The 115343-nt window shown below is 72.1% G+C and carries 98 protein-coding genes, 5 tRNA genes and 1 rRNA gene (1 of these 104 running past the window's edge); 67 read left to right on the top strand and 37 right to left on the bottom strand.

Features of this window, described 5'->3' with window-relative positions:
- The first annotated feature begins 173 nt into the window (after window positions 1-173).
- The 4 genes from rrf (at window position 174) to K318_RS0107335 (ending at window position 4341) form a co-directional block, all read left to right on the top strand.
- Window positions 174-291 (top strand): 5S ribosomal RNA (gene rrf / locus K318_RS0107320).
- Window positions 292-498: 207 nt separating this feature from the next.
- A complete protein-coding gene (locus K318_RS0107325) occupies window positions 499-1629 on the top strand; it encodes a pyridoxal-phosphate-dependent aminotransferase family protein (RefSeq protein WP_029089009.1) in 1131 nt (376 codons plus the stop codon).
- 68 nt (window positions 1630-1697) lie between these two features.
- Window positions 1698-2501: a ribonuclease HI gene (locus tag K318_RS23595; RefSeq protein ID WP_051297676.1), complete on the top strand. Its 804-nt coding sequence runs from the start codon at window positions 1698-1700 to the stop codon at window positions 2499-2501.
- Window positions 2502-2619: 118 nt separating this feature from the next.
- A complete protein-coding gene (locus tag K318_RS0107335) occupies window positions 2620-4341 on the top strand; it encodes a glycerol-3-phosphate dehydrogenase/oxidase (RefSeq protein ID WP_029089010.1) in 1722 nt (573 codons plus the stop codon).
- An 86-nt stretch (window positions 4342-4427) separates the two neighbouring features.
- Here K318_RS0107335 and K318_RS0107340 read toward each other — a convergent pair whose 3' ends face one another.
- The 6 genes from K318_RS0107340 to K318_RS0107365 form a co-directional block, all read right to left on the bottom strand.
- Window positions 4428-4766, bottom strand: a complete 339-nt coding sequence (locus K318_RS0107340) for a DMT family transporter (protein ID WP_245579803.1) — start codon at window positions 4764-4766, stop codon at window positions 4428-4430.
- Window positions 4748-5167 carry a DMT family transporter gene (locus tag K318_RS0107345; RefSeq protein ID WP_245579805.1) on the bottom strand — a complete coding sequence of 140 codons (420 nt, stop codon included), beginning with the start codon at window positions 5165-5167 and terminating at the stop codon, window positions 4748-4750. Before K318_RS0107345 ends, K318_RS0107340 begins: the two co-directional genes overlap by 19 nt.
- A 162-nt stretch (window positions 5168-5329) precedes the next feature.
- The gene (phnE, locus tag K318_RS20140; RefSeq protein WP_245579806.1) at window positions 5330-6214 is read right to left on the bottom strand and encodes a phosphonate ABC transporter, permease protein PhnE; all 885 of its coding nucleotides are present in this window, start codon (window positions 6212-6214) and stop codon (window positions 5330-5332) included.
- Window positions 6211-7017: a phosphonate ABC transporter ATP-binding protein gene (locus K318_RS0107355; RefSeq protein WP_051297677.1), complete on the bottom strand. Its 807-nt coding sequence runs from the start codon at window positions 7015-7017 to the stop codon at window positions 6211-6213. The genes phnE and K318_RS0107355 overlap by 4 nt, the downstream gene beginning before the upstream one ends.
- A complete protein-coding gene (locus K318_RS0107360; RefSeq protein ID WP_156913862.1) occupies window positions 7017-7937 on the bottom strand; it encodes a phosphate/phosphite/phosphonate ABC transporter substrate-binding protein in 921 nt (306 codons plus the stop codon). Before K318_RS0107360 ends, K318_RS0107355 begins: the two co-directional genes overlap by 1 nt.
- A gap of 107 nt (window positions 7938-8044) precedes the next feature.
- Complete coding sequence (locus K318_RS0107365) at window positions 8045-9238, bottom strand: TIGR03364 family FAD-dependent oxidoreductase (RefSeq protein ID WP_029089015.1); 1194 nt, start codon at window positions 9236-9238, stop codon at window positions 8045-8047.
- A 164-nt stretch (window positions 9239-9402) separates the two neighbouring features.
- On the opposite strand from K318_RS0107365, the gene K318_RS20145 reads away from it, so the two are divergent.
- Together K318_RS20145 and K318_RS0107375 are read left to right on the top strand one after the other, a co-directional pair.
- Window positions 9403-10212, top strand: a complete 810-nt coding sequence (locus K318_RS20145; RefSeq protein WP_051297678.1) for a GntR family transcriptional regulator — start codon at window positions 9403-9405, stop codon at window positions 10210-10212.
- A 99-nt stretch (window positions 10213-10311) separates the two neighbouring features.
- Window positions 10312-11025 (top strand): phosphonatase-like hydrolase, encoded by a 714-nt coding sequence (locus K318_RS0107375; RefSeq protein ID WP_029089016.1) that lies wholly within the window; start codon window positions 10312-10314, stop codon window positions 11023-11025.
- On the opposite strand, the gene K318_RS0107380 is transcribed toward K318_RS0107375, so the two are convergent.
- The 5 genes from K318_RS0107380 to K318_RS0107400 form a co-directional block, all read right to left on the bottom strand.
- Entirely contained in the window at window positions 10994-11758 is a 765-nt protein-coding gene (locus K318_RS0107380) for a methyltransferase domain-containing protein (RefSeq protein WP_029089017.1), read from the bottom strand. The genes K318_RS0107375 and K318_RS0107380 overlap by 32 nt on opposite strands.
- A gap of 17 nt (window positions 11759-11775) precedes the next feature.
- Window positions 11776-13137 carry an MFS transporter gene (locus K318_RS0107385; RefSeq protein WP_029089018.1) on the bottom strand — a complete coding sequence of 454 codons (1362 nt, stop codon included), beginning with the start codon at window positions 13135-13137 and terminating at the stop codon, window positions 11776-11778.
- Window positions 13134-13760 carry a winged helix-turn-helix domain-containing protein gene (locus tag K318_RS20150; protein ID WP_084499849.1) on the bottom strand — a complete coding sequence of 209 codons (627 nt, stop codon included), beginning with the start codon at window positions 13758-13760 and terminating at the stop codon, window positions 13134-13136. Before K318_RS20150 ends, K318_RS0107385 begins: the two co-directional genes overlap by 4 nt.
- Before the next feature lie 139 nt (window positions 13761-13899).
- On the bottom strand, window positions 13900-14610 hold the full coding sequence (locus K318_RS20155) for a GAP family protein (RefSeq protein ID WP_051297679.1): 711 nt from the start codon (window positions 14608-14610) through the stop codon (window positions 13900-13902).
- 61 nt (window positions 14611-14671) lie between these two features.
- A complete protein-coding gene (locus K318_RS0107400; RefSeq protein ID WP_029089019.1) occupies window positions 14672-18340 on the bottom strand; it encodes an efflux RND transporter permease subunit in 3669 nt (1222 codons plus the stop codon).
- Window positions 18341-18779: 439 nt separating this feature from the next.
- Here K318_RS0107400 and K318_RS20160 point away from each other — a divergent pair, with 439 nt between their 5' ends.
- The 5 genes from K318_RS20160 (at window position 18780) to K318_RS23600 (ending at window position 25218) form a co-directional block, all read left to right on the top strand.
- Entirely contained in the window at window positions 18780-20072 is a 1293-nt protein-coding gene (locus K318_RS20160) for an inorganic phosphate transporter (RefSeq protein WP_051297681.1), read from the top strand.
- A complete protein-coding gene (locus K318_RS0107410) occupies window positions 20069-20398 on the top strand; it encodes a hypothetical protein (RefSeq protein WP_029089020.1) in 330 nt (109 codons plus the stop codon). The genes K318_RS20160 and K318_RS0107410 overlap by 4 nt, the downstream gene beginning before the upstream one ends.
- Window positions 20399-20501: 103 nt before the next feature.
- Window positions 20502-22208: an AMP-binding protein gene (locus K318_RS0107415; protein WP_029089021.1), complete on the top strand. Its 1707-nt coding sequence runs from the start codon at window positions 20502-20504 to the stop codon at window positions 22206-22208.
- Between the two features lie 22 nt (window positions 22209-22230).
- A complete protein-coding gene (locus K318_RS0107420; protein WP_029089022.1) occupies window positions 22231-24480 on the top strand; it encodes a S9 family peptidase in 2250 nt (749 codons plus the stop codon).
- A 3-nt stretch (window positions 24481-24483) separates the two neighbouring features.
- On the top strand, window positions 24484-25218 hold the full coding sequence (locus K318_RS23600) for a DUF1345 domain-containing protein (protein ID WP_051297682.1): 735 nt from the start codon (window positions 24484-24486) through the stop codon (window positions 25216-25218).
- A gap of 21 nt (window positions 25219-25239) precedes the next feature.
- Here the strand turns inward: K318_RS23600 and K318_RS20170 are convergent, their stop codons facing one another.
- Window positions 25240-26829, bottom strand: coding sequence for a deoxyguanosinetriphosphate triphosphohydrolase family protein (locus K318_RS20170; RefSeq protein ID WP_084499851.1), 1590 nt, complete (start codon window positions 26827-26829; stop codon window positions 25240-25242).
- 39 nt (window positions 26830-26868) lie between these two features.
- Complete coding sequence (locus tag K318_RS0107435) at window positions 26869-27282, bottom strand: phage holin family protein (RefSeq protein ID WP_029089023.1); 414 nt, start codon at window positions 27280-27282, stop codon at window positions 26869-26871.
- A gap of 151 nt (window positions 27283-27433) precedes the next feature.
- Between K318_RS0107435 and chrA the strand changes: the two genes are divergently transcribed.
- The 4 genes from chrA (at window position 27434) to K318_RS0107455 (ending at window position 31581) form a co-directional block, all read left to right on the top strand.
- A complete protein-coding gene (gene chrA, locus K318_RS0107440) occupies window positions 27434-28663 on the top strand; it encodes a chromate efflux transporter (RefSeq protein WP_029089024.1) in 1230 nt (409 codons plus the stop codon).
- Between the two features lie 141 nt (window positions 28664-28804).
- Window positions 28805-29809: an ABC transporter substrate-binding protein gene (locus K318_RS0107445; RefSeq protein ID WP_035281113.1), complete on the top strand. Its 1005-nt coding sequence runs from the start codon at window positions 28805-28807 to the stop codon at window positions 29807-29809.
- Between the two features lie 4 nt (window positions 29810-29813).
- The gene (locus K318_RS0107450) at window positions 29814-30788 is read left to right on the top strand and encodes an ABC transporter permease (protein ID WP_029089026.1); all 975 of its coding nucleotides are present in this window, start codon (window positions 29814-29816) and stop codon (window positions 30786-30788) included.
- 1 nt (window position 30789) lies between these two features.
- A complete protein-coding gene (locus tag K318_RS0107455) occupies window positions 30790-31581 on the top strand; it encodes an ABC transporter ATP-binding protein (RefSeq protein ID WP_029089027.1) in 792 nt (263 codons plus the stop codon).
- Window positions 31582-31620: 39 nt separating this feature from the next.
- On the opposite strand, the gene K318_RS0107460 is transcribed toward K318_RS0107455, so the two are convergent.
- The 3 genes from K318_RS0107460 to K318_RS0107470 form a co-directional block, all read right to left on the bottom strand.
- On the bottom strand, window positions 31621-31932 hold the full coding sequence (locus K318_RS0107460; protein ID WP_029089028.1) for a hypothetical protein: 312 nt from the start codon (window positions 31930-31932) through the stop codon (window positions 31621-31623).
- Between the two features lie 102 nt (window positions 31933-32034).
- Entirely contained in the window at window positions 32035-32493 is a 459-nt protein-coding gene (locus K318_RS0107465) for an acyl-CoA thioesterase (protein WP_051297683.1), read from the bottom strand.
- Window positions 32493-34145, bottom strand: coding sequence for a thiamine pyrophosphate-dependent enzyme (locus K318_RS0107470; RefSeq protein WP_029089030.1), 1653 nt, complete (start codon window positions 34143-34145; stop codon window positions 32493-32495). The genes K318_RS0107465 and K318_RS0107470 overlap by 1 nt, the downstream gene beginning before the upstream one ends.
- A gap of 300 nt (window positions 34146-34445) precedes the next feature.
- Between K318_RS0107470 and K318_RS0107475 the strand changes: the two genes are divergently transcribed.
- From K318_RS0107475 to K318_RS0107500, 6 genes are all read left to right on the top strand, one after another.
- Window positions 34446-35414 carry a glutamate ABC transporter substrate-binding protein gene (locus K318_RS0107475; protein ID WP_245579807.1) on the top strand — a complete coding sequence of 323 codons (969 nt, stop codon included), beginning with the start codon at window positions 34446-34448 and terminating at the stop codon, window positions 35412-35414.
- A 133-nt stretch (window positions 35415-35547) separates the two neighbouring features.
- Window positions 35548-36312 carry an amino acid ABC transporter ATP-binding protein gene (locus K318_RS0107480; protein ID WP_051297745.1) on the top strand — a complete coding sequence of 255 codons (765 nt, stop codon included), beginning with the start codon at window positions 35548-35550 and terminating at the stop codon, window positions 36310-36312.
- Between the two features lie 68 nt (window positions 36313-36380).
- The gene (locus K318_RS0107485; protein ID WP_029089033.1) at window positions 36381-37289 is read left to right on the top strand and encodes a glutamate ABC transporter substrate-binding protein; all 909 of its coding nucleotides are present in this window, start codon (window positions 36381-36383) and stop codon (window positions 37287-37289) included.
- A gap of 95 nt (window positions 37290-37384) precedes the next feature.
- The gene (locus K318_RS0107490) at window positions 37385-38047 is read left to right on the top strand and encodes an amino acid ABC transporter permease (RefSeq protein ID WP_051297684.1); all 663 of its coding nucleotides are present in this window, start codon (window positions 37385-37387) and stop codon (window positions 38045-38047) included.
- Window positions 38044-38874, top strand: coding sequence for an amino acid ABC transporter permease (locus K318_RS0107495; protein ID WP_029089035.1), 831 nt, complete (start codon window positions 38044-38046; stop codon window positions 38872-38874). Before K318_RS0107490 ends, K318_RS0107495 begins: the two co-directional genes overlap by 4 nt.
- A 26-nt stretch (window positions 38875-38900) precedes the next feature.
- Window positions 38901-39215, top strand: coding sequence for a GNAT family N-acetyltransferase (locus tag K318_RS0107500; protein WP_035281116.1), 315 nt, complete (start codon window positions 38901-38903; stop codon window positions 39213-39215).
- A gap of 100 nt (window positions 39216-39315) precedes the next feature.
- Here K318_RS0107500 and K318_RS23605 read toward each other — a convergent pair whose 3' ends face one another.
- Entirely contained in the window at window positions 39316-41235 is a 1920-nt protein-coding gene (locus tag K318_RS23605) for an MOSC domain-containing protein (protein WP_051297685.1), read from the bottom strand.
- A gap of 39 nt (window positions 41236-41274) precedes the next feature.
- The gene (locus tag K318_RS20180; RefSeq protein WP_051297746.1) at window positions 41275-43089 is read right to left on the bottom strand and encodes a DEAD/DEAH box helicase; all 1815 of its coding nucleotides are present in this window, start codon (window positions 43087-43089) and stop codon (window positions 41275-41277) included.
- 354 nt (window positions 43090-43443) lie between these two features.
- Between K318_RS20180 and K318_RS0107515 the strand changes: the two genes are divergently transcribed.
- Window positions 43444-44820, top strand: a complete 1377-nt coding sequence (locus tag K318_RS0107515) for a glycine--tRNA ligase (protein WP_029089036.1) — start codon at window positions 43444-43446, stop codon at window positions 44818-44820.
- A gap of 36 nt (window positions 44821-44856) precedes the next feature.
- Here the strand turns inward: K318_RS0107515 and K318_RS24645 are convergent, their stop codons facing one another.
- The 4 genes from K318_RS24645 to K318_RS0107535 all read right to left on the bottom strand — a co-directional run bounded on the left by K318_RS24645 (window position 44857) and on the right by K318_RS0107535 (window position 49492).
- Window positions 44857-46365, bottom strand: coding sequence for an L-lactate permease (locus K318_RS24645; protein ID WP_035281118.1), 1509 nt, complete (start codon window positions 46363-46365; stop codon window positions 44857-44859).
- Window positions 46366-46387: 22 nt separating this feature from the next.
- A complete protein-coding gene (gene thiM, locus K318_RS20185; protein WP_051297686.1) occupies window positions 46388-47260 on the bottom strand; it encodes a hydroxyethylthiazole kinase in 873 nt (290 codons plus the stop codon).
- Complete coding sequence (locus tag K318_RS20190; RefSeq protein WP_245579809.1) at window positions 47260-48768, bottom strand: MFS transporter; 1509 nt, start codon at window positions 48766-48768, stop codon at window positions 47260-47262. The genes thiM and K318_RS20190 overlap by 1 nt, the downstream gene beginning before the upstream one ends.
- A 160-nt stretch (window positions 48769-48928) precedes the next feature.
- Window positions 48929-49492, bottom strand: a complete 564-nt coding sequence (locus K318_RS0107535; RefSeq protein WP_084499853.1) for a flavin reductase family protein — start codon at window positions 49490-49492, stop codon at window positions 48929-48931.
- A gap of 303 nt (window positions 49493-49795) precedes the next feature.
- Between K318_RS0107535 and K318_RS0107540 the strand changes: the two genes are divergently transcribed.
- Both K318_RS0107540 and K318_RS20195 read left to right on the top strand, forming a co-directional pair.
- Window positions 49796-51094 (top strand): acyl-CoA dehydrogenase family protein, encoded by a 1299-nt coding sequence (locus K318_RS0107540; protein ID WP_029089040.1) that lies wholly within the window; start codon window positions 49796-49798, stop codon window positions 51092-51094.
- Window positions 51095-51276: 182 nt separating this feature from the next.
- Window positions 51277-53103, top strand: coding sequence for an ATP-binding cassette domain-containing protein (locus tag K318_RS20195; RefSeq protein ID WP_051297687.1), 1827 nt, complete (start codon window positions 51277-51279; stop codon window positions 53101-53103).
- A 114-nt stretch (window positions 53104-53217) separates the two neighbouring features.
- Here the strand turns inward: K318_RS20195 and K318_RS0107550 are convergent, their stop codons facing one another.
- On the bottom strand, window positions 53218-54276 hold the full coding sequence (locus K318_RS0107550; RefSeq protein WP_029089041.1) for a glycosyltransferase: 1059 nt from the start codon (window positions 54274-54276) through the stop codon (window positions 53218-53220).
- A gap of 473 nt (window positions 54277-54749) precedes the next feature.
- On the opposite strand from K318_RS0107550, the gene K318_RS0107555 reads away from it, so the two are divergent.
- From K318_RS0107555 to K318_RS0107610, 11 genes are all read left to right on the top strand, one after another.
- The gene (locus tag K318_RS0107555) at window positions 54750-55964 is read left to right on the top strand and encodes a hypothetical protein (protein WP_169721452.1); all 1215 of its coding nucleotides are present in this window, start codon (window positions 54750-54752) and stop codon (window positions 55962-55964) included.
- A 220-nt stretch (window positions 55965-56184) separates the two neighbouring features.
- Window positions 56185-57090 carry a hypothetical protein gene (locus K318_RS0107565; protein ID WP_029089043.1) on the top strand — a complete coding sequence of 302 codons (906 nt, stop codon included), beginning with the start codon at window positions 56185-56187 and terminating at the stop codon, window positions 57088-57090.
- 88 nt (window positions 57091-57178) lie between these two features.
- Complete coding sequence (gene dusB / locus K318_RS0107570) at window positions 57179-58378, top strand: tRNA dihydrouridine synthase DusB (protein WP_245579826.1); 1200 nt, start codon at window positions 57179-57181, stop codon at window positions 58376-58378.
- A 10-nt stretch (window positions 58379-58388) separates the two neighbouring features.
- Window positions 58389-59678, top strand: coding sequence for a deoxyguanosinetriphosphate triphosphohydrolase (locus K318_RS0107575; protein WP_029089045.1), 1290 nt, complete (start codon window positions 58389-58391; stop codon window positions 59676-59678).
- Between the two features lie 55 nt (window positions 59679-59733).
- On the top strand, window positions 59734-61716 hold the full coding sequence (gene dnaG, locus K318_RS0107580) for a DNA primase (protein WP_029089046.1): 1983 nt from the start codon (window positions 59734-59736) through the stop codon (window positions 61714-61716).
- A complete protein-coding gene (locus tag K318_RS0107585; protein ID WP_029089047.1) occupies window positions 61713-62849 on the top strand; it encodes a helix-turn-helix domain-containing protein in 1137 nt (378 codons plus the stop codon). Before dnaG ends, K318_RS0107585 begins: the two co-directional genes overlap by 4 nt.
- 166 nt (window positions 62850-63015) lie before the next feature.
- Window positions 63016-64584 (top strand): AMP-binding protein, encoded by a 1569-nt coding sequence (locus K318_RS20200; protein ID WP_051297688.1) that lies wholly within the window; start codon window positions 63016-63018, stop codon window positions 64582-64584.
- Window positions 64581-65921: a short-chain fatty acid transporter gene (locus tag K318_RS0107595; protein WP_029089048.1), complete on the top strand. Its 1341-nt coding sequence runs from the start codon at window positions 64581-64583 to the stop codon at window positions 65919-65921. The genes K318_RS20200 and K318_RS0107595 overlap by 4 nt, the downstream gene beginning before the upstream one ends.
- A gap of 97 nt (window positions 65922-66018) precedes the next feature.
- The gene (locus tag K318_RS23610; protein ID WP_029089049.1) at window positions 66019-66786 is read left to right on the top strand and encodes a TetR/AcrR family transcriptional regulator; all 768 of its coding nucleotides are present in this window, start codon (window positions 66019-66021) and stop codon (window positions 66784-66786) included.
- A gap of 38 nt (window positions 66787-66824) precedes the next feature.
- The gene (locus K318_RS20210) at window positions 66825-68450 is read left to right on the top strand and encodes an MDR family MFS transporter (protein WP_084499857.1); all 1626 of its coding nucleotides are present in this window, start codon (window positions 66825-66827) and stop codon (window positions 68448-68450) included.
- A 25-nt stretch (window positions 68451-68475) separates the two neighbouring features.
- Window positions 68476-69444 (top strand): D-2-hydroxyacid dehydrogenase, encoded by a 969-nt coding sequence (locus K318_RS0107610; protein ID WP_029089050.1) that lies wholly within the window; start codon window positions 68476-68478, stop codon window positions 69442-69444.
- A 3-nt stretch (window positions 69445-69447) separates the two neighbouring features.
- Here the strand turns inward: K318_RS0107610 and glpK are convergent, their stop codons facing one another.
- Genes glpK through K318_RS20215 form a run of 3 tightly spaced genes read right to left on the bottom strand, consistent with a single transcriptional unit; the run spans window position 69448 to window position 73532 of the window.
- On the bottom strand, window positions 69448-70944 hold the full coding sequence (gene glpK, locus K318_RS0107615) for a glycerol kinase GlpK (protein WP_029089051.1): 1497 nt from the start codon (window positions 70942-70944) through the stop codon (window positions 69448-69450).
- 9 nt (window positions 70945-70953) lie between these two features.
- Entirely contained in the window at window positions 70954-72396 is a 1443-nt protein-coding gene (locus tag K318_RS0107620) for a glyceraldehyde-3-phosphate dehydrogenase (protein ID WP_051297689.1), read from the bottom strand.
- 59 nt (window positions 72397-72455) lie between these two features.
- Window positions 72456-73532, bottom strand: coding sequence for a YhjD/YihY/BrkB family envelope integrity protein (locus K318_RS20215; RefSeq protein WP_051297690.1), 1077 nt, complete (start codon window positions 73530-73532; stop codon window positions 72456-72458).
- Window positions 73533-73555: 23 nt separating this feature from the next.
- Between K318_RS20215 and K318_RS20220 the strand changes: the two genes are divergently transcribed.
- Window positions 73556-74200 carry a DedA family protein gene (locus K318_RS20220; protein WP_245579810.1) on the top strand — a complete coding sequence of 215 codons (645 nt, stop codon included), beginning with the start codon at window positions 73556-73558 and terminating at the stop codon, window positions 74198-74200.
- On the opposite strand, the gene K318_RS0107635 is transcribed toward K318_RS20220, so the two are convergent.
- Window positions 74197-75267, bottom strand: coding sequence for a glutathione S-transferase family protein (locus K318_RS0107635; protein ID WP_029089053.1), 1071 nt, complete (start codon window positions 75265-75267; stop codon window positions 74197-74199). The genes K318_RS20220 and K318_RS0107635 overlap by 4 nt on opposite strands.
- Window positions 75264-77090, bottom strand: a complete 1827-nt coding sequence (locus K318_RS0107640; RefSeq protein ID WP_035281120.1) for an AMP-dependent synthetase/ligase — start codon at window positions 77088-77090, stop codon at window positions 75264-75266. The genes K318_RS0107635 and K318_RS0107640 overlap by 4 nt, the downstream gene beginning before the upstream one ends.
- A gap of 192 nt (window positions 77091-77282) precedes the next feature.
- Here K318_RS0107640 and leuS point away from each other — a divergent pair, with 192 nt between their 5' ends.
- Together leuS and nadE are read left to right on the top strand one after the other, a co-directional pair.
- Window positions 77283-80162 (top strand): leucine--tRNA ligase, encoded by a 2880-nt coding sequence (leuS, locus tag K318_RS0107645; protein WP_029089055.1) that lies wholly within the window; start codon window positions 77283-77285, stop codon window positions 80160-80162.
- Window positions 80163-80234: 72 nt separating this feature from the next.
- Complete coding sequence (gene nadE / locus K318_RS0107650; RefSeq protein ID WP_051297692.1) at window positions 80235-81122, top strand: ammonia-dependent NAD(+) synthetase; 888 nt, start codon at window positions 80235-80237, stop codon at window positions 81120-81122.
- Window positions 81123-81158: 36 nt separating this feature from the next.
- Here the strand turns inward: nadE and K318_RS0107655 are convergent, their stop codons facing one another.
- Genes K318_RS0107655 through K318_RS0107665 form a run of 3 tightly spaced genes read right to left on the bottom strand, consistent with a single transcriptional unit; the run spans window position 81159 to window position 82689 of the window.
- Window positions 81159-81527, bottom strand: a complete 369-nt coding sequence (locus tag K318_RS0107655) for a fluoride efflux transporter FluC (protein ID WP_029089057.1) — start codon at window positions 81525-81527, stop codon at window positions 81159-81161.
- A complete protein-coding gene (locus K318_RS23615; RefSeq protein ID WP_051297693.1) occupies window positions 81524-81985 on the bottom strand; it encodes a CrcB family protein in 462 nt (153 codons plus the stop codon). The genes K318_RS0107655 and K318_RS23615 overlap by 4 nt, the downstream gene beginning before the upstream one ends.
- On the bottom strand, window positions 81982-82689 hold the full coding sequence (locus tag K318_RS0107665) for a hypothetical protein (protein ID WP_029089058.1): 708 nt from the start codon (window positions 82687-82689) through the stop codon (window positions 81982-81984). The genes K318_RS23615 and K318_RS0107665 overlap by 4 nt, the downstream gene beginning before the upstream one ends.
- Before the next feature lie 111 nt (window positions 82690-82800).
- Here K318_RS0107665 and K318_RS20230 point away from each other — a divergent pair, with 111 nt between their 5' ends.
- The 4 genes from K318_RS20230 to holA all read left to right on the top strand — a co-directional run bounded on the left by K318_RS20230 (window position 82801) and on the right by holA (window position 87959).
- Entirely contained in the window at window positions 82801-83745 is a 945-nt protein-coding gene (locus tag K318_RS20230; protein WP_051297694.1) for a DegV family protein, read from the top strand.
- Between the two features lie 132 nt (window positions 83746-83877).
- A complete protein-coding gene (locus K318_RS25530) occupies window positions 83878-84693 on the top strand; it encodes a ComEA family DNA-binding protein (RefSeq protein ID WP_051297695.1) in 816 nt (271 codons plus the stop codon).
- Window positions 84674-86956 carry a ComEC/Rec2 family competence protein gene (locus K318_RS20240; protein ID WP_051297696.1) on the top strand — a complete coding sequence of 761 codons (2283 nt, stop codon included), beginning with the start codon at window positions 84674-84676 and terminating at the stop codon, window positions 86954-86956. Before K318_RS25530 ends, K318_RS20240 begins: the two co-directional genes overlap by 20 nt.
- A gap of 10 nt (window positions 86957-86966) precedes the next feature.
- A complete protein-coding gene (gene holA / locus K318_RS0107685; RefSeq protein ID WP_029089059.1) occupies window positions 86967-87959 on the top strand; it encodes a DNA polymerase III subunit delta in 993 nt (330 codons plus the stop codon).
- Between the two features lie 106 nt (window positions 87960-88065).
- Here the strand turns inward: holA and rpsT are convergent, their stop codons facing one another.
- The 3 genes from rpsT to K318_RS20245 form a co-directional block, all read right to left on the bottom strand.
- Window positions 88066-88326: a 30S ribosomal protein S20 gene (gene rpsT / locus K318_RS0107690; RefSeq protein WP_029089060.1), complete on the bottom strand. Its 261-nt coding sequence runs from the start codon at window positions 88324-88326 to the stop codon at window positions 88066-88068.
- Between the two features lie 160 nt (window positions 88327-88486).
- Window positions 88487-89251: a type II toxin-antitoxin system PemK/MazF family toxin gene (locus K318_RS25815; RefSeq protein ID WP_029089061.1), complete on the bottom strand. Its 765-nt coding sequence runs from the start codon at window positions 89249-89251 to the stop codon at window positions 88487-88489.
- 10 nt (window positions 89252-89261) lie between these two features.
- Window positions 89262-90119: an endonuclease/exonuclease/phosphatase family protein gene (locus K318_RS20245; RefSeq protein WP_051297697.1), complete on the bottom strand. Its 858-nt coding sequence runs from the start codon at window positions 90117-90119 to the stop codon at window positions 89262-89264.
- Between the two features lie 65 nt (window positions 90120-90184).
- Here K318_RS20245 and lepA point away from each other — a divergent pair, with 65 nt between their 5' ends.
- Together lepA and hemW are read left to right on the top strand one after the other, a co-directional pair.
- Window positions 90185-92047, top strand: coding sequence for a translation elongation factor 4 (gene lepA, locus K318_RS0107705; RefSeq protein WP_051297698.1), 1863 nt, complete (start codon window positions 90185-90187; stop codon window positions 92045-92047).
- A 2-nt stretch (window positions 92048-92049) separates the two neighbouring features.
- Window positions 92050-93282, top strand: coding sequence for a radical SAM family heme chaperone HemW (gene hemW / locus K318_RS0107710; protein WP_029089063.1), 1233 nt, complete (start codon window positions 92050-92052; stop codon window positions 93280-93282).
- 24 nt (window positions 93283-93306) lie between these two features.
- On the opposite strand, the gene K318_RS20250 is transcribed toward hemW, so the two are convergent.
- A complete protein-coding gene (locus tag K318_RS20250) occupies window positions 93307-93762 on the bottom strand; it encodes a DUF4870 domain-containing protein (protein WP_051297699.1) in 456 nt (151 codons plus the stop codon).
- Window positions 93763-93844: 82 nt separating this feature from the next.
- Window positions 93845-94708: a DUF3097 domain-containing protein gene (locus K318_RS0107720; protein ID WP_029089064.1), complete on the bottom strand. Its 864-nt coding sequence runs from the start codon at window positions 94706-94708 to the stop codon at window positions 93845-93847.
- Between the two features lie 136 nt (window positions 94709-94844).
- Here K318_RS0107720 and hrcA point away from each other — a divergent pair, with 136 nt between their 5' ends.
- The 16 genes from hrcA to K318_RS0107800 all read left to right on the top strand — a co-directional run bounded on the left by hrcA (window position 94845) and on the right by K318_RS0107800 (window position 108027).
- On the top strand, window positions 94845-95855 hold the full coding sequence (hrcA, locus tag K318_RS0107725; RefSeq protein ID WP_029089065.1) for a heat-inducible transcriptional repressor HrcA: 1011 nt from the start codon (window positions 94845-94847) through the stop codon (window positions 95853-95855).
- A gap of 51 nt (window positions 95856-95906) precedes the next feature.
- Window positions 95907-97025, top strand: coding sequence for a molecular chaperone DnaJ (gene dnaJ / locus K318_RS0107730; protein WP_029089066.1), 1119 nt, complete (start codon window positions 95907-95909; stop codon window positions 97023-97025).
- Window positions 97022-97777, top strand: coding sequence for a 16S rRNA (uracil(1498)-N(3))-methyltransferase (locus K318_RS0107735; protein WP_029089067.1), 756 nt, complete (start codon window positions 97022-97024; stop codon window positions 97775-97777). Before dnaJ ends, K318_RS0107735 begins: the two co-directional genes overlap by 4 nt.
- Window positions 97778-97991: 214 nt before the next feature.
- Window positions 97992-98876, top strand: a complete 885-nt coding sequence (locus K318_RS20255; RefSeq protein WP_425393439.1) for a PhoH family protein — start codon at window positions 97992-97994, stop codon at window positions 98874-98876.
- Entirely contained in the window at window positions 98873-99361 is a 489-nt protein-coding gene (gene ybeY / locus K318_RS0107745; RefSeq protein ID WP_029089068.1) for an rRNA maturation RNase YbeY, read from the top strand. Before K318_RS20255 ends, ybeY begins: the two co-directional genes overlap by 4 nt.
- Window positions 99362-99363: 2 nt before the next feature.
- Window positions 99364-100731 carry a hemolysin family protein gene (locus tag K318_RS20260; protein ID WP_084499860.1) on the top strand — a complete coding sequence of 456 codons (1368 nt, stop codon included), beginning with the start codon at window positions 99364-99366 and terminating at the stop codon, window positions 100729-100731.
- Window positions 100728-101681, top strand: a complete 954-nt coding sequence (era, locus tag K318_RS0107755; RefSeq protein WP_051297700.1) for a GTPase Era — start codon at window positions 100728-100730, stop codon at window positions 101679-101681. The genes K318_RS20260 and era overlap by 4 nt, the downstream gene beginning before the upstream one ends.
- 57 nt (window positions 101682-101738) lie before the next feature.
- Complete coding sequence (gene zapE, locus K318_RS0107760; RefSeq protein WP_029089070.1) at window positions 101739-102785, top strand: cell division protein ZapE; 1047 nt, start codon at window positions 101739-101741, stop codon at window positions 102783-102785.
- Window positions 102786-102900: 115 nt separating this feature from the next.
- Window positions 102901-102973, top strand: a tRNA-Gly gene (locus tag K318_RS0107765).
- Window positions 102974-102997: 24 nt separating this feature from the next.
- Window positions 102998-103068: transfer RNA gene (locus K318_RS0107770), tRNA-Cys, on the top strand.
- A 25-nt stretch (window positions 103069-103093) separates the two neighbouring features.
- Window positions 103094-103165: transfer RNA gene (locus tag K318_RS0107775), tRNA-Val, on the top strand.
- 68 nt (window positions 103166-103233) lie between these two features.
- A tRNA-Val gene (locus tag K318_RS0107780) sits at window positions 103234-103305 on the top strand.
- A 48-nt stretch (window positions 103306-103353) separates the two neighbouring features.
- Window positions 103354-103425: transfer RNA gene (locus tag K318_RS0107785), tRNA-Val, on the top strand.
- Between the two features lie 189 nt (window positions 103426-103614).
- Entirely contained in the window at window positions 103615-105534 is a 1920-nt protein-coding gene (gene thrS, locus K318_RS0107790; RefSeq protein ID WP_051297751.1) for a threonine--tRNA ligase, read from the top strand.
- Complete coding sequence (locus tag K318_RS20265) at window positions 105531-106091, top strand: HIT family protein (protein ID WP_035281127.1); 561 nt, start codon at window positions 105531-105533, stop codon at window positions 106089-106091. The genes thrS and K318_RS20265 overlap by 4 nt, the downstream gene beginning before the upstream one ends.
- The gene (locus tag K318_RS0107800; protein ID WP_156913863.1) at window positions 106084-108027 is read left to right on the top strand and encodes a prolyl oligopeptidase family serine peptidase; all 1944 of its coding nucleotides are present in this window, start codon (window positions 106084-106086) and stop codon (window positions 108025-108027) included. The genes K318_RS20265 and K318_RS0107800 overlap by 8 nt, the downstream gene beginning before the upstream one ends.
- A 48-nt stretch (window positions 108028-108075) precedes the next feature.
- Here the strand turns inward: K318_RS0107800 and lgt are convergent, their stop codons facing one another.
- Window positions 108076-108963: a prolipoprotein diacylglyceryl transferase gene (gene lgt, locus K318_RS20270; RefSeq protein WP_035281129.1), complete on the bottom strand. Its 888-nt coding sequence runs from the start codon at window positions 108961-108963 to the stop codon at window positions 108076-108078.
- Between the two features lie 141 nt (window positions 108964-109104).
- Between lgt and K318_RS0107810 the strand changes: the two genes are divergently transcribed.
- From K318_RS0107810 to secF, 7 genes are all read left to right on the top strand, one after another.
- Window positions 109105-109860: a YebC/PmpR family DNA-binding transcriptional regulator gene (locus tag K318_RS0107810; RefSeq protein ID WP_029089073.1), complete on the top strand. Its 756-nt coding sequence runs from the start codon at window positions 109105-109107 to the stop codon at window positions 109858-109860.
- Window positions 109861-109865: 5 nt separating this feature from the next.
- Window positions 109866-110465 carry a crossover junction endodeoxyribonuclease RuvC gene (ruvC, locus tag K318_RS0107815; RefSeq protein ID WP_029089074.1) on the top strand — a complete coding sequence of 200 codons (600 nt, stop codon included), beginning with the start codon at window positions 109866-109868 and terminating at the stop codon, window positions 110463-110465.
- Between the two features lie 99 nt (window positions 110466-110564).
- Window positions 110565-111164 (top strand): Holliday junction branch migration protein RuvA, encoded by a 600-nt coding sequence (ruvA, locus tag K318_RS0107820; protein ID WP_029089075.1) that lies wholly within the window; start codon window positions 110565-110567, stop codon window positions 111162-111164.
- Entirely contained in the window at window positions 111161-112219 is a 1059-nt protein-coding gene (gene ruvB, locus K318_RS0107825; protein ID WP_029089076.1) for a Holliday junction branch migration DNA helicase RuvB, read from the top strand. Before ruvA ends, ruvB begins: the two co-directional genes overlap by 4 nt.
- Window positions 112220-112314: 95 nt before the next feature.
- Window positions 112315-112833, top strand: a complete 519-nt coding sequence (gene yajC / locus K318_RS23625) for a preprotein translocase subunit YajC (RefSeq protein WP_051297701.1) — start codon at window positions 112315-112317, stop codon at window positions 112831-112833.
- A gap of 35 nt (window positions 112834-112868) precedes the next feature.
- Complete coding sequence (secD, locus tag K318_RS0107835) at window positions 112869-114911, top strand: protein translocase subunit SecD (protein WP_029089077.1); 2043 nt, start codon at window positions 112869-112871, stop codon at window positions 114909-114911.
- Window positions 114908-115343, top strand: the beginning of a protein-coding gene (gene secF / locus K318_RS0107840) for a protein translocase subunit SecF (RefSeq protein WP_029089078.1). It continues 599 nt past the right edge of the window; only the first 436 of its 1035 coding nucleotides appear in the window; the start codon lies at window positions 114908-114910; its stop codon lies off the right edge, out of view. The genes secD and secF overlap by 4 nt, the downstream gene beginning before the upstream one ends.

The following is a 115343-nucleotide window of genomic DNA, read 5'->3' on the forward strand; positions in this document are numbered from 1 at the left end:
TTTGTGGTGGTGTGGGTCGGGTAACACGAGTAAACACGATGATGACTGGTGATTGCTGGTTTGTGTGTTCGCGTCCATTGTTGGTAGACTTGTTTTTGGTTTCCTGCCACACGGTATGATCTTCTCCTTTCCTTTATGGTTGTGGGTGTGGGGATTGTGTGTGGTTGTGGTTTTGCGGTGGTTATAGCGGTGGGGAAACGCCCGGATCCTTTCCGAACCCGGTTAGCTAAGCCTGCCAGCGCTGATGGTACTGCACCCTAGGGGGTGTGGGAGAGTAAGTCACTGCCGCAATGTTTTGTATGGTTCGAGGTCCTTGTGACTGGTGTGCGTGGTTGAGTGTGACTCCCGTGCATGCTGGTCGCGAGGGCCTCGAACTGCATTCACGGGCAGCCCCGCCCGTGAGGAGCGCGCATCGCACGCTCGCGTACAGTGGCAGGAGAGGCCGCCGGCGCCCGGCGGCGCTTCCACTCGTCCCCGTCGAGAGCAGGTGCGCAGCCCATGTCACTTCCGCATGATGATGTCGATCCGGGAGGGCTCCTCGAGTACTCGGTGGTCTTCACGGACCGTTCGCTCAATCACATGTCCCAGAGGTTCGTGCGCGTCATGCAGGACATCGGCGACGTGCTGCGGGAGACGTACGCCGCCGAGCACGCAGCGCTCGTGCCGGGCGGGGGCAGCTATGCGATGGAGTCCGTCGCCCGTTCGCTCGCAACCGGCTGCCGCTGCCTCGTGGTGCGCAACGGGCTCTTCTCCTACAGGTGGACGCAGATCCTCGACGCGGGAGGCATCGCCTCCGAAACTGCGATCCGCACCGCACGGCCCGTGGACGGCGCACCGCAGGCGGCCTGGGCGCCCGCGCCTGTCAGCGAGGTCGTCGCCGCGATCGCGGAGGAGCGCCCGGAGGTGGTCTTCGCCCCGCACGTCGAGACCGCCTCGGGAATCCTGCTGCCCGACGACTACCTCCGGGCTCTCGCGGAAGCGGCGCACGCCGTCGGCGGACTGTTCGTCCTCGACTGCGTCGCTTCGGGCGCGGTGTGGGCCGATATGCGCGATCTGGGCGTCGACGTGCTCATCAGCGCTCCGCAGAAGGGCTGGTCCGGTTCACCGGCCGCCGGGTACGTGATGCTCAACGACTCCGCCCGAAGCGCAGTCGAGTCCCGCACGTCCACGAGCTTCTCGCTCGACCTCGGCACGTGGCTGTCCATCATGGACGAGTATCGCGAGGGCCGCGCGCCCTACCACACCACCCTGCCCACGGATGCGCTCGCGCACAACGCCGCGCTCATGCTCGAGACCTACGAGTGCGGACTCGAGCAGCTGCGGACCGCACAGTTCGACCTCGGCGGCCGAGTGCGCACCCTGCTTGCGGACCGCGGGCTGCCGTCCGTCGCCGCTTCCGATTTCGCCGCGCCGAGCGTGGTCGTCGTCCACTGCGAGGACCCGCAGCTGCGCTCGGGAGCGCGATTCCGGGAAGCGGGGCTGCAGGTCGCGGCCGGCGTGCCCCTGCACTGCGGCGAACCCGCGGACTTCTCCACCTTCCGGCTGGGCCTGTTCGGGCTCGACAAGCTCGGCGATGTCGACGGGACCGTGGACCGGCTCCGCACCGCACTCGACACCCTCGGGATCTGAGGCCGCGCGGGCGAGACCGCGATGGCATACTGTCGGCTGGCCCGCCCGCGTCCACGAACGGAGATGAGATGACCAGCAGCGCTCTGCGCATCGGCACTGACGGAGCCGCCCGGAAGAATCCCGGCCCGGCAGGCTGGGCCTGGGTGGACGAGCACGGCCGCTACGCCGCGGGATCCTGGACGCGGCAGACCAACAACGTCGCGGAGCTCACCGGGATCAGGCACGCGCTGGCCGATCACCCGGACACCCCGCTCGTCATCGAATCCGACAGCCAGTACGCCATCAACTGCCTGACGAGATGGGCCAGGGGCTGGCGGAAGAACCCCGCGAAGGCAGAGGGGAAGAAGAACCTCGACCTCATCTACGGGATCCTCGACCTCATCGACGCGCGCAGCCACCCCGTGACCTTCGAATGGGTGCGCGGCCACGACGAGACCAATGCGCACCCGCTCAACACCGCAGCCGATCTCCTCTCCGCCCGGTTCGCGGATTCGCGCTCGGACCAGCCCTATGTCACCGGCATGCACGAGATCGACTGGGAGCGGAAGGAGGGGAACGCCGCTGCCGAGGCGCACTCCGGTTCCGGTTCCCGCAGCCGCGGGGGAGCCTCGGGGGCGGGCGGCGCGAAGGCTGCGCGCAAGCGGAAGGGCCCGTGGGCCACGCAGACCGAGATCGGCAGGGAGCTGGGGCTGTCCTCCATCGCGATGGGGAAGAAGCTCGAGGCGCTCGGCCTGCGGGCGGACAGGCAGGCGACCCAGGCGGCCCTCGACGCGGGGCTGGCGAAGGAGCGCAGGATGAAGACCGGCACCACCTTCTACGTCTGGCATTCTGCGAAGGTGCTCGAACGGGTCGGAGAGGGCAGCCGGGGCTGAGCCCGCACAGAGCCCGCACAGAGCCCGCACAGAGCTCGCACAGAGCTCGCGGGCGGCCGCGGTGCGCGCCGCTGCCTCGCCCTTCCGCCTCGGGCCCGGAGCTGATTGACTGGGAGACATGCGAACAGCCGCGCTGTCCCCGGAGGCGCGCAGCGCCGCGCTGCGCGCGATGACCGCGGACACCCTCGACGTCCTCGTGATCGGCGGTGGGATCGTGGGAGCGGGTGCCGCGCTCGATGCCGCCACCCGCGGCCTGCGCACCGGCCTCGTGGAGGCGCGGGACTTCGCCTCGGGCACCTCGAGCCGCTCGAGCAGGCTCATCCACGGCGGTCTGCGCTACCTCGAGATGCTCGACTTCCGCCTCGTGGCGGAGGCGCTGGCAGAGAGGAGCCTCCTCCTCGACCGCCTCGCCCCGCACCTCGTGCGCCCAGTGCCGTTCCTGTACCCGCTCACGCGCCGCGTGTGGGAGCGCGGCTACGTCTCCGCGGGCCTCACTCTGTACGACTCCCTCGGTGTGCTCTCCGGCCGGACGCGCGGGGTGCCGCGCCATCGCCAGCTCACCCGCGCGGGCGCGCTGCGGATGATGCCGGGCCTTCGCGGGGACGCGCTCGTGGGCGCCGTCCGCTACTTCGACGCCCAGGTGGACGATGCCCGGTACACCATGACGGTCGCCCGCACCGCCGCGACCTTCGGAGCACACGTCGCCACGCGCACACGGGTCACCGGCCTGCTGCGGGAGGGCGGGCGCGTGTGCGGCGCCGAGGTGTGCGATCTGGAGACGGGGGAGCGGGCAGCTCTCCGCGCGCGGCAGGTCATCAGTGCGACGGGAGTGTGGACGGACGAGATGCAGGCGATGTCCGGCCGCCCCGGACGGTTCCGGGTGCGCGCGTCCAAGGGCATCCACCTGGTGGTGCCGCGCAGCCGGATCCCGGGAGAGGCGGGCCTCATCCTCCGCACCGAGGCCTCGGTGCTCTTCGTGATCCCCTGGGAGGAGCACTGGATCATCGGCACCACCGACACCCCGTGGGAGCTCAGCCCGGACCATCCGGCGGCGAGCTCCGCCGACATCGACTACCTCCTCGGGCACGTGAACCGCGTGCTCGCCGTGCCGCTCACCCGCGATGACGTGGAGGGCGTCTATGCCGGCCTCCGCCCGCTCCTGGCAGGCGAGTCGGATGCGACGAGCAGGCTCTCCCGCGAGCACGCGGTCTCGACCGCACCGGGCCTCGTGCTCGTGGCCGGCGGCAAATACACCACCTACCGGCGCATGGCCGCAGATGCCGTCGATGCTGCCGCCGCAGGGCTCTCCCGTCCCGTTCCCGCCAGCTGCACCGCCGAGGTGCCGCTCGCAGGCGCGGACGGGTTCCGTGCGCTGTGGAACCAGCGTGCGGCGCTCGCCGCTCGCCACGGTGTGGGAGGGGGGCGGATGGAGCGTCTCCTGCGGCGCTACGGCTCGCTCGCTCCCGATGTCCTCGCACTCGCGGCCGGGAGCCCGGACCTGGGCGAGCCGCTCACAGGCGCCCCGCACCACCTGCGTGCGGAGATCGTCTACGGTGCGGCACAGGAGGGGGCCCGTCACCTCGACGACGTCCTGGCCCGGCGCACGCGCATCTCGGTGGAGACCCCCGACCGGGGGACCGAGGCCGCCGAAGAGGCGGCCCGGCTCATGGGCGAGGTGCTGGGCTGGAGCGCCGCGCAGCGGGAGACCGAGGTCGAGCACTACCTTCTCCGGGTGGCCGCCGAGCGCGAGAGCCAGATGATGCCCGATGACGAGACCGCCGACGCCGCGCGCATGGGCGCACCCGATGTCGTGCCGCTGCGCGAGGGGCCGGCAGGCTGACGGCGCGGACAGGGCGATCTGGTGCGCTGCGACGGGCTAGGTGCGCTGCGACTCGCGGAGCCTCAGACCCACAGACCCTCAGAGCTTCAGTGCCCGCTGCCGAGCTCCACGAGCAGCACCCCGGTGGCGATGAGGCCGATGCCGACGACCATGAGCCAGGTGAGCGGCTCGGAGAACAGGATGCGGCTGAGCGCGGCGGTGAGCGCTACCCCGAGCGCGGCCCAGATCCCGTAGGCCATGCCCAGCGGCATGCCGTGGGCGAGCGTGAGGGAGAGGAGCGAGAACGCGATGAGGTAGCTCACGGCCACAGCCGCGAACCACCTGCGGGCGCCGGCCGCGACCATCCGCAGCGAGAGCGTGCCCGTCACCTCGAAGACGACGGCCCCGAGGAGGCACAGCCAGACGATCATCCGGCGGCCTCCCATGACGACGGCTCCTCGCCCGCGGAGGGCGCCCGCGGCGCGTGCTGCGAACCCAGCTCCACGCACACCACCCCCGCGATGATGAGGACGATGCCGGCGCCCATGAGGAGGCCGAACGGCTCCCCGAAGACCACCATCGAGAGCACGGCGGTGAGAGCGACGCCGGAGGCGCCCCAGATCCCGTAGGCGGCCCCCAGCGGCATGCCCGCCCGCAGGACGAGGCCGAGGCAGGCGAATGCCCCGATGTACCCGATCGCCACCACACCGTAGAGGAGGGGCCGCTCCAGCGCCCCCTTGAGCGAGAGGGAGGCCGCGACCTCGAGCGCGATGGCCGCGAGGAGCAGGAGCCAAGCGCGCGGCTTCGCTCCGTCCGCCGTCATCTGCGCTTCCGTCTGCGCTGCCATCCGCACCTCCTCTCATCGGATCGCTGCCGGACCCCACCGGACTGCGTCCTCGGGAGGGCAACCTACCAGACACAACCGTCCGGACGGTACAGGAGACGGCGCCGAGGGCGACGGAGGAGGACGTGCCCGACGGCAGCGCCTCCCGGTCTCAGAGCGCTGGCCTCAGAGCGCCAGCCGCTTCCTCACGACGGCGGAGAACAGGTCGACTGCGATGACGAGGACGAGCACGACGATGATCTGCGTGAGCATCGCATCGAACTGGAAGGACTTGATCGACTGGTTGATGAGGAGGCCGATGCCTCCTGCGCCCACGAGGCCGAGCACCAGGGAGGAGCGGACATTCACATCGAAGCGGTACAGCAGCAGGCCCAGCAGCGAGGCGCTCACCTGCGGGAAGGTTGCGTTCGCGACGATCTGGACGCGATTGCCGCCGGCGGTCCGCAGTGCCTCGGACGGGCCCGGGTCGATCTCCTCGATCGCCTCCGACCACAGCTTGCCCATGACGCCGGTGTTGTGGCAGATGAGCGCGAGCACGCCCGCGAAGGGGCCCAGGCCCACCGCCGTGACGAAGATGAGGGCGAACACGATGTCCGGCACCGCGCGGAAGAACGACATGATCGCGCGGCTGGCCTGGTAGACGAGGGCGTTGGGCGCCGTCGTGCGCGAGCCCCAGACCGCGAGCAGGGCGCTCGTGGGGATCGAGAACGTGGTGCCGAGGAGACCGATCCACAGGGTGATGCCCGTCGCCTCGAGGGCGGGCCGCACGGTGTCGGCCCAGCTGAGGTCCGGCGGGAACGCCTCCGAGAGGAACCTCGCCATGCCCTCCTGCCCCTCGACGAGGGCGAGGAGGGAGAACTCCGTCTCGCGGACCGCGATGACGTGGGCGGCGACGAGGGCCAGGACCACCGCCGTGACAGCTCCCGTGCGCCTCCGGTCGCGCTTCATCGCCGAGGCCGCTCCCTGTGAGGCGGTCCTCCCGCCTCCCTGGGCCGCAGCCGCGCCGGATGACGGCGCGGCGACCGGGTCGGGTGCTTCCGTGCGGTTCATGCCGCTGCCTCCTGCGGGGTCGGGGTGCCGTAGAGGCCGGCGATCCGGCCCTCGGCGACGGTCTCGGGCGTGCCGCTCATGACGATGCGCCCATCGCGCAGCCCGATGATCCGGTGCGCGTACTCGCGGGCCAGGGACGGGGAGTGCAGCACCGCGGCGACGGCGAGTCCGTCGACCTCCGCGAGGTCCCGCAGGAGCTCCATGACGGTGGCCGCCGCACTGGGATCGAGCGCCGACGTGGGCTCGTCCGCGAGCAGGACCCTCGCGCCCTGGCACAGGGCGCGGGCGATCGCCACCCGCTGCTGCTGTCCGCCGGAGAGCCTCCCGGCCGGCTCGTGCGCCCGGTCGGTGAGACCCACACGGGCGAGCGCCTCCATCGCCTCCTCCTTCACCGCGGTGGGGAAGGTGAGCGGCAGCAGGGACTGCCAGGTGGTCATCCGGTGCAGGGCGCCCGTGCACACATTGGCGAGCACGCTGCGGCGCGGGACGAGGTGGAACCGCTGGAACACCATCGCGGTGCGCGCGTCCTGCCGGGGCGGGCGGCTGCGCTGCGGGCGCCAGCCCGTCGGCCGGCCCTCGACCTCGATGGTGCCGGAGTCGTGGCCCAGCAGCCCCGCCACCGCGCGCAGCGTGGTCGACTTGCCGGAGCCGTTCGCGCCGAGGAAGGCCACGAGCTCGCCCGCATGCACATCGAAGCTCACGGAGTCGAGCACGGTGCGCCCGGAGAAGGAGATGCGGAGATCGGCCACGCTCAGGGCGGGGGCGGTCGCGGTCTGCAGGCTCAGAGTGGGCGCGGCCCCCATCAGACGTCCTCCTCCGTGAGGTTCATCGTCTCCGCGAGCTCGAAGAGCGGCGCGTAGGTCTGCTCGTCGACCTCGATCATCTGCCCGGCCGGCGAGAAGTCGAGGAAGCCGCCGATCTCCTCGAGCACGGCCGGGTCGAGGCTGAGCAGCGCCTCCCGGACGGCGGTCTTGAACTCGGGGTCGGCGTCGCCGCGGACCGTGATGGGGTCGTTGGGGATGTCCTCGGACTCCCAGACCATGCGGTAGCCGCTCGGGTCGAAGGTGCCCTCGGCCTCGGCGGTCGTGAGCGTCTGCGTGTTGATCTGCGCGGCGTCGACGGCGCCGTTGGCGAGCGCGAGCAGCGCCTCGGGGTGGCCGCCGGCGTAGTTGATGTCGAGCTCGTCCTCGGCGACCCCGGCATCGGCGAGGGCGGACCGGGGGAGGACGTCGCCGGAGGTCGAGCCGACGCCGCCGAGCGCGAGGTCCCGGCCGCGCAGATCGGCCACCGTCCGGATGGGCGAATCGGCCGGCACCCAGATGCCCGCGCGGTAGGTGCTCAGCTCGCCGTCGGCGGTGCCGAACGAGGCCAGCGGCTCGGCATCGGCCCGCTGCGAGGCGAAGACGTAGCCGAGCGGACCGAACTGACCGAGGTCGAGCTTGCCGTTCTGCATCGCGAGCACCTCGGCGGAGTAGTCCTCGAGGACGGAGACCTCGACCTCGCAGTCGAGCTCCTCGCCGAGGGCCTCCGCGAGCTTCTGGTAGGCGGGCTCGAGCTTGGCCGGGTCCTCGAAGGGCTCGATGCCGAAATCGATCTTCCCGTCGGGACAGGTGGGGGAGGCCTCCGCGGAGGCGGTGGAGCAGGCGGCGAGGCCCGGGGCGAGCACGGCGGCGGCCGCGAGTGCGCCCAGGGCCGAGCGCAGGCGGACGGGGGAGAAGGTCATGGGGACTCCTCGGGGATGTGAGCGCATGGGTGCGCGGAGCGGACTGGGAGGTGCGGGAGGCGGTTCGAGGACGGGGTTCCGGGGGGAGGGGAGGGGCGGGGGAGGTCTCACGGTGCGAGGGCGGCGACGCCGGTCTCCGCCTCGAGCCCCGTGAGGGTGTGCTCGGCGAGGCCGAAGGCGAGCGTCATCCCGATCCCGGTGGCGACGGTGACGGCGGTGGCGTGCGAGCCGAGGGGCTCGATCACGAGCGGTCGGGTCTCGGAGGAGGCGTACACCCCCTGCCAGCGCTGCCGCACCCGCAGGGAGGGGGTGCCGAGGATGCGCGCGGCTGCGGTGAGCAGGACCTCGGTGGCGTCCTCGTCGAGGAACGGGCCGACGGTGGGCGCATACGCGTGGCTGTCGCCCACGAGCAGGCTTCCGTCCGGCCGCCGGGCGAACATCACATTGGCCCCGATCCCGAGCAGTGCGGGTTCCGTCTCCGCGAGGTGCGCGCGGAGGGGTCCCGCTGCAGCGGTGGTCGAGAACGCGTCATAGCGCAGGAGCGAGGTTCCGGTGAGCACCGCGGCGTCCGTGGTGAGGTGCGCGGGTGCGTCGACGAGCGCCATGTTCAGCGCGCACTCGCGGACGCCGGCCCTCTCCGCCAGCTCCGGCAGCAGGCCCTGCAGGTGGTGGCCGGTGCACGCGAACGTGTGGTCGGCGGAGACGAAGCCGCGCGTGGTGAGCACGCCGCCCGGGGCGATCTCGAGGGCACGGGTGCCGGTGAGCACGGCGACCCCGGGCTGTGCGCGCAGCCATGCCGCCAGGGCGGGAGCGGCGGTGCGCGGGTCGACCCGCAGGTCGCGGGGCAGATGCGCCCCGCCCACCGCGGTGGTCGCCCCGGTCCCGGCGGCCGAGGTGCCGGTCTCCGCGGTGCCCAGTGCGGCGGCGATCTCGGCGGCGTCGAGCAGCCGGATGCGCTCGGCGCCCTGGGCCCGCTGCGCCTCCTTCAGCACGCGCATCTCGGCTCCGGAGGAGGCCGCGACATAGGCGCCGGACTCCCGTGCCCAGAAGCCCGCCGCCGAGGCCGCGGACAGCCAGTGCTCGCGGCCGGCCTCGGCGAGCTCCGCCGCGATCCCGGTCTGGCCGGTGATGCAGCAGTGGCCGAAGTTCCGGACGGAGGCGCCCACGGGCTCGTGGTCGGCCTCGATGACGGTGACGGTGAGGCCGCGGCGGAGCGCGGCCCGGGCATGGGCGAGGCCGACGATGCCGGAGCCGACCACGGCGATGTCGCTGTGAGCGGTGCTGTGCGGAGAGTTCTGCATGGCTTCAGCCTGCCTCGGCGGAACTTGTCTGTACAAGCGGATCCGGGCCGCTTCGATGCACGTTGGAGAACTGTTCACGCAGGGGATCTGCCCGTCACAAGCTGTTCATCCGGAGTTGGCCCAGGCGGTTCTGCGGCGCCCCTTTCGGCGCTAGTGTGGAACTTGTGCAGACAAGAGAACAGACACCGGGGCGGTCCCTCGCCCTCCACGAGCAGATCAGCGCGGACATCCGCACCCTGATCGCAGCGGGAGAGCTGCCCGTCGGCTCCGCACTGCCCAGTGAGGCCGAACTGTGCCGCCGCTGGTCCGTCTCCCGTGGGACCGTCCGGCACGCGATCGCCGCGCTCCGGGCCGAGGGGCTCATCGCCGTGACCCGCGGGCGCCCGCCCAGGGTGATCGGCGAGGTGCCGAGTCAGCCGCTGGAGAGCTTCCAGTCATTCAGCTCCTGGGCGCTCTCCACCGGGCGGACGCCGGGACAGCGCACGGCCGAGGTCGCCAGGCGCCCGGCCGGCCCCGCGCTCGCCTCGGCCCTGGGGCTGGAGACCGGTGAGCCGGTGGTCGAGCTCCTCCGCACGCGCCTCCTCGACGGGGATCCCGTCATGGTGGAGCGGACGGCCTTCGTGCTCGACGTGGGCAGGCACCTGTTCGACTTCGACACCGATTCCGGTTCGATCTTCGCCCGGCTCACGGCCTGCGGCGTCGATCTGCACTCGGCCCGGCACACCTTCGACGCGGTCGCGGCCGCACCGGAGGACGCGAGGCTCCTCGCCACCGAGGAGGGGGCGCCGCTGCTGCGCGAGCAGCGCATCTCCTTCTCCTCGGCCGGCCGCGCGCTCGAGTTCTCGGACGAGCGGTACCGGCCGGGCACGGTGACGTTCACGGTCGAGAACACGATGGAGACGCGGCCCGCCATGCTCCGCGCGCTGCCGGAGCCGGCGGGAGGGGCCGGCGCCCCACCGTCGCCCCGATCCTGACCCGCACATCTTCCGCACTCCCTGCTCCGCGCTTTCCGCGCAGAACCGAATCCCGGGACCGCCGCGCACGGCGGCCGCACACACACTGGAGGACACACCATGACCGATATCCGCCTCGTCGCCTTCGACATGGCAGGCACGACCATCGACGAGCACGGCGACGTCTACCGCGCCCTGGAGAACTGCGTGACGGAGACCGGGACCCCGGTCGCCGCGAGCGATCTGCAGACCTGGATGGGCGCGGACAAGGTCGAGGCGATCACGAACCTCCTGCGTCTGGGCGGACATGCCGCGGACGGGGCGACGGTCGCGGCCTGCTTCGACCGCTTCCGCGCGCTGCTCGGCGAATACTACGCCGCACATCCGCCGGTCGGACTGCCCGGCGTCGAGGACGCTCTGCGCACCCTGGGCTCACAGGGTGTGAAGGTCGCGCTCACGACCGGATTCTCCGCCGATGTCGCCGCCCCCCTGCTCGCCTCGCTCGGCTGGGCGACGGGAGAGGGCGAGCTCCTCGACGCCGTCGTCACCTCCGATGAGGTCGCCGCGGGCCGGCCCTTCCCGTACATGATCCACCGGGCGATGGAGCGCACCGGCGTGCAGTCCGTGGCACAGGTGCTTGTCGCCGGCGACACCGTCGTCGACGCCCGCGCAGGGGCGGCCTCGGGCGCGGCGCAGGTGATCGGCGTCCTCACCGGCGAGCTGCGGACGGAGGACTTCGCCGGCACGGGGGCGACCGCGGTGCTGGACTCGGTCGCGGACGTGCCCGCGCACCTCGGGCTGGTCAGCGGCGCAGGCAGCGCCGGGCGCGGATGAGGTGACGGGAGGAGTGCGCCGTGAAGCTCCCGCGGGCGCGGATGAGCGCATCCATCTCCCGCAGGCGGTCCCGGTGCCGTTCGACGCTGAAGTCCGGCACCCACCACACGCACTTGCGCAGGATCCACACGACGGCGCCGACGTCGAAGAACTCCATGCGCAGGCGGGCCGTGCGCAGCTCTTCGACGTCGAGGCCGGCGGCGCGGGCGGCCTCTGCCTCGTCCTCGGCCAGGCGCGCGCGGCGCTGGGCCGGAGTCGTCTCCCCGATGAAGAACTCGATGAGCTCGAAGGCCGAGGCCGCCCCCACGTGCTGGGCGAGGTACTCCCCGCCGGGGGAGAGCACCCGTGTGATCTCCGCCCAGTCCGGGGCGACGGGGTGGCGAGCGGTGACGAGGTCGACGGTGCCGTCCGCGAAGGGCAGGGCGGCGCCGGGCTCGGTCTCGTGCACCGTGACCCCGCGCGGGCCCAGGCGTCTGCGTGCGGCCTCCGCATTCGCGGGCCAGCTCTCCGTCGCATGCTGCTCCTGCGCGAGCACGGGCGCCTCGTCCAGCACCTCGCCGCCGCCGGTGTCGAGGTCGAGGGCGGTCCGCACGCCGGCCACCGCCTCGGCCAGCAGGAGGGAGTAGCGCCAGGGCGGCCGCGCCTCGCTCGCCCTGCCGTCGAGCCAGGAGAAGTCCCAGCCGGTCACATCGGCGCGGGCGGCCTCGTCGAGCAGCTCCTCGAGATCGCGCATGTCCGTCATTGTGCCAGTCAGGCGGCCGCGGCGCGTGCGGCATCGATCCGCGCGCTGCCGATCTGCCTCCAGCTCCACAGGAGGAGGGGGACGGTGAGCACGGCGGCGCTCAGGTACGTGGAGCGCAGCGCCCACTCGCGGCCCAGTCCCGGTTCGAGGAGGGAGACGAGCGCACCGGCGGCGAATGCGCCCAGTGACATCGTCCCCCAGCCGAAGAACCGGTAGACGGAGTTCACCCTGCCCAGCAGGCGGTCGGGGATGATCCGCTGGCGGAGGGAGACCGTCACGATGTTCCACACCACCACGGCGAAGCCCATCGCGACGCTCACCGCCCAGACCGCCCCGGGATGGCTGAGCAGGCCGATGAGGCCATAGCACGCTCCGAGGGCGAGGAGCGACCCGCGCAGCGCCGTGCCCTCGCGGAGCGCCTCGGCGACCCGGTCGCCGGTGAGGGCGCCGATGAGAGCGCCAGCTGCCATGCCGGTCGTGAGCATCCCGAACGCCGGCCCGCCGGTCACCCCCAGCACGTCCTGGGCGAAGAAGACGAACAGCGCCGAGGTCAGCATGCCCAGGAAGTTGAGCGCGCCCAGCAGCAGAGCCAGCGTGCGCAGCAGGCGGTGGCGCCACAGCCAGGCGAAGCCCTCGGCGATCTCGCGGCGGAAGGAACGAGGGTGCGGGGCGTCCTCCCGCTCACTGCTCCGCTCCTGTCCGCCCCGCCCTCGCGGCGTGAGCATGAGCGCACCTGCGAGCGCGAGCAGCGCGGCGTAGGCGCCGAAGGGCACGACCGCGGCGATCCCCGCGAGCGCTCCGGCGAGCGCCGGCCCTGCGAAGCTGCCGAGCGCGGTCTCGGCACCCCAGAGCCGCCCGTTCGCCCGTTCCAGCAGCCGGTGGTCGACGATGGAGGGCATGAGGGCCTGTGCGGTGGTGTCGCGCAGGACCTCCGCGCAGCCCACCAGGAAGGCGAGGAGGCAGAGGGCTGTGAGCAGGAGCAGCGTCCCGGGAGCGGCGTCCGCATGCGCGTCGGGGCCGGGTGCCGGTGCCGGGCCGCGGAGCGCGAGCAGGAACAGGGTGAAGGCGAGGACGAGGAGGCTGCGCGCCCCGTCCATGAGGGCGACGAGGCGGCATCGGTCGACGCGGTCCGCGAGGACGCCCGCGGGCAGGGAGAGCAGCAGCCAGGGCAGCCGGGTGGCCAGCGCGATGAGGGTGAGCCACAGGGGTTCGCGGGTGAGGGAGGACGCGAGCCACACGACGGCCACGCTCATGAGCCCATCGCCGAGGTTGGCTGCCGCCGAGGCCCCGAGCAGCCTCCAGTAGCGCCCGCCCAGACGCGGTGCGGGCTCTGCGGCGCGTCCGGTGCCGGGAGGCTCCGCCCCCGTCATGTCTCAGCGCCCTCGCCAGCGGCGGAGCCGAGCGGCGGACGGGGAGACGGGTAGAGGGCGAAGGCGAGCGCATAGGTGGTGGTGCCCCCGCGCGGGGAATCGGCGAACTCCTGCAGCAGCGCATTGAGGCGGTCGCTGAACTCCTCGGCCCGCGCGGCGGGCACGCGCACATGGCGGATGTTCGCGTTGAGCACCCCGTCGTGGTCGTGCGGGACCTGCGCGAGCTCCGCGGCGGCGAGATCGATGACCTGTTCCGGGACCCGGGCGCCGGCCCCCTCGCGCCCGTACAGGAAGACCCGGGCGGTGCGGCCGTAGTACTTGGCCTCGAGCGCCCGCACCCGCTTCCGTCGCACGACCCGCACGAGCCCCGCGGCCTCGAGCACCTTGAGATGGTGGCCGATGGTGCCCTTGGGGCGGTCGAGGAGGTGGGAGAGCTCGCTGGTGGTGGCGGCCCGTTCGCTCAGCGCGCTCACGATCTGCATGCGGGTGTCCTCGAAGAGCGCGCGGTGCTCCTCGGGGCTGCTGAGGCTCCGGACCTCGTCGAGCGCGTAGTCCGGCGGGGCGGCATCGTCCGCACGGTCGGCATCATTCGTATGGTCCGCCTTACCCGTATCGTCGGTCATATTCATATGGTCGGTGAATGCCGACCATATGGTCAAGGGTGCAGTGGGTTCGCGCACGAGTTCCCACCCCTTGTGCCGCTGAACGCCCGGATGCGTCGGGGCGTTCAGCGGCACAAGGGGTGGGAAAGGGGATGGCCGCTCAGGTGAACAGCCCGACGCCGCCGTACGCGGCGAGGAGCGCGCCCACCGCGATGAAGGAGACCGCGCTGAGCTGGGTTCCCCGCCGCTCCAGCCAGGCGTCGAGCCGGTGCAGGGCGGGGTCGATGCGCTCGTGCGCGAGCACCCGTACGAGCGTGAGGAGCACGGCCGGCAGGATCATCACGAGGCAGTAGAGCCCGATCCAGCCGGTGATGCCGGCCCAGCCCAGATCCGTGCCCGTGAGCAGGGCGATGGCTCCGAGATAGGGGAGCATCCCCGTGAATTCGACCGCGAAGGCGATGAGCGCCACGCCCATGATCCCGCGTGCCGAATCCGCCTCCAGCGTCCGCCTGCGCCAGTCCTGCAGCTGCGAGGGGATGAGCCGCGCGGCCTGTGCGAACGTCCGGGTGAGCATGAGCGCGCCCATGCCCGCCGTGAGCAGGCCGAGGCCGGCGAGCACGAGGGGGGCGGTCACCGGCGACCAGCCCTCCAGCACGCCGGTGAGGAAGCCGAGGACGGGGCGGGCGATGAGCGCGACCAGGACGCCGCCGGCGAAGTAGGCGCCGGCGAGGGTGACGAGATACGCCGCGATCCGCCCTGAGCGCACCCTCCCCGGTGCCAGCAGGAGCCACAGGGGGACGAGTGAGGTCCCCGCGCTCGTGCTGTCGAAGAGCGCGAGCCCGAGGATGCTCAGGGCGAGGGCGGAGGTCACGGTGACTCAGCCTAGCGAAGGCGCAGACACCGTGACCTCCGGCGGCGGAGACCCGGACGGGTCAGTCCTCCGCGTCTCCTGCGGCGAGCGCCTCCCTACTGGCCCGCATCGCCGCCTTGGACTCCTTCCGCCGGACGCTGCGCTCGCGGCGGCGCTCCTTCGCCCGTTCCGTGAGATAGTACAGGACCGGGACCAGCACAAGGGTCAGCAGCGTCGAGGACGTGAGCCCGCCGATCACGACGATCGCGAGCGGCTGCGAGATGAACACCCCGCCCCCGGTGAGCCCCAGCGACATCGGCACGAGCGCGAAGATCGTCGCCGCCGCCGTCATGAGGATGGGCCGCAGCCGCAGGCGCGTCCCGTGCAGCACCGCGTCCATGAGCTCCATGCCGCCCTCGCGGAACTTGTTGATGAGGTCGATGAGCACGATCGCGTTCGTCACCACGATGCCGATGAGCATGAGCAGGCCGATCATCGACGGGATGCCGAGCGGGATCTGCGTGATGACGAGCAGGAGGACCGCGCCCGTCGCCGCGAACGGGATCGAGACCAGCAGCACGAGCGGCTGCACGATGGACCGGAACGTCCCGATCATCACCATGAGCACGAGCACGATGGCGGCGAGCATCGCGAGTCCCAGCTGCGAGAAGGACTCCATGAGGTCCTCCGCCGCACCGGCCACCGCGAAACTCACGCCGGCGGGCAGGTCCGCCTCGGCCTCGAGCTGCGCGACCGCGGCCGACACCGCGCTCAGCTGCCCCGCCTCGGGCGTCACGGACACGGTGGCCTGGCGCTCGCCCTCGGCCCGGCTGATGCTGGGGGCGGTCTGCACCTCCTCGACGTCCGCGAGTGCGTCCACCGTGATCGCGCTGCCCGTGATGTCCGGGACGGCCTCCTGCTCGTCGGCGAGGGCCTCCTGCTCCTCCTGCTCCTGTCGCTGCTGCTCCTGTGTCTCGCGCAGGTCGGCGATGCCGTCCTCGGCCTCCTGCAGGCCGTCGCGGGCATCGGCGAGCGCGTCCTCGAGCTCCGCTGCGGGATCGGGCTGCTCCGGCGGCGGCCCGGAACCGGGATTGCGCAGCTGATCGAGCTGGTCCTCGAGCTCCTGCACCTGGTCCGCGGCCTGATCGCGCATGTCGATCGCCTGGTCCATCGCCTCCCGGTTGGCCTCCTCGGCCTCGCGCTCGGCCTCTGCCGCGCGGGCGTCCATGCGCTCGTCGATGGAGTCCTGGGCCTCCTCCTGCGCCTGCTGCGTCTGGCGCTGGCTCACCGGCAGCTCCAGGTTCGCGATCTCCTCCGGCGAGGCGTCGGGATGCGTGGGCGCGATCCTGATGTCCCGCTCCGTGCCCTCGAGCGTGAGGGTGCCCGCGGGCACGCCCTGCAGGGCCGCGGCGATGGCCTGGCCCACCTCGGCCTGCGTGAAGCCGTAGTCGGCGGCGACCTCGCGGTCGACGTCCACGCTCAGCACGGGCTGCTCGCCCGCGAGGTCGTGACTCGCCTCGGCGACGCCTGGCAGCGCGGCGGCCTGCTCGGTGAGCTCCTGCGCGGCCTCCTCGATGGCCTGGGGATCCTGCCCCGTGAGGTTGATCGTGACATCCTCCGAGAGCTCCTGGGAGGCGCCGCCCACCGAGACCTCGCCGGCGTCCTCGAGCGCGGAGAGCGCATCGGACAGGCGCGCGGTGGCCTCCTGCGGCTCCGCGTCCTCGGCGAGGGTCACGGTGAAGGAGTTCGAGCCGCCGCCTCCGCCCATCATCCCGCCGCCACCGCCGATGGTGGAGAGGTAGTCCTCGATGTCCGGGTCCTCGGCGAGGACCTCCTCGACGCGCTGGGCGGCCTCGTCGCTCACCTCGAGCGAGGTGCCGTCCTCGAGCTCCTGCGTGACGTAGAGGGAGGTCTGGCCCTGTTCGCCCAGCAGATCCGTCTTGAGGAACGTCGCGAGCACGAGGGTGAGGACGAGCACGACGGCGGATATTCCCAGCGTGCGTCCGGGATGCCGCAGTGCGGCCTGGATGGTGGGCAGGAAGCCCTGCTGCAGGCGGTCGATGGGGCCGGAGGCCTCTCCCGTGGGATAGGGCTCGACGACGGAGGCGGCGGCGACGAGCGGCCGCGGGGCCCGGCCCTTGGCCTCGCGCTTGGCATTGGCCTTCTCGATCCTCGCGTTCTTCCGCTCCTGCCGCCGCAGCGCCTTGGCCTCCTGTTTCTCCCGCCAGGCCGCATAGCGCGCATCGGACCGCTCCTGCCGGGCAGGGCTGAGCGGCCGCGGACGGTGCCGGAGGAACCAGTACGCGAGCGTCGGCACGATCGTGAGCGAGACGAGGAGGGAGGCGACCATCGCGAGGCTCACGGTGATCGCGAAGGGCCGGAAGAGCTGGCCGGCGATGCCGGAGACGAAGACGATGGGCAGGAACACCGCGACCGCCGTGAGCGTCGAGGCGGTCACAGCGCCGGCGACCTGGCGGACGGAGGCGACGATATCCTCGACCGTGAGCTCGCTCATGCCCTGGCGTCTGCGGATGTTCTCGATGACGACGATGGAGTCGTCCACGACGCGGCCCACCGCGATGGTGAGCGCTCCCAGCGTGAGGAGGTTGAGCGTGTACTCGCCCACCCACAGGCCGATCATCGCGATGAGCAGTGACATCGGGATCGAGATCGCGGCGATGATCGTGGACCGGAACGTCCCCAGGAACGCGAGGATCACGAGCACTGCGAAGAGGAGCCCGAGGCCGCCCTCCACCGAGAGGTCGTGGATGGACTGCTCGATGTCCGGGGCCTGGTCGAAGATCGTCGTGAACTCGACGTCCTCGCCCAGCTGGGGCGAGGCCGCGTCGATGGCATCGGCGACGGCGTGCGAGACCTCCACGACATTGGCCTGCGGGGTCTTGGTCACGGACAGGGAGAGGGCGTCGGCGCCGTTGGCGCGGGAGAGCGAGGTCTGCTCGACCTGAGCCAGCTCGACGTCCGCGACGTCCGCGAGGACGATGGGGCCGTCCTCGGTCTGCAGCGGGGTCTCGGCCACGGTCTCGACCGCATCGAGCTCGGAGCCGACCTCGACGGAGAGGGACCGCCCGTTCTCCGTCGTGCTGCCGCCCGGGGTGACGGTGCCGGCGGCCTCGATCGCTTCCATGATCTGCGGTGCGGCGATGCCGTGCTCCTCGGCCTGTGCCGAATCGAGGGTGATCGAGACCTCCTGCTCCCGCTGGCCGCTGAGGTCCACGGTCGCGACGCCGGGCAGCGATTCGAGCTCCGGGACGAGACCGGACTCGACGCGCGAGCTCAGGTCCTCCTCGCCCGTGGCCGAGGACACCGCGAGGCTCACGACGGGGACCGCGTCCATCGAGGCGGAGATCACCTCTGTCTCGGCGGAATCGGGAAGGGAGGCGGCTGCTCCGTCGACAGCCCGGCGGACCTCGCCCTCGAGCTGGTCCTCATCGGCGTCGAACGGCCACCACACCTCTGCGTACATGGAGCCGGGCGTGGTCTCCGTCGTGACGGAGTCCACGTCCGGGATCGCCATGAGCGCGGTCTCCAGCGGAGCCGTGACGGTGTCCTCCACCACCTCGGGCGAGGCCCCCGGCAGACTCGCGCCCACCACGATGACCGGTGTGGAGATCGACGGCATCGTCTCCTGGTTGAGCTTGGTGGTCGCCACGATGCCGGAGACCATCACCGCGGCGGTGACCATCCCCACTATCAGGCGATTGAGCAGGCTCATCCTCGTCAAGGCCGTCACGTGTCCCTCTTCCCGTTCTCGCGTGCTGCTGCCGGTGCCCGCCCGCGCCCGGCATGCGCCGGCTCCGCGCGGAGGCTCTTCTCCCGGACCCTGGATGATCCTCTCAGGATCGGAGGGCCGCCGCGTCCCCCTGAAGGCTGACATCGGCTCTCATACCTGAGGATGAGACGCGCTGTCCGCATCGGCCCCCGGCCCACCCTAGGAGCGCGGACCCGTACGAGACCCGGGGGTTTTCCCCACCTGTGAGGGTGGTCAGCCTCCGCAGGCGCCGGCGCACTCGAGCGCGGGAGGCGGCCTGTGCGGTTGGCCACACGCGGCGCCGAGGAGGGCGCGCGGGGCACAGGGACGTTCATCCGGCGTTAAACTCGGGTTCGAGTGCGCGCCATCCGATCCTGCGGAGTGGGCGGGCCGTCACCGTCCGTCGACACCGAGGCAGCCTGTGGAAATCGTCACCCTCACCGTCTTGCTGGTCATCGCGCTGGCGCTCTTCTTCGACTTCACCAACGGCTTTCACGACACGGCCAACGCCATGGCCACGCCCATCGCGACAGGGGCGCTCAAGCCCAAGACGGCGGTGGCGCTCGCGGCGGTCCTCAACCTCATCGGCGCGCTCCTGTCCACGGAGGTGGCGAAGACCGTCTCCGGCGGCATCCTCCACGAGGACCGGATCGGCGGGGACATCTTCCCCATGCTCATCTTCGCCGGCCTCGTGGGCGCGATCTTCTGGAACATGCTCACATGGCTGCTGGGGCTGCCCTCGAGCTCCTCGCACGCGCTGTTCGGCGGGCTCCTGGGCGCCACCATCGTGGGCATCGGGTTCACCGCGGTGAATGTGGCCGGAGTGATGTCGAAGATCGTGCTCCCGGCGCTGCTCTCGCCCCTCATCGCCGCGATCATCGCCTTCCTGTGCACCAAGCTCGCGTACCGGGCCACCCGCCGGTACTCCAAGGGCCCCAACGGCCGCGACGGCTTCCGGATCGGGCAGATCCTCACCTCCTCGCTCGTGGCGCTGGCCCACGGCACCAACGACGCGCAGAAGACGATGGGCATCATCACCCTCGTCCTCATCACGACGGGCTGGCAGTCGGCCGCGCACCACGAGCCGCAGACCTGGGTGGTCCTCAGCTGCGCCATCACGATCGCGCTCGGCACCTACATGGGAGGCTGGCGCATCATCCGCACGCTGGGCAGGGGGCTCACGGAGGTGAAGCCCGCGCAGGGCTTCTCCGCGGAGTCCTCGACGGCGGCGACCATCCTCGCCTCCTCGGCCCTCGGCTTCGCGCTGTCCACCACGCAGGTCGCCTCCGGCTCCGTCATCGGCTCGGGACTGGGCCGCCGCGGCTCCAAGGTCCGCTGGTCCACCGCCGGCAAGATCGTGATCGGCTGGCTCCTCACGCTGCCGGCCGCGGGCCTGGTGGGCGGACTCGCCGCCGTCATCGTCGTGTGGCTGGGGCCCTGGGGCCTGCTGCTCGACTTCGTGCTCGCCGCCGGGGCGGTCGGCGGGCTCTACCTGCGTTCGCTGAAGAACCAGGTGGGAGCCGCGAACGCGATGAGCGATGTCGCCGAGTCCGGCAAGGCGGTCCGGCTGAAGAAGGGCGCGCGCCTGCGCTCGAAGGTGCGGCTGGAGAACGGCGAGGCCGGTGCCGGGGCGAAGGCCTCCGCCGAGCGCGTGAGCGATGAGACCCCCGCCGCAGCGCACGCGGCAGCACCCCGAGAGGACGAGAACGCATGAGCATCGACTGGCTGGCCTTCGTCCAGGTCTTCGTCGCAGCACTGGCCGGGGCCGGGCTCCTCGTGGGCCTCTACGCACTCGGACTGCGCCTCCTCGTGGTGGGCGGGAAGCCGCCCGTCGTCCCGCCCAAGGAGTTCCCCGACGCGATCACGGTGGTGACCGAGAAGGAGCGGCGCAAGGCCGAGCGGCGCGCGGAGAAGGCCGCCAGCCGGGTGCCGCTCACGGACGGGCAGAAGGGTCTCGTGCTGAGCCTGTCCTACACCTGCTTCGCCCTGTGCGGCTGCGTCATCGTGGGCGCGGTGCTCATCATCCTGCTCTTCCACTGAGCCGGCCGCGGCCGCCCGGCCGTGACCGCCCCGCGAGCCCGTGAGCTGTGGCACAGTGGTGTCCGGCGGCGCGTCCCACGGCCGCCGGAAGGAGCACAGAGACGTGACCACCAGCCAGCTGTCCTACGCCTCGGGCGCCTCGGCCGTGCCCCTGCTGGGCGAGACCCTCGCCCAGTCGCTCGACGGAGCCGTCGCCGCGCACGGCGAGCGGACCGCCCTCGTCGACCGGGCCTCAGGGCGCAGATGGACCTACGCGGAGCTGGCCGCGGAGGCGGACGAGGCCGCCGCGGCCCTCGCCGAGCGCGGCATCGCCGCGGGTGACCGGGTGGGCCTGTGGGCGCAGAACGTGCCGGAGTGGACCGTCGTCCAGTACGCCTGCGCGCGACTGGGCGCGATCCTCGTGAACATCAACCCCGCCTACCGCACGCATGAGCTCGCCTATGTGCTCGGCCAGTCCGGGGCCCGGATGCTCATCAGCCAGATCGCGGCGCCGCCGCACTCGGACTTCGTCGCGCTGGCGCGGGAGGCCGCGGCTCAGACCCCGCAGCGACCCGAGCTCGTCTTCCTCGACACGGTGCCCGGCCCGCTGGGCGCGGACGCCGGTGCGCGGCTGGGGCCGGGGGAGTCCTTCGCGCAGCTCCGGGAGCGGGGCCGCGAGCTGCTCGCGGACCCGCACGCCCGGTGGGACGTGCGCCTGCGGCAGATCTCCGACGGCCTCAGCTGCGACGATCCGATCAACCTGCAGTACACCTCGGGCACCACGGGCTTCCCCAAGGGCGTCACGCTCACCCACCACAACCTGCTCAACAACGGGTACTTCATCGGGGGGATGCTCGGCTACACCGCCGAGGATGCGGTGGTGCTCCCCGTGCCCTACTTCCACTGCTTCGGGATGGTCATCGGCACGCTCGCGATCGTCTCCCACGGCGCCCGCGCCGTCATCCCCTCGGCGAGCTTCGACCCGGCTGCTGCGCTCGCCGCCGTCGAGGCCGAGCGCGCGACCTCGCTGTACGGGGTGCCGACCATGTTCATCGCCGAGCTCTCCCTGCCGGACTTCGCCGACTACGACCTCTCCTCGCTGCGCACCGGCGTCATGGCCGGATCGCCCTGTCCCGTCGAGGTGATGCGGAGGGTCATCGACGAGATGCACATGTCCGAGGTCGCGATCTGCTACGGCATGACCGAGACCTCGCCGGTCTCGACCATGACGCGCACCGACGACACGCTCGCACGCCGCACGGAGACCGTGGGCAGGGTCATGCCGCATGTCGAGGTCAAGGTCGCGGACCCGGTCACGGGCCAGGCGGTGCCGCGCGGGGTCAAGGGCGAGGTGTGCACGCGCGGATACTCGGTGATGCGCGGGTACTGGGAGGAGCCGGAGAAGACGGCCGAGGCGATCGACGAGGCCGGCTGGATGCACACCGGCGATCTCGGGATCATGGACGACAGCGGCTACCTCGATGTCTCCGGCCGCATCAAGGACATGGTGATCCGGGGCGGGGAGAACCTCTATCCGCGCGAGATCGAGGAGTTCCTCTACACCCACCCCGCGATCCGGGACGTGCAGGTGGTGGGCGTACCGGATGACAGGTACGGCGAGGAGCTGCTGGCCTGGGTCATCCTGCGCGAGGGATACGAGACCCTCACCGCCGACGAGGTGCGGACGTTCGCCGCGGGCAGGCTCGCCCACCACAAGATCCCGCGCTACGTCGAGGTGCGCCAGGCCTTCCCCATGACGGTCTCAGGCAAGATCCGCAAGGTCGAGCTGCGCGAGGAGGGGGCGGCCGTGGTGAGCGGACGGCAGGGCTGAGCCGCCGGGCTAGGCTGAGGGGATGAGCTCTGCCGCCTCCGCACCCGTCCCTCCCGTCGCCGCCCGCAGGCCGGTCACCCGCACCCACCACGGGCACACCTTCATCGACGACTACGAGTGGATGCGGGACACGGACTCCCCGGAGGTCCGTGCGCACCTCGAGGCGGAGAACGCCTTCACGGAGGCGCGCACCCGCCGTCTGGAACCGCTGCGGGAGGCGATCTTCTCCGAGATCGTCGCGCGCACCCGGCTCACGGACATGACCGTTCCCGCCCGCCTCGGCGACTGGTGGCTGTTCTCGCGCAGCGCGGAGGGCCTCGACTACCGCATCCATGTCCGGGTGTCGGCCTCCCCCGGCGACTGGACGCCCCCGGAGATCGACCCGGAGGCGGCAGGCGAGGACGAGCAGGTTCTGCTCGACTGCAACGCCGAGGCCGCCGGCGCCGGTTTCTTCTCCCTCGGCGCGCTCTCCTTCTCCGCCGACGGGCGGTACCTCGCATGGGCGGCGGACACGACGGGCGATGAGCTGTTCACCCTCCGCATCCGCGATCTCGCAACGGGTGAGGACCTGCCGGAGGAGATCGAACGGACGTTCGCCGGCGCGGAGATCGATCCGCGCGGGGAGTGGGTCTACTACACGACCGCCGATGAGGCATGGCGCCCGCACCGCCTGTGGCGGCACCGCATCGGCACGGCTCCGGCCGAGGACGAGCTGCTGCTCGAGGAGGACGACGAGAGCTTCTGGCTGGGCTTCGACCTGTCCCGCTCGGGAGACCTGCTGCTCATCTCCTCGCAGTCGAAGAACACGAGCGAGTGGTGGACCCTCGACCTGCGCGAGGAGCCCGCCGGTTCCGCGGGGACCGCACCGCGTCAGGTGTGGCCGCGGGTGAGCGGCGTCGAGTACGCCGTCGAGCACTGGCGGGACGGGCGCTCTGCAGCGCCCGGCGGGGACCGCCTCCTCATCACCCACAACCGCGATCGCAGGGACTTCTCGATCACCGAGGTGCCGCTGTCCGACCCCACCGCGCCCGGGACCTCCGTCGCCGAGGAGCTGTGGCGGGACCCGGCCTCGGGCGGGGCGCGGATCGAGGGCGTCGACGCCTTCGCGGGCTTCCTCGCGGTGAGCTGCCGGCTCGGCGGGTTCGCACGCGTGGCGGTGCTGGCGCGTGACTCCGGGGCGCGTGCCTCCGAGGCGAGCGGCGGCTGGGGCACGGTGCGCGAGGCCGGCGCCGAGGGCCTGCGGGAGCTCACGGGGCAGGGGGCAGATGAGACTGCGGCACTGGGCACGACGGCACTGGGCAGGAACCTCGCATGGGAGCAGCCCCATGTCCGCATCAGCCACGAGAGCTTCGTGGAGCCGCACAGCATCGTGGACGTCGAGGTGCCCGGCGGCGAGGCCCGGCTGCGCAGGCGGCAGGAGGTGCGCGGCGGCGTGGACCTGTCCGCGTACGCCCAGCGGCTGGACTGGGCGTCCGCGGCCGACGGCGCGCGCATTCCCGTGAGCCTCGTGTGGAAGCCCGGTGCGCGGGCGGGGGAGGGGCCTGCGCCCACCGTGCTCTACGGCTACGGCGCCTATGAGGCGAGCATGGACCCGCACTTCTCGGTGGCGCGGCTCAGCCTGCTCGACCGGGGAGCGGTCTGGGCGGTCGCGCACGTGCGCGGCGGCGGCGAGATGGGCCGCGGCTGGTACGAGGCCGGCAGGCTCGAGCACAAGCAGAACACGTTCTCGGACTTCGCAGCCGTCGCCCGGCACCTCATCGGCACGGGCCTCACGGAGCCCTCGCGGCTGGCCGCCCTGGGCGGCTCCGCGGGAGGCCTGCTCATGGGTGCGGTCGCGAACCAGGCACCGGAGCTGTTCGCCGGCATCGTCGCGGACGTGCCCTTCGTGGATCCCCTCACGAGCATCCTCATGCCCGAGCTGCCGCTGACGGTGGTCGAATGGGACGAATGGGGCGACCCGCTCCACGACCCCGAGGCGTATGCGCGCATCCGCGCGTACTCTCCCTATGAGAACGTCGCGCGGCAGGACTATCCCCGCATCCTCGCGGTCACCTCGCTGCACGACACCCGCGTCCTGTGCGTGGAGCCGGCCAAGTGGACGGCGCGCCTGCGGGAGGTCGGCGCGGACGTGCTGCTGAAGACCGAGATGTCGGCCGGGCACGGCGGCGTGTCCGGGCGCTACGGCGCGTGGCGGGACACGGCCTTCGAGTTCGCCTGGCTGCTGGACGCGATCGGCGTCGAGCCGGACGGCACCGAGCCGAACGACGCCTGAGCGATGCTGGCAGGAGACCACCTCCGTCAGGCCGCGGCCCTCGGTGCCGCGCTCGTCCTCACCGCAGTGCTGCTGCTCCTCGGCTTCACGGACGCCGCCGAGGCGATCCGCGCTGCGCTGGCGGATGCGGGCGAGCGCCCGGGACGGGAGACGGCGCGGCTGCTGCTGCGGACGGCCGCGCCGACGGCCTTCCTCGTGTTCTGGGTGCTGTTCGCGGGCCTCTACTGCTTCCTCACGCACCGCGTGCACTCGCGTCTCAGGCCCGAGGCGCTCCGGCGCCTCGGTGCCGAGCAGCACGCCGCGCCCGTGCACTGGTGGCACTCGCTGCTCGGCTCGAACAGCGCGGAGAACGTCACGCTCGCGGCCTCGGTCGTGTCCGCGGCACTCGTCCTCGCGATCGCGCAGTCGGGCCGGCTGGGCGAGGAGCCGGGCCTCGTGCTGCTGGGCTTCGGCGCGGCGGCCGGTTCGTGGGCGGTCATGGTGTACTCGTTCGCGCTGCGCTATCTGCGGCTGCACGCGGCGGGGGCGCGCATGGACTTCCCCGTGCCCGGCGAGCCCCGCTTCGGGGACTACCTGACGCTGTCCGTCTTCGTCTCGACGCTGATCGGCGGCCACGCCTCGCCGCGGACGCGCACGGTCTGGACCGTCATGCGCACGCATGTGCTCCTCGCCTTCGCCTTCAACACCGTCATCGTCGCGATGACCGTCTCGCTCCTGCTCGCGGGCCTGGCGCGCTGAGGCCGGGGAGCGCGGCAGCGCTCAGCGCGCGGTGAGCGGCACCTGGCCGGTGAGGGAGGCATGCGTCGTGAGCGCCTGCTGGTCCGTGAGCGAGGAGACGTAGTCGAGGATCGCCCGCGCCCTGCCCTGCCTGCGCAGGCCGGGCTCGTCGGTGTCTCCCGTGAGCAGCCGGGGCGCCCTGGCCGCGAGAGCGAAGGTCTCCTCGGTGCTCTCCTCGACCCATTCCAGCAGCCGCCGGGGCGCGCGGCTGCGGTCGTGGGGATCGCCCAGCCAGGACTCGAACGCCGTCACGAGCTCCTCGATCACCCTCGCCTGGCCCCTCTGGCTCTGCGCGAGCTCCGGCAGGTCGAGCACGAACCGCGCGTGGACGAACTTCAGCACCGCCACCTCGTGCCAGGCCCGCTGGTCGAGGCGGATGTGGCCGCTGCGCACATGCGGGTCCGGATCGACGACGATCGCCGAGCGCAGGCGGTCGATCCAGCCGTTGGTGAATGCGGAGACGGCGCGCTCGCTGTCAACCCCGCCGTCGTAGGGACGGGTGAGCAGCTCATCGGCGAGCTCCGCGCTCACCCGGACCACGGCCTCGGCGAAGACCTCCCGATCGGCGACCCACGGGTCCTTGTGCGCGAGCCTGCGCCACAGCAGCTCGAGGGAGGCGCCGGGGGAGCGCCAGCGGGCCTCGAGCGCGCCGGGCTCCTCCCGGGAGAGCGCACCGGGCTCGCCCAGCCACGCATGGAGCTCACCGGCGACGGCGGCGTGCTGGAGGACGCCCGCGCGCACGAAGTCGTCGAGATCGTGGACAGCATAGGCGATGTCGTCGGCGAGGTCCATGATCGCGCAGTCGAGGGTCTGGCGGCCGGTGCCGATCGCTGTATGCGCGGCGCGGACCTCGGCCATCTCCTCGGCCTCGAGGGCATAGGCGGAGAACTTCTCCGCGCCGGCGGCCGGCTGGGCGCCCACACCGCGGGGCCGCTCGGCGAGCGGCTGCGCGTCGAGGCCGATCCCCTTCCACTCGGCGCGAGTCCACGGGTACTTGAGCACGCTCGCGCGGACGGCGGCGGTGAGGTTGAGCCCGGGGGTCGCGCGTCCGAGGGTGTCGAGCCGCGTGAGGATGCGGAAGGTCTGGGCATTGCCCTCGAAGCCCTCGGCCAGTCCCAGCCGGTGCCGGGCCACGCGGTCGAGGATCCGTTCGCCGAGGTGCCCGAAGGGCGGGTGCCCGAGGTCGTGCGCATGCGCCGCTGCCTGTGCGACGACGGTGTCGCAGCCGCCGAGGCGGACGAGGGCGGCGCCCACGGGGTCATCGGCGGCAGCTCGCCCGGCGGCGAAGTCGAGGTGCGCGGCCTGACGGGCGGCGAGGTGCGCCGCGATCGTGCGGGCGACGGCGCTGACCTTGAGCGAATGGGTGAGGCGGTTGTGCATGACCGGGCCCACGCCCGACTGCGGGACCACCTGGGTCACGGCGGAGAGCCGGCCGAAGTACGGGGAGAAGCGGAGCCGTTCGAGATCCGTGCGGTAGTCCCCGATCTCGCCCGGCCGTGCCGGGAAGGTGAGGTCGGCCGGGGGCTCGGGATGCCGGCGGGCCCGGACGGTCTGCTCTGCGGCGCTGTCCATGCCGCCATTCAAGCACGTGCGGCGGGCCGGGCCCTCCTGTCAGTCCCGCTCCCGCTCCCCGTCCGGCAGGACGAGGCCGAGGACCGCGGAGACGATCGCGATGACGATCGCCGCGAGCACAGCGGTCCAGAAGAAGCTCTCGACCTCGAGGACGAACGGTGTGAAGCCGGACAGCCAGGCGGTGAGCGTGATCATGAGCGCGTTCACGACGATGGAGAACAGCCCCAGGGTGAGGCACGTGATGGGGGCGGAGACGAGCGCGACGAGGGGCCTCACGAGGGCATTCACGAGGCCGAAGACGAGCGCGACGACGAGGTAGGCGACCACGGCCGCCGGTCCCGTCCCGAGCGACTCCGCCAGCGCCTGGCTGCCGGTGATGTCCATGCCGGGCAGCAGCCAGACGGCGGCGGCCAGCGCGAGAGCGTTGATCACAGTGCGGATGAGGAAGCCCATGCCGCCCATGCTAAGGCCGTTCGATCCGCACACTCTGGGAGGACGGATCGTGAATGGGGGATGAATGCTGCGAGCGGACTCCGGGCGGCGTCGATGCTGCGGGCCGTCCGTGTCACCATGAGCGCATGTGTGCACAGGAACTGGTGAATCGGTGACCGCCCGCGGCGCCGCGGAGCGCCCGGCACGCCGCGGTCGCGCGTCCGAGGTGTTCGGTGCGTTCCTGCGCCTGGGGCTCACCTCCTTCGGCGGCCCCGTCGCGCACCTGGGCTACTTCCGCGAGGAACTGGTCGTCCGGAGGCGGTGGGTGAGCGAGGCGCAGTACGCGGAGCTCGTCGCGCTCTGCCAGTTCCTGCCCGGTCCCGCCTCGAGCCAGGTGGGCTTCGCGCTCGGCCTCATCCGGGGCGGGGGCCTCGGGGCGCTCGCGGCCTGGACGGCGTTCACGCTGCCCTCGGCGCTCCTGCTCGTGCTCTTCGCCCTCGGCGCGGTCTCGCTCGGGGGACCGCTGGGAGAGGGCCTGGTCATGGGGCTCAAGGCGGTGGCGGTCGCCGTCGTCGCACATGCGGTCTGGGGAATGGCCCGCACGCTGACCACGGGGCCTGCGACGCTCGCGATCGGGCTCGCCGCCGCCGTGCTCGTGCTGCTGGCACCGAGCGGCCTCGGGCAGCTCGCGGCGGTGGCCGGCGGTCTCGTCGCGGGCCTCCTGCTGTGCCGGGACGCGCGCACGGCGGACGCGGAGCCGCTCGCCGCGCGGCTGACACCCCGGACGGGGCTCGCTGCGCTGGGAGCGTTCGGCGCGCTGCTGCTCGCGCTGCCGCTCCTCGCCCGGATCACGCAGGACGCCTGGGCGGAGACCGCCGATGCGTTCTTCCGGGCCGGCGCCCTCGTCTTCGGCGGCGGCCACGTCGTCCTGCCGCTGCTGCGCGCGGAGCCGGCGATCACCGAGGCGGTCACCGGCGAGCAGTTCCTCGCCGGCTACGGTGCGGCCCAGGCGGTGCCGGGGCCGCTCTTCACCTTCGCCGCCTACCTCGGCTTCGACATGGGCGAGGGCGCGGCGGCATGGCTCATGGCCCTCCTCGCACTCGTCGCCGTCTTCCTGCCCGGACTCCTCCTGCTCCTGGCCGCGCTCCCGTTCTGGGACCGGCTGCGCACCAGCACCGGGGTGCGCGCGGCGCTCACGGGAGCGAATGCCGCCGTCGTCGGCCTGCTGGCCGCTGCGCTGTGGGATCCGGTCCTCGTCTCCGGCGTCACGGGGCCGGTCTCCGGCCTCCTCGCCCTCGTCTGCCTCCTCCTGCTGTTCGCGTGGAGGCGGCCGGCCTGGCTCGTCGTCCTCGTCGGGGCCGCAGGCGGTGTGCTCGCGGGGCTCTTCGGCGCGGCGGGCTAGACCGCACCGGAGGGGAGGGCCGAGGACGTTCCGGATCTCAGGACGGTTCGCCTGTGTGAGGCAGGACGCATATACTCTGTCGCTGGCAGCGCGGCCCGGTGAGGCCGCTGCCCCACAGACGACAGCGAGGAGCCCACGCGCATGCGCACCCCCATTCCCGTCCGGCTGACGGCACTCTCCGCGGCCGCGGCCGCCACCGCACTCGTCCTCTCCGCCTGCGGTTCCGACGGCGGCGACGGCGCGGGAGACGGCGGCGAGTCCTACTCCATCGGCATCAGCCAGCTGGTCCAGCATCCCGCCCTCGACGCCTCGGCCGAGGGCTTCCAGGAGGCGTTCGCGGAGGCCGGGTACACGGAGGGCGAGACGATCGAGTTCGATCTGCAGAACGCCAACGGCGAGCAGTCCACGGCGGTCTCCATCGCGCAGTCCTTCGCCACGGCGGACCACGACCTCGTCCTCGCGATCGCGACCCCGGCCGCCCAGGCCGCGGCGCAGGCGATCATGGACACCCCCGTCCTCTTCACCTCCGTGACGGATCCGGTCGCCGCGGAGCTCGTGGACTCCCTCGAGGCGCCCGGCGGCAACCTCACGGGCACGAGCGACCTCGCCTCGATCCCGGACCAGTTCGAGCTGCTCGGCACCCTCGTGCCGGAGGCCGAGCGCGTGGGCATCGTCTACAGCTCCGGCGAGGTGAACTCGGAGGTGCAGGTCGCCGCCGCGAAGGAGGCCGCCGGGGAGCAGGGCATCGAGATCGTCGAGCAGACGATCACCACCGCCAACGACATCGGCCAGGCCGTCTCCGCGCTGGGGGACGTCGACGCGATCTACGTCCCCACGGACAACATGGTGGTCTCCGGGATCGGTGCGCTCGTCCAGGCGGCCGAGGCCTCGGGCACCCCGGTCATCGGCGCCGAGGCCGGCACGGTCGAGGGCGGGGCCGCGGCCACGCTCGGCATCGACTACCACGAGCTGGGCCGGCAGACCGGCGAGATGGCGCTGCGGATCCTCGAGGAGGGCGCCGATCCCGCCGAGACCCCCGTGGAGAACGCCACCGAGTTCACCTACGTGGTGAACGAGACCGCCGCCGAGGCGCAGGGCGTCGAGATCCCCGCGGAGATCCTCGAACAGGCCGAGAAGGTCGGCTGAAAACGTGGTCGGAGCAGTCGAGCTGGGCGTCATCTACGGCGTCATGGCCCTGGGCGTGTACCTCACGTTCCGGGTGCTGAACTTCGCCGACCTCACGGTGGACGGCAGCTTCACCACCGGAGCCGGGGTGGGCGCGTCCATGGTGCTCGCCGGCCAGGACCCCGCTCTCGCGACGCTCGCAGGCGCGGGCGCGGGGATGCTCGCCGGAGTGATCACCGGGCTGCTCCACACGAAGGGCGGGATCGACGGGCTGCTCTCCGGCATCCTCACGATGATCGCCCTGTGGTCGGTGAACCTGCGGATCATGGGCAAGGCGAACCTCCCCCTGCTGCGTCAGGACACCCTGTTCACGCCCCTGCGCGAGGCGGGCATCCTGGGCACCTGGACGAGCGTGGCCGTCCTCGCCGCCTGCGTGCTGCTGCTGGGCGCGGCCGTCGTGTGGTTCCTCTCGACCGACCTCGGGCTCTCCGTGCAGGCCACGGGGGACAACGGCCCTATGGTCCGCAGCCTGGGCGTGAGCACGGACTTCACCACCATCCTCACCCTGGCCCTGTCCAACGGCTTCGTCGCCGCCTGCGGCGCGCTCGTCGCGCAGTACCAGGGCTTCGCGGACATCAGCATGGGCATCGGGCTCATCCTCGTGGGCCTGGCCTCGGTGATCCTCGGGCAGGCTCTGCTGGGCCGTCGCCGCGTCTGGCAGGCGGTGCTCGCGGCCGTCGTGGGCGCGGTCGTCTACCGCCTCATCATCGCCGCCGCGCTCGCCGCCGGCCTCGACTCCACGGACGTGCGGGCCATGACCGCGATCCTCGTGGTGCTCGCCCTGCTCCTGCCCCGCTGGGGACTGCTGCGCCGTCTGCCGCGCCTGGGCCGGGGCGGTCGCGTCGTGCAGCCGCCCGCCGTGGCCCCGTCCGCGGCCTCCCCGGCCGGTGCCGCGGCCGCGGCCTCCGCAGCGCCCGCCTCCGATGCGAAGGGAGCGTGACATGCTCACAGCCGCTCATCTGACGCTCACGTTCTTCCCCGGCACCGTCAACGAGCGCCGGGCGCTGCGCGATCTCAGCCTGCACCTGGAGGCCGGCGACTTCGTCACCGTCATCGGCTCGAACGGCGCAGGCAAGTCCACGCTGCTGAACTCCCTGGCCGGCCGGTACCGCGCGGACTCCGGTGAGATCCGGGTGGACGGCCGGGATGTGGCGCGGATGTCCGAGCACCGGCGGGCCCGCTACATCGGCAGGGTGTTCCAGGACCCCATGGCCGGCACCGCACCCACCCTCACGATCGAGCAGAACCTCGCGCTCGCACTGCGCCGCGGACGGCACCGCGGCCTCGGACGCGGGCTCACGGCGGCGAGGCGGGAGCGCTTCCGGGAGGAGCTCGCGACGCTCGAACTGGGTCTGGAGGACCGTCTCACCGTGCAGGTGGGCCTGCTCTCGGGCGGTCAGCGCCAGGCGCTGTCCCTGCTCATGGCCGGTTTCACGCAGCCGCGCATCCTCCTGCTCGACGAGCACACCGCCGCCCTCGATCCGCAGCGCGCCGAGCTCGTGACTGCGCTCACCGAGCGGATCGTGGACCGGGGCCGCCTCACGACCCTCATGGTCACGCACAACATGCAGCAGGCCCTGCGCCTGGGCAACCGCCTCGTGATGATGCACGAGGGCCGCATCGTCTACGAGGCGGGACCGGAGGAGAAGCCCGGGCTCACGCAGGAGGACCTCATGGCGGAGTTCGCGAAGATCAAGGGCGCGGAGTTCGGGGACTCGGCCCTGCTGGGCTGAGCCGCCCTGCTGGGCCGAGCTCCGGCCCGGCGCCCGAGCTCACAGCGCCGCGTGCAGGGCGGTGAGGACCTTCCTGCCCAGCGATCGGTTCTTCTTGCCGTCGAGGAGCGCCTGGGGCGCGCCCGGCACGCCGGAGACGGTGAGGCACAGCGAGGACTGCCGCCCCCGGATCCGGACGTGCGCGGTGACGACGTGCCCCCAGCTGAAGAGCGAGCGCGCGGTGCGGAACTCCAGGGTGCGGGCCTCCGGATCCCGTGCGGTCACGGTGTGCTCGCCGGCCACGGCCTCGAGCGCGGCGAAGACGCAGTCGGCGCTCTGCGGGAGGTCCTCGGCGAAGGTCTTGGTCAGCATGCGCTCCACGCTAGCGGCGGGGCGCGCGCGGGGGCCGCGAACGGCGTTCCCGAGCTGGAACACTCCGTTCCCGCCCGGCCGCGCGTCCGCGGCCCCCGCCCCTCACCGGCCCATGAGGGTCTCCAGCGTGGCGCGGGCGCCGGGGTCCAGCGGAGTGGACCGGCGGGTGCCGGTGTCGGTGAGGACCATGACCGATTCCGCCCGCGCGTGGACGAGGCCCTCGCACACGAGGAGCTGCTCCACCCCGATGGAGCTCGTGCCGATGCGCGCCACCCGCGTGCCCACCTGCACCTCGCCGGGCCACAGCAGCTCGCGGCGGTACTCGATCGTGATCTGTGCGAGCACGAACTCGCGCGCGGGATCCGCGGAGACCTGCCGGAGACGGTCCGCGAGCTCCACGCGGCCGGTCTCGAAGAACGTCGCGTAGACCGCGTTGTTCACGTGCCCCTGCCGGTCGGTGTCCGCATAGCGGAGCTTGTCGAAGGCCCGCAGCGGGAAGCCGCTCAGCGGCTGCTCTCCCGGCGTCCGCGCCGACTGTGCGTCCTGTGCTTCGCCCACCATCAGTACGCCTTGACCCGCTGCTCGACGACGAGGTGGATGAGGGCGAACTTCCCTCGGTCCACCGCGGCGAAGGCGGTGTCGAGGGCGGCGGGCACGTCCGCGTCCCGGTCGACGCGGACGCCCACGCCGCCGAACGCCTCGGCGAAGAGCGCGAAGTCCGGATTCGCCATCTGGGTGCCGGAGACGCGGCCGGGGTAGTGCCGCTCCTGGTGCGTGCGGATGGTGCCGTACTCCTGGTTGTCCATGACGATGACGAGCGGATGCGCGCCGTACTGGGTCGCCGTGGCGAGTTCCTGGCCGTTCATGAGGAACTCGCCGTCGCCGGCGATCGAGATGACCTGGCGGTCCGGGTAGCGCAGGGAGGCGGCGACGGCGGACGGGATCGAATACCCCATCGAGCCGTTGCGCGCCGAGAGCATGGAGGCGTAGCCGTTGGTGGGGAAGTAGCGGTGGGCCCAGTTCGTGTGCTCACCGGCGCCGAAGGTCACCATCGCATCGTCGTCGAGGCGGGCGACGAGCCCGCCCATGAGCGTGGACATGCGGGCCGGTCCCTCGCCGGGCTCGGCCGAGGGCGCCTGCGAGAACTCGGCCTGCTCCCTCCGCAGCCGGTTCGTCCACTGCCGCCAGGAGTCCTGCACCGGCAGGTCCATGCGGGTGAGGTCGCGGACGAAGGGCTCGGGCTTCGCGACGATCTGATGGGTGACGGGACCGGAGCGGCCGCGCAGGGCCGGGTCGATCGCGACGATGAAGTTCGACTTGTCCCAGTTCTGCCTCACCGTGAAGCCGTCGGTGATGACATCGCCGGGCACCGTGCCGACGAAGACGAGGAGATCGGACTCGTCGAGCAGCGTCTGCGTGAAGGCGGGCCGGCCGTAGCCCAGCGGGCCCACATACGAGGGCGAGCCGAAGGGCACGGTGCCCTCGCAGCGCCATTCGGCGGCCGCGGGCAGGTTGTGCGCTTCGAGCCAGCGGGTGAAGTCATCGGCCGTCTCATGGGTCCAGTCGTTCCCGCCGAACACGAAGAGCGGGCGCTCGGAGGTCTGCAGCGCGGCGTGCAGGGCCTTCCAGTCCTCGACCGTCATGCCGCCCGTCGCGACGGGGATCTGCGGGTGCACGAGGTCCTCGTGGGCCTCGCGGATGACGTCCTCGGGCAGGCCCACGACGACGGGGCCGGGACGGCCGGAGTTCGCCGCGAACATCGCTTCGGCGACGACCTCGGAGGCCCGCTCGGGGTGGTCGAGGACCATGACGCGCTTGGCGCCGGTGTCGAACCAGGCCTTGGGGTCGAACTCCTGGAAGGCCTCCTTCTCGCGGTGCTCGAAGGGGATGAGGCCCACGAACAGGACCATCGCGGTGGAGTCCTGCCAGGCGGTGTGGAGGCCCACGTGCGCATTGGCCGCGCCGGGGCCGCGCGTCACCATCGCCACGCCGGGCACGGGCCCCATCTTGCCGTCGGCCTCGGCCATGTAGGCCGCGCCGCCCTCGTGGCGGCAGACGATCGTCTGGATGCTGGAGTCGTGGAGGCCGTCGAGGACCTCGAGGTACGACTCTCCCGGAACGACGTACGCGCGTTCGACTCCGTGCGCCTCCAGGGTCTTCACGATCATGTGCCCTGCGGAGGGACCGCCTTTCGACGGAGAGGGGGACGCCATTGTTTCTCCTTCTGTGCGTGCAGCATCGGGTGGTCCGGGCCGGCCCGCGAGGGCGGCTCCGGAGAGCGCGGGCAGGCGCCCGCGCCGCTGTGTTCCGGGGTCTGCCCATTATGCGCGGACGCGCGCGGTTATCCGGGATCATGGCCGGGATGTGGGAAAACGCCCCCGTCCTCTCGCATCCTGAGACCTCCGGGGGTGCCGCGGCGCTCCCGCCTCTCCTAGGCTCGGAGCAGAGCGGATCCGAGTCGATCCCGCGGCAACGGCGCCGCGGGGCGGAGCCGCACGGCGAGAGGAGATCGCATGCGCGGGCCGGAGACGGGCAGTGCGGAGATCGGCAGTGCGGGCATGCGCGGGGCGGGCGCGCGCGGAGCCGCCCGCCGGCGGCTGTGTGCGGCGGCAGCGGTGCTGGGGCTCCTGGCGCTCACCGGCTGCGGTCAGGAGGGCACGCCCGAGGGTGCCGGCGACGGTGCCGGCGACGGCGGCGAGGCGCCCGAGTACGAGGTGGCGGACGGCGTCGAGCTCTCCGGCAGCCCCACGTGGGAGGCCGCGGACGAGGCCGGGCGCCTGCGCATCGGCGTGAAGTTCGAGGAGCCGGGGCTGGGCAGCATGAGCACGGGCGCGGAGGCGCCGGAGGGCTTCGACATCGAGATCGCGAAGATCGCCGCGGGCAGGCTGGGCTTCGCACCGGACGAGATCGAGTGGATCGAGACCGTCACGCCCAACCGGGAGACGTTCCTGCAGAGCGGCAACGTGGACCTCGTGGTGGGCACCTACACGATCACGGACGAGCGCAGGGAGGTCGTGGACTTCGCGGGGCCCTACTATGTGGCCGGCCAGGACCTCCTCGTCGCCGCGGACTCCGACATCCGGGGCCCCGAGGACCTGACAGGCCGGACGGTGTGCGCCACGGACGGCTCCACGCCGGGTCAGCGGATCGCCGCGGAGCACCCCGAGGCCGAACTCGTCGCCTACGACAGCGCCGCCCTGTGCTACGAGCAGCTGCAGGCGGGGGCGGTCGAGGCCGTGACCACGGACGACGCGATGCTGCGCGGCTTCGCCGCGATGGACCCGGAGAGCTTCGCCGTGGTCGGCCGCCCGTTCTCGGAGGAGCCGTACGGGATCGGACTGCCGAAGGGCGACGACGTCCTGCGCGAGGCGCTCAACGACGCGATCGAGTCCGCGGTGGACGAGGGCGACTGGGAGGCCGCGTTCGCGCATACCCTGGGCGATTCCTCGGGCGTGCGCACACCCGTCGTGGACCGGTACTGAGCCGCTGCGCGCTGAGGGCCGCCGAGCGGTCCCAGCAGGCCGAATGTGACGATCCGGTTGCGATTCCGGCGCGGGTGCGGAGTTCCGCGACCCTGAGATGGCGATCACAGGTCCGTGTGTCTACGCTGGGGGCATGACTGCGAATGTGACAGCCGACACTGCGGCTCCGCTCGTCCGCATGCGCGGGGTGCAGAAGCACTTCGGGGACTTCCAGGCGCTCAAGGACATCGACCTCGACGTCCACCGCGGCGAGGTCGTCGTCGTGATCGGCCCCTCGGGCTCGGGCAAGTCGACGCTGTGCCGGACCATCAACCGGCTCGAGACGATCGGCGAGGGCTCGATCACCGTCGACGGACGGGATCTCCCGGAGGAGGGGACGGCGCTCGCGCGCCTGCGCTCGGACGTGGGCATGGTGTTCCAGGCGTTCAACCTGTTCGCGCACCTCACGATCCTCGACAACGTCACGCTCGGGCCCATCCGCGTCCGCGGGATGAAGAAGGGGGAGGCGGAGAAGCTCGCGCTGTCGCTGCTCGACCGGGTGGGCGTCGCGCACCAGGCGGGCAAGTACCCCGCTCAGCTGTCCGGCGGTCAGCAGCAGCGGGTGGCGATCGCCCGTTCGCTCGCGATGAAGCCCAAGATCATGCTCTTCGACGAGCCCACCTCCGCGCTCGACCCGGAGATGATCAACGAGGTGCTCGACACCATGGTCGAGCTCGCCGAGGAGGGGATGACGATGGTCGTCGTCACCCATGAGATGGGGTTCGCCCGCAAGGCCGCGCACCGGGTGGTGTTCATGGCCGACGGAGAGATCGTCGAGGTCGCGGGACCGGAGGAGTTCTTCACGAACCCGCAGTCGGACCGCGCCAGGGACTTCCTCTCGAAGATCCTCACGCAGTGACGGCGGCCGCCCCGTCCACGGCCGCTGCTGCGCCGCACCCTCAGCCGCACCCACAGAAGGAGAACCCCATGAAGAAGATCAGCACCCTCGCCGCCGCCGTCGCAGCCGGCGTCCTCGTCCTCAGCGCCTGCGGTCAGTCAGGCACCCCCGATGCTCCCGCCGAGGGCGGGGAGGGACAGGCCGCCGGCGGTGAGGCCCCCGAGTACGAGGTGGTCGAGGACGCCGATCTCGCCGACAGCGAGACGTGGCAGGCCGCCAGCGATGCCGGATCCCTCAAGGTGGGCGTGAAGTACGATCAGCCGGGCCTCGGCAATGTGACTGCGGGCGCGGAGGCGCCGGAGGGCTTCGACATCGAGATCGCGAAGATCGTCGCCGGCCAGCTGGGCTTCGCCCCGGACGAGATCGAATGGGTCGAGACGGTCTCGGCCAACCGCGAGACGTTCATCCAGCAGGGCAACGTCGACCTCGTGGTCGCGACCTACACGATCAACGACGAGCGCAAGGAGGTCGTGGACTTCGCCGGACCCTACTACGTGGCCGGCCAGGACCTCCTCGTCGCGGCGGACTCGGACATCGCGGGTCCCGACGACCTCGCCGGCACGACGGTGTGCTCCGTCGACGGTTCGACGCCCGCGCAGCGGATCGCCGAGGAGCACACCGATGCGGAGCTCGTCACCTACGATGCGTACTCGACCTGCGTCGAGCAGCTGCAGAGCGGGTCCGTCGACGCCGTCACGACCGATGATGCGATCCTGCGCGGCTATGCCGCACAGTACGAGGGCGAGTTCAAGGTCGTGGGCGCGCCCTTCTCCGAGGAGCCCTACGGCGTGGGTCTGCCCAAGGGCGACGATGCGCTGCGCGCCGCGGTGAACGATGCGATCGAGAACGCGGAGGAGAACGGCGACTGGACCGCGGCCTTCGAGTACACCCTCGGCGATGCCTCCGGCGTCGAGATGCCGACGGTGGATCGGTACTGAGCCGCCGCCCCCAGGGGCATCTGCACGGTCTGCCCGGAGCGCTGTGAGGCGGCACTCCGGGCAGCACCGATGCACCGTGCAATCGAGAGGCAACCGTGGACTTCACATCTCTGCTCGAGATCTTCGCCAGCGGCACGCTCGGCACCCTCAGGCTCTTCGCCGTCACGCTCGTGGGCTGCCTGGTGGGCGGCACCGTGCTCGCGGCCATGCGGGTCTCGCCCACCCCCGTGCTGCGGGGCACGGCGGCCGCGTACGTGAACATCGTGCGGAACACCCCGCTGACCCTCGTCATGTTCTTCTGCGTGCTGGGTCTGCCCTACCTCGACATCCGCTTCAGCGAGACGGCGTCGATCAACTCCTTCGCGCTCGCCTGCCTGGCGCTCATCGCCTACACCTCGTGCTTCGTCGCGGAAGTGCTGCGCTCGGGCATCGCGACGATCCCGGTGGGCCAGGCCGAGGCCGCACGCTCGATCGGGCTGACCTTCTCCCAGTCCCTGCGCCTCGTGATCCTGCCGCAGGCCTTCCGCACCGTGATCCCGCCGATGGGCAGCGTCATCATCGCGATGCTCAAGAACACCTCGATCGCCTCGGCCTTCAACAACCGCGAGCTCATCTCCGCGATGCGCAACGCCATCGAGATCCGCGGTGACATCGTGATCCCGCTGCTGTTCGCGACCGCTCTCGTCTACCTCCTGCTGGCGCTGATCCTCGGCAGGGTGTTCGACTACCTCGAGAAGAAGTGGGTGATCCTGCGATGAGCGCACCGACCCAGGTCCTCTTCGACGAGCCCGGCCCCCGGGCACGCCGGAACAACGTCCTCCTGTCGATCGCCTCGGGACTGGTGATCCTGGCGGCCATCGCCTACATCGTCTGGAAGTTCGAGGCCGCGGGACAGCTCACCGCAGCCAAATGGGAGCCGTTCGCCTACACCGTCATCCAGACCACGCTGCTCCAGGGCATGTGGGCGACGCTCAAGGTCGCGCTCGTCGCCTCCGTGCTGGCGCTCGCGGTGGGGATCGCCTTCGCCCTGCTGAGGCTGGCTCCCACACGCGCGATCTCGCTCCCCTCCACGCTCGTGCTCGAGATATTCCGCGGGGTGCCGGTCCTCCTGCTGATCTTCGCGACCTTCCTCCTGTTCGGCAACCAGATCGGCTCGTTCTGGTCCGTCGTCATCGGGCTGACCCTCTACAACGGGATGGTGATCGCGGAGATCATGCGCGCGGGCATCCTCGCGGTGCCGCGGGGGCAGCGCGAGGCCGCGATGTCGATCGGGCTGCGCGGCTCGCAGACGATGCGGCTGGTCCTCCTGCCACAGGCCGTGCGCGCGATGATGCCGACCCTCATCGCCCAGGTGGTCGTGCTGCTCAAGGACTCGGCCCTCGGGTTCATGGTGACCTACCAGGACCTCCTGTACCAGGTGCGCCTCATCGGACGCGACTACAACAATCTGCTGCCCACCTTCATCGTGGGTGCGGCGCTCTTCATCGTCATCAACATGCTCGTGGCCGCGCTGGCGCGCTGGCTCGAGACCCGGATGCAGCGCAAGACGGCTGCGAGGACGGGGCCTGCGAAGGCAGAGGACTGAGCAGGCAGAGGACTGAAAGGAATTCCATGGCAGAGCCGACACTCGTTCCCGGCCCCTACGACGTCGTCGAGGAGCCTGAGCGCAGCCGCATCGTCATCCGCGATCTCTCGGGGGGTGCGCCGGTGCTCGTGGGCTTCCTCGAGTACCGGCAGGAGGACGAGGTCCGGGTGGTGCTCCACACGATCATCGACGAGGCCTATTCCCGCCAGGGCTGGGCTCGGACCCTCGTGACGGAGGCCATGGCGCGCTTCTCCCGCGACGGTGTCCGGATCCGGTCGATGTGCAGCTACGTTGACCGGTACATGGAGCGCTTCCCGCAGTACCGCGATCTGCTCGCCTGAGACGCTCCTCTCATCGCGTCTGGGAGGTCTCTACCGTGCAGGCAGGTGGCAGGGTGCCCGCGCGGTAGAAGCCTCCCGGAGCATCGCGGACCGTGCGGGATCAGACGTCGACGTGCAGCTCGCCCACGGGGACGCTGCAGCAGCTGAGCACACGGCCCGGCCCCGGCTGCGCGGTGTGGTCGAGCACGTGCTCGGCCGCCCCGGTGCTGCGCACCCCGACCGCGCACGTCCCGCAGGAGCCGGAGCGGCAGGTGAAGGGGATGCGCGCGCCGTCGGCCTCGAGCGCCTCGAGCAGGGTGCCGTCCTCGGCGGTCCAGTCGAGCACCCGGCCGTCCGCGCGGACGATCCGGGCAGGCGGCCTGCCGGCGATCCGCGCCGACGCCTCCGGCACGGGTGAGGCGAAGGCCTCGCTGATGAGCGCTGAGGCGGGCAGTCCTGCCGCCTGCGCCGCGGAGCGGGCAAGGGTGAGGAACTCCTCGCCGCCGCACAGCACCGCCGCCTGCGCCCCGGTCAGGAAGGCGGAGAGCGCGGCCATGTCCGGCCGGCCCCGTTCTGCGGTGTCCCACAGCGCGACGGAGCAGCCCGCGGCGGTCCCGTCACCGTCCGAGACGGCCGCATCCGCGAGCCGTTGAAGCGCCTCCGCCGAGGCGCGTCCAGCTCCCCGGTCCACGTGCAGGCAGCGGACCTCGGCCTCCGCGGCGAGTCCCGGCACCAGCGAGAGTGCAGTGGTGATTCCCACCCCCGCAGTGAGCACGGCGACCTGTGGCGCCCGGGAGGGAGGTGCGGGAGAGGCAGGCACATCGGAGGGTGCAGCAGAGCCCGCCGCGGCCAGCACCGTCTCGGGGGTGGAGGACCCGAAGGGTCCGGAGACCATGACCTGCTCGCCGGGGCGCAGGGCGGCGAGTGCGCCGGAGGCCTCTCCGCGCTCCTGCACGAGGAGGGAGAACTCGCTGCCGCGGACGAGGAAGGCCGTGTAGCTGCGCCAGAGCGGACCGCCGGGGCCGGGGAGGTGGACCCGCACGTGCATGCCGGGTCGCCAGTGGGCGGCGAACCAGCCGTAGGGATCGCGCAGGCGGAGGTGATGGCGGCGAACCGCAGGGGTCCCGGCGCTGCTCGCGTGGCAGGCGCCGTCGGAGCCTCCGCCCTCCAGCGCTGCGGAGTCGACGACGCGGAGCATGCGCGGCCCCGTCCCGCCGGGCAGCGCGGGCGGGCTCGCCGTGTGTGCGCGTGCCTGCTCCGGAGCGAGCACCTCGACGGCGTCCCCGGGCGCGATCCGGCCGGGGGAGAGGACCGTGCCGTAGACCCCCATGTGGATGTGCCCCAGCGCGGTGGCGAGCAGCCGGGGGACGTTGAGGTCAGGCTGTGCCGTGCCCGGATGCACCTTGGTGGCCGCACAGCGCTCGATGGTGGAGCGGATGAGGAGGACGGCTCCGCCCACGCGCACCGTGCGGCCGACGAGCCCGAACTCCGCGAACGGGACGAGGCCGTCGACGAGGAGGTTTCCGCGGAAGCGGAGGGGATCGATCGCCTCGCCGGCGGCCTCTTCGAGCGCGCGCACGGATGCGAGGCCGATGAGGCTGAGGTGCCCGTGCTCGTCATCGAACATGCCCTGGGCCCCGCCCGGCGAGGACGCGGCGGTGACGGAGAGGGCGGCGGGGTCCGTGCCCGGGAGATGCGAGGCGAGGCCGGCGGCGCTGCCCGGTGCGCGCCGGTGCGCTGCGGGATCGAGGACGATCTCCTCGCGCGCGCCCTCGCCTCCCGCCGGGGGAGGAGTGAGCCCGATGCGGCCGTCGGGCAGGGTGCGCACGCCCCAGGCCGCGAGATCCGAGCGCTTCTTCAGTGCGAGGAACGCCGACCAGGAGTGCCATGAGCCGGGGGAGACCGGTGCGGTGCCGTCGGCGAGGGCGAGCACGCGGTCCCCGGCGAGGCCGGCGTGCGGGGCGGCCTCGCCGGAGCCGAGGGGTTCGGCGGGGAACCCCTTGACGGGGAAGCGGTGCAGGGCGCGGACGATTGCGGTCATCCACCCGATCGTAGCGCCGCCTCCCCGCAGGGCGCAGGCTCAGTCGAAGCGGCGGAAGCTCTTCTTCGACTCGGCGCGGTAGGAGTCGCGCCGGGGTCCGCGGTCGCCCTTGAAGCCGCGGCCCTCGCCGTGGGCGCGGTCGCCGCGCTTCTTGAAGGGGCGTCCCGGCCGGCCGCCGTCGGGCCGCAGGTCGATCCGCTTGCCCTGGATCTTCGTGTGCTGGAGGCGGCCGAGGGTGCTCTCGGGCAGCGATTCCGGCAGGTCCACGAGGGAATGGCTCGCACGGATGTCGATCGCGCCGATCTGGGAGGAGTTCAGTCCGCCCTCGTTCGCGATCGCGCCGACGATGCCGCCGGGCTGCACGCGGTCGTTGCGGCCCACCGCGATGCGGTACGTGCGCATGCCGGGGCGGCTGCCCCGGCGGTCGCTGCCGCGCTCATTGCGGTTCGCACGCGGCTTGGGCTCCGGCAGCGGCTCGGCGGTCAGCGTCTCGCCGTCGAGCAGGAGGACGGCGAGCGCGGCCGCGACCTCCTCGGCGGGCGTCTCGCTCGCACGGACGAAGTCCGCGATGACGGGGCGCACCTCGTCGAGGTCCTTCTCCGCCAGCGCCTTCGAGATGCGGCCGGTGAAGCGCTCCACGCGGCTGCTGGTGAGCTGCTCCACGCTGGGCAGGGTAAGCTGCTCGACCTTCTGGCGTGTGGCCTTCTCGATCTGGCGCAGCATGTGCGATTCGCGCGGGGTGACGAAGAGGATCGCCTCGCCGGAGCGCCCGGCGCGGCCCGTGCGGCCGATCCGGTGCACATAGGACTCGGTGTCGTGCGGGATGTCGTAGTTGACCACGAGCTCGATCCGCTCGACGTCGAGGCCGCGGGCGGCGACGTCGGTGGCGACGAGGATGTCGATCTGCCCGGCGCGCAGCTGCTCGACGGTGCGCTCGCGCGCCTGCTGCGGGATGTCGCCGTTGATGGCCGAGGCGCGCATGCCGCGGGCCCGCAGCTTGTCCGCGAGCTCCTCCGTGGCCTGCTTGGTGCGGACGAACATGATGATGCCGTCGTACTCCTCGACCTCGAGGATGCGGGTGAGCGCGTCGAGCTTGTGCGAGTGCATGACCGTGAGGAAGCGCTGGCGGATGTTCGCCCCGGTGGTGGTCTTCGAGGCGACGCGCACCTCCTCCGGCGAGGTGAGGTACTTGCCGGTGATGCGGTGGATCGAGGCCGGCATCGTCGCGGAGAACAGCGCCACCTGGCGCGAGTCGCCGGCGCGGGCGAAGATCTCCTCGATGTCCTCGGCGAAGCCCATCTTCAGCATCTCGTCGGCCTCGTCGAGCACGAGGTGGCGGAGTGCGCCCAGGTCGAGCGAGCCGCGCTTGAGGTGGTCGATGACCCGGCCGGGGGTGCCCACGACGACCTGCGCGCCGCGGCGGAGGCCGGCGAGCTGCGGACCGTAGGACTGGCCGCCGTAGACCGGCAGCACCGTGAAGTCGGGCAGGTGCGCGGCATAGGAGGAGAAGGCCTCCGCGACCTGGATCGCGAGCTCGCGGGTGGGGGTGAGCACGAGGGCGTGCGGGCCGGACTCGGCGCGGCCGAGATCGGCGATCTGGGACAGGACCGGCAGCGCGAAGGCTGCGGTCTTGCCCGTGCCGGTCTGCGCGAGGCCGATGACGTCGCGGCCTTCGAGCAGGACCGGGATGGTGCGCTCCTGGATGGCCGAGGGGCGCTCGTAGCCCAGGCCGGACACGGCTTCGGCGACGGCGGGGTGAAGGGCCATGTCCGCGAAGGTCGGGCCCGCGGGCTCCTCGGCGGAGGCTGCGGTGGGAGTGGTCTCAGGGGCGGGGGTGAGTGAGGACTCGGTCATGGTGAACTCGTTCTCGTTCCATGTCGTGACCGCGCGCATGATCGCAGGGGACTTGAATGGCGATCGGCCAGCTCGGCCGGGAGTGCTCACTTCGAGTGCACTTGAGAGGGCCGGAGACGTCCGGGCGCAGAACAGGGGCGGTATCGCCCGCACTGTGCGCAGCTGACGTCGAACGTGGCAGCGGGGTGCGACTGACCATCCTACACGGGATCGCCTCCGGATCCGGTGCGCGAGCGCGTATGGAAGGTCACATCCGGCGCGGGCCGCCGAGCGAATGGGTAGGCTTGTGCCGGTGTGCGGCGATCCGTCCCGCCGCGCGCAGCGCACGACCGATCCGAGCTGAGGAGCACATCCGTGGCATCCACCCTTGATTCCGTCATCAACCTCGCCAAGCGGCGCGGATTCGTCTTCCAGGCGGGTGAGATCTACGGGGGATCCCGCTCTGCGTGGGACTACGGTCCCCTGGGCGTCGAGCTCAAGGAGAACATCAAGAAGCTGTGGTGGCAGACCTTCGTCCGCGGCCGCGAGGACATGGTGGGCCTCGACTCCTCGATCATCCAGCCGCGTGCGGTGTGGGAGGCCTCCGGCCACGTCGAGACCTTCGTCGACCCGCTCGTCGAATCCCTCCACACCCACAAGCGCTACCGCGCCGACCACCTCATCGAGGCCTATGTCGCCAAGCACGGCCGCGCGCCGGAGAACGGGCTGGCCGACATCCGCGATCCCGAGACCGGACAGGAGGGCGCCTGGACGGAGCCCCAGCAGTTCTCCGGCCTCGTGAAGACCTATCTGGGGCCCGTCGACAACGAGGAGGGCCTGCACTACCTCCGCCCGGAGACCGCGCAGGGCATCTTCATCAACTTCAACAACGTCGTCACGGCCGCCCGCCGGAAGCCGCCGTTCGGCATCGGCCAGATCGGCAAGGCGTTCCGCAACGAGATCACGCCGGGCAACTTCATCTTCCGCACGCGCGAGTTCGAGCAGATGGAGATCGAGTACTTCGTGCACCCGGAGGACGCGGGCCGGTTCTTCGACGAATGGGTCGAGGCGTGCTGGGACTGGTTCGTCGACCTCGGCGTGAGCCCGGACAACCTGCGCCGCTTCGACGTCCCCGCCGATGACCGCGCGCACTACTCGGACGCGACGATCGACCTCGAGTACCGCTTCGGCTTCCAGGGCTCGGAATGGGGCGAGCTCATGGGCATCGCCAATCGCACGGACTACGACCTCGGCCGGCACACCGAGCACTCCGGCGCCAAGCTGCAGTACTTCGACCAGGCCTCCGGCGACCGCTACACGCCCTATGTCATCGAGCCCAGCTTCGGCCTCACACGGTCGATGATGGCCTTCCTCGTGGACGCCTACACCGAGGACGAGGCGCCCAACACGAAGGGCGGCGTCGACAAGCGCACGGTGCTCAAGCTCGATCCGCGGCTGGCCCCGGTCAAGGCCGCCGTCCTGCCGCTGTCCCGCAACGAGAAGCTCAGCCCGCAGGCCCGTGAGCTGGCTGCGACGCTGCGCCGCGAGTGGAACGTGGACTTCGACGACGCCGGCGCGATCGGCCGCCGCTACCGCCGCCAGGACGAGATCGGCACGCCGTTCTGCATCACCTACGACTTCGATTCGCTCGAGGACGGGGCCGTGACGATCCGCCGGCGCGATGACATGAGCCAGGAGCGCGTCGCGATCGCCGAAGTGCCCGCCTATGTCCGCGAGGGCATCCTGGGCTGAGCCCGGGGCCGGCCCCTGGGGCCCGCGGGCCCGGTCTCAGGCCGTCAGCACGGCGGCGAGCACGAGGCCTGCCACCGCACACGCGATCACGGCGAGAGCACGCAGCAGCACCGCGCGCTCTCGCCGTGCCGCGTCCGCAGGCTCGGCGAGGTCCGCGTGCCCGGCCTCGGCCGCCGAGGCCGCGGCGAGGGCTGCGGCCATCGCCACGCGGGGCGGGGAGGCCAGCGTGCTGATGGACGCGGCCGCGTTGCCCGCCGCCACGAGCGGGAGCACCGAGGCGTCCGCGGCCCGGGCGATCTCCGCGGTGGTCGAGGAGAACATCGCGTTCGAGCCCGTGTTGGAGCCCGTGAGGACGCCGCCGAGCGCCGCGAGCGGGGGAGCGAGTCCCACGCCCAGGCCGCCGAGTGCGGCACCGATGACCCCGCTCATCCCGCTCACCGTCATGATCCACCCCATGAGCATGAAGAGTGCCGTCGTGGCGCCCACGGGAGCCCAGGCCCGGACGCCCGCGCGGACCGCGGCCGGCGGGGTCTCCGAGGTCCGCTGGGCCTCCGAGAGCCGCGGGCCCTCCGCGGTGCCGGCGCCCCGCGCGAGGGCATAGGCGACGGCGGCCCCGACGGCCAGCCACAGCGGCGGCGAGGTCAGCACCCCGATGACGGCCTGCGGCAGGAGGGAGGACAGCGGCGGGGCGAGCGCCTGGGCGAGGAGGAGCCCGGCTGTGAGGGTCCCGTACGGCAGCAGCGCACGGCCGAGCTCCGCATCGGTGCGGCCGCGCACGCCGCCCAGGCGGAATCCCAGCAGCAGGACGGCGATGACCGCGGCGGTGCCGAGGACGCCCGCGAGCGGCGTGCCCAGGAGCATGTTCGCGCACAGTACGCCCGCCCAGGCGGCTCCCGCCGCGAGGAGCGTCCAGCCTGCCGTCGCGGCACTCCGTCCCCTCCCGGCGGTGAGGACCACGACGACCGCGACGACGGTGAGCGGCACGGCGTTGACCCAGGCGGTCGCGATGCCGAGGTCCGTGAGATCGAGCCCCGCGAGGCTGGCAGCGACCGCGGTGCCGGGAGCCAGCGCGCCCCACGGCACCAGCACGAGGCCGCACAGTCCGAGGAGCGCGGAGCGGACGATGCCGAAGCCCATCTGGGCGAGGATCGGCACGCCCACCGTCACGCCGATGCCGAAGCCTGTGACGGACTCGGCGAACGGCACGATGCCGAGGACGACGAGGGCGGCACCGGCTCCCGGCGAGGGCGCGGACTCGAGGATCCACGTCCCGATCCTGCGCATCGCCCCCGAAGCCTGCAGCAGCCGGGCGAGCACCATGCCGAAGAGCAGGATGAGCACGACCTCGACGAGTGTGGGGGCATAGTCCGCGAAGGAGGCGAGCGCGGCGTCCCCGGCGACGGGGAAGCGCCACAGCGCGATGAGGGCGGCGGCGGGCGCGGCGAGTGCCGAGGCGAGCAGGGAGCCGCGGCCGCACAGGAGCACGGCGGCGGCGAGCAGGACCGGGACGGCGGTGAGGAGCACCGTGGGGAGTGTCGGGGACATCACACCGGTCACTCTGTCACAGTCAGGCCAGGCGGATGACGGAGGCGCCTGCCCCTCCCGGGTCCACGCGGTCGAGGGCGTCGAACCACTCCGCGCGCAGGCTGCCCGGCCCCGCGGCGCGTGCGCTCGCCTCGGCCCCGGCGGCCGAGTTCCACACCGCCGCGGCGAGCACCGCGAGGGTGCGGGCGTGCTCGGCCTCTGAACCAGTGCCCGCCTCGGGCCGGAGCGGGCCCTCCTGAGCCAGACACGCGGCGGCGAGCGCGCCGAGCGCACACCCCGTGCCGGTGATCCGGGTGAGCGCGGGCGCGTCGATGCGGACCTCCCACAGCGCTCCTCCGGGTGCCGCGACGAGATCGTGGGCGCCGGACACGAGGACGTGCGCGCCGGTGGTCCGTGCCAGGTGCGCGGCGGCCTCGGCGGCCTCGGAGGCGGCTGCACGCGAGTCCGGCCCGCTCCCTCCGCTGTCGCCTTCCGCGAGCACGAGGATCTCCGAGGCGTTGCCCTTGATGAGGGCGGGAGCCTCCTCGGCGACGAGCGTGCGGGCGAGCGGTGTGCGGACCGGTGTGCGGGCGCCGACGGCGGCCGGATCGAGCACCCAGGGCAGTCCCGCCTCCCGCGCGGCACGCACGGTGGGGACGATGGCCGCCGCGGTGTCCGCATCGAGCGTGCCGAGATTGACGAGCAGCGCGGCCGCGCCCGTGACGATGTGCGGCGACTCCTCCCGGCTCGCGGTCATGACGGGGCGTGCCCCGGCGGCGCCCAGCGCATCCGCGACGGTGGGCATCGAGACGGCGTGCGAGCAGCAGTGCACGAGCGGGGCCTTCGCCCGGACCGCCTCGGCGATGCGGGTGAGTGCGGCCGGCTCCGGTGCGGGAGAGGAGGGCAGCCCGGCCATCAGCGGTCGTCCTCCGCACTGTCCGCGCCTGCCTCCGCGGGGCCTCCGCTCCGGTCCCGGATCGCCTGCGCGCTCAGCTCGTCGAGGCTCTGATCCAGCTGGGCCGGACGCAGCGCCGGGCCGCACGCGCCCGCGAGCGCGAGGAGCAAGCCGCCTGTCCCCGCGACGACCAGCACCGCGGTCGTGTCCGAGCCGAGCAGACCGCCGAGCGGCGGAAGCCAGAACGGGAAGAGCGCCGGGACGATGATCGAGAGGCTGTAGGCGGAGCCGTAGCCGGTGGAGCGCAGGTGCGCGGGGAACCGCTCGTTGATGTACGCGCCCACGGGGCCGTACGCGGAGACGGTGAGCGCCTGGACCGCACAGGCGAGGACGACGACGGCCGCGATGTGCTGGGCTCCGGCGATCCCCGCGAGGCAGAGGGGGCCGGCGACGGCGGCGAGGAGGCCCGCGAGGACGAAGTACCTCCGCCGGCCCAGCCGGGTGGACAGGTGCCCGGTGCAGGACATCGCGAGCGCCTGCGCGCAGCCGGCGGCCACCATGAGGAGGGGAACGGATGCGGGGCTCGTCACCGCGGGTGAGAAGCCGCTGCCCAGGGCCGAGGTCAGGTGCACCACCACCATGTTCGTCATGAGCCACAGCCCGGTCATGAGCGTGAAGACCTGCCAGAACGCACCCGCCCAGGAGCCGGCGAGGATGCTCCGCAGGCTGCCTGCGGCCGCGGCGTGCTGAGCACCCGCCCGGGACTGCGCCGCGGCCTCGGCGGGAGCGGTGTGGGCATCGGCGACGCGCAGGTGGTAGTAGACGAGCATGGCGAGGGAGGCGAGCCCGCCGGCGGCGAAGGCGATGCGCCACCCGAAGACGGCATAGGCCTCGGGCCCCAGCACTGCGAGGGAGACGGCGGTCGCGAGCGCGATCGTCGCCTGTGCCCAGGGCGCCATCGCCATGATGAGCCCGGAGAAGAGCCCGCGGCTGCGCGGGCGGGCCCATTCCATCGCGAGCGGGATCGCCGAGGTGTACTCGCCGGCCAGGCACATCCCGCCGAGGAAGCGGAAGGCGAAGAGGAGAACGAGCGTGCCCGCGCCCAGGGCCGCGTGCGTGGGCAGCGCGGCGATGAGGAGGGTGAAGAGGGCGGTGCCGGCGATGGCCCACCGGGTGATCGACGTGCGGCCGTGCCGGTCGGCGAGGCGGCCGAACAGCATCGCGCCCACGGGCCGGCCCAGGAGGGTGGCGATGAGGGCGAGCGAGGTCGAGGTCGCGGCGTGCTCGGGACCGACGATGTGCACCATCGCGGGGGCGAGGGCCGTGAGCGGGAGGAAGATCGCGATCTGGTCGACGTAGTTGCCCCAGATGCCGCCGCGGATCGCGGAGGTGGGGGCGGATCCGGCGGCTGCCGAGCCGGAGTCCGCCGAGCCGGGTCCTGCGGGTGGGGGACCGGCGGTCCCGGGGGAGTCGGACGGACGGTGTACGGGGGAGTCGGACGGACGGTGTACGGGGGCGCGCTGAGGCACGGGCTCCTCCTCTTCCTACGGCGGCATGATCCGCTCAGGTTCGACGGTCGGAGCGGCGGCTCCCTCTCAGCCCGCGCCTCGGGCTCCCGTGGGTACCGGGCCAGTGTAGCGACCTCGCGGGCACACCCCGCCCGGGGGTGCGCTCGATCCTGGGCCGCGCTCAGCCCAGCGGAGCTGTGACCTCCTTGAAGGCGCTGCGGTGGAATACGAGGGGCGAGGCCCCGGCCCGGGCCTCGATGCCGAGCACCTCCAGCAGCACGATGTCGTGGTCGCCGGCTCGGACCTCGTCGTAGAGGCGGGTGCGCAGGGCCACCGGGCTGTCCGCGATGGTGAGGGCGCCAGCGGGGTGCACCGCGGTGCCGATGCCCTCGAAGCGCCGCGCGCGGTCCTTCGCCGCCAGCTGACGGACGATCGCAGACTGGTCGCTGCCGAGCAGGGAGACCCCCAGCTGTCCGGCGGTGCGCAGGAGCGGCCAGGTGGAGGAGGAGTGCTGCACCGCGACGCTCACGAGGGGCGGCTCGAGGGAGACGCCCACCGTGAAGGTGGAGGCGACGAGGCCCTGCGGGGCGCCGCCGGTGTGTGCGCCGATGAGCACGACGCCCTGCGGGAAGTGCGAGAAGGCCTCGCGCAGGACGTCGGGGGTGAGGGCCTCCGGCACGGGCGGAGACTGCGGTGCGGTGCGGGTGTGCGGCTCGGCCGGGGCGGCCTCGGCGGTCACTGTCATTGCGCTCTCCTCGTGCGTGGGTGGCCTGCAGGTGCTGTGGGCCACGATGCCAAGGCCGTGGCCGCAGCGGGTGCGGCGGAGGACGCACTTCGTCATGGAGCGTCTTCTTCCGCCGTCCGTGCGGGTCCGTGCGGCGGAATGTGACGGGAGCTGACGGCATGTGACGAGGTGCGCCCGTCTGCGAGGGGGAGCCTCACGTAGATTCCACACGAATGTGAGATTCCGTCCGCACGCCCCGTCCGCGGCAGCAGCCGCGCTGATCCCGCTCGCGCCGCCCCGTCCGGCGCAGTAAGGAAGCACCGCATGACCGTCACCGCCTCGCCCGCAGAAGCCGCAGCATCCTCCCGCACCGGGGCCCTGCCGGGGGACTTCGACTCCCTCGCGGCGCTCTTCCGCCCGCTCTTCGCGGACATCGCCGAGGGCGCGCTCGAGCGCGAGCTGCACCGTCGGCTGCCGTTCGCCGAGGTCCGCCGTCTGGACGAGGCCGGCTTCGGCACCCTGCGCGTGCCCGCGGAGCACGGCGGGCCCGGCGCGAGCGTCGAGACCCTCACTCGCCTGCTCGTGGAGCTCGCGGAGGCGGACTCCAACATCGCCCACCTCTACCGCTCGCACCTGGGCTTCGTCGAGTCGCTGCGCTTCCAGCCGGCGGAGATCCAGCGGGCGTGGTATCCGCGGGTGCTCGCGGGCGCGACGGTGGGCAACGCCTCGACGGAGAAGGGCGGGAACGCGCTCGGCCGGCTGAACACGGTGCTCACCCGCACCGGGTCGGGCTGGGTGCTCGAGGGGCAGAAGTTCTACTCGACCGGCACCATCTTCTCGGGGTACACCCGGGTCTCGGCCGCGCTCGACGGGGAGGACGGCCGCTGCTTCGCTGTCGTCGCGACGGATGCCCCCGGCGTCACCGTCGCCGACGACTGGGACGGCTTCGGGCAGAAGCTCACGGGAACCGGCACCACGACCTTCGCGCAGGTGCCGGTGGAGGAGACCGCCGTGCTCGACCGCGTCGTGGGCACGCCCGAGGCGATCCACGAGGCCGCCTTCTTCCAGCACATCCTGCTCACGGTGCTCGCCGGCATCGCACGGGCGGCCCGCCGGGACGCGGCCGCGACGATCGCGGGCCGGGCCCGGACCTTCAGCACCGGCTCCGGCCTGCCCTTCCGCGAGGACCCGCTCATCCAGGAGGCCACGGGCCGGATCGCCGCGAAGGCCTATGCCGCCGAGGCGCTCGTGCTGCAGACCGCCTGCGCGCTCGATGCGGGCATCGCAGCGGCGCGTGCCGCGGGCGCGGATGCCGCGGGCTTCGCCGGTGAGGTGCCCGAAGCCCTGCACTTCTCGGAGATCGCCGTCGAGCACGCACAGGTGACCGTGCCGGAGCTGGCGCTCGGTGCCGCGCAGGACCTCTTCCTCACGGTGGGCGCCTCGGCGACTTCGCGGGGCAGGGGCCTGGACCGTCACTGGCGGAACGCGCAGACGGTCGCCACCCACAACCCCATCGCCTTCCGGGCGCGGGCGCTCGGCGACTACTGGATCAACGGAACCCTGCCCGAGGGCCTCAACGCGATCGGCGACGCCGTGCGCTCCGGGGCGAATGCTCCGAGGTGAACACGGGACGCCAGCTCACCCGTGCGCACGGGCGGTTCCCCGGTCCGCCCGTGCCTGGTACCCTGCTCTTGTCCTGTTCCCTCATGGAAGGCTTCGCCGTGAAGTCACGTCTCGTCCTCGCCTGACCGGCGTTCGAGACCCCGTCTCGGACGCGTCGCATCTCCACGCGGAACGAGACCTCCATGGAACACATTCACGCGCCTTCGCGCATTCACGCGGGCAGCCCCGCGATCACCGCCGCGCACCTCTCCTTCGCCTGGCCCGACGGCTCAGCCGCATCGCGGGCCCACGGCACAGGCGGCGTCATCGACGATCAGACGCTCACCATCCCTGCGGGGCTCATCGGCATGATCGGAGCCAACGGTGCGGGGAAGACCACATTCGCCCGCCTGCTGGCGGGCGAGCTCCAGCCCATCTCCGGCCGGATCGACGCCGGCGGGCCGGTCTGGGTCCTGCCGCAGGACCTGCCGCAGCAGGACCGGACCGTCGCCGAGGTACTCGGCATCTCAGACACCCTCGCAGCGCTGCGCCGCGTGCTCTCGGGAGAGGCGGGCGAGGCGCAGATCGCTGCCGATATGGAGGCCATCGGCGAGGACTGGGACATCGAGGAGCGCGCGCTCGCGGCACTCGCCTCGGTGGGGCTGGCCTCGGCAGGGCTGGCCTCGACGGCGCCGGATCCTGCCTCCGCGGAACAGGCTCCCTCCCTCCTCGACCGCCGCATGTCCTCGCTCTCCGGCGGGCAGGCGATGCGGGCCGGGCTCGCCGGCGCGGTGCTGGCAGGGGCGGCGTGGACGATCCTGGACGAGCCCACGAACAATCTCGACTCCGCGGGGCGGTCCGCCCTCTTCTCCGCGCTGGAGGCGCTGCGCGGGGGAGTGCTCGCGATCTCGCACGACCGCGAGCTGCTGGAGCGCGTCGACGCCGTCGTGGAGCTGCGGCACGGGCGTCTGCGGGTCTTCGGCGGGACTTTCGGCGAGTACGAGGCCGCGCTCGAGGTCGAACAGGCCGCGGCGCGGGCGGACGTGGCACAGGCGAAGTCCGCGCAGCAGCTCGAGCGGCGCCAGCGGATCGAGGCGGAGCAGAAGCTCGCCCGCCGGGAGCGCTACGGAAAGAAGATGGAGGCGAACAAGCGCGAGCCCAAGATCATCATGGGGCTGCGGAAGCGCGAGGCGCAGGTCTCGGCGGCGAAGCTGCGCGGCATGGTCGCGGACCGGGAGGCCGCCGCCGAGGCCGAGCTCGAGACCGCGCGGGAGCGCGTGCGGGAGCAGGTCGACATCCGGCTCTCGCTGCCGGACACGGAGGTGCCCGCCCGCCGCCGCGTGCTCGAGGTCGAGGCCGCCTGCGGCGAGTGTGCGCTCGTGGGACCCGCCCGCGTGCGGCTGGAGGGAGCCAACGGTTCCGGGAAGTCGACGCTGCTGCGGGCGATCGTCGCCGCGAGCGAAGCCGCTGCCGGGGAGCGGGCCCGGGAGGCCGCTTCGGGCGGATCCTGTGCTGATGATCCGATCCGGCTGCTCGAGCGGGCTCCCCGCGCGGACGGCAGGACGTGGACGCTGCGTCCGCGGGTGCCCACGGCGTATCTCAGTCAGAGCGCGGAGCTGCCGGAGGAGGAGACGGCCGAGGCCGCCGTGCGCATCGCCGCTCCCGAGGCCGGCCCGCACGAGGTGAGGGCGATGCTCGCGGCGCTCGAGCTGAGGGGGAGCGCGGCGCAGCGGCGCTGCGGCGACCTCTCCGGCGGCGAGCGTCTGCGGGTGGCGCTGGCCGGGATGCTGCTGCGGCGGCCGGCACCTCAGCTGCTCCTGCTCGACGAGCCCACCAACAGCCTCGACCTCGATTCGGTGCGAGTGCTCGTCTCCGCGCTCGAGGACTTCCGGGGCGCGCTCCTCGTCGTCACCCACGATCCGGCCTTCGCCCGTGATCTCGGGCTCGAGGAGGAATGGGTCATGGAGACGATGCGGGAGGGCGCCGGCGAGACGCGCGCAGGTGCGGACGCCGTGGAGACTGCTGAGTAAGGGGGTGACTGGCAGGCATCCTCATGAGCTGTGCGGTGTCCGGCACCCCGATGCCTCGGCCTGTGGACCTCCCCGGCGGGCTCTGCCCACAGCGCCGAAGGACCGATGTCGCTCTCAGCCGGCCGCGCGTACGAGGGCGTCCGCTCCCGCCCGGGCACCGCCGTACTCGCGGATGCGCTCTCCCAGCGCGTGCGACCGTTCGCGCAGCCCCTCGTCGTGGAGCAGACGGTCGAAGGCGCCATGCAGCCGGCGGGCGGATGCACGGCGGGAGAGGGTGAGGCCGACCCCGGCCTCCTCGACGAGCCGGCCGATCCCGGGCTGGTCGGAGGCGGCGTCCAGCGGGAGCACGAGGACCGGGAGGCCGTGCGCGAGGGCGGCCACCGTCGTCCCGTGCCCGCCGTGGGTGACTGCCGCGGAGACCGCGGGCATGAGCGCCGCGTGGTCCGCCCAGGCGCGGAGTTCGACATTCTGCGGAGCTTTCAGTGCGGTGGGTGCGAGCGACGGTCCGGTCGTCGCAACGGCTCTGATGGGAAGGCCTGCGGCGGCATCGAGGAGATGCTGCCAGGTGCGGGTGAGGCGCGGAAACGGAAAGGTGCTGAGACTCATGAGCAGTGCCGGTTCGGAGGGGTGAGCGGCGACCGCCTGGACCATCGGCCCGATGTGCTCGGCGTCCGAGTCCGCCTGCGGGTCGATCTCTGCGGCAGAGGCGACCACGACGAGCCGGGCGCCCTCGAGCACCGCGCGGACGGGGAGCCCGAGGAGCCGGAGAGCGCCGTCCAGTCTGCGCAGTCTGCCGTGCATGAGGGAGTCCGCCGTCGATTCGAGCAGGGCGTACCGCTGTTTCCGGCGGAGGAGGACTGTCAGCGTCGAAAGCAGGAGGGCGTCGCCGACGACGAGGTCGGCCGGTCGGGCATCGAGTTCGTCGGCGACGTCCCTGGCTGCGTCGCGGTCCCGCATGAGCGCGAGGAGGTTGAGCGGTGAGGCGGTCACCTCGAAGCCGCCGGCGTGCGGGTAGGGGGAGAAGGGAACGCCCCGGGCGGCGAACTGTGATGCCTGAACGGCATGGCCGAGCACCCGGACGCGGTGGCCGCGGCGGCAGAGCTCGTCTGCGAGGACGAGCACGGGCAGGGCCGCACCCCCGCCGTTCCAGGTGAGGAAGAGGAAACTCGCCATGGGGTGACCTTACCGACTGCTCCGCATCGCACAGAGGGATGGCGCAGCGGGCGGCCCCCTGGCGGATCAGAGGCGACCGAAGGGGCGTTGTCGTCATCGTTGTTCTATGATAGACTAGAAACTCGTTCATGTTGGCAAGGGTTCGATGGCGGTGAGGGGCGTCTGGTGGCGTCCCTGGCGCTCGCCGTTCCTCTGAGCTTCCCTGGTGATCTTCACTGGTCCTCGATGGTGAGAGCGGGGTGGGGGCGATGACTGAGGTGGTGCCGATACCGCCTGTCGCCGCTGGTGACATGCGGGAATGTGAGCCGGGAGTTCGCAGTCACGTCACTGATGTGGCCGGGCTGCGAAAGCTGCTCGCCGAGCCCCTTCCTGCGGGTTCCCTCTCCGTCCCCGCCGGGCGGACGCCCGATGAGTGCGTCTCTGTCGACTCCTTCCCTGCGATCGGCGCTGTTGTCGGAGACTCCGGAGGCGCTGTGGCCGGTGCGGCGGAGGCGCTCGAGGAGATCGTGGGAGGGCATCGGGTCGCCGACCGGCTGCGTGCGCTGCAGACGGAGCGCCTGGGCCGGTTCGGTCTGCGGACGATCCTGGCGGAGCATGAGGAAGAGCTCGCGCTCCTCTGGGACTCCGGGAGCGAGGGGAACCCCGCTGACGGCGAGACCATCACGAACGAGCGAGGCCGCGCAGACCGGCGAAGCAGCGCAGGCCGGGAGCGCAACACAGACCAGCAGAACAGCGCAGGCAGCACGGCTTCCAGCGCCGTGCGTGCGATTCCCTTCCTCGACGGTCAGCGGGAGCCAACGCTGAGGGGCATCTTCGCCGCACTTCTGCCGTTCGAGGATCTGACGACCCTCGCGGGCGCCCTGGACTCCTCTGTCCCGTCCGCGCGTTTCGAGACAGCGCGCGCTCTCGTCCTGCTGGTGGGGATGCCGCGCCTGCTGAGCACGGTCGGGTCGGGGATTCTGCCCCATGACCGGATCGACAGGATCCTCCCCAAGACGCATCTGCTGTCCATGCCCCAGCTGCACCTCGTGGACGACTTCATCGCGAGCCTCGATCCTCGGCTCTCACTCGGGCGGTACACCGCCAAGGTCTCGGAATTCATCGCCTCGCTGGACGTCGCTGGCCCCACTCCGGCGCAGGTGAGGAGGAGCCGCGGTGTGCGCCTGTACCGCGGTGACGGTGTGGAGGGCTGCCTCTCGCTGCACGGCCCCCTGCCGGAGCTCGAGGCGTTCTACCAGCGAGGCCGGGCCGTGGGCAGGGCCCTGCTGCGGAATCAGCTGGAGGCGCTGGACGTCCGTGGTCTCCCCGGAGGAGGAGAGCCGGCCTCGGCCGGGGCGGCGCAGTTCGAGCACGTCGATGACCGCAGCCTCCAGCAGATCGTCTTCGACCTGCTGACGGGAGCTGTGCCCCGGACGGAGACCTCGGTGGAGGTCCGTGGCGCCGAAGGTGCGCGCCACACGGTTCGAGTCTCCTGTCCCACCCGCGGCTCGTGGCTGCGGAAGCAGGCGAGCGTGAACGTGACGGTGCCGGTGACCACCCTCATGCGAATGGACGAGAGACCGGGCGTGCTCGGCGGGCACGCCCCGATTCCCGCGGAGACGGCGCGGGAGATCGCCGCGCACGGAACCATCTGGAACCGGAAGCTCACGGACCCCAGCATCGGAGTGGTGCTGGACGAGGCCGGATGAGATCGTCTGGACGCTGCCGCTCGGGGTGCGCTGCTCCACCGTGGCCTCACCCGTCGACAGCGGTGGGGCGCTCACGGAGCTGGTGCGCGCATACGACGCGCGCATCGGTCCCGGTGACGGAGAGCGGGATGGCGGACGGTCCGGTGCCCGAGCGCCGCGTGACCGGGGAGCTGATGACCTGGGACCTTGTGACCGGGAAGCTGATGACCGAGTGCCTGTCGTGGTGACGGCGGAGGAGTCCGCCCGGATCGCGGAGGAGGTCATGGACGCCCTCGTCGCGGACTGTGCGGAGGAGGAGGCGCGGTGGGAGACGATGCGAGCCCAGCGCGCCCGGCTGGAACAGCAGCGGCACCGTGAGGCAGAGGCGCGGGAGCAGGCGGTGCGCGAGCGTGAGGAGTCCTTCGCGCAGAGACTTCGCGAGCTCGCGGAGATGCGGCGGCGCGTGAGCCGGGAGGAGGAGCGGCTGCACGTGCGGATCGGCGAGCTGAAGCGGGAACTGGCGATCCGGAGGCACTTCGCGGAGGAGATCGGCCCTCGGGAGGCCCGGGTGCGCCGGATCGAGGACGCCTGGTGGGGGCTCATCGACCGGACGGCCGACAGGCCGCGAGGGCAGGCGGTCCAGGCGGACCGGCTCCCGGAACGGGCGGAGCAGCTCTCGGAACGGGCAATGGCGGGAGAGATTCCTCATGCAGCAGAGGTTCCTGTGGCACCAGGGCCGCCGGAGGAGCACTGCGCGCGCATGCAGGCCCTCATCGACGCGCACGCCGAGGACGAGGAGTTCGCCCGCTTCCTCGTGCGGAAGGGCGCGCTCACTGCGGAGGAGCTCGAGGAGCGCGCCCTCGAGGAGGCGGTGCACGACGAGACCGTCAGGCAGATGGACCTCGTTCGAGAGGAGCAGATGCGCATGGAGTGCGAGGCGCGGCGCTTCAAGCGGGACGCTCATCGGGAGATGCTCCGGCTGTGGAAGGAGGCCTATGCGCAGGAGACGCGGCGCGAGGCCCGGAAGCGCGCCCGCGCCGATGCGGGGGCAACCGCTGCAGAGGCAACCGCTGCGGAGGCCGCGGTCTGCCGCTGCAGGACTGCCGAGAACACCCGCCCCGCTGCGCATTTGACCGCTCCGCGATAATGGTTCGGTGACTGCTGTGACTTCCGCCCCCGCCCTCGCCGCGCAGACCTCCGCGGCTCCGGATGCCGTGCCCCCCGGCCCCCCGGCGGTGTCTGCTCCCGCCGCTCCGCACGCCGGGAGGGCTCCGCACGCCGGGAGGGCCCTGCGCATCGGGAACCTCGAGCTGAGCTCTCCCGTGGTGCTCGCGCCGATGGCGGGCATCACGAACACGGCCTTCCGTCGGCTGTGCCGCGAGTACGGCGGCGGCCTCTACGTCACGGAGATGGTGACGACGCGGGCCCTCGTGGAGCGCAACGAGAAGACGATGCGCATCATCCACCACGAACCGTACGAGACTCCGCGCTCCGTGCAGCTCTACGGCGTCGATCCCGTCACCGTGGGGCAGTCGGTGCGGCTCCTGGTCGAGGAGGACCGCGCCGACCACATCGACCTCAACTTCGGCTGTCCGGTGCCCAAGGTGACCCGCAAGGGGGGCGGCTCCGCACTGCCGTGGAAGACGGACCTCTTCGCAGCCATCGTCGAGACCGCGGTGCGCGAGGCCGACCGCGGCGGCATCCCCCTCACCGTCAAGATGCGCAAGGGCATCGACGATGACCACCTCACCTTCGAGGGGGCGGCGCGCACCGCCGTCTCCGCAGGCGTCTCCGCGATCACGCTCCACGGCCGCACCTGCGCGCAGCTCTACTCCGGCACCGCGGACTGGACCGCGATCGCGCGGATGAAGGAGATCGTCCACGGCATGGTCGGCGACGAGATCCCGGTCCTGGGCAACGGCGACATCTTCGCCGCCGAGGATGCGCTCGCGATGATGGAGCGCACCGGCTGCGACGGCGTCGTCATCGGACGCGGCTGCCAGGGCCGCCCGTGGCTCTTCGGCGACCTCGAGAACGCACTGGCGGGCAACCTGCTCCGCAACCAGCCGGACCTCGGCGGGGTCGCAGACGCGGTGAGGAGGCACGGCGAGTACCTCGCCGAGCACTACGAGGACGAGTTCATGGGCGTGCGCGATCTGCGCAAGCACATCGCCTGGTACTTCAAGGGCTACCCCGTGGGCGGGGACCTGCGCAGCCGCCTGGCCAAGGTCTCCTCCCTGTCCGAGCTCGACGCGCTGCTGTCCGAGCTCGACCGCAGCCAGCCCTATCCGGGCGAGGCGGCGGAGGGCACGCGCGGCCGCACCACCCGTCCCAAGCGCCCCCACCTGCCCGAGGGCTGGCTCGATTCGCGCGTCATGGACGCCGCCTGGCACGAGGAGCTCGCCGAGGCCGAGCTCGACGTCTCGGGCGGCTGAGGTGGCTACGATGTCAGCCGGGTATCTCCCCACCCCGGTCTACGAGTACTCCGAGCACGACAGGGGCCGCTGGGTCGCCGAGGCCCCCAAGAACCCCAGGCGGACGGCCTTCCAGCGCGATCGCGCCCGGGTCCTCCACTCCTCGGGCCTGCGCCGGCTGGGGGCGAAGACCCAGGTGGTCTCGCCCGGCAGCGACGACTTCGTGCGCACCCGGCTGACCCACTCGCTCGAGGTGGCGCAGGTGGGGCGCGAGCTCGCCCGCTACCTCGGCTGCGATCCCGAGATCGTCGACACCGCCTGCCTCAGCCACGACCTCGGGCATCCTCCCTTCGGGCACCACGGGGAGATCGTGCTCGACGAGATCGCGAGCGGGATCGGCGGGTTCGAGGGCAATGCGCAGACCCTGCGCCTGCTCACGCGCCTCGAGCCCAAGGTGTTCACGGAGGAGGGCGGGCCCGCCGGCCTCAACCTCACGCGTGCGAGCCTCGACGCCTGCACCAAGTACCCCTGGCCCCGCGCGGACGCACCGGCCGGCCGGGAGGGCGCCCCGGTGCGGAAGTTCGGCGTCTACGACGACGATGCGCGGGTCTTCGAGTTCTACCGCGAGGGCCGCGAGCTCGGCCGCCGGTGCCTCGAGGCGCAGCTGATGGACCTCGCCGACGACATCTCGTATTCCGTCCACGACGTCGAGGACGCGATCGTCGCAGGGCACCTCCAGCTCGCGGACTTCCGCGCGGAGGAGGCGGTCGCGGGGCTCATCGACATCACCCGAGCCTGGTACCTGCCTGAGGCCTCCGACGAGGTGATCGTGTCCGCGCTGGAACGGCTGCGCAAGGCCTCCTACTGGCCCCGGGACCGCTTCACCGGCACCCGGCGGGACCAGGCCGCGCTCAAGCACATGACGAGCCAGCTCATCGGGCGCTTCACCGCCGCGGCCGAGGCCGCCACGCGCGAGGAGTACGGCTGGGGGCCGCTGGGGAGGTACGCGGGCAGCCTCGTGGTGCCGGAGGCCTCGGCGCACGAGATCGCAGTGCTCAAGGGGATGGCGACGGTGACCGTCATGGTCGCCGAGGACCGCCTGCGGCTGCAGGAGATCCAGGCGGACGTGCTGCGCACCGTCGCGGAGTTCTTCGGGGAGCACCCGCACGCGATGGACCCCATGTTCGCGGCCGACCACGCGGAGGCGGACGACGACGCCGGGCGGCTGCGGGCCGTCATCGACCAGCTCGCCTCGCTGACCGATCACTCCGCGTGGACCCACTACCACCGCATCAGGGCAGCCGGGACGGACCTGTTCTGAGGCCCGCCGGCGCGGGCGCGCCAGCACGCGGAGCACGAGGAGGACGAAGCCGAGAATGGCCGGACTGATCAGGCGGGAGGACATCGACGAGGTCCGCTCGCGCACACGGCTCGACGAGGTCGTGGGCGAGTACGTCACGCTCCGCGGCGCCGGCGTGGGCTCGATGAAGGGCCTGTGCCCCTTCCACGACGAGAAGTCGCCGTCCTTCCACGTGCGGCCCCAGGTGGGCATGTACCACTGCTTCGGCTGCGGCGAGAGCGGGGACGTCTTCACCTTCCTGCAGAAGCTCGACGGCCTCACCTTCGTCGAGACCGTCGAGCGGCTCGCGGAGCGCGCCGGGGTCCAGCTCACCTACGAGGAGGGCGGGACCGGCCCGGACCGCGAGGAGGTGGGCCGGCGCCAGCGGCTCATCGAGGCGCATCAGGTCGCCGAGGAGTTCTTCCGCACCCAGCTCGGCTCGCCGGAGGCCGCACAGGCCCGGGAGTACCTGCACGGGCGCGGCTTCGACGAGCCCGCGCTCGCGCACTTCGGCGTCGGCTATGCCCCGCGGGGCTGGGACAACCTGCTGAAGACCCTGCGCGGGCGGGGGTTCACGACGGAGGAGCTCATCGCCTCCGGAATGGTCTCGGAGGGCCAGCGCGGGGTCTACGACCGGTTCCGCGGCCGGATCGTCTGGCCCATCCGCGATGTGACGGGACGGACCATCGGCTTCGGGGCGCGCAAGCTGTACGAGGACGACCAGGGCCCCAAGTACCTCAACACCCCGGAGACCGCGCTCTACCACAAGGCGCAGGTGCTCTACGGCCTCGACCTGGCCAAGCGGGCGATCTCGAAGACCAGGCGCGTGGTCATCGTCGAGGGGTACACGGATGTCATGGCCGCGCACCTCGCGGGGGTGGAGCAGGCGGTCGCGACGTGCGGCACGGCCTTCGGCGAGGAGCACGTGAAGATCGTGCGCCGTCTGCTGGGCGATGATGCCGCCGGCACGGGCGAGGTCGTCTTCACCTTCGACGGCGACGAGGCGGGGCAGAAGGCCGCGCTGCGCGCCTTCGAGCTCAACGAGCAGTTCCTCTCGCAGACATTCGTCGCGGTCGAGCGCGAGGGGCGCGATCCCTCGGACCTGCGGATGGCCGCGGGCGACGCCGCGGTGCGCGAGCTCATCGACTCCCGCCGGCCGCTCTTCGAGTTCGCGCTCACGTCTGCGATCGACCGGTTCGACCTGTCCACGGTGGAGGGGCGCGTGGGCGCAGTGCGGGCGGCCGCGCCGGTCCTGGCCGAGATCCGCGATGCGGCGATCCGGCCGCAGTACGAGCGCTTCGTGGCCGGACGCGCGGGCATGGACATCTACGAGGTGTCCGAGGCGGTGCGCCGGTCACGCAGCCGGCGACCGCGGGGCGGTCAGCGACAGGGCCGCGGCCAGCAGCAGGGTCAGAGCCGGGGACCGGACCAGCGCCGGCAGCACGGCCAGCAGCGGCCCAATCCCTATCAGGAGCAGACGGCGGGCCGGATCGAGGCCTATGCGGAGGAGCTGGGGGGAGAGGCCGCCGCGGTGCCGGAGTACGATCCGGCCGCGGTGCGGATCGAGCGCGGCGCCCTCCAGGTCGCCCTGCAGCAGCCCCAGTTCGTGAACGCCACGCTCTTCGACGGCCTCAACGGGGAGGTGTTCACGCACCCGGACCTGCGCCGGGTGCATGCGCACATGCGCGCGGCCGGCGGCGTGCGGACGGGCCTGGCGGATCCCGGCGCCTGGCCGGAGAAGGTCATGGCCGCGGCCGCGAGCGCGGGCGAGGACCGGGTCCGCTCGCTCATCGGCGGGCTGGCGGTGGAGCCGCTGCCGGCCGCCGACGCCGGCGAGGTGGAGCGCTATTCGCGGGCGATCATCGCACGTCTCTTCGACGCCGACATGGCGCGGATCGCCTCCGAGCTGCACTCGCGCCTCCAGCGTTCCGATCCTGCTGATTTGGAGACGAGCTCTGCGCTGCTCAACCAGCTGCAGATCCTCGAACAGCAGCGCGCGCGGCTGCGGCAGCTGATGTGAGCGCGTCCCGGGGCGGGGCGGCCGACCGTCTGCGTGCCGCCGTCCTCGCGCGCGAGGCGGAGATCCTGGAGCGCTGCCAGGCGTTCCTCTCCGCCCACCTGCCCAGCTACGCGGGGACCGCGGAGGCGGACATCGCGGTCTCGCTGCGGCAGAACATCGAGATGTGCCTCGCGGCCGCCGACAGCGCCTCCACGCCGGCGGTCCCGGTGCTGCGGCGGTACTCGCGCATCGCGGAGGGGCGCATGGCCCGGGGCATCCCCGTCGAGGACGTGATGCGCAGCTACCGGTTCGCGATGTCCGAGATCGCCGATGTCCTGGTGGAGGCGCTGCCGGGCGCTGCGGCACACGGCACGGTGCCGTCGCCGCTGGAGCTGTACCGCCGCATCTGGGCGGTGAGCGACACCTACACCGGACTCCTCGTGCACCGCTACAGGCAGAGCCGGGCGCAGCAGGAGCGGGTCCACCGGGAAGCCTGCCACGCCGCGCTGCTCGCCCTCCGCCAGGGCGAGACCGGGAGCGCGGCTGCGCTGCTTCCGCGGGACTCCGCGGCGCTGTGCGGCTTCTGCGTCCGCAGAGCGCACGGCACACCGGCCGGTGACGTCCACGAGGTTCTCCTCGCCGTCGAGGACAGACTCGGGGCACGGGGGATCGCGGCGGTCTCCGGAGACCGCGTGCTCGGGGTGAGCACGGCGCCGATGGGACGCATCCCGGGAGAGATCGTGACGACGGGGCCGTGGGGCCAGCTCGAGGACATGCCGATGTCGCTCGTGGCGGCCGAGAGCCTCGCCGTCACGAGCCTCGCGCGCCCGGGCGAGGTGCTCACCCCCGAGCGCGCTTCGTGGCGCGGCGGGCTCGCCGGTGAGCCCTGGCTGCGCAGGCAGCTCGAGGACGAGTTCGTGATGCCGCTCGCGCATGCGCGCGGGGGAGCGGCCGCACTCCTCGACACCGTCAGGGCCGTCCAGGGGGCCGGCGGCGACGTGACCGCCGCGGCGCACGAGCTCAGCTGCCACCGGAACACGGTGCGCTACCGCCTGCGCCGCTTCGAGGAGCTCACGGACGCGGTGCTCACCGAGGTCGAGACGCAGGTGCGCCTGGCCGTGCTCTTCGAGCTCCGCGACCGCGGTGAGGGCTGAGCGGGCAGCCTCTCGACTCAGGACGCGCGCGGACCTTGTGCGGGTGCACAGACTCGCACGTCGAACTCTGCCGCTGCAGACATGGAACTGTCGTCCTGCACTGGGCATACTCGTTTCCACGCGTCACGGGAGGTGATGCTGCAACGGAGCAGACAGGAGCGAGTGCATGCGCATCTTCGACCGCTTTCTCAGGGCCGCGGCAGCGGATCCGGACCGCCCGGCGGTCATGGCCACGGACACAGATGCCGAGGGCCTGAGCTTCGCGGAGCTCGCTGAGATCGGCCGGAGCGCTGCCGCGGGTCTGGCCGCCCGCGGGCTCGGGCCCGGGCAGACCGTGAGCGTGTGTGCGCCCAACCGGGGGAGGGCGGTCGAGGCCGTGCTCGCGGTCTGGGGCGCGGGCGGCGTGTGGAACCCCCTGAGCACCCGCAGCCCCCTCGACGTGAGCCTCGACCTCATGCGAAGGGCCGAGACCGCGCTGGTGCTCGTCTCCCGCGAGCACCACGATGCGGTGGGCCGGATGCGGGAGGCGATGCCGGGTGCCCAGATCGTCTCACTCGACGAGCGGGGACCGTGCGATGTCTCCTGGGACGAGCTGCGCATCGGCGGCGCGGAGGCCCCGGAGCTGCCCGGGGACCCCTTCGGCAGCGCAGATGCCGCGGTGGTGCGCATCGGCACGGGAGGCACCACGGGACGGTCGAAGATCGTGGAGTGGACGACCCGGGTGTGGGAGTCCCTGCAGGCCTCGGCGGAGATCCACCTGCCGCAGAGCGAGGGCGCACGCATGCTGATCGCCGCTCCCTTCACGCACGCCGCGGGCGTCATGGGACTCGTGAGCCTGTTCCGCGGCGGGACGCTGCACCTCATGGACGGCTTCGATGCCGGAGCAGTCCTCGATGTGATCGCTCGCGGCGAAGCCACCCACCTCTTCCTCCCTCCCACGGCCTTCTACGACCTCGTCGAGGAGCAGCGCAGACGGCCCCGGGACGTCTCCGGGCTGGAGGAGCTGCTGCTGGCCGCCGCCCCCATCGCCCCGCAGCGTCTGGCGGACGGGGCCCGTCTGCTCGGCTGGAAGGTCGCGCAGTCCTTCGGCCAGGCCGAGGCGCCCATGCTCGTGTCCTATCTCTCCGCCGCGCAGGTGCGAGAGGCGGCCGAGGACGGCGATCCGGCGGCGCTGTCCTCCTGCGGACGGCCCACGGCGCTGAGCGAGGTCTCCATCCGCGATGCGCACGGCGCTGTGGCGACCGGGGCCTCGGGCGAGATCTGCGTCCGCGGCTCGCTCGTCGCCGACGGATACTTCCGCGATCCCGCACGGACCGCAGAGGCGCACGCGGACGGCTGGCTCCGCACGGGTGATGTCGGATTCCTCGACCCGGACGGCTTCCTGCACATCCGCGACCGGCTGAAGGACATGATCATCACCGGGGGCTTCAACGTCTATGCCGCGGAGGTCGAGGCCGTGCTGCTCACCCAGCCCGGGGTCGGGGGCGCGGCGGTCGTGGGGCTCTCGGATGAGCGCTGGGGCGAACGGGTGACGGCATTCGTCGTCCCGGCCGATGCCCGGCGACGCCCTTCCGCGGAGGAGCTCATCGCCGCGGTGAGGGAGCGTCTCGGCCCCGTGCACGCGCCCAAGGAGATCCGCTTTCTCACGAGCCTGCCGGCCACCCCGGTGGGAAAGATCGACAAGGTCCGGCTGCGTGAGGACGCACGGCCGGGCGCGGAAGGACGCATCCGATGAAGACCCTCGCCCGCTCCCTCAACATCGCAGTCGAGCGCTGGCTGCCGAGCTCGTTCCTGTTCGCCATCGTGCTGACGCTGCTCACGGCGCTGCTCGGCATCACGGCGGGAGGCGCGAGCCCCCTGGACATGGCCGGCCACTGGTACTCGGGCTTCTGGGACTTCCTCGAGTTCGGCATGCAGATGACCCTCATCATCGTGACCGGGTATGCGCTCGCGAAGGCCCCCCTCGTCGCCCGCCTGCTGCGCGCGCTCGCCTCCCGCCCGCGGACCCAGCGCTCGGCGCTCTCCGTCGTGATGCTGTCCTCCGCCGCGGCGGGGATCATCAGCTGGGGCCTCGGCTTCGTGTTCGGCACCCTGCTGGCGATCGAGGTCGCCCGGGCCTGCCGGAAGGCGGACTTCCGGCTGCTCATCGCCGCCTCCTACACCGCCGTCATCGCCACCCAGCCCATGAGCATCACCCTCACCGCGCCCCTGCTCGTGAACACGCCGGGCAATCCCTTCGAGGAGCAGATCGGGCTCATCCCCGTCACGGAGACGATCTTCAGCCCCACCATGATCGCGGTCTCGCTCCTGGGCTTCGCAGGCGTCTACTGCGCCTACCTCCTCATGGCCCCGGCCGCGGACGATGTCGTCCCCTTCGCCGGGCAGGAGCGGCAGGAGGAGCGGCAGGTGCCCGCCGGTGCGGCATCCGCCCCCCGCACGCCGGCCGAGCGCATCAACGACTCGCGGATCCTCGGCGGGCTCATCGTCCTCCTGGGGCTCACGGCCCTCGGCCTGTACGTCGCGGAGAACGGGGTCAACCTCGAGCTCAACATCATGAACCTCACCTTCCTCGTGCTCGGCCTCGCCCTGCACGGCAGCCCCGAGCGGTACATGCGGACCATCGGGGAGGGGATCTCCGCCGCCGCCGGGATCGTCGTCCAGTTCCCCTTCTACGCGGGCATCATCGGGATGATGGGCGGCGCGGGCCTCATCGTGCTGATCGGCGGCTGGTTCGCCTCCGCCTCGACGGAGGCGACCTTCCCCGTGCTCACCCTGGTCTCCGCCATGATCGTCAACATCTTCGTGCCCTCGGCCGGAGGACAGTGGCTCGTGCAGGGGCCGGTCATGCTCGAGGCGAGCCGGGACATGGCGGTGCCCGCCGCGACGGTGGTCAACGCCGTCTCGGTGGGGGACATGGTCACCAACCTCCTTCAGCCCTTCTTCGTGCTGCCGGCGCTGGGGCTGTCCGGACTCGCGCTCAAGGACATCTGGGGCTACTGCATGACGGCGATGACGATCCTCATCGTCGTCTCGTGCACGGTCTTCCTCGTCTTCCCCCTCCTGGGGTGGTGATCCCGCGGGAGCCGGATCGCCCCCGAACATGTGAGTCTGCACTCACTGCATGTTCTGCACTTGATGCAAACATTGCAGTGAGTGCAGAATTGTCTGCGTGAGTGAAGAGCAGGGAGGCGACGGGAACGCGCCGCAGGACAGCACCGAGAGCACGCCCTCCGGGCAGGGCGGCGAGACCCTGCGCGACAGGAAGGCCCGTCTCACCCGCGAGGCCATCCATACCGCTGCGGTGCGCCTCGCCTACACGAAGGGGCTGGAGGAGGCGACCATCGCGCAGATCTCCGCCGAGGCGGGGATCTCGCAGCGCACGTTCTTCAACTACTTCGCGAGCAAGGAGGACGCGATCATCGGCACCGCCGTCAACGGGCCGGATCCCCGCGTGGTCGACGAGGCCGTCGCGGCCGCAGACTTCTCCCGCGACGTGTTCTCCGAGACCGCCGCCGTCATCCGCGAGATTATGTCCCATTCGCTCGGCGACGACGAGACGCGGGAGATGCGCCGCGTGCTGTTCATGCAGAACCCCTTGCTCGTGCAGCGCAAGTCCGACACCAGCAGCAGGCTCGCCTCGCTGCTCATCGACGTCCTCGCGGACCGGCTGGCCGACCGCATCGCGGCTCTCGACCTCCCCGCGGGCTTCAGCACGCGCGATGCGGCCCGGATGATCGTCCTCATCTCCTTCGCGCCGCTGCGCAACACCTACGCGATGGTGGCCGAGCAGAACCGCCTTGCGCAGGTGCATGAGCAGGGCCCGGACGCGCCGCGGGAGACGCTCCCGCCCCCGGACACCACGCCCGAGGCCTCGTTCGAGCGCTTCACCCATTCGCTCCACCTGTTCCGCTCGATCCTGGAAGGCCTCCGGTCGTGAGAAGACACCCCACCGCACACACAGAGACGGAGACGCCCATGCCCGCCCCCCAGGGAGATGCCACCGCACCCGCAGCCGCCGCGGGCGCCGCTGCCCCGCAGGCCCGGGCGGGGACGGCCGGACCGACCGCGGGCTCGATCTGGCTCCTGTTCATCGGCCTCATGCTGGCGATGTTCATGTTCTCGCTCAACCAGACGATCCTCGCGACCGCGCTGCCCACGATCGTGGGCGAGCTCGACGGCGTGGACCAGATGCTGTGGATCCAGACCGGCTTCATGCTCTCGTCCACGATCCTCATGCCCGCCTACGGCAAGCTGGGCGATCAGCTGGGCCGCAAGCCCCTCTTCATCTTCGCGATCTCCGTCTTCCTCGTCGGCTCGATCGTGGGCTTCTTCGCCCAGTCGATGCCCGTGCTCATCACCGGCCGCATCGTCCAGGGCGTCGGCGGCGGCGGGATGATGATCCTCTCCCAGTCGATCATCGCGAGCGTCGTCCCCGCCCGGCAGCGCGGCAAGTACATGGGGATCATGGGCTCGGTCTTCGCGGTCTCCTCCGTGGCCGGCCCCCTCATCGGCGGCTGGCTCACGGAGGGGCCGGGCTGGCGCTGGGCGTTCCTGCTCGCGCTCCCGCTGGGCCTGCTCGCGATCCTCGCGACGGTCTTCTTCTTCCGTGAGGACCCCTCCACCCGCACGGGCGAGCACGGCGTCGACGTGTTCGGGCTCGCCCTCATCGCCGTCTTCACGAGCGCGGTCGTGCTCGTCGCGGCCTGGGGCGGCACGCAGCACGAGTGGACGTCCCCGGTCATCCTCGGCCTGTGCGCGGCGGCCGTCCTCTCCGCCGTCGCGTTCGTGCTCGTGGAGCTGCGGGTCAGGACTCCCATCATCCCGATGGAGCTGTTCCGCGACCGCAACTTCACGCTGGCCTCGATCACCGGCATCCTGCTCTCGGTCGGGATGTTCGGCGTCATCTCCTACATGCCGACCTACCTGCAGATGACCCACGAGCTCTCCCCGTCGGTCGCCGGCCTCTCCATGACCCCGCTCATGGCGGCGATGCTCATCGTCGGCACCACGGTGGGCTTCGCGGTGTCGAAGTACGGCCGCTACCGCCGCTTCCCCATCATCGGCATGGCGATCGCCACAGCGGGCCTCGTGCTCCTGTCCACCCTCCACGTCGAGACGCCCATGTGGCAGATCATGATCTGGCTCGGGGTGTTCGGAACGGGGCTGGGGCTTGCGATGCAGCAGCTCGTGCTCATCGTGCAGAACTCCTTCCCCGTGAGCATGGTGGGCACCGCGACCGCCTCGAACAACTACTTCCGCCAGGTGGGCGGGACGCTCGGCATGTCGCTCGTCGGCACGCTGTTCACCTCCCGCCTCATGTCCAATCTCGAGGAGGGGATGCGCGGGCTGCCCGCGGACGCCGGCGACATGGGCTCGGCCAACCAGCTCACGCCCGACCTCGTCGCGCACCTCCCGGAGCCGCTCTACGACCTCGTGGTCCACGCCTACAACGATGCGCTCGTCCCGCTGTTCCTCTGGTGCGCGCCGCTCACCGCGATCGCCTTCGTCACCTCGATGTTCATCGTCCACAAGCCGCTCGCCACGAAGAACGAGCCGAATGCGCCCGCACGGGCGACCCGGGAGCGGCTCGCGGAGGACTGAGACCCGTATGACAGGATGAGTGACCATGACGACGCTCACCATCCTCACCAGCCCCGGCCGCTACCGGCCCGCCTCCTTCGAGCGGCTGGCCCGTGACGCCGAGGTGCGCTGGACGGAGGCCGACGGCCTCGCCGCCGCTCTCCCGGGCTCCGATGCGCTGCTCATGTGGGACTTCTTCTCGCCCGCGCTCGCGGATGCGCTGCCGGCCGCCGACGCCCTGCGCTGGGTGCACGCCGCGAGCGCGGGCGTCGACTCCCTCCGCTTCCCCGCGCTCGTCGAGCACGGCGCGGAGGTGACGAACGCCCACGGCGTGTTCGATCAGGCCATCGCAGAGTACGTGCTCCACACCGTGCTCATGTTCGCGAAGCGGGCACCGGAGTCGCTGGAGCTCCAGCGCGTTCACGACTGGCGCAGACGCGAGCTCGAGCAGGTCGCGGGCACCCGGGCGCTCGTGGTCGGCACCGGCGGGATCGGCCGCCGGATCGCGCAGCTGCTGAACGGCCTCGGCGTCGAGGTGGCCGGGGCGGCGAGCCGGGAGCGGGCAGGCGACGCGGACTTCACCCGGATCGTCGACTCCGCGCAGCTGGCAGCCCACCTGGCCGAGGTCGACTGGCTCATCAATGCGGCACCGCTCACCGAGGCGACGACGGGTCTCTTCGACGCCGAGGTGTTCGCTGCGCTGCCTGCGCGCGCCCGGTTCATCAGCATCGGCCGCGGCCGCTCCACGGTCACGGACGACCTCGTGCGCGCGCTGGAGACGGGGCAGATCGCAGGCGCTGGCCTCGATGTCACCGATCCCGAGCCGCTGCCCGCCGGCCACCCGCTGTGGGACGCCCCGGGTGCGCTCATCACGGCCCATCTCTCCGGAGACACGGAGGGCTGGATGGACCGGCTGGCCGCGCAGTTCCTCGAGTACTGGGACCGCTGGATCGCGGGCGCTCCCTTCCCGCAGACGGTGGACCTGCGCGCCGGCTACGTGCCCAGCCGGAGCTGAGCCTCAGCTCTGTGCCCACCCCAGCGAGCGCTCGACCGCCTGCTCCCAACGCGCCAGGCGGGCGGAGCGCTCGGAGGCGGCCATGCGCGGGGCCCAGCGGCCCGTCTCCTCCCAGAGCGCCGCGAGGTCCTCCGTGCCGGAGAACGCGCCTGCGCCCATCCCGGCCGCGAACGCCGCGCCCGTGGCCGTCGACTCGATGGATCCCCGCGTGACCTCGCAGTCGGAGACGTCCGCCTGGAACTGCATGAGCGCGTCGTTGACGGCCATGCCCCCGTCCGCGCGCAGGGTGTCGATCGCGAATCCGGAGTCCGTCCGCAGGGTCTCGATGACCTCCGCCGTCTGGAAGGCGGTGGACTCGAGCGCGGCCCGGGCGATGTGCGCCTTCGTGGCGAAGCGGGTGAGCCCCACGACGGTCCCGCGCGCGTCCGGGCGCCAGCGCGGGGCGAACAGGCCGGAGAACGCCGGGACGAAGTACACGTCTCCCGAGTCCTCGACGGAGTTCGCCAGGGTCTCGACCTCCTCCGAGGAGGAGATGAGGCCCAGACCGTCGCGCAGCCAGTGGACGAGTGAGCCGGCGACCGCGATCGAGCCCTCGAGCGCATAGGCCGCGGGAGCCCCGGCCCGCTGATAGGCGACGGTGGTGATGAGGCCGCCGCCCGAGGCGACGGGCCGCTCGCCGGTGTTGGTGAGCAGGAAGCAGCCCGTGCCGTAGGTGTTCTTCGTATCACCGGGTGAGAAGGCGCACTGCCCGAAGGCCGCGGACTGCTGATCGCCGAGCACTCCCGTGATCGGCACGCCGCCGAGCAGCTGGTGCCCCGAGACCGTGCCGAACTCGCCGATCGAGGGCAGGATCTCAGGCAGCATCGCCCGCGGCACTCCCGTGAGCCGCAGCAGCTCCTCCGACCAGTCGAGGGAGCGCAGGTCCATGAGCATGGTGCGCGAGGCGTTCGTCACATCGGTGACATGGCGTCCGCCGGCGGGCCCGCCCGTGAGGTTCCAGATGAGCCAGCTGTCGACGGTGCCGAAGAGGAGCTTCCCCTCCCGGGCCGCCTCCCGCTGTGCGGGCGTGAGCCGGTCGAGGATCCACATGAGCTTGACGGCGGAGAAGTAGGTCGCCACGGGCAGCCCCGTGATCGCGGCGACGGACTCCGCCTCGGAGCTCAGCCGCTCGACGAGGTCCTCGCCGCGGGTGTCCTGCCAGACGAGCGCGGGGTGCACCGGCCTGCCGGTGGCGGCCTCCCACACGACGGTGGTCTCCCGCTGATCGGTGATCCCCACACAGGAGATGTCGGCCGAGGTCAGCTGCGCCCTGCCGAGGACGGAGCCGATCACCTCGCGCGTCGTGTTCCAGATCTCGAGCGCATCGTGCTCGACCCAGCCCGGCCGCGGGAAGGACTGGGCGAACTCCCGGGAGACGGATGCGAGCGCGCGGCCGTCCTCGGTGAGGACGACCGCGCGGGTCGAGGTCGTCCCCTCATCGACGGCGAGGATATGACCCATGGCGGCTGATCAGGGCAGGGCCGGCAGGGCCGGAAGGGACGGCAGATCGAGGCCGGCCATCTGCGCCACACAGCGGATGACCTGGCAGGAGTAGCCGAACTCGTTGTCGTACCAGACGTAGACGACGGCCCGGTCGCCGTCGGCGATCGTCGCCAGCCCGTCGACGATGCCGGCGCGCTTGGAGCCGACGAAGTCCGAGGACACGACCTCGGGCGAGGAGGTGTAGTCGATCTGGTTGCGCAGCGCCGAGTTGAGCGAGGTGTCGCGCAGGAAGGCGTTGAGCTCCTCGACCGTCGTGCCCTGCTCGAGGTTGAGGTTGAGCACCGCCATCGAGACGTTCGGGGTGGGCACGCGGATGGCGTTGCCGGAGAGCTTGCCGGCGAGCTCGGGCAGGGCCTTCGCGACGGCCTTCGCCGCACCCGTCTCCGTGAGGACCATGTTGAGGCCGGCGGCGCGGCCGCGGCGGGAGCCCTTGTGGTAGTTGTCCACGAGGTTCTGGTCGTTGGTGAAGGAGTGCACCGTCTCCATGTGGCCGTTGCGGATGCCGAAGCGGTCGTTGATGACCTTGACGACCGGGGTGATGGCGTTGGTGGTGCACGAGGCCGCGGAGAGCACGGTGTCCTCGTCCGCGATGTCGTCGGAGTTGACCCCGAAGACGATGTTCTTCACATCGCCCTTGCCGGGCGCGGTGAGGATGACCTTGGACGCCCCGGGGCAGGCGAGGTGCTTCGACAGGCCCTCGCGATCGCGCCACTTGCCGGTGTTGTCGATGACGATCGCATCGTCGATCCCGTGCGCCGTGTAGTCGACCTCGGAGGGGTCGTTCGAGTAGATGACCTTGATGAGGGTGCCGTTGGCGAGGATCGTCTCGTTCTCCTCGTCGACGACGATGGTGCCGTCGAACTTGCCGTGGATCGAGTCCCGGCGCAGGAGGGAGGCGCGCTTGACGATGTCGTCGGGACCGTTGCGGCGGACGACGACGGCGCGCAGGCGCAGGCCGGAGCCGCCGGCGCGGTCGATGAGGATGCGAGCGAGGAGGCGGCCGATGCGCCCGAAGCCGTAGAGGACGACATCGCGGGGCTCGTGCGAGCCGGAGCCGCCCGCGATCTCGGCGAGCTGCTCGGACAGCAGGGTCTCGAGCTCTCCGCCGGAGGTGCGCTGGGCCGCGGCGAGGCGGCCGAGGTCGATCGTGCTCGCGCGCAGGTCCATCCGGCTCAGCGCCTTCGCGATCGCCAGCGTCTCGCCCAGGTCGAGCTCCGCGCCGTCGAAGTGGCGGGCGTAGCGGTGGGCCTTGACGGTGCCGGTGACGGACTTGTTGAGCAGGCTCCGCCCGTAGACGGTGAGGAGAACGTCGTTCTCGCGGTAGAGCCGTCCCACCAGGGGGATGAGCTGCTCAGCGGCGTCCTGCTTGGCGGCCCACAGCTGGGCTTCGGCCTGGATCTGGTCGGTCAAGAGACGGAACCTTTCACTTCGCTCACACGTGCACCGCACAGTCTACGCGGTCGGCATCCTCACCGCCGCTGTGCCCTGCGATCCTGGAAGCGGTTGAAGCCCAGCAGGGTCGCGGCGATGAGGCCGGCTGCGGCGAGCAGCGCTCCCAGTGCCTCCCGGCCGCTGCCCGCCGCCGGCGGCGGGACGACGGTGCGGCCGTTCTCCTGGGCCTGGGCGACGGTGGCGAAGACCGGCCGGTCGTCCGCCGTCCCTATCCATGCGGCGACCATGAGGACGATCCGTGCGAAGACGTTCATCGACAGCATGATCGCGATGACGGGGCCGAACAGGGCGGCGGTGGGGGAGCCGGAGAACACGCCGATGAGCAGGGTCGCCAGGCGCAGCAGGACGGTGAGCGCGAACGCCCCGAAGAGAGCTCCGAACGCCTTCGTGCGGAAGGGCACGCGCTCGGCCGGGAGGAGGGAGAAGATGAGCAGGAAGATGAGCCAGCACGCGCCGACCGTGACGATGACGGGGACGACCAGGAGGACCGTGTCCATCCAGTCGGGCAGCTCGAGCCAGGCGACGATCTGACTGCGCAGGGAGGAGGAAAGGATGTTGAGGGCGACGGCCAGCACGACGCCCACCAGGATGCCCAGGAGGGCGACGGTGTTGTTGACGATCCGGGGGACGATCCCGTCCTGGTCCCTGAGCACCCCGTTTGTGTCGAGCTGGGAGCGGACGGCGTCCTTGAGGTTGCCGATGAAGTTCTGGGCGGTGTAGAGCGCGGTGACGACGGCGACGATGCTGGTCCCCCGCCAGCCGGTGAGGAAGGACTGCATGAGGGCCACAGCCTGCTCATCGCCTCCGTACTCGGCGATCTGCCCGCTCGCCACCTCCATGAGCTCCGGGCGCACGACGTCGAGGAAGAAGCCGAGCGCGGAGAGGGCGAACATGAGGGTGGGGACGAGCGCGAGGACGAGGAAGTACGTGATGGCGGCGGCGAACTGGTTGCCCAGCCGCTCGCCGTAGCGGGTCAGCGTCTGGCGTAGGTGGACCACCGCCGGCCGGCGCATGAGCTTCTGCGCCGTGCCCTGCCCGGCCTCGCGCCGGGAGCCTGTCAGTATCCGCTCGCTCGTGTTCCCGGAGACAGTCATACGGGCATCCTATGCTTGCACCCATGACTCTCACACAGCGCTTCGCCGATTGGGTCGTCTCCGTCATGGACGCCCTCGGTGCGCCCGGCGTGGGCCTTCTCGTCGCCCTCGAGAGCCTGTTCCCGCCGATCCCCAGCGAGCTGATCCTGCCGCTGGCAGGCTTCACCGCGAGCCTCGGGGAGATGAGCCTCGTCTCGGCGATCGCCTGGGCGACCATCGGCTCCGTCTCCGGTGCGCTCGCGCTGTACTGGGTGGGCAGGGCCTTCGGCCACGAGCGGATCGCGCGCTGGGCGGCGAAGCTCCCGCTCGTCGATCCGGCGGACGTGGCCCGGACGATCGCCTGGTTCGGCCGGCACGGCCGGAAGGCGGTCTTCTTCGGCCGGATGATCCCGATCTTCCGTTCGCTCATCTCGATCCCCGCCGGGATCGAGCGGATGAGCCAGAGCTGGTTCCTGCTGCTGACGATGGCCGGTTCGCTCATCTGGAACACGGCCTTCGTGCTCGGCGGCTTCTGGGTGGGGGAGAACTACCATCTCCTCGAGCGCTGGGCCGGTTGGTTCCAGAAGGCGGTCATCGTCGTCGTCGCGGCCGCGATCGTGTGGTGGATCGTCAGCCGCGTGCGCAGGAACCGACTCCGCCGCTCGGCGGAGGCGGGCGAGCCTGCCTAGCCCCTGGCCCACGCCTCGGCGGTGTGCGCGGGCTCCACGACCTCCCCCGCCGGCGGCGGGCCGGGAGGAGTCCCCTCGCCGAACGGCGCGTCCTCGGCCAGCGCCTCCCGGCCGTGCGGCGAGAGCCAGCCGGAGAGGTCGGGGCCCACGGGTACGATCTGCGTGGGATTGATGTCCTCGTGGACGATGAAGTAGTGCTGCTTGATCTGGACGAAGTCCACGGTGTCGCCGAACCCCGGGGTCTGGAACAGATCGCGTGCGTAGCCCCACAGCGCCGGGAACTCGGTGAGCCGGTTCCTGCTGCACTTGAAGTGCGAGAAGTAGACGGGATCGAAGCGCACGAGGGTCGTGAAGAGGCGGACATCGGCCTCCATGATCCGGTCGCCCATGAGGAAGCGGCGGGTGCGCAGGCGCTCCTCGACGATGTCGAGCGCGGCGAACAGCCGCGCATGCGCCTGCTCGTAGGCGGTCTGGTCCCCGGCGAAGCCGCAGCGGTACACCCCGTTGTTGATCTCGGTGTAGATCATCCGCATGAGCGGATCCATCTCCTCGGCCAGTGCGGCCGGATACAGGTCCGGTGCGCCCTCGCGGTGGAAGCGCCGCCACTGCGAGGAGAAGTCGAGTGTGATCTGCGGGAAGTCGTTCGTGACGACCTCCCCGCTGGGCACATCGACGATCGCGGGCACCGTGATGCCGCGGGGATAGTCCGGGAAGCGGGCGAGGAAGGCCCGCTGCAGGCGCTCGATGCCGAGGACGGGATCGACGCCGCCGGGGTCCAGGTCGAAGGTCCACGAACGGGCGTCGTGAGTGGGTCCGGGCATGCCCAGCGAGATCGCGTCCTCGAGGCCCAGCAGCCTGCGCACGATCACGGTCCGGTTGGCCCAGGGGCACGCCCGTGCCGCGACGAGCCGGTAGCGGTCGGCCTCGACGGGCCAGCGGGCGTCGGCGTCGTCGAGGATCCGGTCCTCGATGTAGCGGGTGTCGCGGGTGAACTCCTCGCCCTGCGTCACATAGCTGCCGCGGGTGGAATGGGTCTCGTCCGCGCCGGGTTGCGATTCCGTGCTCATGCGTACATCTCCTCGATCTCGTCCGCGAAGTCCTTCACCACGAGGTGGCGCTTGACCGACTGCTTGGCCGACAGGTAGCCGTTGGCCTCCGTGAGCTCGGCGGGCACGATCCGGAACTTCCTGATCGACTCCGCGCGGGAGACCTTCTCATTGGTCCGCTCGACGGCCTTCTCTACCGCCTCGCGGACCTGCGGATGAGCGGCGGCCTCGGCGAGCGCCATGTCCGCGCGGAGGCCGTGGTTCTCGAGCCAGCCCGGCAGCATCTCCGGGTCGAGGAAGACGAGCGCGGCGATGAAGTTGCGGTTGTCGCCCACGACGAGAGGCTGACCGATGACGGGATGCCTGCGCAGCTCGTCCTCGAGCGGGGCCGGGGCCACGTTCTTGCCCGAGGAGGTGACGATGAGCTCCTTCCTCCGGCCGGTGATCGAGAGGAAGCCCTCGGAGTCGATCTCGCCGAGGTCGCCGGTGCGCAGCCACTCACCGGCGAAGGTTTCCGCGGTCGCCTCCTCGTTCTTCCAGTAGCCGTCGAAGACGCAGACGCCGCGGGCGAGCACCTCGCCGTCGGGGGCGACCGCGACCGCGCAGCCGGGCAGGGGCTTGCCGACGGTCCCGAGCTTGGGGTTGCCGGGGACGTTGACCGTCACCGGCGCCGTCGTCTCCGTCAGCCCGTAGCCTTCGATGATCGTCAGCCCGATGCCGCGGTAGAAGTGGCCCAGGTGCTCGCCGAGCGGCCCGCCGCCGGACACCGAGTACTCGAGCTCCCCGCCCATGACCGCGCGCAGCTTCCCGTAGACGAGCCTGTCGAACAGCGCGTGCCGGGCGCGGAGGGCCAGGGAGGGGCCTGCCGCGGTGTCGAGCGCCCGGGAGTACGCGACGGCCGTGGCCTGGGCGGCGGCGAAGATCTTCCCCTTGCCGCCGGCCTCGGCCTTGGCCCGTGCGGAGTTGAAGACCTTCTCGAACACGCGCGGGACGCCGAGGATGTAGGTGGGGCGGACCTCTGCGAAGGTGTCGGTGAGACGGCCCAGATCCGCGGTGTGGGCGAGCACGCTGCCGGAGTTGAGCGCGAACACCTGGACGAAGCGGGCGAAGACATGGGCCAGGGGGAGGAACAGGAGGCAGCGCGAGCCGGGCCCGACCACCTCGGAGACCTGGATCGCGGCGGCCGCGGCGATCTGCACGAAGTTCCCGTGGGTGAGGCGGCAGCCCTTCGACCGGCCGGTGGTGCCCGAGGTGTAGATGAGCGAGGCGAGCGTCTCCGGTCCCGCAGCGCTCCTGCGGGCCTCGAGCTCCTCGTCCGTGACATCGGCACCGAGCGCGCGGAGCTCGTCGAGGCCGGAGTCCCCGAACACCCACACCGGCACCGTGCCCGCCTCGATCCCGGCCGCGGCGGCGGCCTCACGGGCCCGGTCCGCATGGTCCTCGGTGTGGACGAGGGCGAAGCCGACCTCGGCGTCCGTGATTATCCAGCTGAGCTGGTCCTTCGAGGAGGAGTCGTAGAAGGGGACCGTGACGCCCCCGGCGAACCAGATCGCGTAGTCGCACAGCGTCCACTCGTAGGAGGTCGCGCCGAAGAGGGCGACGCGGCCGCCGGCCTCGAGCCCCGCGGCCAGGAGGCCCTTGGCCAGGGCGGAGGCCTCGGCGAGGAACTCCCCGCCGCTCACCTCGACCCATGCCCCGTCCCCGGCGGGCCGGAGCATGAGGGCGGCGCCGGGGTCCAGGGAGATCCGTTCGAGCAGGGCGTCGGTGAGGCTGGCTCCGCGCCGGAGGTCGAGTCCGGCATCGGGAGTGAGCGTCTGCGTCATCGTGGGTGCGGGGGCGTCCATGCTGTCTCTCCTTCGAAACCGCCTCGTCCGCCGGGCGGGAGCGGCAGGCTGGTGTGGGCTCTGACACGATCCTACTGGGCCGTAGGGCCGGCGGCGAAACCCGCCGGTCGCGGCGATGGGCTCGGGTTTAGTATTGGGGGATTGCCCGCCCCGCGAGGGCCCGCCCACACCGTCGAAAGGATGCGCACCTCCATGAGCGCCACACCCGATCAGCCCGGCTCCTCCGGCCACAGGTACGATGCCGCGCTCGCGGGCCGGATCGAGGAGAAGTGGCAGCGCGTCTGGCACGAGCAGCAGACCTTCGCCGCCCCCAATCCCGCGGGCGATCTCGCCGAGGTTCCCAGCGGCGTGCGCGCCGCCGGCCGTGAGCACGTCTACCTCATGGACATGTTCCCCTACCCCTCGGGCAGGGGCCTGCACGTGGGCCACCCGCTCGGCTACCTGGCCACGGACGTGTACGCCCGCTACCAGCGCATGCAGGGGCGCAACGTCATGCACGCGCTCGGCTACGACTCCTTCGGCCTGCCGGCCGAGCAGTACGCCGTCCAGACCGGACAGCACCCGCGGGTGACGACGGAGGAGAACATCGCGAACATGCGCAGGCAGCTGAGCCGCCTGGGCCTGGGGCACGACGAGAACCGCACGTTCTCCACGACGGACCCCGAGTTCGTCAAGTGGACCCAGTGGATCTTCCTGCAGATCTTCGACAGCTGGTACGACCCGGAGGCCGCCGGCGGCCGCGGCGCCGCGCGCCCCGTCTCCGAGCTCGTCGCCCAGTTCGAGGCCGGTCGCGAGACGGGGACCGGGCGCGCCTGGGGCGAGCTGAGCGCGGCCGAGCGCGAGGAGGTCCTCCAGCGCCACCGGCTCGCGTACGTCTCGAAGTCCCCGGTGAACTGGTGTCCCGGCCTCGGCACGGTGCTGGCGAACGAGGAGGTGACGCCGGAGGGCCGCTCCGAGCGCGGCAACTTCCCCGTCTACACGCGCGAGCTCAAGCAGTGGAACATGCGCATCACGGCGTATGCGGACCGGCTGGCCGACGACCTCGACCACGTCGAGTGGCCCGAGGCGGTCAAGCAGATGCAGCGCAACTGGATCGGCCGCTCCACGGGTGCGCACATCACCTTCGGGATCGAGGGCGGCGAGCACACCGTCACGGTCTACACGACGCGCGCGGACACGATCTTCGGGACCACGTACCTCGTGCTCTCGCCCGAGCACCCGCTGGTCGAGGCGCTCACGGCCGAGTCCTGGAGCGATTCCGTGCCCGCGCACTGGCGCGGCGGTGCGGACACGCCCGGCGAGGCCGTCGCCGCCTACCGGGCCGCGGCCGCCGCCAAGACCCCGGCCGAGCGGCAGGAGGACCGCAACAAGACCGGCGTCTTCACCGGCTCCTATGCCGCGAACCCCGCGACGGGAGAGTCCCTGCCGGTGTTCGTCGCCGACTACGTGCTCATGGGCTACGGCACCGGTGCGGTCATGGGCGTGCCGGGTGAGGACTCGCGCGACTGGGACTTCGCGAAGGCCTACGGGCTGCCCTATGTCCGCACCGTCCAGCCGCCGGCCGACCACGACGAGGACGCCGTCTACACGGGCGAGGGCGCGAAGATCAACTCCGCCAATGCGGAGATCGACCTGGACGGCATGGAGGTGGCCGAGGCCACCGCGGCGATGCTCGCGTGGCTCGAGGCGCGGGGCGTGGCCGAGGCGACCGTCCAGTACCGCCTGCGCGACTGGCTGTTCTCCCGCCAGCGCTACTGGGGCGAGCCCTTCCCCATCGTCTACGACGAGCACGGCACACCGCACGCGCTGCCGGAGTCGCAGCTGCCGGTGGACCTGCCCGAGGTGAGCGACTTCTCGCCGCGGACCTTCGACGCGAACGACGTCACGAGCGAGCCGGAGCCGCCGCTGGGCCGCAACGAGGACTGGGTGCGGGTCACCCTCGACCTCGGCGACGGCCCCCGCGAGTACACGCGGGAGACGAACACGATGCCCAACTGGGCGGGCTCCTCCTGGTACCAGCTGCGCTATGCGGATCCGCACAATGCGGAGGCGCCGGTCGGGGCGGAGAACGAGGCGTACTGGCTCGGGCCCACGGAGGCCAAGGCCTCGGGCGGTGCGGACCTGTACGTGGGCGGCGTCGAGCACGCCGTCCTGCATCTCCTCTACGCCCGCTTCTGGCACAAGGTCCTCTACGACCTGGGCCATGTCTCCAGCTTCGAGCCCTTCCACCGGCTCATCAATCAGGGCTACGTCCAGGCCTACGCCTTCACGGACTCCCGCGGCGCCTATGTGCCGGCGGAGGAGGTCGAGGAGCGCGTGGACGCGGCGGGGAACTCCACGTGGTGGCACGGCGAGGCGGAGGTCGCCCGCGAGTACGGCAAGATGGGCAAGTCCCTGAAGAACATGGTCACCCCGGACCAGATGTACGAGGAGTTCGGGGCGGACACCTTCCGCGTGTACGAGATGTCGATGGGGCCCATCGAGGTCTCGCGGGCCTGGGAGACGCGCGCGGTCGTGGGCGCCCAGCGCTTCCTGCAGCGCGTGTGGCGGCTCGTGGTCGACGAGGGCACGGGGCACCTCACCGTCACGGACGAGGCCGCGGACCGGGAGACGCTGCGCGTCCTGCACCGCACGATCGCCGGTGTGCGCGAGGACATGGACCACTTCCGGTTCAACACCGTCGTCGCGAAGCTCATCGAGCTCACCAACCACCTCACGAAGTCCGGCACGTCCCCGCGCGAGGTCATCGAGCCGCTCGCCGTCATGCTCTCCCCGCTGGCACCGCACCTGGCCGAGGAGATCTGGGAGCGCCTCGGGCACGCCGAGACCATCACGTACGCGCCCTTCCCCGAGGCGGATCCCGCGCACCTCGTCGCGGAGACCGTCACGGCGGTCGTCCAGGTCAAGGGGAAGGTGCGTGCGCGGCTCGAGGTCGATCCCGCCATCGGCGCCGATGAGCTCGAACGGCTGGCGCTCGAGGCGCCGGGCGCGCAGCGGGCGCTGAACGGGGCCGGAGTGCGCAAGGTGATCGTGCGCGCGCCCAAGCTCGTGAACATCGTCCCGGACGCCTGAGCGCGGCGGCGCGGGCTCGCGCCGGAGGCCTGTGTCACCTGGCCGCAACATGCCGGAGCGTAGGCTGAAGGCATGAGCGAAACCCCCTTCTCCCTCCCCGAGAGCCTCGCCGCCGTCCGCGCCGCACTGGGAGTGCGGTCCTCGATCGACCCGACCGCAGAGATCGAGCGCAGGACGGCCTTCCTCGCCGAGTACTGCCGGCGCGCGGGGGCGCGGGGCTTCGTCCTCGGCATCTCGGGCGGCCAGGACTCGAGCCTCGCGGGCAGGCTGTGCCAGCTCGCGGCGGAGCGGATGCGTGCGGCGGGGGAGGACGCGGTGTTCATCGCGGTCCGGCTGCCGTACGGCGAGCAGGCGGATGCCGCCGATGCGCGCCTCGCGCTCGAGTTCATCGGTCCCGACGAGACGGTCGACTTCGACGTGCGCCCGGCGGTCGACGCCCTCGTCGCGACGCACGACGCCGTGACCGGCGGCGGTGCGAGCGGAGCGGGCCTGCCGGACTTCCACCGCGGCAATGTCAAGGCCCGCATGCGCATGATCGCGCAGTACGCGATCGCCGGCGACCGGGGCTGTCTCGTGGTGGGCACAGACCACGCGGCCGAGGCCGTGACCGGCTTCTTCACGAAGTTCGGCGACGGCGGGGCGGACCTCGTGCCGCTGGCCGGTCTCACGAAGGGGCAGGGCGCGGCCCTCCTCGCCGAGCTGGGAGCGCCGAGCCGGCTGTGGGAGAAGGCGCCGACCGCCGATCTCCTCGACGAGGAGCCGGGGCAGACGGACGAGTCCTCGCTGGGGCTCGCCTACCGGGAGATCGACGCCCTGCTCACGGGCGAGGCTCTGCCCGCGGGAGGGGCGGATCAGGCGGGAGCGAGCGAGGAGGCGGCCGAGCGCCTCGTGCGCCGCTACCGCACGACGGAGCACAAGCGGCGCACGCCCCCGGGCCCCGACGACGCCTGGTGGCGCTGAACCGGCGCCGGGCTCAGGGTGCTCCGTCCAGGGCCCTCAGCCGGCGAGGAACAACCCGGCCCAGAGCGCGAGGAGGCCGAGGACGAGGGTGAGGCCGAGGTAGGCGGCCGCGCGCAGGCGGCGGCCGTCCGCGGCGAGCCGGAGGGCATCGACGAAGACGGTCGAGAACGTCGTGAACGCGCCGAGGAAGCCCGTCGCCGCGAGCTGTGCGGCTGCCGCCTGGGCGGGGCTCGCGGGTGCCGGGAGCGCGCCCGTGACGAGGCCCAGCAGCAGGCAGCCGAGGACATTGACCGTCAGCACGCCCCAGGGGAGTCCGCGGCCCAGCCGCGCGCTCACCCAGGTGTCGAGCAGCCAGCGCGCCACGGCTCCCAGCGCACCTGCGAGCGCGAGGCCCGCCCAGATCATTCCGGGCCCCCGGTCTCGCCGGATCGCGTCCCGGGCGGTGGACGCAGCAGAGAGCCGAGGAGCCAGCCGCCCGCCGCGGCGAGGACGCCTGCGACCGCGCAGGCGAGCAGGACGAGGAGCGGTGCGAGGCTCGGCTGGGACAGCCCGCCGGGGGAGAGCCGCACTGCGTCGAGCACGAGACCGGAGTACGTGGTCAGCGCGCCGCACGCGCCCGTGCCCGCGGCCAGTGCGGCGAGCCGGCTCCAGCGGCCGGTGGAGGCGAGCAGCGCCGAGGTGAGTGCTGCGAGTGCGAGAGTGCCGAGGACGTTCGCCGCCATCAACGCGAGGAGAGCGCTCCACGGGTCCGCAGCTCCCGGCCCGGCCGGGGAGTCCGTGAGGGCCGCCCGGCCGAGCGTGCCGAGCGCGCCGCCCAGGGCGACGGCCGTGAGCTGCTCCCAGCGGCGGGGACGGCCCCTCATTCCCCGGGGGCGTCCTGGGGGTCGATGATGCGGCTCACGAGCACGGTGCGGGCGAACTCCGCACGGTGCCGGAGGAAGGCATCGGCGCAGGCCTCCCCGGCGCGCTTGGCCTCGGCGAACGACTGCCAGCCGCCCTCGCGGCGGTCGCCGGACACCACGCTGCGCCTGCCGTCGAACGTCTCCGTCTCCTCCTCGATCCACGCCGAGAGCGCCTTGGCGCTCCGGTAGAGGTCCATGAAGGCGCGGTGCGCATAGGGGTCCTCGAAGCTCGTGTGGAGGTGACCGTCGAGGAACGCGCGCACCGGAGCCGTGAGCTCGGAGGGGAACTCCGTCACCTCGGCCTCGATGCGCAGGCGGCGGACGATGCCGCTGTCCTCGGGGAAGGTCGCGAGGATGTCGGCGGCGGTGCGGGCATCGGCCTCGGCGTCCTGCTCCTGCGGCGTCTGCGAGAGCGCCACGGGGGCGTAGGCGTCGTGCACCGCGGCGGCCTGGTCCGCGAGGACGTCGATCCGGCGCTGCAGGAGCGTCCAGGTCCGTGCCCAGCCCGCCACCGCGAGGCCCATGAGCACGCAGGCGCCCAGGAGGAGGATCCACGCCGCTTCGCGCAGCGCCGGGACGAGGCCGAGCACGGCGAAGAGCGCCGTGCCGCAGCCCGCCACGAGGGCGAGGGGGGTGTTGACCAGGAAATCGCCGAATCGCTTCACGCACCTCAGGGTACCCGCGCGCCGTGTGGCCTAGTCTTAAGGTTCGCAGAGCCCGCGCGTCGCGTGCCCACGGCACGCGGGGCCGTACCCGACACGAGGAGCACCCAAGCGATGCCAGCATCCCCGGCAGCGGACGAAGCCCGGAGGCGCCCCGGTGAGGAGCCCGCCGCGGGCCGGATCGGGCTCGTGCTTGACTCGACGGCGCTGCTCAACCCGGACGAGCGCGAACGGGTCGAGGCCGGACTCGGCGGCCTCCTCGCCGTCGTGCCGCTGACCGTCCTCGTCGACGACGAGCCCGTCCCGGACGGGCAGCTGCCGCCGGAGAGGCTGTGCGAGGCGATGGAGTCCGGCAGCTCCGTGAGCACCTCCATGCCCGCGGCGGCGGACTTCGCCGCCGCGTTCTCCGGTCTCGCCGAGCGGGGCGCGGAGCACATCGTCGTCCTCACGCTCTCCGGGGCGCTCTCCGGGACGTGCGCCGCCGCGCAGGCCGGGGCCGAGGACGCCGCCGTCCCCGTCACGGTCATCGACTCGCGCACTGCCTCCGCTGCCGTGGGAGGTGCTGCGCTGCTCATCGCCGAGGGTGCGGCCGCCGGTCGCGGGCCCGCAGAGCTGAGCGCGGCGGCGGAGGACTACCTGCGGGAGGAGACCCTCGCCCTGTTCTGTCCCGCCACCCTCACATATCTGCAGCGCGGGGGGCGGATCGGGCGTGCGGCTTCGCTCGTGGGCCGTGCGCTCGCGATCGTCCCCGTCCTCACCCTCGCCGACGGCGTGGTCGACTCCTCCGCACGCGTGCGCACCGTGAGGAAGGCCCACCAGAGGATGAGCGAGCGCGCAGAGGAGTTCGCCTCGGGTCTCGCGGATCGGTGCGAGCTGGTGCTCCTCGTGCCGGAGGGGGAGATGGCGGCGGCACCGCAGTCGAGCCGTGATCTCCTGGCCCTGCTGGAGGAGACCGCGCGCACGCACGGCTGGGGACTGCGGACCGGAGTGCTCTCGGCGGTGCTCACGGCCCATGTGGGTCCGGGAGCGGTCGGGCTCGTCGTCCGAGCTCAGCAGTGACGCACCCGGGGTCACAGGCCGGGCCCGGCGGAGGCTGAGGCTGCGCACAGCGGGCTGGGGACGACGCGCGGGCTCTCCACAGACCGCCCCGGCCCCTCGCGTCCGAGACTCGGGCGGCGCATCCTCGAGGGCATGAGCCCTTCACCCGCCGAACGCTTCTCCGCCCTGCTGGCAGCCGGCAGCGAGCGCGGCTGGAGCCCGGGTGCCGCGCCCGGGCTCCCTGCCCTCGCAGAGCCCGACGAGGACGAACGGGATGCGGGCGAACCGGACGGGCGCCGCCTGCGGCCGAGCACCGCGCTCGTCCTCGTGCTCGTGGGGCTCGGCCTCGCCGGCGCCGCCGTCCTCGCCCTCGTCCCGGAGCTGCGCCCCGGGAGAGGGGAGGAGCACATCGCCGCCGCGTCGGCGGGCGAGGCCTGGGAGGCGGCGGAGTCCGGCGGTGCGGACGCGGGCGGAGCGCCGGAGGAGGCGGCAGGCGACGAGCCCGTGCTCGTGCACGTCGTGGGTGCGGTGGCAGAGGAGGGCGTCGTGGAGCTGCCCGGGGGCGCGCGGCTCGCCGATGCGCTCGAGGCCGCCGGCGGCACCCTCCCGGACGCCGCACCGGCCGCGCTCAACCTCGCCCGCCCGCTCGCCGACGGGGAGCAGGTGCGCGTCCCCACGGCCGAGGAGGTCGCCGACGGAGCGTTCGAGGCCGGGGCCGAGGGGGTCGGCGAGGGCGGAGGGGACACGGGTGCGGCGGCGCGGCACGACGGGGCAGGAGCGCGCGTCGACCTCAACACCGCCGACAGCGCCGCACTCGAGACGCTGCCGGGCGTCGGCCCGGTGACGGCGCAGGCGATCATCGACCACCGGGAGGCGCACGGCGGCTTCGCCTCCGTCGAGGAGCTCATCGAGGTCTCCGGGATCGGCGAGGCGACTCTGGGGAGGCTGCGTGACCTCGTCGCGGTCTGAGCTCGGGAGGCGCGCAGCCGCCCTGCTGACGGCACGGGTCGGGACTCTGCGCACCGCGGGGGCGGCGGCTGCGGCCTGGACGGGGGCGGGCACCCGAGGCGCATGGCCGGTCCTGCTCGTGTGCGGTCTCCTCCTGGCAGGCGGTGCGCTCGCACTGCTCAGGTGGAGGAGGGTCTCCGCCACAGGGGCCTCCGGCGTCATCGCCGCGCTCGCCGGCATCGCGCTGTTGGCGGGTCTCGCCGGACTGCTCGCGGGCGCCCATGCGGCCCGGGCGGCGGAGGCGCCGCGGCAGGCATCGGCGACGGCCTCGCTCATCGGCGAGTCCCAGGAGACGCCCTCGGGCCGCTGGCGGGCGGTCGCCGAGGGGGAGTTCGGGCGGGCGACGCTGCTGGCCGAGGAGCCGCTGCCGCCTGCCGGCACCGTGGTCCGGGCGCGGCTCGACTGGTTCGCCGAGGACGCGGCGGGAGTCCGCGAGCTGCGCATCGCCGAGGCGCCCGGCCCCCTGTGGGAGGCACGGACCGAGGTGCGCGCAGGCCTCACCCGGGCCTCGGCGGGCGGCCATGCCGGCGCGGACCTCCTGCCGGGGCTCGTCATCGGGGACACCTCGCGGGTCGGCGACCGGCTGGAGCAGGACATGCGCACCGTCTCGCTCTCGCACCTCACCGCCGTCTCCGGTGCGAACATCCTCATCGTCGCCGGGACGGTGCTCGTGCTCGCCTCGCACCTGACCGCGTCCTGGCCCCTGCGCCTCCTGCCTGCCGCCGGGGTGACGGCCGCCTACGTCTTCGTCGTCGGCCCCGAGCCCAGCGTCACCCGGGCCGCGGCGATGGCGGTGCTCGTGGGGATCGGTCTCCTGCGGCCCGCGGGCACGCCCACGACCGCCGTCCTCGCCTCGGCCGTCGCGCTCCTCCTCATCGGGATGCCGCACCTCGCCGGAGAGATCGGCTTCGCGCTCTCCGTCGCCGCGACGGCGGGCCTCGTGCTGCTCGCACCCCCGCTCACACGGCTGCTGACCGACCGGCGCGTGCCCCGGCTGCTCGCGGCCGCCCTCGCCCTGCCGGCCGCGGCGCAGCTCATGTGCACGCCGCTGCTCATCGTCCTCGCACCCCAGCTGAGCCCATGGGCGGTGCCGGCGAACCTCGCGGCGGGTCCTGCCGTCGCACCGGCGACGGTCGCCGGTCTCGCAGCGATGGCGCTCGAGGCCTGCGGGCTCAGCGGCCCGGCGGCACTGTGCGGCAGCCTCGGCGCGCTGTGCGCCTGGTGGATCGCCGCGGTCGGCCGCATCTGCGCCGGCCTGCCCGGTGCCGCGCTGGCCTGGCCCGAGGGTCCGGGCGGGATCGTGCTCGCCTGCCTCCTGGCGGCGTGTGCGGGGCTTACCCTTCTCGCGCGGGGCGGACCGCGCCTGCTGAGTGCTGCGGCCGCGTGCGGGATCGCGGCGGGCGGCCTCCTCGGCCCCGGGGCGGGGACGCCCGGGCGCGGGGACTGGTCGGCTCTCGTCTGCGATGTGGGGCAGGGCTCTGCCGCGCTCATCCGCTCCGCCGAGACCTCCGCGGAGCACGCGCTGCTCGTCGACACCGGCGACGACCCCGCCGCGCTCGAGGCCTGCCTGCGCGGCAGCGGCATCACCCGGCTCACCCTCGCGCTCTCGCACTTCGACCGCGATCACGTGGGCGCGCTCGACGCCGCGGTCGCGGCCGCGGAGATCACGGCGCTCGCCTATCCCGCGGCGCTGGGCGCGAGTCCCGAGGCGGCAGCGGCGCGCCGGACGGTCCTCGCGGGCAGCACCCGGACGCCGGCGCTCGTCCCGGCGGAGGCCGGCGCCTGCCTGCCCGCCGGCGCGCTGCCGCCCGGTGTGCGCGCCTGCGCGCTCTGGCCCCCGCCCGCTCCCGCGGCGCACGCGGACGGGAACGGACACTCGCTCGTCCTGCGCACCGAGGCCGATGGCCTCACCGTGCTTCTGCCCGGCGACATCGGACTCACGCAGTCGGTGCTGCTGGCCCCCGTCCTGGCCGCAGCACCTCCCGTGGACCTCCTGCTCGCGCCGCACCACGGCAGCGGGGACATGTCACCGGCCCTGCACGCCGCGGCCCGTCCGCGCCTCGGCGCCGTCTCCGTGGGTGCGGACAACGGGTACGGCCACCCCACCCGCGAAGCGCTCGCGGCCTTCGGCCCCGCCCCCGTCCTCCGCACGGACCTGTGTGGTTCGATCGCGCTCATCCGCGACGGGGGCGCACGGACGGAGCACGCCGGCTGCGGGCGATAGGCTGGTGCGCATGGCGGCAGCGAAGAAGAAGACGGTCCCCTGGCACAGGGCGGCGCCCGCGCCGCTCGTCCTCCTCTCGGGGGGCGAGGACGTCCTGCTGCGCAATGCGCGCACGCGCATCGTCACCGCGGTCAGGCGCAAGCACCCGGACATCGAGCCCGTCCGCCTCTCGGCGGCCTCGTACGAGCCCGGCGCCCTGCCCGGGGCGGCCGCGCCCTCGCTGTTCTCCGCGCACGGCCTCGTGCTCGTGAGCGACCTGCAGTCCATGTCCGACGCCTTCCTCGCGGATGCGCTCGCCTATGCCGCGGATCCCAATCCCGATGTCGTCGTCGTGCTCGAGCACCGGGGCGGCAACCGCGGGGCGAAGCTGCTCAAGGCGCTCGCCGCCGCCGATGCGCCCACCGTCGACACCGCCGTCCTCAAGAGCGAGGCGGACCGCCAGCGATATGCCCAGGACTCCTTCTCCCGCGCCAAGCGGGAGATCACGGCCGACGGCCTCGCGGCACTCATGAATGCGCTGGGCTCGGACCTGTCGGAACTCGACGCCGGCGTGCGCCAGCTGCTCGCGGACACCGAGGGACCCGTCGACGCGGCGACGGTCGACCGGTACTACGGCGGCCGGGTGGAGGCGACCGGCTTCAAGGTCGCGGACGCCGCTGCCGCAGGACGCGCGGGGGAGGCCCTCGCGCTGCTGCGCCATGCGCTGGCGACCGGCGCGGACCCGGTGCCCGTCGTCGCCGCGGTCGCTGCGAAGCTGCGGGGGCTCGCAAAGGTGCAGGGCCTGCCCGGCTCCTCCGGTGCGCTGGCCGCCGAGCTCGGCATGGCCCCGTGGCAGGTGGATCGCGCCAAGCGGGAGATGCGCTCGTGGAACGAGGTCGCCCTCGGCCGCGCGATCCTCGCCGCGGCGGAAGCCGATGAGGCCGTCAAGGGAGGGGGCCGGGACCCCGAGTACGCGGCTGAGCGCCTCGTGGCCTTCGTCGCGGAGCAGTCGCGCGTGCGGTGAAGGGCCCCTGCCCGTGAATGGACCAAGGGCCGGCCCCCGGGAGGGGACCGGCCCTTGGCTCACGCCACGCAGGCGGCCTGCGAGCGGATCTGCTCTGCTGAGAGGATCAGAGGGCGTTGACCTGCTTCGCGAGGCTCGACTTGCGGTTGGCGGCGTTGTTCCTGTGCAGAACGCCCTTGGACACGGCCTTGTCCAGCTTGCGCGAGGCATGCCGGAGAGCGGTGGCGGCCTGCTCGGCGTCACCCGCGGCGATGCGCTCGCGCACCGTGCGGATGGCGGAGCGGACCTCGCTGCGGACGGCCTTGTTGCGGAGACGCGCCTTCTCGTTCGTGAGGATGCGCTTCTTCTGCGACTTGATGTTTGCCAACGTCAGCACTCTTTCGTGTGAGGTGAGAAATGGTCGTGAGGGCTCCTCGCCCGGAGCGCGAGCACCCGCGCGGGGAAACACGCGAGCGCAGTCCGGAGGAGGCGACGTCCGCCCGACCACTGGTGAGACACACACCTCGGCGGACGTACAGCGCACAAGCCTACACGGATTCGACGACCTTCGCGAACTGCTCCATCGGCATGATCGCGCCCTCGCGGCGCACGGCCCCCGGTGCGATCCGGATGACCCGGTCGAGCCTGATCTCCGAGGGCCGGCGGCGGGAGTCCCAGTCGCCCGTGCCGATGTTGATCCAGCGGGCGCTGCCGTCGATGTGCACCTCGCCCGGAGAGCCGGGCACATGGTCGCGGCTCGAGAGCATGAGGCCCAGCAGCCAGCGCCCGTCATGGCCGATCACGAGCACGGGGCGGTCCTTGCCGCGGCTGTGGTCCTCCTCGAAGGGCACCCAGGCCCACACGATCTCGCCGGGATCGGCCTCGCCGTCGAGATCGGGGGCGTAGACGGGCTTCACGGCGCCGGTGTAGTCACCGGGATAGCCGGCATCGGGCCGCTTGGGGAAGCCCTGCGCCGGCCGCGGCCGCGCCGCCTCCCGGGCATGCGCGAGGCCCTCGCGCGCCTGTGCCCCGCTGCCGGGCTGACGGCTGCCGGACGGCCGGGTGCTGCGGGCGCGTCCGCCGCCTGCGCCCCCGTCCCCCTCGCTCTTGCCCCTGTTCCTGCCCCTCGTGCCTGCGCCGTCCCTCGTGCCTGTGCCGCGGGGCGCGCGCTCCTCGGGCCGTCCGTCCGTGCCGGAGAGCATTCCGTCGACCATGCGGAGGACCGTGGTGTCGCGTCCCGAGCGCTTCATGTAGCCGATGCCCTGCTTCACGCCTGCGCGCAGGGCCCTGCGGCCGAGCTTCCTGAGATCCATGCGTCCCAGCCTACTGATCCTCCTGCGCCGGCTCCTCGTGTGCTCGCTCCTGCCAGGAGAAGAGCGCCTGCACGGGGAAGTGGTCGCTCGGCAGCGTGCCGCCGGGGGCGGCGGGGTTGACCGCCGCCCCCGTGCACCGCAGGCCCGCCGAGTGCAGCACCCAGTCGATGCGCGTGCCGCCGCGCCGCAGACCCCGGTAGCGGTGGAAGGTGTCCGCGTCGAGGTTGAGGGCCGGTGCGCCGGGGGTGTGCCGGACCGAGACGACGGCATCCGAGAGCGGGCTGTCCGGCCCGGTGAGCGCGGCGTGGACCTCGTGCTCCTGCGAGACGTTGAAGTCGCCCGTGACGAGCACCTCGGCGCCCGCGGCCAGTCCCTCCCGGGCCGCCTCGAGCAGCATCCCCACCGCGAGCGGCCGGGCGGCCTCCGAGCGGTGGTCGAGGTGCGTGTTGAGCAGGCGGAGGCGCGCGCCGGCCACCCGGTCGCGGAAGTCGATCCGGGTGAGCGTGCGCGGGTGCGCGGCCCCCGGCGCGCGCGAGCCGGGGGCCTCCGGGTCCGCGGAGATCCAGGACACCTCGACGGACTCCGCATCGAGCCGCTGCGAGTCGAAGACGACCGCGGTGAACTCCCCGGCGTTGCCGCCCTCGCGCCCCTCGCCGGTCCACACGTAGCGAGCGGGCAGTCGGCTGATGAGGGCCTCGAGCTGCTCGAGCTCGCCCTCCTGCGTGCCGATGACATGCGGCGCCTCGGAGGTGATGAGCTGGCCCCAGGCGGCCATGCGCGCGGGCCAGGGGCGGCCGTCGGAGGCCGGGTACCGGAGGTTGGCGCTCATCGCGGACAGCACGGGCCCGCGTGCGGGGAGGAGGCTCACGGCCCCCAGCGTATGGGACGTGTGGGACAATGTCCGGGTTCGAGTGAAAGGACGACCACACACCCATGAGCCCCCAGGTGAGCGCCGAGGCCCTCAAGCGCATCGACGTGGCCGGCACGGATCCCGCGCTGATCCGCAACTTCTGCATCATCGCGCACATCGACCACGGCAAGTCCACGCTGGCCGACCGGATGCTGCAGATCACGGGCGCGGTGAAGCCGCGGGACATGCGCGCGCAGTACCTCGACCGGATGGACATCGAGCGCGAACGCGGCATCACCATCAAATCGCAGGCCGTGCGCATGCCGTGGGAGGTCGACGGCACGCCGCACGCGCTGAACATGATCGACACCCCCGGCCACGTGGACTTCACCTACGAGGTCTCCCGCTCGCTGGCGGCCTGCGAGGGCACTCTGCTGCTCGTCGATGCGGCGCAGGGGATCGAGGCGCAGACGCTCGCGAACCTCTACCTCGCACTCGAGAACGACCTCACGATCATCCCCGTGCTCAACAAGATCGACCTCCCGGCCGCACAGCCGGAGAAGTACGCGGAGGAGCTCGCCAACCTCATCGGCGCGGAGCCCGAGGACGTGCTGCGGGTCTCCGGCAAGACCGGTGAGGGCGTGGAGGCGGTGCTCGACCGCATCGTCACGGAGATCAACCCGCCCGTCGGGGATCCGGACGCGCCCTCGCGCGCCATGATCTTCGACTCGGTCTACGACACCTACCGCGGGGTCGTCACCTATGTCCGCGTGGTCGACGGCATGCTCCGGTCCCGCGAGCGCATCGAGATGCTCTCGACCGGGACGACGCACGACCTCCTCGAGATCGGCGTCTCCTCACCCGAGCCCGTGCCCTCGAAGGGTCTGGGCGTGGGGGAGGTGGGCTACCTCATCACGGGTGTGAAGGACGTGCGCCAGTCCAAGGTGGGCGACACCGTCACGAGCGCGCGCAGGCCCGCCGAGGAGCCCGTCGCCGGCTATTCGGAGCCCAAGCCGATGGTCTTCTCCGGGCTCTTCCCCATCGACGGCTCCGATTACCCCGCGCTGCGCGACGCCCTCGACAAGCTCAAGCTCAACGACGCCGCACTCGTGTACGAGCCGGAGACCTCGGTCGCGCTCGGCTTCGGCTTCCGCTGCGGCTTCCTCGGCCTCCTCCACCTCGAGATCACCCGCGACCGCCTCGAACGCGAGTTCGACCTCTCGCTCATCTCCACCGCGCCCTCGGTGGTCTACCGCGTCGTCATGGAGGACGGCAGCGAGCACATCGTGACCAATCCCTCCGAGTACCCGGAGGGCAAGGTCGCCCACGTCTACGAGCCGATGGTGCGCGCCACCGTCCTCACGCCCTCGGACTACGTGGGCGCCGTCATGGAGCTGTGCCAGTCCAAGCGCGGGCAGATGCAGGGCATGGACTACCTCTCCGAGGACCGGGTGGAGCTGCGCTACCGCCTGCCGCTGGCGGAGATCGTCTTCGACTTCTTCGACCAGCTCAAGTCCCGGACCAAGGGCTATGCCTCGCTCGACTACGCGGAGGACGGAGAGGACGCCTCGGCGCTCGTCAAGGTCGACATCCTGCTCCAGGGCGACCAGGTGGACGCCTTCTCCGCCGTCGTCCACAAGGACAAGGCCTACTCCTACGGCGTCTCGATGGCGGGCAAGCTCAAGGAGCTCATCCCGCGCCAGCAGTTCGAGGTGCCGGTGCAGGCCGCCGTCGGCTCGCGCATCATCGCCCGCGAGACCATCCGCGCGATCCGCAAGGACGTCCTCTCGAAGTGCTACGGCGGCGACATCAGCCGCAAGCGCAAGCTGCTCGAGAAGCAGAAGGAGGGCAAGAAGCGCATGAAGATGGTCGGCAGCGTCGAGGTGCCGCAGGAGGCATTCATCGCCGCGCTGTCCTCCGACGACGGCAAAGCGGAGAAGAAGTAGGGGTGCCCGCCCAGCCCGAGGGCGGGCCGGCGCCCCGCACAGGCGCCCTGCCCGAGGAAGCGGCGGCGCGGGCGGGGGCGGAGACGTTCAGCGCCTACGTCCACGTGCCGTACTGCCGTGTGCGGTGCGGGTACTGCGATTTCAACACATACACGGCCGAGGAGCTGGGCCCCGGGGCCAACCGGGAGGACTACCGGGAGCAGCTCGGCCGGGAGATCGCGCTCTCGCGGCGCGTGCTCGCGGACACGGCGCTGGCTTCCCGGCCGTTCGACACGGTGTTCTTCGGCGGCGGCACGCCCACTCTGCTGCCGGCGGAGACCCTGGCCGGCGTCCTCGAAGACCTCCGCGCGGGCTTCGGGCTCGCCGCGGACGCCGAGGTCACGACCGAGGCCAACCCCGATTCCGTCGACGCCGCGTACTTCCGCACCCTGCGGTCCGCGGGCTTCACCCGGGTCTCGCTCGGCATGCAGTCAGCGGTCCCGCACGTCCTGGACGTGCTCGACCGCACACACGACCCCGCCCGGATCGGCGGCGTCGTCGCCGCGGCGAAGGAGGCCGGCCTGCAGGTGAGCCTGGACCTCATCTACGGCACGCCGGGGGAGAGCCTCGCCGACTGGCGCACGAGCCTGGAGGCGGTGCTCGCGCACCGGCCCGACCACGTGTCCGCGTACTCCCTCATCGTGGAGCCGGGCACCCGGATGGGTGCGCAGGTGCGCCGCGGGGAGCTGCCGATGCCGGCCGAGGACGACCTCGCGGACAAGTACGAGCTCGCCGATGCGCTGCTCGGCGAGGCGGGCCTGCAGTGGTACGAGGTGAGCAACTTCGCGACCGCTCCCGGGAGCCGGTGCCGCCACAACCTCGCCTACTGGCGGGGAGCGGACTGGTGGGGATACGGACCCGGGGCGCACTCGCACATCGGCGGAGTCCGCTGGTGGAACGCCAAGCATCCGCGGGCCTGGGCCGGCCGGCTCGAGCAGGAGGCCTCACCCGCGGTCGGCCGCGAGGTCCTCGATGCGGACACGCGGGCGCTCGAGGAGATCATGCTCGCGCTCCGCGTCGACGGCGAGTACCCGCTTGCGCGGCTCGCGGACTCCGCCAGACCCGTCATCGCGCGTCTCCTCGCCGAGGGCCTGCTGGGCGCCGAGACCGTCCGCACGGGGCGGATCCACCTCACGCTGCGCGGCCGTCTGCTCGCGGACGGGATCGTCCGGGAGCTCGCCGACCACCTGCGCTGATCCTCATTTCACGAGAGCCGGGGCTCATTTCACGAGATCGGGGACGAGGGGCATGCGGAAGACCTCGCCCTGGCTCGCCCGCACCGCGGCGATGATCTGGAACACCCACCCCGTGACCACGACGAGCGGGAGGAGCACGAAGCCGATGCCTGCGAACATGAGCAGGCTGGAGGCGATGCCGGCGAGGAAGAGCATGATCTGCAGGTTGAGCGACTGCCGGGACTGCTCGCGGACGAAGGGAGCGTCGTCCTTCTTCAGGAGGAAGACGATGAGGGGCACCAGGACGCTGACGAACAGCGCACCGAGGTGCGTGAGCAGGGACACGGTGCGGTCGTCCTGCGAGGCGTGCCAGTAGGCGGCCGAGCCGGTGCCGTAGGCCGCGGCCGGGTGCGGGCCGCGCAGCGGGGGACCGCCGTGCGCGGGCTGCGGCGTTCCGTATGGGTGAGGGTGGCCGTAGTGCGGATCGTACGAGCTGTTCATGCCTCCCAGCCTCGCACGCGTCCATCCCGTCCGCGAGAGGGATATCCCCCGGGATCCCGCGGCGGACCGCCTCAGCGCCTGCTCAGTGGCGGCCGACCGTGACGAAGTCGATGAGCTCCTCGACCCGGCCCGAGAGGGTCGGCTCCACGTCCCCGATCGTCCGCACCGAGCCGAGGATCCTCGCCCAGGCCCGGGCGACGTCCCGGTGATCGGCGTGCGGCCAGCCGATGCGCGCGAGGATCCCGGTCTTCCAGTCCTCGCCGCGCGGCACCGTGGGCCAGGCGCGGATGCCCACGACATGCGGGCGGATCGCCTGCCACACGTCCACGAAGGGATGCCCGATCACCCGGACATGGCCGGCCCACCGCCGATCGGCCATGACGGCCCCGGCGATCCGCGACTCCTTCGTCCCCGCGACCATGTGGTCGGCGAGCACGCCGACCCGGTGCCCGGCGTCCGGGCCGAACTCCTCGAGCGCGCCGGCGAGGTCGTCGAGCCCGCCCAGCGGCTCGACGACGACCCCCTCGATCCTGAGGTCGTCGCCCCAGATCGCCTCGACGAGCTCGGCATCGTGCTTCCCCTCGACCCAGATGCGGCTGCCCCGGGCCACCCGCGCCTTCGCCCCGGCCACCGCCCGCGAGCCCGAGGCCGTGCGCGCCGGCTGCCGTATTCGCGCCCGGGGAGCGGGGCGGACGAGCACGCAGGGGCGGCCCTCGACGAGATAGCCCGGTCCCAGGGGGAACGAGGCGCGAGCTCCGCGCCGGTCCTCGAGCACCATCGCGATGCCGCCGGCGGCCTTCTCGACGCGGATCACCGCGCCGACGAAGCCCGTCTCGGGGACCTCGACCACGAGGCCGGGTGCGGCGGGCACCTCGGGCAGCTGCTTCCGTGCGTGCGTGCGCCCGGACGCGAGGACGTCCCGGCCGTAGAGATCATGGATCGGCATTCCGCTCACGATACCGTCCGCCCTCGCCGGGGCGGGTGGATACACGCGGGGGAGGGGGAGTAGGATTGGCACTCGTCGGCGGTGAGTGCCAGAGCGGCCGCGGGAGCGGACCGCCGATGTGCAGGAGGGATGAGGTGTGAACGACGACCGGCGTGCACGGGTGCTCCAGGCGATCGTGGAGGACTACGTGTCCACCAATGAGCCCGTGGGATCCAAGGCCCTCGTGGAGAAGCACCGCCTCGGCGTCTCCAGCGCGACCATCCGCAACGACATGGCGGCCCTGGAGCAGGCGGGGCTCATCGCCCAGCCGCACACCTCGGCCGGGCGCATCCCCACGGACAAGGGCTACCGCCACTTCGTCGACCGCATCGACGAGATCAAGCCGCTCTCGGCCGCGGAGAAGCGGGCCGTCGCCCGCGTCCTCTCGCATCCCGTCGACATCGACGACATCCTCGACCGGACCGTGCGGCTGCTGTCGCAGCTCACGCACCAGGTGGCGCTCGTGCAGTACCCGCGCGTGTCGACCGCCGCGGTGCGCCACGTCGAGCTCGTGGACCTCGCACCGGCGCGCGTGCTCGTGGTCCTCATCACGAGCAGCGGGCAGGTCGAGCAGCGGCTCGCGGACACGGGCCGGGAGATCGCCTCCGCGGAGATCGAGGACCTCCGGGACCTCTTCCGCGCGGCGCTCACCGCGATGCCCGTCGCGCAGGTGCCGGCAGGCGTCGCCGCGCTCGAGGTCCGGCCCGAGCTCGCCGATGTCGCCGCGGCGGTCGGCGAGGTGCTCTCCGACCTCTCGCGGACCTTCCGCACCGAGCGGCTCGTCATGGCCGGCACCGCCAACCTGGCCCGGGCCGGCACCGAGCTCGGCGCGAGCATCGGGCCCCTGCTGGAGGCCTTCGAGGAGCAGGTGGTGCTGCTGCGCCTCCTCTCCGGGATGGCCGCCGAGGGCCCCGATGTCGCGGTGAGCATCGGCAGCGAGAACGCGCTCGACGGCTTCGCCACGACCTCGCTCGTGGCGACCAACTACCTCTCCGACGGGGTCGAGTCGAGGATGGCGGTCCTGGGCCCGACCCGCATGGACTATCCGACCACCATGGCGGCGCTGCGTTCGGTCGCCCGCTACGTGTCCGCCATACTGAATGACTGAGCACCGCACGGCTGAGCAGCCGGCCCGGACGAACGAGGAGATCCCGCACACGTGAGCGATCACTACGAGACCCTGGGCGTGTCCAAGGACGCGTCCGATGCGGACATCAAGAAGGCCTACCGCAGGCTCGCGCGGAAGCTGCACCCGGATGTCAGCCCGGGCAGCGAGGACGAGTTCAAGCGCGTGTCGCTGGCCTACGACGTCCTCTCCGACCCGGAGAAGCGCAGGAACTACGACATGGGCGGCGGCGAGAACGGCCAGGCCGGGCCCGGTGCCGGCTTCGGGGGCTTCTCGGACCTGTTCGAGACCTTCTTCGGCGGCGGCGCCTCCGCCGGCGGACGCCCCCAGCCCGCCTCGCGCACCCGCCGCGGCAAGGATGCGCTCGTCGCCCTGCGCATCGACCTCGCCACGGCGGCCTTCGGCGGCACCGCCGATGTCGACATCGTCACCGCGCACACCTGCGAGACGTGCTCCGGCTCCGGCGCGCGACCCGGCACCGAGGTACCGACCTGCTCGATGTGCCACGGCGCCGGTTCGGTGCAGCAGATGACCCGCACGCTCCTGGGGCAGATGGTGACGAACCAGACCTGCCCCCAGTGCCGCGGCTACGGCACCGTCATCGAGCACCCGTGCGTGACGTGCCACGGCGACGGCAGGGTCCGGGCCGATGAGACGATCACGGTCAAGGTCCCCGCCGGAGTGCGCGACGGCAACCGGATCCAGCTCTCCGGCCGCGGCGAGGCCGGTCCGGGCGGCGGACCCCGCGGCGACCTCTTCCTCGAGGTCATCGTCGAGGAGCACCCCGTCTTCACGCGCGACGGCGCGGATCTGCGCTGCACGCTCGCGATCCCGATGACGGCCGCCGCCCTCGGCGCCGAGATCCCGCTGGAGACCTTCGACGGCGAGCAGATCGTCGAGGTGCGGCCGGGCGCCCAGACCGGCGATGTCGTCCGGCTGCGCGGGCTCGGTGCGGAGCAGCTGCGCCGGGAGGGCCGCGGCGACATCTTCGTCACCCTCACGGTCGAGACGCCGGGGGCGCTGACCGAGGAGCAGCGCGAGCTGCTCGAACAGCTCGCGCAGCTGCGCGGCGAGTCCGCTCCCTCCGGACGCGCCGGCGACCGCCACACAGGCCCGTTCTCGCGTCTGCGCGAGAAGTTCGCGGGCAGATGAGCCTGCCCGTCTTCCTCGACCGCGCACTCGTGCCGGCTCCGCCGGGCGAGACCCTCGCGCTGTCCGCGTCCGTCGCGAAGCATCTCGGAGTCGTGCGCATCCGCGCGGGCGAGGAGTTCGAGCTCGTCGACGGGGACGGCCTGCGCCTGCGGGCGGTGCTGGGCGCGGAGCCCGGGACGGCCGAGGTGCGGGCGGCCCTCCGGGAGGTCCGCCCGCGCCCCGAGCTCGTCCTCGTCCAGGCCCTCGCGAAGGGCGACCGCGACGAGCAGGCCATCGAGGCGGCCACGGAGATCGGCGTCGACCGCATCGTGCCGTGGCAGGCCGCGCGCTCCATCGCCCGGTGGCCTGCGAAGAAGGAGCAGCGGGCGCACGCGCGCTGGCGCTCCCTCCTCGATGCCGCCGCCCAGCAGTCCCGGCGGGCGTTCGCTCCCGAACTCGAGCCGCTCGCCCGCGGCCGGGCGCTCGCCGGCCGGTTCGCCCCCGACGACCTCGTCCTCGTCCTCCACGAGGAGGCCGAGGAGCACCTGACGGACGTACTCGCCGACGGCCCCGGAGCGGACAGCCCCCGCATCGTCCTCGTCGTGGGGCCGGAGGGCGGCATCGCGCCCGAGGAGATCGCAGCGCTCACCGGCCTCGGCGCCCGTCCCGTCCTGCTCGGACCCACCGTCCTGCGCGCCTCCTCGGCGGGCCCGGCCGGCCTCGTGCTCGTGACCGCCGCGCTGGGCCGATGGAGCAGGGGCCGGGCCGGATAGACTGGGATCCCGGTCCGTCCCGCGGACCCACGCACACACCCCGGAAGGAATCGCACTGGTCACCGACCCCACCCCCGCAGCGCTCCCGGAGCCGGAGGACGCTCCCGCCGCCCCCACCACCGTCCGCCTTGCGCTGCCGGAGCACATCGATCCCGTCGCGCTCTTCGGCCCCGCCGAGGCGAACCTCCGGGTCCTCGAGGAGCACGCCCCGGAGGTGGACGTCCACGTCCGGGGCCGCGATATGACGCTCACAGGACCCGAGGACGCGGTCGCCGCCCTCGTGCGCACGGTGGGCGAGCTCAAGCGCATCCTCGCCGCCGGCGCCCATCTCACACCCGAGACGGTCGCCCGCGCCGCGCGCTTCGACGAGGCGCACGCGAGTGCGGCGGACGTGCTGGGCGCCTCCATCCTGTCCGCGAAGGGCAGCACGGTGCGGCCCAAGACGTTCGGCCAGCACGAGTACGTCCGTGCGATCCGCTCGCACACCATCACCTTCGGCCTCGGCCCCGCCGGCACCGGCAAGACCTACCTCGCGATGGCGATGGCGGTGGGCGCCCTGCAGCGGCGCGAGGTCACGCGCATCATCCTCACCCGACCCGCGGTGGAGGCCGGCGAGCGCCTGGGCTTCCTGCCCGGCACGCTGGGGGAGAAGATCGACCCCTATGTCCGGCCGCTCTACGACGCCCTCCACGAGATGCTCGACCCCGAGCGGATCCCCAAGCTCATGGAGACCGGGACGATCGAGGTCGCCCCGCTGGCCTATATGCGCGGGCGCACCCTCAACGACGCCTTCATCATCCTCGACGAGGCGCAGAACACCACCCCGGAGCAGATGAAGATGTTCCTCACCCGGCTGGGCTTCGGCTCCCGCATGGTCGTCACCGGCGATACGAGCCAGGTCGACCTGCCCACGGGCACGGCGAGCGGCCTGCGCATCGTCGAGGACATCCTGCGCAATGTGGACGATATCGCCTTCATGCGTCTGACCAGCAAGGACGTGGTGAGGCATGCACTGGTCTCGGCGATCGTGGACGCCTATGACAGGAGCGAGGAGCACAGGCCCGGCGCGGGCGGCACGGACAGGAGACAGCGCGGATGAGCATCGAGATCGCCGATGAGGCAGGTCACGGCACGGACCTGGACGCGGTCCGCGCCGTGACCGCCCATGTGCTCGCGCAGATGCGGATCCACCCGGAGGCCGATGTCTTCATCCGCTTCGCGACAGCCGATGACATGGCCGCCCTCCACGTCGAGTGGATGGACCTGCCGGGGCCCACGGACGTCATGTCCTTCCCGATGGACGAGCTGCGCCCGGGTGAGGACGAGGACGCCGAGCGGGGCGTGCTCGGGGACATCGTCGTGTGCCCGGAGGTCGCGGCGGAGCAGGCGGCGGCCGCCGGCCACAGCACGCTCGACGAGATCCTGCTGCTCACCGTCCACGGCCTCCTCCACCTCATGGGCTACGACCATGCGGAGGAGGACGAGAAGGCGGAGATGTTCGGGCTGCAGCGGCGCCTGCTGCTCACGTACTTCGCCGAGCACGAACCCGGCCGCACCTCGGTCCCCGATCCCACGGAGGGCTGAGCGTGGTCACCGTCGGTCTCTTCGCTGCCGCTCTCTTCTCCGTCGGCCTCGCAGGCCTCCTCGTCGCCGCCGAGGCGGCGCTGGCCGCGGTCTCCCGCTCGGAGGTCGCCGAGGCCGCCGCCTCCGGCCGCCGGGGCGCCGCCCGGGTCGAGCGCGTGCTCGCGGACCCGCGGGTGCACATGTACGTGCTCACGTTCGTCCGCCAGCTGTTCGAGGCGCTCGCGACGGTCCTCATAGCACTCGCCTACGACACGGTCTTCGGCACCACGTGGGAGATGGTGGTCTGCGCCGTCGTCACCGCCCCCGTCGCGCTCTTCGTCGTGGCCGGGGTGTCCCCGCGCACCGTCGCCCGCCACTGGCCGCTGGCGACGTCGCTGCTCCTCGGCGGCCTCGTCTCGGGGCTGCGCACCGCGCTGGGGCCGGTCGCGCTCGTCCTCGTCTGGCTGGGGAACATGCTCACCCCGGCCCGGGCGACCGAGGCCCAGGTCGCTCCGCTGTCGGAGTCGCAGCTGCTCGACTATGTCGAGCGAGCCTCGGCCTCGGACGTCATCGAGGACGAGGAGCGGGACATGATCGAGAACGTCATCGCGCTCGGCGACACGCGCGCGCACAAGATCATGGTGCCGCGGACGGATCTCGTGACGATCGCAGCATCGGCCTCCCTCGACGAGGCGATGACCCTGTTCCTGCGCTCGGGCTTCTCCCGCGTGCCGGTGGTGGGCGCGGACGACGACGATGTGCGCGGCATTCTCTACCTCAAGGACGCCGCGCGGCGCCTGCACGTGAGCCCCGATCTCGCGCACGATGCCGTCGCGGCCTTCGTCCGGCCGGCGGTGTTCGTGCCGGAGACCAAGGAGGTCGACGAGCTGCTCGCGCAGATGCAGGCCGACAACGTCCATCTCGCCGTCGTCGTCGACGAGTACGGCGGGACCGCAGGCATGGTCACGATCGAGGACATCGTCGAGGAGATCGTGGGCGAGATCGACGACGAGTACGATTCGCAGGCCGCCGATGCGGTGGCCGCCGAGGACGGCTCCGTGACCGTGAGCGCCCGCATGGACATCGAGGACCTCGCCGAGCTCTTCGGCGTGCGGATCGAGGAGGAGGACGTCTCGACCGTGGGCGGCCTCCTGCAGAAGCTCGTGGGGCGCGCGCTCATCGAGGGCTCGGCGGCCGGGATCGCGGGCCTGCGGCTCACGGCGCTGCCGGGCCAGGGCCGCCGCCACCGCATCCACCGCATCCGCGTCGTCCGCGAGGCCGGCCCCGAGGAGGCCTCCGAGAGGCGGATCTTCGGGGCACCGGCCCCTCCCGGAACCGCTCAGCCCGCCCAGCCCTCCGCATCCGCCCAGACGAACGGGAGCACTCCATGACCGATGCACCCCTGCCCCTCTTCCGCACCGATGTCCCGGAGGGCCACCGGGCGGGCTTCGCCTGCTTCGTGGGCCGTCCCAACACGGGCAAGTCGACGCTGACGAACGCGCTCGTGGGGGAGAAGGTCGCGATCACCTCGGCGAAGCCGCAGACCACGCGGCACACGGTGCGCGGCATCGTGCACCGCGAGGACTGGCAGCTGGTCCTCGTCGACACCCCCGGCCTCCACCGCCCGCGCACGCTCCTGGGACAGCGGCTCAACGACCTCGTGGCGGGCACGCTCGCCGAGGTCGACGTCATCGGCTTCTGCCTGCCGGCCGACGAGAAGCCGGGCCCGGGCGACCGCTACATCGCCGAGCAGCTCGCGCAGTTCTCCGGACGCACCCCCGTCGTCGCGCTCGTGACGAAGACGGACCGGGTCTCGCGGGACGAGGTGGGCGAGGCGCTGCTGCGGGTCTCCGAGCTCGGCGACTTCGCCGACATCGTCCCCGTCTCGGCCGTCGACGGCTTCCAGGTCGATGCGGTGGGCGAGGTGCTCGCCGGCCACCTGCCGCTCTCGCCCCCGCTCTACCCGGACGGGGAGCTCACGGACGAGCCCGAGGCGGTCATGATCGCCGAGCTCGTGCGCGAGGCCGCGCTCGAGGACGTCCGGCAGGAGCTGCCGCACTCGCTCGCCGTCCAGGTCGAGGAGATGGTGCCGCGCGAGGGCCGGCCCGAGGACCGCCCCCTGTGGGACGTCCACGTCAACCTGTACGTGGAGCGGCCCAGCCAGAAGGCGATCATCATCGGCAGGGGAGGGTCGCGGTTGCGCGCGATCGGGACGCAGGCCCGGACGCAGATCGAGGCGCTGCTGGGCACCCCGGTCTACCTCGACCTCCACGTCAAGGTGCTCAAGGACTGGCAGCGCGATCCCAAGGCCCTCGGCCGGCTGGGCTTCGACTTCGCCTGAGCCCGCAGCGGCCTCCGTCTCAGGCGGGGGCGGTTCGGATCTGTAGACTGTGCGCCTGTGAGCGACGTCCAGATCATCCACCTTGCAGACATCGACCCCCGGGTCTCCCCGGACGAGCTGATCGACGGCCTCGTGCCGCCGCCCCAGTTCGCGAGCGTGTCCTTCGCCTCCTACCGGCCCGATCCCGCGCAGCCCTCGCAGGCGCAGGCGCGCGACACGCTCGAGGAGTTCGCCGCGCAGAGCGGCTCCTCCGGGCTGTTCGGGCGCCTGTTCGGGGGGCGGAAGCCCCGGTCCAAGGGCGTCTACCTGGACGGCGGCTACGGGGTGGGCAAGACCCATCTGCTCGCCTCGACGTGGCACGCCAGCCAGAAGCCGGCGACCTTCGGCACCTTCGTCGAGTACACGAACCTCATCGGTGCGCTGGGCTTCCTCCGCGCCCGCGACGAGCTGGGGGAGATGAAGCTCGTCTGCATCGACGAGTTCGAGCTCGACGATCCCGGCGACACCGTCATGATGTCCCGCCTCATGCGCGAGCTCACGGACGCCGGCGTGAAGATCGTCGCGACGTCGAACACGCTGCCCGGCGCGCTCGGCCAGGGGCGCTTCGCGGCCTCGGACTTCCTCCGCGAGATCCAGGCTCTCTCGGACCAGTTCTCCGTCATCTCCATCGACGGGGACGACTATCGCCACAGGGGCGCCCCCGCACCGCCCGAGCCGCTGCCCGCGGGACAGCTCGAGGCGGTCGTCGAGGCGGCCTCCGGCACGGTCGCCCGCGACTCCTTCGCGGACATCGCGGCCCACCTCTCCTCCGTCCACCCCTCGCGCTACGGCCGGATGCTCGACGGCACCGACACGATCGTCTGGGACGATGTGCTCACGATCGAGAGCGAGGGGGTCGCGCTGCGCTTCGTGGCCCTCGTCGACCGGATGTACGACCGCGACATCGCGGTGCACAACTCCGGGGTGCGCCTCGACTCCGTCTTCACCGAGGAGATGGTGGCCGGGGGGTACCGGAAGAAGTACCTGCGCTGCCTCTCGCGGCTCACGGCACTGGCCCAGAAGGGCCGGGAACAGGCGGCCGAGGCCCTCGCCCCGGTGCTGTGACCGGGTGGGAGGCCCGGGCCCGGCGGGTGTGAGCGAGGACACGCTGAGGCGATTTGCCTGGGCCTCCGGGAGCCGTGTAGATTGTTATCTCGTTGCCGGGGAAACCGGGCGGCACGCGGATGTGGCTCAGCTGGTAGAGCATCACCTTGCCAAGGTGAGGGTCGCGGGTTCGAGTCCCGTCATCCGCTCGGAGATTGGTTAGTCCGTCTCGCGGTGGAGTGGCCGAGAGGCGAGGCAGCGGCCTGCAAAGCCGTATACGGGGGTTCGAATCCCCTCTCCACCTCTTGTCCCGGGCAGTCTGGGGCAGGGCGCGATTGGCGCAGCGGTAGCGCGCTTCCTTCACACGGAAGAGGTCACTGGTTCGATCCCAGTATCGCGCACAGCGGGCATGCCCGTTGGCACAGAAGTGAATATGCCTCACACCCGTCCCATGCGGATCGGGGAGCAGGCGCGATTGGCGCAGCGGTAGCGCGCTTCCCTGACACGGAAGAGGTCACTGGTTCGATCCCAGTATCGCGCACGGACACATGAGCCGGGGGTCCGCCCCCGGCCTTCGTCTTGAGTGCGGGCGCGATTGGCGCAGCGGTAGCGCGCTTCCCTGACACGGAAGAGGTCACTGGTTCGATCCCAGTATCGCGCACTCCCCGGAGCAGAGCCGGAGACCAGAGAGCGAACTGGTCTCCGGCTCTTTTCGCATCCTGTGGGCCGGGGGATAGACTTCTCGGCGGCGCGGGGACCCGGTATCTCCCCGCGTGAAGCATCGACCTAGGAGCAGCCAGTGTCCGCAGACCTCATCCTCGAAGGAAGCCCGCACCCGTTCGAGGAGGGGATGACGGGCACGACGCTCTTCGCGGACCGCCGCGACGTCGTCGCCATGCGCCTCGGCGGCGCCCCCGCGGACCTCGCGCGCGAGCTGCGCCCCGGCGACGAGGTGGAACCGATCACCCTCGCCGACCAGGACGGACTCGACATCCTCCGCCATTCCGCCGGGCATGTCGTCGCGCAGGCGGTGCAGGAGCTCTTCCCCGGCACGACGCTGGGCATCGGACCGTTCATCGCCGACGGCTTCTACTTCGACTTCGGCAATGTGGACCCCTTCACCCCCGAGGACCTCAAGGCGATCGAGAAGCGGGCCAAGCAGATCGTCAAGGAGGGCCAGACCTTCCACCGCGTCGAGGTCTCCGAGGAGGAGGCGCTGGCCCGGATGGCCGGGGAGCCCTACAAGACCGAGCTCATCACCGGACGCTTCGGAGCGGCCGACGACGAGGCCGGCGTCGAGGTCTCCGCGGGCGATCTCACGGTCTACGAGAACCGCAACCGCAGGGGCGAGGTCGTGTGGCAGGACCTGTGCCGCGGCCCCCACCTGCCGAGCACCAGGCACATCGGCCAGGGCTTCGCGGTGACGCGCTCCTCGGCGGCCTACTGGCGCGGCGACCAGGCCAACGACTCGCTGCAGCGCGTGTACGGCACCGCCTGGGCCACGAAGGAGGACCTCAAGGCCCACCAGGAGCGGCTGGCGGAGGCCGAGCGGCGCGACCACCGCCGGCTCGGAGCCGAGCTCGACCTCTTCTCCTTCCCGGACGAGCTCGGCTCCGGCCTGCCCGTCTTCCATCCCAGGGGCGGGATCATCAAGCGGGAGATGGAGGACTACGTCCGCGCCCGCCACATCGAGGAGGGCTTCTCCTACGTGGGCACGCCCCACATCTCGAAGGAGGCGCTGTACTACACCTCGGGCCACCTGCCCTACTACGGGGAGAACATGTTCCCGGCCTTCGGCGTCGACGAGGACCCGTACCGCCTCAAGGCCATGAACTGCCCCATGCACAACCTCATCTACCGCTCGCGCGGCCGCTCCTACCGCGAACTGCCCCTGCGCCTGTTCGAGTTCGGCACCGTCTACCGCGATGAGCCCTCCGGCGTCGTGCACGGACTCACCCGCGTGCGCGCGCTCACGCAGGACGACTCGCACTCCTACGTCGCGGTCGAGGACGCCGGGAGGGAGATCCGGCACCTGCTGGACTTCGTGCTCTCCCTGCTGCGCGATTTCGGCCTCGACGACTTCTATCTCGAGCTCTCGACCCGCGACGAGGACGGGAAGAAGAAGGACAAGTTCATCGGCTCCGACGAGCAGTGGGCCGAGGCGACCGCGACGCTCGAGGCGGTCGCCCGCGAATCCGGTCTCGAGCTCGTGCCGGATCCGGGCGGTGCGGCCTTCTACGGCCCCAAGATCTCCGTCCAGGCCCGCGACGCCATCGGCCGGACCTGGCAGATGTCCACGGTCCAGCTCGACTTCAACCAGCCCGAGCGCTTCGACCTCGAGTACCAGGCCGCCGACGGCACCCGGAAGCGGCCGGTCATGATCCACTCGGCCAAGTTCGGCTCGCTCGAGCGGTTCATGGGCGTGCTCACGGAGCACTACGCGGGCGCGTTCCCGGTGTGGCTGGCGCCCGTTCAGGTCGTCTGCGTGCCGGTCGCGGAGCCCTTCGTACCCTATTTCGAGGAGGTCGCCGCGAGGCTGCGGGCGGCCGGTGTGCGCGTCGAGGTCGACGACTCGGACGACCGGATGCCGAAGAAGATCCGCAACGCCTCGAAGCAGAAGGTGCCCTTCACCCTCATCGCCGGCGGTGAGGACGTCGAGGCCGGGGCCGTGTCCTTCCGCTTCCGCGACGGCACCCAGCGCAACGGAGTGCCGGTGGACGAGGCCGTCGAGACGGTGCTCGAGGCGATCCGGACCAAGGCGCAGGCATGAGCGGACTGCCCGAGCCCGAGGCCGCGGAGGGCTTCCCGGGGGAGCCCGACGGCTTCCAGCGCCTCTGGACCCCGCACCGCATGGTCTACGTCGCAGGCGAGGCCAAGCCGCGGGACGAGGGCGAGCAGGAGTGCCCGTTCTGCGCGGCCCCGGGCCGCGACGACGAGGCCGGCCTCGTCGTCGCCCGCGGCGCGCACGTGTACGCGGTGCTCAACCTCTTCCCCTACAACCCGGGCCACCTGCTCATCTGCCCCTACCGCCATGTCGCCGACTACACGGACCTCACCCCCGAGGAGACGCGCGAGCTCGCGGAGTTCTCCCAGGAGGCGATGCGCACCGTCCGGCGCGTGTCCGGGCCCGGCGGCTTCAACCTCGGCATGAACCAGGGAGCGGCCGGGGGCGCGGGGATCGCCGCGCACCTCCATCAGCACATCGTGCCCCGGTGGTCGGGGGACGCGAACTTCCTCCCGATCGTCGCGCGGACCAAGGCGCTGCCGCAGGTCCACGGCGATGTCCGCGCGCGTCTGGCGGCCGCATGGGGCGGCGGGGATGCCTGAGGTGTCCGCGGCCCAGGCCTCCGAGGCGCTCATCGCCTCGCTCCACACGCTGGCCCGGCCGCGCGCTGCCGGCGCCGAGGTGCGCTTCGAGGTCACCCGGCCGGATCCGGTCTCGGACGGCTACACGACCCGGCTGCATACCGTGGACGCGAGCGCGGCCCCGACCGCAGACGGCGGCTCCGGCTGCGTGCGGGTGAGCTCCGGCTGGTCCGATTCGCACGAGGCCGCCGCAGGCGCGGCCCGCGTGCTCCTGCGCGCGGACCGGGGCGCATCCGCGCAGCTGTGGGCCGCCGCCGGGACCGGCGAGCTGCGGCGCGTGACGGACGAGCCCCTCGGCGTATGGGCGCCGGTGCTGCCGGAGTCCGGCGAGTGCGCCTATGTGCTCGCCCGCGAACCCCAGCAGGGCCGCTACGGCACGGACCCGGAGGTGGGTCCCGAGGCCGAGCCCCCGCGCCGGATCACGACGCCGGCCCACCAGGCCAACGGCCTCGGCTACGTCCTCGACCGGCCCACCCGGCTGCTGCGCATCCCGCTGACGGAGGAGACGGCCCCGGCGGTGCCCGGTGAGCTCCCGCTGCCCGAGGCGGAGACGCTGCTGACGCTCACGGGAGAGGTCGCGGACCCGCAGGCCGCGCACGGACGGGTGTCCGTCGTGGCGCCGGCCGCGCGCCCCGGCCGCGCACCGGACCTGCGGACCACGGTGTGGCTCGCCGACGAGGCGGGGCCGCGCGCGCTCGACCTCGGCGATCTCGCCGTGCGGCGGCACGCCTGGATCGGGCCGGACGCCCTGGTGCTCTCCGCGATCGAGCTGGGCCCCGACCGGCGGGACTTCGTCGCGCGGGTGCCGGGGCTCTACGTCCACGAGACGGCCTCCGGCCGCACCCGGCGGCTCACGCCCGCGGACGAATGGGAGCTCACCGGCCCGCTCGCGGCGGACTCCGGAGAGGTCCTCACCCTGGCCGACCGGGATGCGGGCGTGCTCCTCGTCTCCGTCTCGCCGGTCACCGGTGAGATCGTCCCGCTCACCCCGCCGGACTGGGAGGTGACGGGCTGGTGCCGCACCGCCGACGGCGTGCTCGTCGTCACCGCTGCGACACCGACGAGCTGCGGCGAGGTCTTCCGGTGCGACCCGGACACGGGGGAGTGGGAGCAGCTCACCCGTCTCGACGGCGGCGACTGGTACGAGGCTGTCCCCGTCTCCGCGCCCACGCCCCTGGGCGAGGTCCGCGGCTGGTACGCGCTGCCGGAGGGCCCCGGGCCCCACCCCGTCGTCCTCAGCATCCACGGCGGCCCCTTCGCGCAGTACACGGCTGCCGCCTTCGACGAGGTGCGCTCGCTCACGGAGGCCGGCTTCGCGGTCGTGTGGTCGAATCCGCGCGGTTCGGCCGGCCGGGGGCGCGCCTGGGGCAGGGCGGTGCAGGGCGATTTCGCAGGTCCCGCCGCGGAGGACGTGCTCGCGGTCCTCGACGCGGCGTGCGCGGCCGAACCGCGCCTGGACCCCGAGCGGGTGGGCGTGCAGGGCGGCTCCTACGGCGGCTATCTCACGGCGATGCTCGCCGGCTCCGAGGAGCGGTTCGCGGGTGCGATCGTGGAGCGGGGCTTCCTCGCGCCCGAGAGCTTCGCCGGGACGAGCGACATCGGCGCCTGGTTCGGCTTCGAGTACCTGGGCGAGGACCCGGAGGCCGTGAAGCGGCAGTCCCCGCTGCACCGCGTCGGCGCGGTGCGCGCACCCGTGCTGGTCATCCACTCGGAGCAGGACCTGCGCTGTCCGCTGGAGCAGGCGCAGCAGTACTTCGCCGCCCTGCTGCGGGCGGGAGCCGATGCCGAGCTGCTGGTGTTCCCCGGCGAGGACCATGAGCTCTCGCGGACGGGGCGCCCCCGGCATCGGATCGCCCGGTTCGAGGCGATCCTCGACTGGTGGCGCCGGGTGCTCTGAGCATCCTGCTCTGAGCAGTCTGCTCCCGGTGCCGCGGCCCGGGCGGGCTCAGGAGGCCTGCGCCGGCTCCGGTTCCCTCCCGGGGAGGAACGGCGAGGGCTCCGGCTCGCGGTGCCGGGCCTGCACGGCCAGGATCACCGTGCCCAGGGCGACGGCGCCCAGGGCCGCCCACACATTGGTGCGCAGGCCCAGGAACTCGAGGCTGGGGTCGAGGCGGATGCTCTCCCACACCACGCGGCCGGCCCCGTACCAGATGAGGTAGACGGCGAACACGCGTCCCCACTGGAAGTACGCCTTCCGGGTGAGCCACAGCAGGACGAGGCAGCCGAGCGTGTTCCAGACGACCTCGTAGAGGAACGTGGGATGGAAGAGCGTCCCGGCGGGAGTGCCCGGCGGGATCGCGGGATTGCCGGGGTCGATCTCGAGGCCCCACGGCAGGGTGGTCGGCATGCCGAAGAGCTCCTGGTTGAACCAGTTGCCGAAGCGTCCGCAGGCCTGGGCGAGGATGAGGCCGGGCGCGATCGCGTCCGCGAGCGCGGTGAAGCGCAGGCCCATCCGGCGGCACATGATCCACACGCCGAGCCCGCCGCCGATGAGGGCGCCGAAGATCGCGATGCCGCCCTCCCAGATCGCCCACACCGAGCCGGGCTGGAAGGGATTCCACGGGTTGCGCCCCGGGCCGAAGTAGTCCGCATGATGGCTGAGCACGTGGTAGATCCGTGCGCCGACGATCGCCATCGGCACGGCGAGGACGGCGATGTCGAGCACCTGCCAGTTCGGGACGCCGCGCTGCACGAGGCGGTGGTTCGTGAGCACGACGGCTGCGACGATGCCCGCGAGGATGCACAGCGCGTAGAAGTGGATCGTGAGCGGCCCCAGCTCGATGCCGGAGACGGAGGGGCTGGGGATCGAGGCGAGCGCATCGGCTGAGAGCATGCCCCCAGTCTAGGAGAGCCGGGGCGCGCTCCGCGGCTGCGGGGCGGCGTGCCTGTAGACTGGTCGATCGGAAGAAACCGCGTCCGCGGAGCTGATCCGCTCCGCGCGAGCGCGGACCGACAGCGAAGAGGAGCACAGTCCGTGTCAGGTCACTCCAAATGGGCAACGACCAAGCACAAGAAGGCCGCGATCGATGCGAAGCGGGGCAAGCTCTTCGCCAAGCTCATCAAGAACATCGAGGTCGCGGCACGCAACGGCGGCCCCGATCCCTCGGGCAACCCCACGCTCTTCGACGCGATCCAGAAGGCGAAGAAGAACTCGGTGCCCGCGGACAACATCGAGCGCGCCGTCAAGCGCGGCGGCGGCCTCGACGGCTCCGGGGTCGACTACGAGACGATCATGTACGAGGGCTATGCCGCCGGCGGCGTGGCCCTGCTCATCGAGTGCCTCACGGACAACCGCAACCGCGCGGCCTCCGAGGTGCGCGTGGCCGTGACCCGCAACAACGGCAGCATGGGCGATCCAGGCTCCGTCGCGTACAACTTCGCGCGCAAGGGCGTCGTCACGGTCGCGAAGGAGTCCGCGGACGAGGACGCGATCCTCGAGGCCACGCTCGAGGCCGGAGCCGAGGAGGTCAAGGACGCGGGCAGCGCCTGGGAGATCGTCTCCGAGGCCACGGACCTCGTGGACGTGCGCACCGCGCTGCAGGAGGCGGGCATCGACTACGAGTCCGCCGAGGCCCAGTTCGTGCCCGGGGTCGAGGTGCCCGTCGACGCGGAGACCGCGCGCAAGGTCTTCCGCCTCATCGACGCGCTCGAGGACTCCGACGAGGTCCAGAACGTGTACTCGAACATCGACGTCTCCGATGAGGTCCTCGCCGCCCTCGAGGAGGACTGAGGCGCATGCGGGTGCTGGGCGTCGACCCGGGGCTGACCCGGCTGGGGCTCGGCGTGGTGGACGCGGGCCGGCCCACACGGCCGGAGCTCGTGGCCGTCGGCGTGGTCCGCACGCCCGCCGATGAGTCCGTCGACGTGCGGCTGGGGCGGATCGCCGAGGCCTTCGACGGCTGGATCGACTACCACCGCCCGGACGTCGTGGCGATCGAGCGCGTCTTCGCGCGCTCGGACGTGTCGACGATCATCGGCACCGCGCAGGCCTCGGGGCTCACGATGGGGCTTGCCGCCCGGCGGGGTCTTCCCGTCGCGATGCACACGCCCTCGGAGGTCAAGGCCGCGATCACCGGCAGCGGACGGGCGGACAAGCGCCAGATGACCCATATGGTCACGCGCATCCTCCGCCTCGACGCCCCGCCCAAGCCGGCCGACGCCGCCGATGCCCTCGCGCTCGCGATCACCCATCTGTGGCGCGGCGCGGTGGCGGGCGCCTCGACGCCGGGCAAGGAGAAGGACGTCCTGGCCCGGCGCGCCGCGGGCACCGCCGGCTCCGGCCTCACGCCCGCGCAGCAGCAGTGGGCCAGGGCCCTGCGCGGCACACGGGGCTGACCTCCGGCTCGCACGGAGGCCCTCGCGACTACACTGGCAATCGCACATCAGTTCGAACAGCCTCCGGCCGCGGTGCGGTGCGGAGGGCAAGGAGCCCGAGTGATCGCCTACCTCGCAGGCACCGTCCGCAGCCCCCGTGCGGACTCCGCCGTCATCGTCACCGCCGGCGTGGGCCGGCAGGTCTTCCTCCCCCCGGCGCTGGCCGCGGAGCTCAGCGAGGGCAGGGAGGTCGAGCTCCACACGGAGCTCGTGGTCCGCGAGGACTCGCTCACCCTGTTCGGCTTCGACTCGGCGGACGCTCGCGCCGTCTTCCAGACCCTGCTCACGGTCTCCGGTGTGGGCCCCAAGCTCGCACTCGCGGTGCTCGGCGTCCTCGGCGCCGACGGGCTGCGGCAGGCGGTCGGCACGGAGGACCAGGCCGCGCTCACGACCGTCCCGGGGATCGGGAAGAAGGGCGCGGCGCGCATGCTCCTCGAACTCGCGGGCAAGCTGCCGGCAGGTGCTGCGGACCTCCCGCTCACAGCGGGTGCGCCCGTCATGCGGCAGGCGGCGGACGAGGTCGTCGATGCGCTCGTGGGCCTCGGCTGGAAGCAGGCCGAGGCGATCGACGCTGTGGCCCGCGCCCGTGAGCGCGCGCCCGAGGCCCCCGTGCCCGCGCTCCTGCGCGATGCGCTCAAGATCCTGGGCGGGCGGCTGTGACGGAGCGCTCCTACGAGATCGACTTCGGCGAGCAGGCGCCCACGGGCGCGGAGGCGGAGCGGCTCACCGCGAGCGGGGCCGGCGAGGCCGAGCGGGCCGAGGAGGCGGCGCTGCGCCCCAAGGGGCTGGCGGACTTCGTCGGCCAGCCGCAGGTCCGCGAGCAGCTCTCGCTCGTCCTCGACGCCGCCCGCGCCCGGGGGCGCACCCCCGACCACGTGCTGCTCTCGGGCCCGCCCGGCCTCGGGAAGACGACGCTCGCGATGATCATCGCGCACGAGATGGGCCGCGGCATCCGCATCACCTCGGGCCCGGCCATCCAGCACGCCGGCGACCTCGCCGCCATCCTGTCCTCGCTCGAGGAGGGCGAGGTGCTGTTCATCGACGAGATCCACAGGATGTCCCGTGCGGCGGAGGAGATGCTCTACGTCGCGATGGAGGACTACCGCGTCGACGTCATCGTCGGCAAGGGGCCCGGGGCGACTGCGATCCCGCTCGAGCTGCCCTATTTCACGCTCGTGGGCGCCACGACGCGGTCGGGCCTGCTGCCCGCACCCCTGCGCGACCGCTTCGGCTTCACCGGCCACCTCGACTTCTACTCGGCCGCGGACCTGCACTCGGTGCTCTCCCGCAGCGCAGGCAAGCTCGACATGCACGCCGAGGACGAGGGGCTCACGGAGATCGCGACCCGTTCGCGCGGAACCCCGCGCATCGCGAACCGGCTGCTGCGCAGAGTGCGCGACTGGGCCCAGGTGCGCGGCGACGGCCGCATCACGACGCAGGCCGCCCGCGCCGCCCTCGAGGTCTACGAGGTCGACGCTCTCGGCCTCGACCGGCTCGACCGCTCGGTGCTCAGGAGCCTGTGCACGCGGTTCGGCGGCGGGCCCGTGGGCCTGAGCACCCTCGCCGTCACGGTGGGGGAGGAGGCGGAGACCGTCGAGGAGGTCGCCGAGCCCTTCCTCGTGCGCGAGGGCCTCGTGACGCGCACGCCGCGCGGCCGGATCGCGACCCGCGCGGCGTGGCAGCACCTCGGACTCACCCCGCCCCAGGGCGGCTGAGAGTCCCGTCTGTGTGCACCGGGCCCGTTCCCACTACACTGGACACTCGGTTCTCCCAGCAACACCCACTTCGTCGGAAGGCGGTCTTCGACCACATGGAAATCCTCCTCATGGCCGGGCTCGGCGCCCTGCTCATCTTCATGATGTTCAACTCGCGGAAGAAGCAGAAGGCGCAGCAGGAGAAGCTGTCCAGCGGCCTCGTCCCCGGGGCGAAGGTCATGACCTCCTTCGGGGTCTTCGGGACGGTGCTCGACATCGACCTGGAGAACAACAGGGTGACGATCGAGTCCGGCCCGGGCACGGTGCTCACCGTCCACCGCCAGGCGATCGGCAATGTCGAGGCCGCCGAGGAGGCGCAGGCCCCGTCCGCGGAGGAGCCGGCCGGCGACCGCGAGGTCGAACTGCCCGCGGACACGCGGGTGCCCGACGACCTCTCCTCCCTCGACGTCCCGAGCGAGGAGAAGGCCGAGGAGAGGGGCGCAGACGAGAGCGGCCCGGACGCCGCGGAGAAGACCGACGGCGAGTCCGCCGAGGGCGGCGCGGCCGAGAGCGCGAGCACCGATCGCGAGGACGGCGAGCGCGACTCCGGCGCAGAAGGCTCCACCCGCAGCTGAGGCTGCCCATCACTCCCTGATCCGAAAGCGAAGCCGTGTCCGCACCCTCGTCCCAACCGCGCCCAGGCCTGCGCTTCACCTGGCTGGGCATCGTCATCGGCGCACTCGTCCTCCTCGTGGGCGGCGGTGCGATCTGGTCCTCCGCCACATGGGCACCCAAGCTCGCGCTCGATCTCGAGGGCGGCACCTCGATCATCCTCGAGGCCGAGGTCGAGGACAGCTCGCAGGTGACGAGCGAACAGCTCAACCAGGCCGTCGCCACCATCCGCCAGCGGGTGGACTCGACGGGCGTGAGCGAGGCCGAGATCTCCACGCAGGGCGACCGCAACATCGTGGTGAGCCTGCCCGGCAATCCCGATGAGGAGACCCGCGAGCTCGTGCGCTCCTCCGCGCAGCTGGGCTTCCGGCGGGTGGCCTTCGCGGGCGCTCCCGAGCCGGCCTCGGCCCAGGAGGGCGCCGACGGTGCGGAGGAGGACCCCCTCGGCGACCTCAGCGAGGAGGAGCGCCAGCGCCTCGAGGACCTGCTCGGCGACGAGCAGCCCGCCGAGGGCGAGGAGGCGCCGGCCGAGGGCGGCGGCACTGTCGCGCAGCCGGCAGGCGGGGAGGCGCCCGCCGAGGAGGCCCCGGCGACCGAGGAGGAGGCTCCCGCCGAGGAGGAGAGCGCGCCCGCCGAGGACGGCTCCGGCTTCTCCGAGGGAACTCCCCGCTTCGACCCCATGACGAACACGGACTGGCAGTCGGCGGAGATCATGGAGGCCTACGCGGCGCTCGACTGCACGGACCCGGCCAACCGCACCGGCGGGGACGCCGGCGATCCCGACGGCTTCATGGTCGCCTGCCAGCAGGACGGCCAGGCCAAGTACATCCTCGGCCCGCTCGAGCTCGACGGCTCGCACGTCGACGATGCGACCTTCGGCTTCTCCACGAACGTGCAGGGCGTCCAGACGAACCAGGTGGCGGTCAACCTCTCCTTCGACGGGGAGGGCACCGAGGTCTTCGCGGACATGACCCGGGCGATCACCGGCCAGCAGCAGCCGTACGACCAGTTCGCGATGGTGCTCGACGGCCTCGTCATCTCCGCACCGGCCTCGAACGCCTACATCAGCGACGGCAACGCCGAGATCACGGGCAACTTCACGCTGGAATCGGCGGAGACGATGGCGAACCAGCTGAAGAACGGCGCGCTGCCCATCAGCTTCACGGTGCAGAGCGAGGAGCAGGTCTCGCCCACCCTCGGCGCCGATCAGCTCCAGAAGGGGCTCATCGCCGGCGGCATCGGCCTCGTCCTCGTCATCATCTACTCGCTCGCGCAGTACCGCGTGCTGGGGCTCGTGACGATCTCCTCCCTCGTCGTCGCAGGCGTCATCACCTATCTGCTGCTGCTGCTCGTGACCTGGCGCTACGGCTACCGCCTCTCGCTCGCAGGAGTGGCCGGCCTGATCGTCGGCCTCGTCGCGACGGCGGACTCGTTCATCGTCTACTTCGAGCGCATCAGGGACGAGCTGCGCGGCGGCCGGCGCCTGACCTCGGCTGTGGAGATCGGCTGGGACCGGGCCAAGCGGACGATCTTCGCCTCCAAGGGCGTGAACATGCTCGGCGCGATCATCCTCTACGTGCTCTCCGTGGGCAGCGTCCGCGGCTTCGCGTTCACGCTCGGCCTCACTGTCATCGTCGACATCCTCATCTTCATCCTCTTCACGCATCCGGTCATGCAGGTGCTCGCCCGCACCCGGTTCTTCGGAGAGGGGCATCGGATGTCCGGCATGGACCCCCGTCAGCTGGGGGTGAGCCAGGCGGCGTACCGCGGTGCGCTCAACCTCGACCTCGAGCGGGCCCGGGAGGCCGGCGGGAAGAAGGGCGGCTCGTACCGCGAGGCCAAGCGGAGACAGGCACAGGTCGACAAGCGCACGGCCGCCGCAGAAGCCGCGCGCACCGGCAGTGGGACCGGCACCGGCAGGCGCAGTCTCGCCCAGCGCAAGGCCGAGGAGGCGCGCGCGGCGGCGCAGTCCGCGGACGAGGCAGCCGAACAGCAGACCGCCGAGCAGCAGGGCACCGAGCAGGAGGACGAGACGCGATGAAGAGATTCCTGTCGTGGGGCAATCGCCTGCACAGCGGTGAGACCTCGATCCCGTTCGTGCCGCGCCGACGCACGTGGCTCAGCATCTCCGCGGTGCTGTGCGCGCTGTCGGTCGCGCTGCCGCTCGTCATCGGCTTCAACCTGGGCATCGCCTTCACGGGCGGTTCGCAGTTCCAGGTGGACAACCTCAGCTCCGCCGATTCCGCCGTGGGGGAGCAGGCCGTCGTCGAGGCGGTGGGCAACGCGAACGTCACCGCCGTCGCCTCCTCCGACACCTCGGTGCAGATCACGAGCGATCAGCTCAGCGACGACGAGGTGTACACGGCCCGGCAGGCCCTCCTCGAGGCCTATCCCGTCGCCGATGAGGACATCACCTCGACCTTCGTGGGCCCGCAGTGGGGCCAGGACGTCACGGAGAAGATGGTGCGCGCGC

This window comes from Brevibacterium album DSM 18261 (assembly GCF_000426445.1).
Lineage (GTDB): Bacteria > Actinomycetota > Actinomycetes > Actinomycetales > Brevibacteriaceae > Brevibacterium > Brevibacterium album.

Coding starts and splice junctions, on each gene's coding strand:
- K318_RS0107635 (WP_029089053.1), bottom strand. CDS start 75,267: ATGAGCACGGAATCGCAACCCGGCGCGGACGAGACCCATTCCACCCGC.
- K318_RS0107355 (WP_051297677.1), bottom strand. CDS start 7,017: ATGGGGGCCGCGCCCACTCTGAGCCTGCAGACCGCGACCGCCCCCGCC.
- K318_RS20220 (WP_245579810.1), top strand. CDS start 73,556: ATGACTCTCACACAGCGCTTCGCCGATTGGGTCGTCTCCGTCATGGAC.
- K318_RS20200 (WP_051297688.1), top strand. CDS start 63,016: ATGCGCATCTTCGACCGCTTTCTCAGGGCCGCGGCAGCGGATCCGGAC.
- K318_RS0107655 (WP_029089057.1), bottom strand. CDS start 81,527: ATGATCTGGGCGGGCCTCGCGCTCGCAGGTGCGCTGGGAGCCGTGGCG.
- K318_RS20215 (WP_051297690.1), bottom strand. CDS start 73,532: ATGACTGTCTCCGGGAACACGAGCGAGCGGATACTGACAGGCTCCCGG.
- K318_RS0107445 (WP_035281113.1), top strand. CDS start 28,805: ATGCGCACCCCCATTCCCGTCCGGCTGACGGCACTCTCCGCGGCCGCG.
- K318_RS23595 (WP_051297676.1), top strand. CDS start 1,698: ATGACCAGCAGCGCTCTGCGCATCGGCACTGACGGAGCCGCCCGGAAG.
- K318_RS23600 (WP_051297682.1), top strand. CDS start 24,484: ATGCTGGCAGGAGACCACCTCCGTCAGGCCGCGGCCCTCGGTGCCGCG.
- lepA (WP_051297698.1), top strand. CDS start 90,185: ATGAGCCCCCAGGTGAGCGCCGAGGCCCTCAAGCGCATCGACGTGGCC.
- K318_RS0107540 (WP_029089040.1), top strand. CDS start 49,796: ATGACCGTCACCGCCTCGCCCGCAGAAGCCGCAGCATCCTCCCGCACC.
- lgt (WP_035281129.1), bottom strand. CDS start 108,963: ATGCTCTCAGCCGATGCGCTCGCCTCGATCCCCAGCCCCTCCGTCTCC.
- K318_RS0107475 (WP_245579807.1), top strand. CDS start 34,446: ATGCGCGGGCCGGAGACGGGCAGTGCGGAGATCGGCAGTGCGGGCATG.
- K318_RS20210 (WP_084499857.1), top strand. CDS start 66,825: ATGCCCGCCCCCCAGGGAGATGCCACCGCACCCGCAGCCGCCGCGGGC.
- K318_RS23605 (WP_051297685.1), bottom strand. CDS start 41,235: ATGACCGCAATCGTCCGCGCCCTGCACCGCTTCCCCGTCAAGGGGTTC.
- K318_RS0107640 (WP_035281120.1), bottom strand. CDS start 77,090: ATGGACGCCCCCGCACCCACGATGACGCAGACGCTCACTCCCGATGCC.
- K318_RS0107360 (WP_156913862.1), bottom strand. CDS start 7,937: ATGACCTTCTCCCCCGTCCGCCTGCGCTCGGCCCTGGGCGCACTCGCG.
- K318_RS20170 (WP_084499851.1), bottom strand. CDS start 26,829: ATGGACAGCGCCGCAGAGCAGACCGTCCGGGCCCGCCGGCATCCCGAG.
- K318_RS0107375 (WP_029089016.1), top strand. CDS start 10,312: ATGACCGATATCCGCCTCGTCGCCTTCGACATGGCAGGCACGACCATC.
- K318_RS0107610 (WP_029089050.1), top strand. CDS start 68,476: ATGACGACGCTCACCATCCTCACCAGCCCCGGCCGCTACCGGCCCGCC.
- K318_RS0107495 (WP_029089035.1), top strand. CDS start 38,044: ATGAGCGCACCGACCCAGGTCCTCTTCGACGAGCCCGGCCCCCGGGCA.
- K318_RS0107410 (WP_029089020.1), top strand. CDS start 20,069: ATGAGCATCGACTGGCTGGCCTTCGTCCAGGTCTTCGTCGCAGCACTG.
- K318_RS20195 (WP_051297687.1), top strand. CDS start 51,277: ATGGAACACATTCACGCGCCTTCGCGCATTCACGCGGGCAGCCCCGCG.
- K318_RS0107325 (WP_029089009.1), top strand. CDS start 499: ATGTCACTTCCGCATGATGATGTCGATCCGGGAGGGCTCCTCGAGTAC.
- K318_RS0107550 (WP_029089041.1), bottom strand. CDS start 54,276: ATGGCGAGTTTCCTCTTCCTCACCTGGAACGGCGGGGGTGCGGCCCTG.
- K318_RS0107380 (WP_029089017.1), bottom strand. CDS start 11,758: ATGCGCGATCTCGAGGAGCTGCTCGACGAGGCCGCCCGCGCCGATGTG.
- K318_RS0107365 (WP_029089015.1), bottom strand. CDS start 9,238: ATGCAGAACTCTCCGCACAGCACCGCTCACAGCGACATCGCCGTGGTC.
- K318_RS0107535 (WP_084499853.1), bottom strand. CDS start 49,492: ATGACAGTGACCGCCGAGGCCGCCCCGGCCGAGCCGCACACCCGCACC.
- K318_RS20265 (WP_035281127.1), top strand. CDS start 105,531: ATGAGCGGACTGCCCGAGCCCGAGGCCGCGGAGGGCTTCCCGGGGGAG.
- K318_RS0107500 (WP_035281116.1), top strand. CDS start 38,901: ATGGCAGAGCCGACACTCGTTCCCGGCCCCTACGACGTCGTCGAGGAG.
- K318_RS25530 (WP_051297695.1), top strand. CDS start 83,878: ATGAGCCCTTCACCCGCCGAACGCTTCTCCGCCCTGCTGGCAGCCGGC.
- ruvC (WP_029089074.1), top strand. CDS start 109,866: ATGCGGGTGCTGGGCGTCGACCCGGGGCTGACCCGGCTGGGGCTCGGC.
- K318_RS20250 (WP_051297699.1), bottom strand. CDS start 93,762: ATGAACAGCTCGTACGATCCGCACTACGGCCACCCTCACCCATACGGA.
- thiM (WP_051297686.1), bottom strand. CDS start 47,260: ATGGCCGGGCTGCCCTCCTCTCCCGCACCGGAGCCGGCCGCACTCACC.
- yajC (WP_051297701.1), top strand. CDS start 112,315: ATGGAAATCCTCCTCATGGCCGGGCTCGGCGCCCTGCTCATCTTCATG.
- phnE (WP_245579806.1), bottom strand. CDS start 6,214: ATGAACCGCACGGAAGCACCCGACCCGGTCGCCGCGCCGTCATCCGGC.
- holA (WP_029089059.1), top strand. CDS start 86,967: ATGGCGGCAGCGAAGAAGAAGACGGTCCCCTGGCACAGGGCGGCGCCC.
- K318_RS0107735 (WP_029089067.1), top strand. CDS start 97,022: ATGAGCCTGCCCGTCTTCCTCGACCGCGCACTCGTGCCGGCTCCGCCG.
- dnaG (WP_029089046.1), top strand. CDS start 59,734: ATGGCCGGACTGATCAGGCGGGAGGACATCGACGAGGTCCGCTCGCGC.
- K318_RS0107720 (WP_029089064.1), bottom strand. CDS start 94,708: ATGCCGATCCATGATCTCTACGGCCGGGACGTCCTCGCGTCCGGGCGC.
- era (WP_051297700.1), top strand. CDS start 100,728: ATGACCGATGCACCCCTGCCCCTCTTCCGCACCGATGTCCCGGAGGGC.
- K318_RS0107800 (WP_156913863.1), top strand. CDS start 106,084: ATGCCTGAGGTGTCCGCGGCCCAGGCCTCCGAGGCGCTCATCGCCTCG.
- K318_RS0107435 (WP_029089023.1), bottom strand. CDS start 27,282: ATGGGCTTCCTCATCCGCACTGTGATCAACGCTCTCGCGCTGGCCGCC.
- K318_RS0107465 (WP_051297683.1), bottom strand. CDS start 32,493: ATGGTGGGCGAAGCACAGGACGCACAGTCGGCGCGGACGCCGGGAGAG.
- K318_RS20230 (WP_051297694.1), top strand. CDS start 82,801: ATGCCAGCATCCCCGGCAGCGGACGAAGCCCGGAGGCGCCCCGGTGAG.
- K318_RS0107595 (WP_029089048.1), top strand. CDS start 64,581: ATGAAGACCCTCGCCCGCTCCCTCAACATCGCAGTCGAGCGCTGGCTG.
- K318_RS0107420 (WP_029089022.1), top strand. CDS start 22,231: ATGAGCTCTGCCGCCTCCGCACCCGTCCCTCCCGTCGCCGCCCGCAGG.
- glpK (WP_029089051.1), bottom strand. CDS start 70,944: ATGGGTCATATCCTCGCCGTCGATGAGGGGACGACCTCGACCCGCGCG.
- K318_RS0107345 (WP_245579805.1), bottom strand. CDS start 5,167: ATGGCAGCGCAGACGGAAGCGCAGATGACGGCGGACGGAGCGAAGCCG.
- K318_RS0107485 (WP_029089033.1), top strand. CDS start 36,381: ATGAAGAAGATCAGCACCCTCGCCGCCGCCGTCGCAGCCGGCGTCCTC.
- K318_RS0107385 (WP_029089018.1), bottom strand. CDS start 13,137: ATGACGGGGGCGGAGCCTCCCGGCACCGGACGCGCCGCAGAGCCCGCA.
- leuS (WP_029089055.1), top strand. CDS start 77,283: ATGAGCGCCACACCCGATCAGCCCGGCTCCTCCGGCCACAGGTACGAT.
- K318_RS24645 (WP_035281118.1), bottom strand. CDS start 46,365: ATGTCCCCGACACTCCCCACGGTGCTCCTCACCGCCGTCCCGGTCCTG.
- K318_RS0107335 (WP_029089010.1), top strand. CDS start 2,620: ATGCGAACAGCCGCGCTGTCCCCGGAGGCGCGCAGCGCCGCGCTGCGC.
- K318_RS0107480 (WP_051297745.1), top strand. CDS start 35,548: ATGACTGCGAATGTGACAGCCGACACTGCGGCTCCGCTCGTCCGCATG.
- nadE (WP_051297692.1), top strand. CDS start 80,235: ATGAGCGAAACCCCCTTCTCCCTCCCCGAGAGCCTCGCCGCCGTCCGC.
- K318_RS0107340 (WP_245579803.1), bottom strand. CDS start 4,766: ATGGGAGGCCGCCGGATGATCGTCTGGCTGTGCCTCCTCGGGGCCGTC.
- K318_RS0107460 (WP_029089028.1), bottom strand. CDS start 31,932: ATGCTGACCAAGACCTTCGCCGAGGACCTCCCGCAGAGCGCCGACTGC.
- thrS (WP_051297751.1), top strand. CDS start 103,615: ATGACGGGCACGACGCTCTTCGCGGACCGCCGCGACGTCGTCGCCATG.
- ybeY (WP_029089068.1), top strand. CDS start 98,873: ATGAGCATCGAGATCGCCGATGAGGCAGGTCACGGCACGGACCTGGAC.
- K318_RS23615 (WP_051297693.1), bottom strand. CDS start 81,985: ATGAGGGGCCGTCCCCGCCGCTGGGAGCAGCTCACGGCCGTCGCCCTG.
- K318_RS0107575 (WP_029089045.1), top strand. CDS start 58,389: ATGTCAGCCGGGTATCTCCCCACCCCGGTCTACGAGTACTCCGAGCAC.
- K318_RS20150 (WP_084499849.1), bottom strand. CDS start 13,760: ATGACCGACGATACGGGTAAGGCGGACCATACGAATGATGCCGACCGT.
- K318_RS0107470 (WP_029089030.1), bottom strand. CDS start 34,145: ATGGCGTCCCCCTCTCCGTCGAAAGGCGGTCCCTCCGCAGGGCACATG.
- K318_RS0107455 (WP_029089027.1), top strand. CDS start 30,790: ATGCTCACAGCCGCTCATCTGACGCTCACGTTCTTCCCCGGCACCGTC.
- K318_RS20180 (WP_051297746.1), bottom strand. CDS start 43,089: ATGACCGAGTCCTCACTCACCCCCGCCCCTGAGACCACTCCCACCGCA.
- K318_RS25815 (WP_029089061.1), bottom strand. CDS start 89,251: ATGGATCTCAGGAAGCTCGGCCGCAGGGCCCTGCGCGCAGGCGTGAAG.